At 50.9% G+C, this 104,839-nt stretch carries 65 protein-coding genes and 1 pseudogene (1 of these 66 only partly in view); 53 read left to right on the top strand and 13 right to left on the bottom strand.

Going from position 1 to position 104,839, the window contains the following annotated elements; translation table 11 throughout:
* The 12 genes and pseudogenes from PKO01S_RS28675 to PKO01S_RS04895 all read left to right on the top strand — a co-directional run.
* Positions 1–493 (top strand): annotated as a pseudogene (locus tag PKO01S_RS28675) (hypothetical protein); the annotation flags it as partial.
* Between the two features lie 103 nt (positions 494–596).
* Positions 597–1,457, top strand: coding sequence for a COG4705 family protein (locus PKO01S_RS04945; RefSeq protein WP_127530193.1), 861 nt, complete (start codon positions 597–599; stop codon positions 1,455–1,457).
* A gap of 1,106 nt (positions 1,458–2,563) precedes the next feature.
* The gene (gene tmk / locus PKO01S_RS04940) at positions 2,564–3,211 is read left to right on the top strand and encodes a dTMP kinase (RefSeq protein WP_164779484.1); all 648 of its coding nucleotides are present in this window, start codon (positions 2,564–2,566) and stop codon (positions 3,209–3,211) included.
* A gap of 227 nt (positions 3,212–3,438) precedes the next feature.
* Positions 3,439–4,740, top strand: a complete 1,302-nt coding sequence (locus PKO01S_RS04935; RefSeq protein WP_127530191.1) for a hypothetical protein — start codon at positions 3,439–3,441, stop codon at positions 4,738–4,740.
* A 27-nt stretch (positions 4,741–4,767) separates the two neighbouring features.
* Complete coding sequence (locus tag PKO01S_RS04930; RefSeq protein ID WP_127530190.1) at positions 4,768–5,493, top strand: aspartate/glutamate racemase family protein; 726 nt, start codon at positions 4,768–4,770, stop codon at positions 5,491–5,493.
* 120 nt (positions 5,494–5,613) lie between these two features.
* Positions 5,614–6,618, top strand: a complete 1,005-nt coding sequence (locus PKO01S_RS04925; RefSeq protein ID WP_127530189.1) for a hypothetical protein — start codon at positions 5,614–5,616, stop codon at positions 6,616–6,618.
* Positions 6,619–7,062: 444 nt separating this feature from the next.
* Complete coding sequence (locus tag PKO01S_RS04920; RefSeq protein ID WP_164779483.1) at positions 7,063–8,130, top strand: nucleotidyltransferase family protein; 1,068 nt, start codon at positions 7,063–7,065, stop codon at positions 8,128–8,130.
* A 10-nt stretch (positions 8,131–8,140) separates the two neighbouring features.
* Positions 8,141–9,259, top strand: coding sequence for an aminoacyl--tRNA ligase-related protein (locus PKO01S_RS04915; RefSeq protein WP_127530187.1), 1,119 nt, complete (start codon positions 8,141–8,143; stop codon positions 9,257–9,259).
* 54 nt (positions 9,260–9,313) lie between these two features.
* The gene (locus PKO01S_RS04910) at positions 9,314–9,574 is read left to right on the top strand and encodes an acyl carrier protein (RefSeq protein WP_127530186.1); all 261 of its coding nucleotides are present in this window, start codon (positions 9,314–9,316) and stop codon (positions 9,572–9,574) included.
* A complete protein-coding gene (locus tag PKO01S_RS04905; protein WP_127530185.1) occupies positions 9,571–10,587 on the top strand; it encodes an ABC transporter ATP-binding protein in 1,017 nt (338 codons plus the stop codon). The genes PKO01S_RS04910 and PKO01S_RS04905 overlap by 4 nt, the downstream gene beginning before the upstream one ends.
* Positions 10,584–11,372 carry an ABC transporter permease gene (locus PKO01S_RS04900; protein WP_127530184.1) on the top strand — a complete coding sequence of 263 codons (789 nt, stop codon included), beginning with the start codon at positions 10,584–10,586 and terminating at the stop codon, positions 11,370–11,372. Before PKO01S_RS04905 ends, PKO01S_RS04900 begins: the two co-directional genes overlap by 4 nt.
* 3 nt (positions 11,373–11,375) lie before the next feature.
* A complete protein-coding gene (locus tag PKO01S_RS04895; RefSeq protein ID WP_127530183.1) occupies positions 11,376–12,185 on the top strand; it encodes an ABC transporter permease in 810 nt (269 codons plus the stop codon).
* Between the two features lie 357 nt (positions 12,186–12,542).
* Here PKO01S_RS04895 and PKO01S_RS04890 read toward each other — a convergent pair whose 3' ends face one another.
* A complete protein-coding gene (locus PKO01S_RS04890) occupies positions 12,543–13,556 on the bottom strand; it encodes a glucosaminidase domain-containing protein (RefSeq protein WP_127530182.1) in 1,014 nt (337 codons plus the stop codon).
* A gap of 423 nt (positions 13,557–13,979) precedes the next feature.
* Between PKO01S_RS04890 and PKO01S_RS04885 the strand changes: the two genes are divergently transcribed.
* From PKO01S_RS04885 to PKO01S_RS04875, 3 genes are read left to right on the top strand one after another with little or no spacing between them, the layout of a single operon-like run.
* Entirely contained in the window at positions 13,980–15,761 is a 1,782-nt protein-coding gene (locus PKO01S_RS04885; protein ID WP_127530181.1) for a cache domain-containing sensor histidine kinase, read from the top strand.
* 25 nt (positions 15,762–15,786) lie between these two features.
* Positions 15,787–17,040: an ABC transporter substrate-binding protein gene (locus PKO01S_RS04880; protein ID WP_164779482.1), complete on the top strand. Its 1,254-nt coding sequence runs from the start codon at positions 15,787–15,789 to the stop codon at positions 17,038–17,040.
* 27 nt (positions 17,041–17,067) lie between these two features.
* Complete coding sequence (locus PKO01S_RS04875; RefSeq protein WP_127530179.1) at positions 17,068–18,255, top strand: response regulator; 1,188 nt, start codon at positions 17,068–17,070, stop codon at positions 18,253–18,255.
* Here PKO01S_RS04875 and PKO01S_RS04870 read toward each other — a convergent pair.
* The 3 genes from PKO01S_RS04870 to PKO01S_RS04860 all read right to left on the bottom strand — a co-directional run bounded on the left by PKO01S_RS04870 (position 18,245) and on the right by PKO01S_RS04860 (position 21,422).
* Positions 18,245–19,078 carry a carbohydrate ABC transporter permease gene (locus PKO01S_RS04870; RefSeq protein WP_127530178.1) on the bottom strand — a complete coding sequence of 278 codons (834 nt, stop codon included), beginning with the start codon at positions 19,076–19,078 and terminating at the stop codon, positions 18,245–18,247. The two genes, PKO01S_RS04875 and PKO01S_RS04870, sit on opposite strands and share 11 nt — an antisense overlap.
* A 10-nt stretch (positions 19,079–19,088) precedes the next feature.
* Positions 19,089–20,039 (bottom strand): carbohydrate ABC transporter permease, encoded by a 951-nt coding sequence (locus PKO01S_RS04865; RefSeq protein ID WP_127530177.1) that lies wholly within the window; start codon positions 20,037–20,039, stop codon positions 19,089–19,091.
* A gap of 102 nt (positions 20,040–20,141) precedes the next feature.
* Positions 20,142–21,422 (bottom strand): ABC transporter substrate-binding protein, encoded by a 1,281-nt coding sequence (locus tag PKO01S_RS04860; RefSeq protein ID WP_127530176.1) that lies wholly within the window; start codon positions 21,420–21,422, stop codon positions 20,142–20,144.
* 282 nt (positions 21,423–21,704) lie between these two features.
* Between PKO01S_RS04860 and PKO01S_RS04855 the strand changes: the two genes are divergently transcribed.
* Entirely contained in the window at positions 21,705–23,771 is a 2,067-nt protein-coding gene (locus PKO01S_RS04855; protein WP_164779481.1) for a methyl-accepting chemotaxis protein, read from the top strand.
* 138 nt (positions 23,772–23,909) lie between these two features.
* Here PKO01S_RS04855 and PKO01S_RS04850 read toward each other — a convergent pair whose 3' ends face one another.
* The 3 genes from PKO01S_RS04850 to PKO01S_RS04840 are packed head-to-tail and all read right to left on the bottom strand — an operon-like array spanning position 23,910 to position 28,346.
* Positions 23,910–24,899, bottom strand: coding sequence for a sugar ABC transporter substrate-binding protein (locus PKO01S_RS04850; RefSeq protein WP_127530174.1), 990 nt, complete (start codon positions 24,897–24,899; stop codon positions 23,910–23,912).
* An 18-nt stretch (positions 24,900–24,917) separates the two neighbouring features.
* Positions 24,918–26,540, bottom strand: coding sequence for a response regulator (locus PKO01S_RS04845; RefSeq protein ID WP_127530173.1), 1,623 nt, complete (start codon positions 26,538–26,540; stop codon positions 24,918–24,920).
* A gap of 6 nt (positions 26,541–26,546) precedes the next feature.
* Positions 26,547–28,346 (bottom strand): cache domain-containing sensor histidine kinase, encoded by a 1,800-nt coding sequence (locus PKO01S_RS04840; RefSeq protein ID WP_127530172.1) that lies wholly within the window; start codon positions 28,344–28,346, stop codon positions 26,547–26,549.
* Positions 28,347–28,607: 261 nt separating this feature from the next.
* Here PKO01S_RS04840 and PKO01S_RS04835 point away from each other — a divergent pair, with 261 nt between their 5' ends.
* The 13 genes from PKO01S_RS04835 to PKO01S_RS04775 all read left to right on the top strand — a co-directional run bounded on the left by PKO01S_RS04835 (position 28,608) and on the right by PKO01S_RS04775 (position 49,256).
* On the top strand, positions 28,608–29,648 hold the full coding sequence (locus tag PKO01S_RS04835; RefSeq protein ID WP_218031460.1) for an ABC transporter substrate-binding protein: 1,041 nt from the start codon (positions 28,608–28,610) through the stop codon (positions 29,646–29,648).
* 98 nt (positions 29,649–29,746) lie between these two features.
* A complete protein-coding gene (locus PKO01S_RS04830) occupies positions 29,747–31,264 on the top strand; it encodes a sugar ABC transporter ATP-binding protein (RefSeq protein WP_307719815.1) in 1,518 nt (505 codons plus the stop codon).
* A 7-nt stretch (positions 31,265–31,271) separates the two neighbouring features.
* Positions 31,272–32,300 carry an ABC transporter permease gene (locus PKO01S_RS04825; RefSeq protein ID WP_127530171.1) on the top strand — a complete coding sequence of 343 codons (1,029 nt, stop codon included), beginning with the start codon at positions 31,272–31,274 and terminating at the stop codon, positions 32,298–32,300.
* Positions 32,293–33,255, top strand: coding sequence for a galactofuranose ABC transporter, permease protein YjfF (gene yjfF / locus PKO01S_RS04820; protein ID WP_127530170.1), 963 nt, complete (start codon positions 32,293–32,295; stop codon positions 33,253–33,255). The genes PKO01S_RS04825 and yjfF overlap by 8 nt, the downstream gene beginning before the upstream one ends.
* Positions 33,256–34,023: 768 nt before the next feature.
* Entirely contained in the window at positions 34,024–35,607 is a 1,584-nt protein-coding gene (locus tag PKO01S_RS04815) for an extracellular solute-binding protein (protein ID WP_127530203.1), read from the top strand.
* Between the two features lie 58 nt (positions 35,608–35,665).
* Complete coding sequence (locus PKO01S_RS04810) at positions 35,666–37,354, top strand: sensor histidine kinase (RefSeq protein ID WP_127530169.1); 1,689 nt, start codon at positions 35,666–35,668, stop codon at positions 37,352–37,354.
* Positions 37,347–38,981 (top strand): response regulator, encoded by a 1,635-nt coding sequence (locus tag PKO01S_RS04805; protein WP_127530168.1) that lies wholly within the window; start codon positions 37,347–37,349, stop codon positions 38,979–38,981. The genes PKO01S_RS04810 and PKO01S_RS04805 overlap by 8 nt, the downstream gene beginning before the upstream one ends.
* A gap of 96 nt (positions 38,982–39,077) precedes the next feature.
* Positions 39,078–40,685: a glycoside hydrolase family 43 protein gene (locus PKO01S_RS04800; RefSeq protein WP_307719814.1), complete on the top strand. Its 1,608-nt coding sequence runs from the start codon at positions 39,078–39,080 to the stop codon at positions 40,683–40,685.
* A gap of 197 nt (positions 40,686–40,882) precedes the next feature.
* Entirely contained in the window at positions 40,883–41,611 is a 729-nt protein-coding gene (locus PKO01S_RS04795) for an ABC transporter ATP-binding protein (protein WP_127530202.1), read from the top strand.
* Positions 41,574–42,632 (top strand): efflux RND transporter periplasmic adaptor subunit, encoded by a 1,059-nt coding sequence (locus PKO01S_RS04790; RefSeq protein ID WP_407669626.1) that lies wholly within the window; start codon positions 41,574–41,576, stop codon positions 42,630–42,632. The genes PKO01S_RS04795 and PKO01S_RS04790 overlap by 38 nt, the downstream gene beginning before the upstream one ends.
* Before the next feature lie 51 nt (positions 42,633–42,683).
* The gene (locus tag PKO01S_RS04785) at positions 42,684–45,551 is read left to right on the top strand and encodes an ABC transporter permease (protein WP_127530165.1); all 2,868 of its coding nucleotides are present in this window, start codon (positions 42,684–42,686) and stop codon (positions 45,549–45,551) included.
* Between the two features lie 3 nt (positions 45,552–45,554).
* Positions 45,555–46,448, top strand: a complete 894-nt coding sequence (locus tag PKO01S_RS04780; protein WP_127530164.1) for an ABC transporter ATP-binding protein — start codon at positions 45,555–45,557, stop codon at positions 46,446–46,448.
* 150 nt (positions 46,449–46,598) lie between these two features.
* A complete protein-coding gene (locus PKO01S_RS04775) occupies positions 46,599–49,256 on the top strand; it encodes an endo-1,4-beta-xylanase (protein WP_127530163.1) in 2,658 nt (885 codons plus the stop codon).
* A gap of 152 nt (positions 49,257–49,408) precedes the next feature.
* Here PKO01S_RS04775 and PKO01S_RS04770 read toward each other — a convergent pair whose 3' ends face one another.
* Positions 49,409–50,164 carry a helix-turn-helix domain-containing protein gene (locus PKO01S_RS04770; RefSeq protein WP_127530162.1) on the bottom strand — a complete coding sequence of 252 codons (756 nt, stop codon included), beginning with the start codon at positions 50,162–50,164 and terminating at the stop codon, positions 49,409–49,411.
* Between the two features lie 271 nt (positions 50,165–50,435).
* On the opposite strand from PKO01S_RS04770, the gene PKO01S_RS04765 reads away from it, so the two are divergent.
* The 10 genes from PKO01S_RS04765 to PKO01S_RS04720 all read left to right on the top strand — a co-directional run bounded on the left by PKO01S_RS04765 (position 50,436) and on the right by PKO01S_RS04720 (position 64,414).
* Entirely contained in the window at positions 50,436–51,827 is a 1,392-nt protein-coding gene (locus tag PKO01S_RS04765) for an ABC transporter substrate-binding protein (RefSeq protein ID WP_127530161.1), read from the top strand.
* 203 nt (positions 51,828–52,030) lie between these two features.
* Positions 52,031–54,802 (top strand): extracellular solute-binding protein, encoded by a 2,772-nt coding sequence (locus tag PKO01S_RS04760; RefSeq protein WP_407669629.1) that lies wholly within the window; start codon positions 52,031–52,033, stop codon positions 54,800–54,802.
* A 17-nt stretch (positions 54,803–54,819) separates the two neighbouring features.
* Positions 54,820–55,776 (top strand): carbohydrate ABC transporter permease, encoded by a 957-nt coding sequence (locus PKO01S_RS04755; RefSeq protein ID WP_127530159.1) that lies wholly within the window; start codon positions 54,820–54,822, stop codon positions 55,774–55,776.
* A 1-nt stretch (position 55,777) separates the two neighbouring features.
* Complete coding sequence (locus PKO01S_RS04750; RefSeq protein ID WP_127530158.1) at positions 55,778–56,653, top strand: carbohydrate ABC transporter permease; 876 nt, start codon at positions 55,778–55,780, stop codon at positions 56,651–56,653.
* Positions 56,654–56,670: 17 nt separating this feature from the next.
* On the top strand, positions 56,671–58,131 hold the full coding sequence (locus tag PKO01S_RS04745) for a hypothetical protein (RefSeq protein ID WP_127530157.1): 1,461 nt from the start codon (positions 56,671–56,673) through the stop codon (positions 58,129–58,131).
* A complete protein-coding gene (locus PKO01S_RS04740) occupies positions 58,121–58,747 on the top strand; it encodes a Yip1 family protein (protein WP_127530156.1) in 627 nt (208 codons plus the stop codon). The genes PKO01S_RS04745 and PKO01S_RS04740 overlap by 11 nt, the downstream gene beginning before the upstream one ends.
* 21 nt (positions 58,748–58,768) lie before the next feature.
* Positions 58,769–61,321, top strand: a complete 2,553-nt coding sequence (locus PKO01S_RS04735) for a DUF5696 domain-containing protein (protein ID WP_127530155.1) — start codon at positions 58,769–58,771, stop codon at positions 61,319–61,321.
* Positions 61,318–62,226, top strand: coding sequence for a carbohydrate ABC transporter permease (locus PKO01S_RS04730; protein ID WP_127530154.1), 909 nt, complete (start codon positions 61,318–61,320; stop codon positions 62,224–62,226). The genes PKO01S_RS04735 and PKO01S_RS04730 overlap by 4 nt, the downstream gene beginning before the upstream one ends.
* A gap of 17 nt (positions 62,227–62,243) precedes the next feature.
* Complete coding sequence (locus PKO01S_RS04725) at positions 62,244–63,191, top strand: carbohydrate ABC transporter permease (protein WP_127530153.1); 948 nt, start codon at positions 62,244–62,246, stop codon at positions 63,189–63,191.
* 338 nt (positions 63,192–63,529) lie between these two features.
* Positions 63,530–64,414: a helix-turn-helix transcriptional regulator gene (locus PKO01S_RS04720; protein WP_127530152.1), complete on the top strand. Its 885-nt coding sequence runs from the start codon at positions 63,530–63,532 to the stop codon at positions 64,412–64,414.
* A 39-nt stretch (positions 64,415–64,453) separates the two neighbouring features.
* Here PKO01S_RS04720 and PKO01S_RS04715 read toward each other — a convergent pair whose 3' ends face one another.
* On the bottom strand, positions 64,454–65,221 hold the full coding sequence (locus tag PKO01S_RS04715) for a helix-turn-helix transcriptional regulator (RefSeq protein WP_127530151.1): 768 nt from the start codon (positions 65,219–65,221) through the stop codon (positions 64,454–64,456).
* Positions 65,222–65,402: 181 nt separating this feature from the next.
* Between PKO01S_RS04715 and PKO01S_RS04710 the strand changes: the two genes are divergently transcribed.
* The 4 genes from PKO01S_RS04710 to PKO01S_RS04695 all read left to right on the top strand — a co-directional run bounded on the left by PKO01S_RS04710 (position 65,403) and on the right by PKO01S_RS04695 (position 71,286).
* Positions 65,403–67,220 carry a family 43 glycosylhydrolase gene (locus PKO01S_RS04710; protein WP_127530150.1) on the top strand — a complete coding sequence of 606 codons (1,818 nt, stop codon included), beginning with the start codon at positions 65,403–65,405 and terminating at the stop codon, positions 67,218–67,220.
* A gap of 28 nt (positions 67,221–67,248) precedes the next feature.
* Positions 67,249–68,781, top strand: a complete 1,533-nt coding sequence (locus PKO01S_RS04705; RefSeq protein ID WP_127530149.1) for a glycoside hydrolase family 43 protein — start codon at positions 67,249–67,251, stop codon at positions 68,779–68,781.
* A gap of 147 nt (positions 68,782–68,928) precedes the next feature.
* Entirely contained in the window at positions 68,929–70,212 is a 1,284-nt protein-coding gene (locus PKO01S_RS04700; RefSeq protein WP_127530148.1) for a glycoside hydrolase family 27 protein, read from the top strand.
* Between the two features lie 78 nt (positions 70,213–70,290).
* Positions 70,291–71,286, top strand: coding sequence for an endo-1,4-beta-xylanase (locus PKO01S_RS04695; RefSeq protein WP_127530147.1), 996 nt, complete (start codon positions 70,291–70,293; stop codon positions 71,284–71,286).
* Between the two features lie 72 nt (positions 71,287–71,358).
* On the opposite strand, the gene PKO01S_RS04690 is transcribed toward PKO01S_RS04695, so the two are convergent.
* A complete protein-coding gene (locus PKO01S_RS04690; protein ID WP_127530146.1) occupies positions 71,359–72,231 on the bottom strand; it encodes a helix-turn-helix transcriptional regulator in 873 nt (290 codons plus the stop codon).
* An 89-nt stretch (positions 72,232–72,320) separates the two neighbouring features.
* Between PKO01S_RS04690 and PKO01S_RS04685 the strand changes: the two genes are divergently transcribed.
* Positions 72,321–74,681: a glycoside hydrolase family 127 protein gene (locus PKO01S_RS04685; RefSeq protein ID WP_307719811.1), complete on the top strand. Its 2,361-nt coding sequence runs from the start codon at positions 72,321–72,323 to the stop codon at positions 74,679–74,681.
* A gap of 157 nt (positions 74,682–74,838) precedes the next feature.
* Positions 74,839–76,251 carry a family 43 glycosylhydrolase gene (locus PKO01S_RS04680; RefSeq protein ID WP_127530145.1) on the top strand — a complete coding sequence of 471 codons (1,413 nt, stop codon included), beginning with the start codon at positions 74,839–74,841 and terminating at the stop codon, positions 76,249–76,251.
* A 75-nt stretch (positions 76,252–76,326) separates the two neighbouring features.
* Here PKO01S_RS04680 and PKO01S_RS04675 read toward each other — a convergent pair whose 3' ends face one another.
* From PKO01S_RS04675 to PKO01S_RS04665, 3 genes are read right to left on the bottom strand one after another with little or no spacing between them, the layout of a single operon-like run.
* The gene (locus PKO01S_RS04675; RefSeq protein ID WP_127530144.1) at positions 76,327–77,070 is read right to left on the bottom strand and encodes an amino acid ABC transporter ATP-binding protein; all 744 of its coding nucleotides are present in this window, start codon (positions 77,068–77,070) and stop codon (positions 76,327–76,329) included.
* A 12-nt stretch (positions 77,071–77,082) separates the two neighbouring features.
* Positions 77,083–77,751 (bottom strand): amino acid ABC transporter permease, encoded by a 669-nt coding sequence (locus tag PKO01S_RS04670; RefSeq protein ID WP_127530143.1) that lies wholly within the window; start codon positions 77,749–77,751, stop codon positions 77,083–77,085.
* A 27-nt stretch (positions 77,752–77,778) separates the two neighbouring features.
* Positions 77,779–78,615: an amino acid ABC transporter substrate-binding protein gene (locus tag PKO01S_RS04665; RefSeq protein ID WP_127530142.1), complete on the bottom strand. Its 837-nt coding sequence runs from the start codon at positions 78,613–78,615 to the stop codon at positions 77,779–77,781.
* A gap of 285 nt (positions 78,616–78,900) precedes the next feature.
* Here PKO01S_RS04665 and PKO01S_RS04660 point away from each other — a divergent pair, with 285 nt between their 5' ends.
* The 8 genes from PKO01S_RS04660 to PKO01S_RS04625 form a co-directional block, all read left to right on the top strand.
* Positions 78,901–79,533, top strand: a complete 633-nt coding sequence (locus tag PKO01S_RS04660) for a CPBP family intramembrane glutamic endopeptidase (RefSeq protein ID WP_127530141.1) — start codon at positions 78,901–78,903, stop codon at positions 79,531–79,533.
* Between the two features lie 527 nt (positions 79,534–80,060).
* On the top strand, positions 80,061–80,645 hold the full coding sequence (gene loaP / locus PKO01S_RS04655; RefSeq protein WP_164779480.1) for an antiterminator LoaP: 585 nt from the start codon (positions 80,061–80,063) through the stop codon (positions 80,643–80,645).
* A gap of 154 nt (positions 80,646–80,799) precedes the next feature.
* Entirely contained in the window at positions 80,800–81,573 is a 774-nt protein-coding gene (locus PKO01S_RS04650) for a 4'-phosphopantetheinyl transferase family protein (RefSeq protein WP_127530139.1), read from the top strand.
* Positions 81,543–82,217 carry an MBL fold metallo-hydrolase gene (locus PKO01S_RS04645; protein ID WP_127530138.1) on the top strand — a complete coding sequence of 225 codons (675 nt, stop codon included), beginning with the start codon at positions 81,543–81,545 and terminating at the stop codon, positions 82,215–82,217. The genes PKO01S_RS04650 and PKO01S_RS04645 overlap by 31 nt, the downstream gene beginning before the upstream one ends.
* Positions 82,218–82,315: 98 nt before the next feature.
* Positions 82,316–83,305, top strand: a complete 990-nt coding sequence (locus PKO01S_RS04640; RefSeq protein WP_127530137.1) for an acyltransferase domain-containing protein — start codon at positions 82,316–82,318, stop codon at positions 83,303–83,305.
* Between the two features lie 5 nt (positions 83,306–83,310).
* The gene (gene fabD, locus PKO01S_RS04635) at positions 83,311–85,647 is read left to right on the top strand and encodes an ACP S-malonyltransferase (RefSeq protein ID WP_127530136.1); all 2,337 of its coding nucleotides are present in this window, start codon (positions 83,311–83,313) and stop codon (positions 85,645–85,647) included.
* Between the two features lie 27 nt (positions 85,648–85,674).
* Positions 85,675–96,384: an SDR family NAD(P)-dependent oxidoreductase gene (locus PKO01S_RS04630; RefSeq protein ID WP_127530135.1), complete on the top strand. Its 10,710-nt coding sequence runs from the start codon at positions 85,675–85,677 to the stop codon at positions 96,382–96,384.
* Positions 96,317–104,839, top strand: the 5' portion of a protein-coding gene (locus tag PKO01S_RS04625; RefSeq protein WP_127530134.1) for an SDR family NAD(P)-dependent oxidoreductase. It continues 5,580 nt past the right edge of the window; 8,523 of the gene's 14,103 nt are visible here — the first part of the coding sequence; its start codon is at positions 96,317–96,319; its stop codon lies off the right edge, out of view. The genes PKO01S_RS04630 and PKO01S_RS04625 overlap by 68 nt, the downstream gene beginning before the upstream one ends.

The raw sequence follows: 104,839 nt of genomic DNA, 5'->3' as shown, positions 1-104,839 counted from the left end.
AATATTGGCAACCATTGTCTTCTTAGCGATTACCAAATATGATTTTATTTCGAAGAAAGAAGGTGTCCAATCAAACGATACAATTAATAGTTCAAAGCTTGTATGGATCCAAATGCTTACAACCATTTGTGTTTTCTTAATGGTCGGAATCGGAGGGTATATCTGGTGTGACGAATATATTGTTCCAAAAATTGATTCATCACAAACGACCTTGAGCGGACAACTAAATGATTTTATTAGCATTGAAACAGACATCTTCGATAATATCAACGGTAATAATCTGAGTACAGCAAAAACTAAGGCAGATGACCTGGAATATGAATGGGATCAGTCTGAACCAAAGCTTAGAAAGACTGATCGTAAAACCTGGACTGAGATTGATGGCACTATTGATGAGGTGCTCGCTGCTGTACGAACCAAAAGCCCTAACATAAATAAATGTAACTCTGTAATCCAAGAATCTCTTGATGTCTTGAATGCGTCAAATTATTAATCATCCAAGTAGAATGAGAATAACTGGAACCTCTTGATTTATCACCTTGCTTTTTTAAAGAGGATAGGTATTTTGTAGTTCATTTTGAGGAGGGAATAGATTAATGGATAATACAAAGAAAAAATCTAGTTTAAGTTCTTCAATCAATAAAATACCACAACTAACACTTTTATTTTGGATTATGAAAATTGCCGCAACAACACTAGGGGAAACAGGAAGCGATTTAGTGACTGTTCCAGGATCAGAGGATAATTACTTAATTCCTTTCTTGTTTTTTGTCGGGGTATTTATAGTTTTTCTGACGATTCAGCTGTTCGTGAAGAAATACGTGCCACCTGTATATTGGGTAGTAATTACATCTACAAGTTTAGCAGGTACAGCATTTTCGGATTTCATGGATCGGTCATTAGGATTGGGATACATGAAAGGATCAATATTATTGATTAGTTTGCTAGCTGTTATCTTTTTATTTTGGTTTGTTACCGAACCTTCGTTAAATGTTAAAGACATCGCCACCAAAAGGGTAGAGATTCTGTACTGGATTGCTATCTTGGTCTCCAATACTCTGGGTACCGCAGCTGGAGACTTCTTATCTCATAAAAGTGAAGGTATCGGCAAGTTAGCTGGCGGGGGAAACTTCTTGGAGCAAGGCTTAGGCCTCACTATTGCGCAAGGTGCCATACTGACTGGAGGGCTCATTCTGTTGGTTCTACTGGCGTATTGGTTTACGAGAATCAACCGTGTTCTCTTATTCTGGTTAGCATTCGTTCTAACTCGCCCATTCGGAGCCACGTTCGGTGATTACTTAATCAAACCTCATGATAAAGGCGGATTGGGCCTAGAGAATGGTACTCAAATCGCATCTGCTATTCTGTTAGCCGCTCTTATCGTGTGTATTATCATTCAATATGTGGTTCAGACGAAATCAGCAATTGCCAACCAATCCGGCGCGTCCGTCACCTGAGAAATATAACAGCGAGGAGGCAACTGAATCTTTCAGTTAGCCTCTTTCACTTTATTACTGGTCGGAGAAAGAGAATTTGATCCGCAATCTCCGTTGCACTCGACACCAAGCCTTGCACAAGAGTCAATCCCTGGGCGAGGGCTGAATAATTTCGACCAAATTTTTAATATTTTTATCAATCGACCCCATTTCTTTCAAAAACATTAAGGATCATGGAACTACATTCTGTGCAACTGAAAAATGATGCACTGAATTATCAATTGTTTTATTTATTCGGGGGGCTACTTTCTTTGAACTAGTGACTGTAGGAGAGTTAGGGATATTTATAATGGTTTGCCCAAGTTTAGATTTATCTTTCTTATGAAATCCGTTTGCTTCATGAAGATCGAGAGTTAGATCAGGCCGGAAGGATCGGGCTAAATGCAATAATTGATCCGCCAGCTGATGCCGCGGACGTCGATCGGTCTTTTATGGAAACGTCCGATTCAGATCGGGGCAGCCTGGAAAACCACGACGATTCAACAAGATCTCTTCACTCCTTCCGAAATACAGCTAGGTATTATATTCGGTAGTTACACCATTGTTTTGGACTAACATCAAGATCAAAAAAAAATATCTCGGACAAACAAATTATGAAAATCCAGCAGAAAGTTCAGAAATCAATTCGAAATGGCAAGTTAAACAACAGCTGTTAGGCTGATCATGATTCGCTTAACAATCCTTTTCTTTGAAATAGGTGCATTTGTTTTCATTTCTTAAATTTCTATTCCAGCTACATAAGCCAAGCCTTAGGTGTCACGGGTATCTTAGTGGGTTGGACCCTCAGGTTATTTGCAGTTCGCCCCAATTTACTATGTACTGGTGGCCGGTTTATTCATGAATAGATTCCCACAATTTACAGTTAATATTGTAATTATCGTAAGACCTGATTTATTTTTTTTATCATGGTTATATCCCTGATATTGACAAGTGATTGTTGGTATCATATAGTAATTTAGGTCTGCAAAGGATGTAATTGAATTTGTGCGGATTTTGCAGAATATTTTCCTTGTAAAAAATTTAATAAAGAGTTATTTCATTTAAATCATCAAGAAGGAGAATGGGCTTTGAGAAAAGAATATTTCGCAGCTGATTTGGAACAAGTATTTCTAAAAGAAAGAAGCGACTCCGGTCTATTTATTACGATAACTGGATTTGATGGCAGTGGTAAAACAACGCAAATTGAAGCAATGGCTAACGAATTTAGAAAACGTAATAAAGATGTATTGGTAACAGCACAGCCTAATGATTGGTTTCGAAATCAACCAATTAATCGTCATTATTTAGAACATGGCGGGACAGAAATACAGGCTAGAATTTTAGCTTTAATGGCAGCAGCCGCTAGACTTGTTCATGTGCATGATGTAATTCTTCCTGCTTTAAATGAAGGTAAAGTAGTCATTTGTGATCGCTATGTTCACGCAGCTTTTGCGGTATTTCTTCATAGAGGAATTGATTCTAAATTTCTAGCAGATATTAACGAAGGTTTGCCTAGACCAGACTATTCATTTTATTTAAGTGTACCGCCAGAAACATTAATTCAACGACTTAACCATAGAGACAAGGGTAATCTAAAGTATGAGGAACGTAAAATTGAACGGATTACTTCTATTATTCACACTTATGAGCAGATGGGATCTCAATTGATCAAGATTGACGGGATCCAAGAAGCGGATCAAGTTACAAACAGCATAATGAAGCATATTAAGTTTTAACTTTTTGTAGAGTATGTAATTATACCATGCTGAAACTCGGCGAAAATTGCTTGTTGATGACAACGTTTTCAAAAAAAACTTGTTTGTGCCGTTAGAACTGGAAGCGGCAATAAACAAACTATTGCAAGGTTCTGGCGGAACAAACATCTATAAAGTAGTTTGTAATTCACGATAATTATCGATTTATTTTAAGATAAACTCGTTTATATTTGAAAAGAGGGTATCTCATGGAAAAGTGCTTATTGATGGGGAATGGTGGAAGGGAAGCTATAATTGCAAAAAAATTATCAGAGAAGTTTGAAGTATATGCAATTATGGCTCACAAAAATCCTTCGATCGTAGAAAGCGTGGAAGTTTCAAAAGGAAAGTACTTAATAGATGAAGATTTCGATAAAGATAATATGATAAACTTCATAAAAGAAAATAATTTGAAATTCTGTATTATTAATAGTGATTCACTATTGGAAAAAGGGCTGATTGATGTCGCCCGAGGGTTAGGAATGCATACTTTTGGTCCAACAAAAGAAGGTGCAAGGTTAGAGTGGGACAAAGCCTATGCCTTGAACCTCGTTAATTCGATTGCACCAGAAATGATGATAAGATCAACTATCGCAATTAACAAAGAAGATTTAGAAAAAGTAAAAGAATTATATATAGATGAAAATTTTGTTGTTAAACCCAATGGATTAACGGCAGGAAAAGGAGTTAAGGTAGGAGGAACACATTTCTCAAGTAAAGATGAAGGGTTTCATTATGCAGAACAATGCTTGTCACAAGATGGAATTGTAATTATTCAAGATAAAATAAATGGAAAAGAGTTTTCGATTACTGGATTTACGGATGGAAATAACTTGTGTATCTCTCCTGTTACTCGTGGCTATCAATATAGGTATGATAATGATCAAGGTCCGAGTACAGGAGGAATGGGATGCATAACGCAAAGTAATGGGCTCCTTCATTTTTTGTCAGAAAGCGATATTGAATTTTGTAAAAATGTTATGTTGAAAACTATTAAACAAGTCAATAAAACAACAAGTGTTTATGATGGCATTCTCTATGGAAGTTTTTTTAAATGCGATGACGGTGTTAAATTCATCGAGTATAATTCAAGATTTGGCGATCCAGAAGCACTAAGTGTAATTAGTGTTATGAACTCAGATTTTGCAAACGTTGTTTATGATATTTGTATGAAGAATGAAATTAACGATAGTAGTTGTGATTTTAATAAGCTAAGTTCTTACGTAGTTTGCGTAACATCAAAAGGTTATGCGGTAGATGATCAATTCGTACCGATAGAATTTACATTGCCAGATGAATTGTTAAAGAACACTGTCTGTGATGTATATTTTTACAATTCGCTGCAAATAGGAACAAACATTTATAAATCTACTGGAAATTCGAGATTAGTAGGATTTGTTAAGACAGGAAGTGACTTGATGGAAATAAAAAATGATGTGGATCAACTGTTAAGCAGCTATATATCTAAATCGAATTTAGACTTTAGATCAGACATCGCCCTGAAGTATTGACGCTCATTATTATAGAAGGTGCTTGCTATGAGTAAAAAGCTGGGGATAATTGGCGGAATGGGACCCAAAGCGACGAGCATTTTTTTTAGTAACATTATTAATAAAACAGTAGCAACTAATGATCGTGAGCATTTAGAAATGATTATATTGAACGATACAAAAATACCAGACAGGACAGCGGCAATTGAAGGCGGCGAATATCAACCGCTTTTAAACCAGTTGATCTCAGATGTGAGGATACTGGAATCATTAAAAGTTGATAATATTGCAATGCCATGCAATACATCGTGTTTTTTTATAGAGGAGTTACAAAGTCAGACTAATATACCCATAATCAACATGGTTGAAGAAACAGCGAAGCACATTGCCAATATTTCTGAGAAGCAAAATGTAACAGTTGGAATACTAGCTACAAATGGAACTATTAAAAGTCAACTGTATACTAACGCATTACAAAAGTATGGTATTAAGTGTATAGAGCCAGACGATGTGTTACAAGACCATGTCATGAACTTAATTTATAATCAAATTAAGAAAAATGGGCATGGGAATATAAGTGATTTCAATTATGTATTAGACAGAATGATTAAGTATGGCTGCAATTATGTGATATTGGGATGCACAGAATTGTCATATTTCAATCATAACTATTTTATTTCTGATTATTGTATTGATGCTCTAGAGGTTTTGACTAAGGTCTCTATAGAGTTGTCAAACAAAGAGTATAAGAAAACGCTAGTTTTGCAAAATTGAAAACGAGTATGAAGCATGCAGAAGACGCTTAGTACAAGTCATATCTGGTTATGCATGGCGTTCGCCGTTGACCTTGAAAGCGCTTAATCCGAATCCGTTGTAATTATATGGAGGAAATCGATGATAAAGTATCTTCCTATTCACAAACCTGAAATAAGCGGGTATCTTCATCACGCTTATCCGCTTGCTGTCATGTCAGACCACCCGTCTTTTATTCCGTGGTTTTATAGCAATTATATTCAACTCTACACTGCGAAAGACTTGGGCGGGGTACCATTTTATATTAATTTCTATCGTTACTTGGATTGGAATAATTATCAACTTCTAGATCATCAATATTTTGACAGAGAAGTCATGCCAGTAGATGACATTGTTGAGTATGTCATACACTGTATCGATTTGGATTATTGTTTTTACTCATTCGTCGATGAATTTTACGTTCCTGGCCGAACGCCTTATCAAAAAGTTCATTTTGATCATGAATTAATGATCTCTGGATATGACAAGACGAATCGAACTTTTAGGGCATCGAGTTTTATTAATGGGCAATACTCTGATTTTTCAATCTCGTTTCAAGATTTTAAGGATGCATATCAAAACAACAGCTTAAAATACGATTACATGAAATTGATTCGAGTCCTGAAGCCCAACTATTCTTCTACCTATGAATTTGATCCGTCCTTTGTGAACGAAGTGCTTAATGACTATTTGCACGCTCGGAACAGCATTGATCGATATGCAAACTTTGATTTATTTCATTATAAAAATATGACATTCGGTATAGACGTTTATCGAGAGCTTCAACTGTATATGAATAATTGCATGATAGAAGGTAAGACATGCGACATTTATCCTTTTCATATTCTATGGGAACATAAGAAGGTCATGGCAGGACGTTTTCGGTACATGATCGAGTTACATCATGATTCCACAATTCGCGATACGCTTACCCAGATCGCTGCAGCATATGAAGAAGTGGTAAATCAATCTGATAAAGTCCGATTTATGATCTTGATGTATCGCAAGACAAAACGCCAAAAGTTAATAATTGATGCTGAAAATGAAATACTAGTTATGAAAGAAAAGGAAGTAGATCTGATTAGTAAGTGGCTTGAAACTTATTAATGAGATAGTAGAATTAACTGCCTCAAAAAGAAAATCTAAAGTGATATATAATATGTAGAAATATGCAAACAATTGTCTTTTTATGTTGGAATATATGTGGTAGTATGAAGTTCGGCAGAAGAAAACATTGACATAAATCACATTTTGTTCAATAATTTTAACAAACTGTGAGTGTCTGTTTGGATGGCAATCAATCCACTAAAGGTTATATTTTAACTTTTAGGTCAAATAAGCTTTAATGTAGTTGCGCAAAGGCGCTATTCATTGCTGAAGTTGACAACGTTGATCGAGACAATTTTTTTAACAATGTCGCGGATCAGACCATAGAAATGTTACAAAGCAGCCAAATAGTCGAATTTTTGTTGTAACACTGTAAAGCTTATTTGATAAGGAACTTGGTTATTTTCACTTGTTTATACTTTTGATGATAGGATGATGATCGTAATGAGTCAGTTCGCTTTAGAGAAAGAATTGCTATTATTGTCTGTTCTGAAATACAGGACATCGGATGAGCAACAGAGGCTCGAGGAGATTTGCGAGAACCAGCTGGACTGGGGTTGGATTGGTGGCCAGCTATTCCATCATCGCTTGTCTGGATATTTCTATTTTGGATTAGGACAATTACGTAAGAAGCTGCTGGTTAACGAGTTTGATAAAGCGCTTCAATTGATTGTTAAAGCCCAGGCACAGCAGGCCAAAGAAATTAATGAAATCATTCTACCGATCCTGAATGAATTTGAAGCGGCAGGAATTCGTTATGCGGCATTGAAAGGCCTTGTGTTTAATGCAACTTTGTACGGACCGGGTGAGCGTCGTTCTAATGATAGCGACATATTGGTATCGGAGGAGGATTTGGACAAACTGGATCAAATTCTTCGAAAACACGGCTATATTCAAACGTACATGGAGAACGGGGAATACAAGGAAGCTTCACGTAAAGCGAAGATGATTCAACGAATGAACTATCACGATCTTGTCCCATATATAAAGCTGGTTGATTCGGAATTTATTAGCCATCATGAAATCGATGTGAATTTTCACTTTGATTCGAAGGATAACGATATCACTAAGGCTGTCTTTGATTTTGGCACTTATAACTATTCAAATGATAACTATGAAGTAAAGGGACTTCCGTGGGAAACGCATATGGCACAACTCTGTGTTCATTTCTATCGCGAAGGTTCCAGTAGTCTGTGGAGTAAGGGTAGACGTGATGTAGTTTTGTACAAAATGATAGATGTCGTTAATACGATTCGAGTGATCAGTGATGAACAGCGTATGATCCGCTGGGTAGATATGATGAAGGAGTTAAACCTAAATAAAGCCTGTTATTACACGCTATACTACGCTAACCAGTTCTATCCGGACCTTGTTGCTAAGGAAGTACTTCTCTCCCTCAAACCGGAAGACGTTACTTACCTCGAAGAAATTGCAATCTCAGGAGAAGACAAGGTTGTCAGACGCCGAAATTCCTTCACCTCCGAGGCTCTGAACTTAGTATATAAAAAATGAGGTCAAGCCTATGAACCAAATTTTTATATCTCTCAATCAAATTCATGAAGCGGACACAGACGATATAATCCGACTCATCGGATTTGCCTCCGAGCAAGTTATCTCTATCGATAAGACAGAGACTGGCTTGGTAGTGGTCCTGGAAGATAGGGCGGATGTAGAAGAAGTACAGTCGAAGATACACCGGATGATTAAGCACAAACAAGCACCTAATCAGCAAAGTGTTATCTATACGAACGGAAACGCAAAGAATCATGTGTATGGTACGGAGTTCCCCGATGATCTTGTTCGAAACTATGGAGATGGGTTGATCGGTCTGAAGGGGGAAGCTATTTGGCTGCTGGAATACTTTGATGCGAAATTTAAAACGATTGCACAAAGTCTTGCGGCCATTGAGACACAGTACCCTACATTGCTACCGATTACGGCTTTCGATAAAACGGGCTATCTTCGTACCTCGCCGCAGTATTCAATGTTTGTCTGCCATCCAAGGGAGGATGTCGACAATTTGCTCAAAGTTAGCCGTGAAGTCCAGAGAGGCGAGGTGAAGGAGCTTGTCGCTGAACCGCATCTTGTGCTTTCGCCAGCAGCCTGCTTCCACTGTTATATGGATTTGGAGCATGCCGAGCTCGCTGAACCATCGGTCTATACGTTCCGTCAGAAGGTATTCCGTCATGAAGGAAGGATGAACTGGGGCGGATTTGGTCGGCTGCGCGATTATCATGTTCGAGAGATTGTCCTTCTCGGCGACCATGAGTTTATCGTTAGTCAACGGCAGCATGTGCTTGAGGAGGTGAAGCGTGTTGCCGAGGAGATCGGCCTTATTATGCGGGTAAGCGTAACGAGTGACCCGTTTGTCATTCCATCCATGCAGAAGTTCAAAAAGATTCAGCTTGAGGAAGAAAGTAAGATTGAGCTTCAATTGGCCTACGGGCCGGACAATTATTTAGCGGTTTCTTCATTTAATATCCACGGTACGGCCTTTACGGAACCATTTGAGATTACGGTAAAGAATGTGCGACATACAGTCACTGGTTGCATAGGCTTTGGTCTGGAACGATGGGTTCTTGCTTTCATGGCCCAGCACGGCACCGATCCGGTACAGTGGAAAAAAATATTGAACGTGTAACTCCCTTAATTATACATTCGTTTTCAATAAAACATTTATATCGGAGGAAAAGAAATGACTAACATTGAACAAGCGATCATGGACTGCTACAAAAAGGTATTGGAAGAATCGGGACTAAACATAGAGCCTTCGATGGACGTAACGATTGGCAGAGACTCTGGCCTGGATTCGTTGGGTCTTGTCAACCTGATGATTGAGATCGAAGAGATGTTTGATATTACACTTGCGTCTGTTCTTGTTGAAATCAGGCAAAGTCATAAATTATCAGAACTGGTGCCGCTGATTGAGCGTGCTATTAAGGTCTGCAAGCCATGAGTGTCATCTCTGTTGAGAACATCTCCAAACATTTTTTAATTCCTCAGAAGAAGAAGGGGTTCTTAGGCTCTGTAAGTTCTCTCTTCTCCAACCAGTATGAAACGAAAGTTGCGGTAAAAGATATTTCGTTTCAGATCAATCAGGGAGAGATGGTTGGTTTTATTGGGCCCAATGGGGCTGGGAAATCGACGACAATAAAGATGCTGACCGGAATATTGGTTCCGACAGCAGGAGATGTAAAGGTCAACGGCAAAGTGCCATATAAGAATCGTGAGGAAAATGCAGCAAATATCGGAGTGGTATTTGGGCAGCGAACTCAACTCTGGTGGGATTTGCCTCTTTTAGAGTCTTTCGAGCTGCTGCGGTATATTTACAAAATTCCCGAGACGAAATATCGGACTAATCTGAGGTTTCTTACAGAGCTGCTTGAAGTCAATAGCTTTATCACAACTCCAGTTAGACAACTCAGTCTCGGGCAGCGAATGCGGGCAGACCTGCTGGCCTCACTGCTACACGATCCAGCGATTCTCTTCCTCGACGAACCGACGATCGGGCTGGATGCGATAGCTAAAGAACGAATCAGGGAATTGCTGGTTGCGATTAACAAGGAGAAGAATGTTACCGTCCTTCTGACTACCCATGATATGAGCGATATTGAGAAAACTTGTAACCGAATGATCATTATCGACAAGGGAAGCAAGATATACGATGGTGGGATTAATGAGATTCGCGCCAATTATGGAGAGTCGAGAACACTTGTTATGGACTTCGGACATACGCCGGTCATTCCGCAAATAAATGCGGTGACCTCAATTGAATGTGAGGGGCTGCGTTATCGAATACAGTTCCAGAAAAGCAAAATTTCCGCATCGCAATTGATCAGCTTGCTCTCGAAGGATAATGAATTGGTTGACTTGACGGTTCAAGAGCCGGAGATCGAGTCGATAATTAAGGAAATTTATAATGAGCCGTATAAGGTAAGTCAGGTACGGGAGAAGGAAGCTGTAAGATGAGGGTATACCTTAAAGTTGCGAAGCAATCATTCCAGCAGAAGCTGTCTTATAAGCTGGAATATTATCTCGGCTTATTTGGCTCAATTCTCAGCATCTTTATTACCAGTGCGATCTGGAAGGCTGTATATGGTTCGGAGGCTGTTGTTTCTGATGTAACGCAGACGCAAGCCGTATCGTACGCGCTCCTCGCGATATTGATGAGGACGACGCTAACCATGAATGAATTTCTCATCGACGGCAAAATCAGATCCGGAGAAATCGCAACAGAGTTGATTCGACCGTACAAATTCCTTGTCTATATTTTCTCGAGGGTAACCGGCGAGGTTGGATACAACATGTGGACGCGCATACTGCCATTGATAATCGTATCTGCCCTATGCTTTAATCTTGAAATCACGAACTCCTGGATACATATGATCGAGTTCGCTTGCAGTCTTGTATTAAGCTACTTTTTGCTCTTTTATATTAACTTGATTTTCTGGTTGCTGGCATTCTGGGTGCACCAGACATGGAGCTTAATTACTATAAAGAATGCGATAATTCTGTTGCTCTCCGGCGCGACAATTCCATTCTGGTTTTTGCCCGATTGGCTAACCCGGATATTGCAGCTGCTGCCCTTTAAGGACATCTACTTTACGCCACTAACAATCATACTAGGGAAAAGCATATCTGCCGATGTTTGGCGTCTCTATGGCGAGCAGCTTCTTTGGATTGCATTGTTTGCCATTATTAGCCTTCTGCTGTGGAGAAAAGCGCAGACCAAGCTCGTCATCCAGGGAGGGTAAAGGATGGAACGATTCAGTAAACACTCGGCGGCAGATTATGTCTCCTTGTATTTTAAGTTCGTAAAAATGATTATGATGTCCAGAATGATGTATAAGTGGGATACGTTTCTGCTATCGTTCTCTGTTCTGGTTCGTGAAAGCGTAACGGTCATCACGCTAGTTCTGATGCTAAACAAATTCTCGGTGATTGATGGATGGAATATGTCATCGCTGCTCTTCCTGTACAGCTTCGTCTTCCTATCTTACAGTTTGAGCATCCTTATGTTTACTGGTCTTAGGGATTTCGAAGAAGCTGTGCATCAGGGAGTGTTTGACGGGTACTTAACGAAGCCGCTCTCGCCTTTGTTCCATGTCATCTCGAAGAAGTCAGACGTGATGGCAACTTTCGGGCATGGTGGTCTGGGCATTATCCTGTTTGTATATTCGTTTAACAAAATCGGACTTGACTGGTCATTGAAGAGTATTCTCGTTGTTTTGTGGATGCTTGCAGGGGGAATCCTTGTTCAAGGAGCCATACTGCTCTTCTGTGCAGCGATTACCTTCTGGACGACGAAATCTAATGAAATCCAGAACATTCTGTTCTATCAAACACGCGGGTTTATCGCGTATCCGATTTCGATCTATCCCAAGGTAATAAAAGTAATATTAACAATGGTCATTCCGCTGGCATTCGTGAACTATTATCCGGCCAGCTATATGATTAAGCATGAGACGGTGTGGCTGCTGTCCCCTGTCGTGGGGCTAGTGGCATTCGCTCTCTCCTATGCTGTATGGCGGAGAGGGATGCTTCACTATAAAAGCACAGGCCACTAGTCGACTTCATTATTCGGTCTTGTCACAGCATGCAGGATCAATCGATGCTATCTAAAATAGGTTACTACTTAGGTCTCTCTGAACAAAAACGGAGAGGCTTTTTCCTATTACAATGCATCATGAAGTTTCTGGTTCGTCACCAGATCCATCCGCCATTTTTTTTCAGACACAAGCAAAATGAAACATTCTCGAGCACTAGGCCCGGGAGCAAACGAAGGTTCAAGAGAGAATCCACGGGATTCGTTTGCACTAATTTGAAAACTGTCTGTATCATGGAACAGATTCACTGCTATGAACGTTTTAGTCAACCCTCAGTATCTTGAGTCATTTTTCTCAAGTACTAAGCGCAGGAGCAAATCATAGAAGCTCTAGATCGCTCTTCATGATTTCTTTCACGTGGCGCGGCCATCTTGAGTTAGCCGGACAATACTTTTTGGCTACTTTGTCGACGGTCGTATAGCCTTTCTCTATGTATTTGTTGGCAATCAGTTCTCCAAATTTGAGGACGCAGTCCGCTTTCGTCTTGAAGCTGAGCCCCCGGTTGAATGCATCTCCGTCGATCGCGTTGAGACCGAACAGATTGTTCTTTTTTGTTGCCAGTCTGCTGCTGCCGTTTCCGCTTTCGAGCTTCATAACTGCGATGGTAAAGAACGCGTTGATGCCATACTTCTTTTCGACTCGCAAAATTGCTTTTTCCAACCCTTGGTCTTCCAAATCCGTCCCTTTCAAAATAAGCGCGATATGCTGTGCGGTCAGTCCCGAGATCGATTCGACTTCGGATGTGGGTGTGCTGATCTCGTTGACCTCTGTGTCGGCCGATAACGACTTGACCTCTTTGGCGCTTTTCTGCTGAGGCCCCGTTCTCTTCAATTCCCCCTTGATTGGCTTGGCGTACCCGCCATGCACGTATCCCCCGCCTTGTAATCGAAGCCAACCGTTCTCGGTCACGGACGATACTTCCAAAATGGTCCCTTTCTCAACGGTGCTGATGATTTCGGATTGATTGTACGCATGTACTCTAACGTTAAGATAATAGGCCGTCGTTTCGTATATATGAACAATCGGAGAGGAGAGGACATCTTGTTTCGCCTCGGTGAACTCGGACGGATCTGCCGGCTTGGTTGCAGGTGGCTTCTTCTCTTTCACTGGGGCCGTATAAGAATACAGAGATAACGGAACAGCATAAGGCAAGGGTATCGTGAACAACGTTTCGGTTTGCGCCCATTGCTTCGTTGCCAAAGCATGAGTATCGTCTTTTGGGGCAGCCAGGACGAAAGGATTCGAGAAGACTCCGAAATATAGACCGACGGTGAAAGCAACGATAACGGTTATCAAATAAGCAATAAGGGATTGACGGGTTTCTTTCGGCATGTATATCCACTCCTAATCGTAATGGGTGCGATGCGGACCGCAATAAATTGATTGATCCCACCGATCAATTGGACAGAGAAAAGGATGACATCCCCCGACTTGAAGTTTCGAGTCAGACAAGTTATTCAGATTGTAACGAATGATCGGTGAGAACCTTGTCAAACGCTCTGTAAACGAAGTTTTTAACTTTGTCGGATTCAAACAAAAAATCCGCGCTAGGCGCGGAATCATGCGATTTTCTCGCATTATGAGGAAATTCTTATTTTGTGGGCTCTTGCTGATGATTACGCCGATGAGATACCCCTGAGGTACATACGACGACGCTGAACTCGCGGTTTATTGAAATAAAGTTTTCCTGCTATACCATCCTCTCTCCCGTATAATAGAAGAGAGATTCGACAACGACACTCAGGAGGCTTCATCTTGGCACGCAAACCATCCATTCTTACGCAGCTGATTATCGGATTTTCGGTCATTCTGCTGCTGATCCTGTCCATTACAAGCTTTTTCTCCTATCATTATTCCTCACGTGTCGTCGTTGAGAAAACGTCCCGGTTCATGCTCGAGTCGGTGAAACAGATTCGAGGCAAGACAGACGTAATGCTGCTTGAATACGACCGGCTGTCTCAACGCGTCGCCTTCAGCCCGCAGATACAGCAGCATTTTGCTGCAGTGGCAAAAGGTAAGGCCACTGCGCTTGGGAAAACGGACATCATCCGTTTTGTATCCCAGCAAGCAAGGCTGACCGGTACAGATCTTACGCTTCACTTGATGGATTCGAAAGGAAACTTTTATTCGCGGAATGACGCTTTAACCTTATATTGGTCCTCGGAGGAGGAACTGCATCAGGTGGAATGGTATTCGGATATCCAAGCCCGCGCCGGGCGTATGCTGTGGGTATCCGGACCTGCATGGAGTAGCGGGACCGTGAATGCGGTTATCGGAGCACGGCAACTGAATGAATGGTCGTCGCTGGAGCCTCTGGGCGACATATTCGCGATGTTCTCTATCGACACGTTGCGCCGTACCATTGAAGAGGACGACCAAGGCTTGACCCGAAAAATCCATTTTATCGATTCGCGCGGCATTATCGTCTATTCCGCGGATGCCGAAGAAATCGGCAAACCGGTCGACCCGAAGCTGTTCGAGCGGATGAAGAGCAAAGACGACGATTTGTTCAATTGGGAACAAGGAGGCGAGCCTACCTACGTTGCCTATTCGACTTCCTCATACAGCGGCTGGACGGTAGCTGCCTATATTGATGCAGCTGACGCCGTCAAGGATCTGAAGCAGATGCAGAAGGGCAATTTTTTGATCGGTATATTTGCGATTTGTGCAGCATTGCTTCTCGTCACGTTTTTCGCTTGGACCGTTACGCGGCCGATTCGCTATCTCGCCCACCGTCTGAGCCGAGTTGAGCGGGGCATTCTGAGCCCATCGAAGAGCCGTCTTATCAACCATGAGGTTGCGACACTATTTGAAAGTTTCAATGGAATGGTTAAACATTTGAATGAGACCATTCAGGATTTATCTGGCCGGCAAGCAACCGAGAAGCAGGCGCAGATCATAGCACTCAAGGCGCAATTCCGACCACACTTTCTCTACAACTCTTTGAATACGATTTATTGGCAACTGATCAACGACGAGAATGAGAAAGCAGCGGGGATGGTGCTCACACTAAGCGATCTCATGCGTTATAGCATCCAGCCCGGATCTGAATTCGTTACGGTTCGCGAGGATCTGGATCAGCTTCATCGATATTTGCTTCTACAGAGAGCGCGTTTCGGCGAGAAGCTGCAGGTTGCTGTCGAGGCCGACGAAACGTTATATCCGCACAAAATGATGAAAATGCTTTTGCAGCCGCTCGTCGAAAACTCGATATCGCATGGGCTCGAAACGGTAAAAGGGCGGGATTGGCATGTCCGTATCGAAATTAGAAGTACAGCAGAAGGACTGCTGCTGGCGGTTGAAGATAATGGCATTGGCATGAGTGAGGATGAGATGGCCAAGGCGCTGGACCCGAAAGAGGATATGCGGGATTCGAACAGGCATCATTCCGGATTGGGACTAGCCAATCTGCAGCAGCGAATCCGGCTTGTGTATGGGAAGGACTATGGGATCAAGTTGATGGCAGGCCCGGAAGGCGGATTGCGGGTTGAGATCGTTCTGCCTCTTGACGGAGAAGGGGAAATGCAACATGCGTAATCGTTTCAAAGGAGTAATCCTACTCTTGTTGTCTCTATTGACGGCCTGCTCCTCCGTCCCTGTAGTGGAGGTAGCAGCGGTCCAGGAGCCGCACCCGTCCGAATTGACCGTATGGCTTCTGCCCGGTACAGGGCTTGAACCGCTCATTACGGAGTATGACCGTGAACATCCGGAGTTAAAGATACGAGTCGTTACCGCCCAATATGCCGACGTCCACAGCAATCTGCAGACCGCTCTTGCCGCAGGGTACGGCGCTCCGGATGTTGTTGTTATCGAAGGGACGTTCATCGACCGCTTCAAAAGCTTCTCCTCCCATTTTCATAACTTGTATGACTATGGGGCAGGAGCTTTGTCGAGCGAATATTTGGATTGGAAATGGATCAACGCGGAAAGTTCCGACCGGTCGTTCCTGCTTGCCTTGCCAACGGATATCGGTCCACTGATGCTGGCTTATCGCCGTGATTTATTCGAGAAGGCGGGACTTCCGTCCGATCGGCAGTCGGTGTCTCGATTGCTGCAGAGCTGGGACGATTATATCGAGGTTGGGAAGGCGCTGAAAGAGAAGGCCGGAACGAAGATGTTCAACAATTTAAGAATTATGTTCAGGCTGATGTTCAGCCAGTTGGATGAACAATACTTTGACCGTTCGACGGGACGATTGATCCTTGAAGAGAATACCGAAGCTCGAAAGGCGTGGGAATACACGATGAAAGCGGCCGAGCTCGGACTGTCTGCCAACATCGAAACCTATTTGCCGGAGTGGGGCGTTGCGTTAGAGAAAGGCAGCTTCGCGGTCATGCTGGCACCTTCCTGGATGACCGCCATTATTCGGAATAATGCGCCAAAAGCGGCTGGCAAATGGGATTTGGCGGAGCTTGGGCCTCAGCAATATGGCAACTGGGGCGGCTCATACTTGGCGCTGCCCAAGGAAGGCAGTCACCCGGAGGAATCATTTGAGCTAATTCGTTATTTGACCAGTCCTGAGCAGCAACTGCGGTTGTTCAGCGACAACGGCAATTTTCCGTCTACGCCGGGCGTTTATGAGAATAAAGCAATTCGCGATAAAATAGACCCTTACTTCAATAACTCCCCGGTCGGGAAGATGTATTCGGAAGCGGCTAGAAAAGTAAAGCCAACCTTCAAAGGCCCCCTCGCCGATGTCGTGGAGACCGCGCTGGATGAGGTGCTTCAGCAGGTAGATAACGGCACCGTGCCGCCGGCAAAGGCATGGAATGAAGCGCTGCGCCGGACGGAAGCGGCGTTGGCCTTGTACCCTTGATCGAGCAGAAGAGGAGATGGAGCATCCATGCATATATTAATCGTAGATGATGAACCGATGGTTCGGTCCTCCATTGCGCGTGTCGTGACTGCGCTAGGTGAGCCATATGCTGCCTATGAAGCGGACGACGGCGAGGATGCGATCGCAATGATTCAGAAGGAGCCGATCGACCTGGTCATTACCGACATTCGCATGCCGGCTGTCGATGGCCTGCAGCTCGCCGAAATCGTCCGCAGGCTGTATCCGCACATACGCGTTGTGCTGCTGTCCGGCTATTCCGAATTTGAATATGCATTGTCGGCGCTGCATAGCGGAGTCTATGAATATTTACTGAAGCCGGCGTCGAAGGATAGCTTGTTGAACTTGATCTTTAAAGTGCACGAGGAATTGCAGCAGGAAAAAGCACAGGACCTATTAGGAAGACTCAGAGAGAATAGTGTCATGGAAAAGCGGGTTCAAGAGCTTCTATACGGTTTGCCGGTTCCGCATGCCGATAAAGACTTATTCCCGGATTTTCATTCGCTCGCCGTATTCGTCATTCGAGCTGAAACGACGGAATTGCCTCCGCGATCTCTCCGGTTCGCAATGAAGAATGTCATAGAAGAGCTTCTTGGAAAAGCAGGCAAAGCAGCAGTCATTGTAGAGGACAGCCATTTGGTCGGCGTGCTGTTTGCTTCAGCGGATCTGGGAACGAATGGGTACTGCGATGAAGTATCAGGTGAAATTTCCAAGGTGCTTGCTCAGCTTTACCGGGTCGCAACTACGATCCGATATTCCGCGGGCAGCGGGGGGCTGGATGAGCTTGGTTTGTTATATGTAGAGGGTATGAGAAGGTTAAGCGGTATGGATGCATACAGTACGGAAGCTGACGTGCAGACGGAACGGGAAGAGTGGCATCGGCTGGTCAAAATAACGTTAAAATGGATCGAGGAGGAGTATGCGGGAGAGCTCACGCTGGCTTCCGCTGCGCAGCGGTTGTTCGTCAACCCTAATTACTTGAGTGTGTTGATTAAAAGCCAGACGGATATGACCTTCACGCAGCATCTCGTCCGTGTTCGGATCGGGAATGCCAAGCAGATGCTGGCGGAAACCCAATTGAAGATTTACGAGATCTGCGAGAAGGTCGGATATGCGGATCAAGCTTATTTCAGCCGGCTGTTCAAGGCGTCGACGGGAATGACGCCATATGAATACCGGGAAAAAGTCACCCTTTGACCGCACCTTCCGTCACTCCGGCGATGAATTGCCGATTGAAGAATAGGAAGATAAGGAAAAGTGGAAGCGTTGCCAGTACCGAGCCGGCCATGATCAGAGACTTATCCGCATAGTACGTATTCACATCAAGACGTACTAGAGCCAGCTGAACCGTAAGCATTTCGTTCGATTTGAGCACGATCGATGGCCACAGGAAGTCGTTCCATGAATTCATGAAGGTCAGAATGCCCAGCGTTGCGAATGCGGGTGCGATCGTGGGCACGACAAGGCGGTAATAAAGCTTCGCATTGCTGCAACCGTCGATTTTGCCGGCCTCCAGCATCTCGTTCGGTACGGCAGCGTCGATATATTGCCGCATGAAGAATACGCCGAATGCGCTCACCATGCCTGGGACGATAACCGCCTTCAAGTCGTTCAGCCAGTTCAGCTTGCTGATGATCATGTACTGAGGAATCAGTCCGAGTTGCAGCGGAATCATCATCGACCCCAGCACGAAGAACAGCATGATTCGGCTCCCGCGGAAGCGGAGCCTTGCGAAGGCAAAGCCGGCAAGCGAGCTGAACAACAGCATCGACGCTGTAATAACCGTCGATATCAGGAATGAATTGCCTAAGGTAAGCAAAAAGTTGATGTTATCATTAAAAATGACTTTATGCATATTCTCCACTAACTTATTACCATAAAAAATGGCTGGAGGAACAGCTGATATTTCAGCCGCTGAGCGGGTCGCAATCACGCTCATCCAGTAGAATGGAAATAGCGAGAATGCAGCGCAGATGGTGACCAGCAAATAGGCGACCCATCGCAAGAACGGATTTTTCATGGCAACCTCCTTAATCGCGAAGCTTACGCACGACGAATGTGTTGAATAGGGAGAACAGCATGATTAATAAGAAGAGCAAGTTAGCAATGGCAGACGAGTAACCGAATGACCGGTCGGTGAATGCCGTTTTGTACAAGTACATGACGACTGTAAGCACTTGGTTGCTGCTCCCGCCGTTAACGGCTGCGCCAGTTCCGACCAAGGACGTCATGAAGGAGTATGGTTCGGTGAAAATTTGCAAACCGCCGGTCGTTGCGATGATCAATGAGAACAGCAGAGTTGGCATCAGCATCGGAAGCGTAATGCGAAAGAACTGCTGTGTCTTGCTGGCGCCATCAATCGTCGCAGATTCATAGAGATCATTCGGAATGGATTGAAGGCCGGCAAGCTGAATGATCATGTGAAAGCCTAAGTAGCGCCATAGAATAAGCATCGAGACGGCAAATTGCGTCGCCCAAGGCGTGACGACCCAGTCGATTCGATTCAGCCCTATCGAGTCGAGCAAATAATTGACAAGCCCGTACTTTACGCTGAATACGTTGGCGAAGATAAGGCTGATCGCGACGAGCGATGTGATATTCGGCAGGAAGATGAGAAACCGAAACACACCTTTCCACTTGAGGAAAGCTTGGTTGAGCAGAACGGCCATTAGTGTGGCGAGCAGCAATTGCAGGGGCACCGATTCGAACCAGATGATGAATGTGTTGCGAATCGACCGCCAGAACAGAGGATCCTGCGTCAGCAGCAGCCGGTAATTCCGGAAGCCGACGTATTCTTTATCGCCGAGCAAGCTCCACTTGTGAAACGAAACATAAATCGTGTATAGGGCCGGATAAAGACCGAAAATGGCAAATAAGATAAAAAAGGGCGATGTGTACAGTAAGCCCGACAAGTTGTCGTTCTGCCGTCGTTTGAACCGGGATTTTCTGACGGATTGCTCGGTGCTCGGGACGATCTCCATGCCATGTCCTCCTTTTTGCGTTAAAAGACTTAGAGCAGGCCGTGTCCTTGATTGGACACGGCCTGTTGGTTTGTTACCCTTTTGCCGCAGACTGAAGAACGATTATTTGCTTAGATTCGCTTTGACTTCCTTGACGAAGTCTGCCCATGTTTTTTCCGGATCTTCACCTGCATCGACCTTCGGAAGATAATTGCTTGCTGTCGTGGTCACGGATGCCCAGTTGTGAATGGAATCAATCGGCTGCACTTGCTCCGCTGCCTTAGCGAAGATCTCGCCGACCGGCGCGTCGCTGTAGAAGGCGTCTTTTTTCGTCTTGAACGCATCATCGCTGTACACGCTAGGCGTCGAAGGGAAGTTTCCGTTCGTCTTATAGAGCTCCAATTGTTGAGCGGGAGCCAGTACCCAGCTAATGAAGTCGTAAGCTTCCTTCTGATGTTTGCTTTGCTTCGGAATGAGCAGGAATGAACCGCCCCAGTTCGCCGATCCGCCTGGCATCATCGCGATATCCCATTGGCCGGAAGCGCTTGGTGCATTATCGCGTACGATGCCCAGCATCCACGGAGGAGCGAACAGTGTTGCAAAATCGCCCTTATCGAGACCGACGTTCCAATCGGCCGAGAAGTCCGGTTGCTTGGCGGTTAATCCAGCGCTCGACAGCTTGGCGGCGAAGTCCCAAGCCTTCTTGACTGCAGGGTTCGTCTCGATAGACAGGTTGCCGTCCTTATCGTAGATCGTATACTCTCCTGCTTGTTGGATAAGCGGCAGGAACGCACCGAAGTAGGCATCCGTTGCGATTGGCTTGTTGGCCTTTTCTTTAATAATCAAACCGGTATTGTAGTAGTCATCCCAAGTCGCGACCATTTTGGATACCGACTCACGATCTGAAGCGAGCCCCGCTGCTTCAAAAATATCTTTGCGGTAAGCCATCGCCATCGGACCGGAGTCGGTCGGAATACCGTAGATGAAGCTGCCGTCTGCACTCGTGCCTTGTTTCCAGCGGGTCTCCAGGAAGTCGCCCCCCATCTTGTCCGCGCCAAAGTCTTTCAAGTTCACCCAATAGTCTTCGTTCTTCAGAAGCGGGATATCGTCGACTGCAGTGATGGCGATGTCCGGCACGCCGCTGCCTGCAGACAAAGCCGTAATCAGATTCTCGTTGCGGTTTTTGTCATCCACTTGCACGTCGATTTTAATATTAGGATGGTCATTCTGATATTTCTTGATGAGGTCGTCAAGCCCTGGACCGTTAATGCTCCAGAAGGTCAACGTTACGTTGCCCCCGCCCCCTGAATCAGATGAGCCGCTGTCTTTCGAGCTGCATGCCGTCAAGCCAATCAGCAGCGCCATTCCGGCTGCGGCCATTTTTAATTTTTTTCCTCTTGGCATTTTGCAAAACCCCCATTGTCGTTTGGTATGAAAACGGTTGCAAACTAACTATAGCAGGGGACAGCAAGGGGATGTAATGTGACCGATGTTAGATATTTTGACTTATTATTTGAATCAGGTAATGTATAGCAGCTTATATAAGGAATAGCGAAGTTGGAACCCGCCATAAAAACACACCTTCCGACAAAATTAATACATGTTCTTCCGAATTGCTTCTCTCTATAGTAAAAAATGTACAGAAGTTTTGCATTTCTACTTTACGCATCGGTTAGGAGAGAGAGCTTGGGACAATCGGTCGGTATCATCCGTATGCTATTAAAATCTCCTTCACGTTCCATTGGTACAAGGTTATTCATCGTGATCATATGCGTCGTATCCGTCATTGCTGCAACCGTCGGCATTGTGTCGTACCAAATTGCAAGCCGCTCCTTAGTCGATCAAGTCAAGGCCAGCTCCCTTCAAACGGTCGCATTAGCTGGAGAAAAGCTCGATATGCAGCAGCAGTTCTACTTAAACGTTGCCGGTCAGCTTGTCAATAATAGTTTGTTCATCGAGAACTTGTTCCAGTTGACAAGCAAGGAGCAAAGGGACGAAGACCGCGATCGAATGTCGCGGGACATACGAGGCTTGTTCGATCAGTTGGCACTAAGCGATGCCCGCATACGAGACATTACGCTAATACCGTTAGAGGATCCGAATATTCGGGCGATCAGCACCATTCGAGAGGGGCTTGAAGTGAATGCTGCTGCATCGTGGATCGAACCGATTCGGAGCGCGGGAGGCAAAGAAGTGTGGCTGCCTATCGAGACAGAAGGGTATTTAGGCTCCTCGCCTAAACCGCTTTTCGCATTCGGCAAGCTTCTGGGGAGAAATAATATAGGTTCGCACGAGTTTATACTCCTTGTACAGATCGAAGCGTCGGCATTGGAGGCCATGATTCAAGGCGTTCAGATCAGTCCGAGCTCGACGATCGCAATATTGGATGCTGGAAACCGTATCATTGCGAGGAGCGGCCATTCAGACGAGACCGTAACGAGGATGAAAGCCGGTTCCGTTGAGGGGCCTTCGGGGAGCTACATAAGCGAAGACTCGGGGCAACCGGTTCTCTACTCGTACAGAGCTTCTAAACTGAGCGGATGGATCGTTGCAGGGACGGCGCCGATGAGTGAGCTTACCGGTGCGGTCAAACAAATTTATCTGCTTACCGTCTTCTCGATCGCAGGGGGATTCATAATCGCCGTCTTCATCGGCTTATGGCTCATCCGTTCGATCGGCAGACCGCTCGTCCACTTGGAGACGTTAATGAGCAAGGCGGCTTCCGGAGATTTTCGGGGGCGTTTGAATTTGAGGGGCAGAGATGAAATCGGCAAATTGTCGGGAGCTTACAACCGAATGATGCAGCAAATCGGTTCGCTCGTGAGCGAAGCCTATCATACGGTAGATCATGTTCTCGTTTCGAGCAAGGAGATGGCGGATTCCGCTGTACATACCGCCCGGGCTGCGAATGAAATCGATGAGGCCAGTAAGCAGATCGCTAGCGGCGCATCGGGACTTGCGGTCAATGCGGAGAGCAGCAGCGGTAATGTCATGCAGATGGGCGTTAAATTGTCGGAGGCGCTTCTGCTGCAAGAACGAATGGAATCGTCTGCGCAGGAGGCGGACGCCGCTTGTCGGCGCGGGGAAGCTACCATAACCGGTTTTATTCAGAACACGAATGAAACCGAGCGGCGCATGGCAACCGTCAGTGACCGAATCGAAGAGCTGAGCGGCAGTGTCGGGGCGATCCGCGATGTATTGCGGCTTATGACGCATATGGCTAAGCAGATAAAGATCCTTTCCTTAAACGCTATGATAGAGGCATCCAGGGCGGGAACTGCTGGTGCGGGCTTCAAAGTAATCGCGAGCGAAATCGGGATCCTTGCCGACCATTCGAGCCAATCGATCGGTCAAGTTCAAACGTTAACGGTCAATGTCGAAGAGGAGATGTCCGCAACGGTATTAGCGATGCTCGAGGCGAATCCGCTGTTCCAACAGATGGTGTCGGAAGTATACGGCGTACAATCGGCTTTTGATGATATACAGAATCAGATGCTTCAGCTCATTCAAGCCTCGGAAGAAGTTTCAGCATCGTTAACGCAGCTTACCGGTACGCAGGAGATGTTGGCCTCTTCGATCGAAGAGGTAGCGTATGTAGCCCAGCAAACCTCATCTTCGACGGAGCAAGTGGTTGCCCTGTGCACCGCGCAGGCAGCTGTCGGCGATCAACTGGTTGAGCTATCCAGCCGTCTAATTACGATATCGGACCGGCTTCGTGAGCAGATGGCGAGCTTTCAGGTCAATGAATCATGAATAGAATCGGCTGTCGAGAACCTTTCGACGGCCTTTTCTAATGTCTGAGGACCCTGCTCCGGCATACGCAGCTGGCCCGCACGGTGCTCGTCAAAGGAGGTGTTCGTTCCTTAACCAGTCCAACTTGGCCTCATATCGTTACAGCTGATCTTTAAGCCCCGCCAGCGTGATCTCTTGAAATCCAGTATCCAACCAAGAGGAGACGAAGTTTCCGCCCGCGGCTTTGACGAGCTGCTTGATGACCGAGGCTCCCCAATTCTGTTCATTCTCCGAGATGATGGCGCTGATCTGGCCGTTCTGGAGCGCCTCGGTTGCTTCCGGCGACATTCCGAACGCTACGGACATCCGGTTCAGTCCTTGGGCTTTCCATACAAGACTGGATGCTGCTGTCGAGATAAAGTCCATATTGACCAGAATATCAAAGTGAGGGTGATTGCTGATCATTCCCTCCAGGTCGATCAATGCCTGTTCTTTGCTTCCCTCATTATAGCGCAGCTCCAACATCTTGATCGTCGTATTCTGCTTCAAGTAGTCGAGCATCCCGTCCAGTCTATGTTGTTGTTGCAGCGACGTCTTTAATCCGCTCTCCACCATGATCATACCGGCGTCGTTCAGCCGGTTATCGATCATTTTCCCCATAAGAAGCCCTTCTTTATAGGGGTCGGCGCCGATAAAAGACAGCCTTTTGCTGTTCGGTACATCAGCTTCGAAACAGACGACAGGAATGCCTTGCTCTACCGCTTTATTAATATGAGGAGCGAGCGCGACAGGGTCGATCGGGCTGATCGCGATCCCGTCCACCTTTTGTTTAATCATCGATTCCAGCATCCGGATCTGCTGATCGCTGTTTAACTCATCCGGCGCTTTGACGATGAGCCGAATGGACTGCGGCTCTGCTTCCCGTTCAATCTGTTCGGTGATTGTCTCATAGAACGGATTGGCGAATGGATAAATGATGGCAAGCGTTAATCTCGCATGTGCGGACTCTTTTTCCATTTGTTGCGGGTCAGCCAGACTGGACGATGAATGGTCATGCGGCGGCGAAGAGTCCAAACGGCTGATGGCATAGATGATGACGATAGCGGCTGCGAAAAAACATGCGAATAACAGTTTCGTTCGGTTGCTCACGCTGTTTAGCTCCTTTTGCTACTCGGCCTTTGGCCATTCGGCCAGTCCTGTTTTACGGAATTCGGTCGTCGTTTTGCCCGTTATCCGCTTGAACAAGCTGGAGAAGTAATGCGGGTCGTTGTACCCGACCTGATAGGCGATTTCATACGATTTCGCTGCTGTTGACAGGAGCAGATCCATCGCTTTGCGTATGCGGACTTGCGTCAAATATTCGATGAACGTTTGCCCCGTCTCTTGACTGAATATTTTGCTCAGGTGGCTCGGACTGACGTTTACGTATTCGGCGGCATTTTGCAAGGACAGCGTATCGTTGCCGAAGTTGGCGGTCATATAGTCCTTCACTTTATTCAGCAGCGGGCCATACTTATCGTAAATGGTTGAACGCCAGCTCCAGAATTGCTCCGCCAACGAGGCAAGATAGCTGCACGCTTCCTGCCAGCATTGCACCTTGGCGATTTGCTGCTGGTAGAACTGCAGAGTTTCTTCAGGATTGACGTGGCTGTACATATCTTTGGCCGAACGGAACGCTTCAAGCGTCACATCGTTCAATATGTACGAGCCAATCGGCGATGTCTTCCAATTCACTCCTTGGAGTGGGGCGCATAACGCTTCAATAAACGACTCCAGCTTGGTCTGATCGCCAATCTTGAGAAAATCGATGAATTTGCTTCGGTCCAGAAATACCGAAGGATCGAACACGCCGGCATTTGTTTCCGTGAAGGCGAGCCTGTTCTGGGAAGACAATCTGCGCCAGTGCATATCCTCGGCGGCATCCAGGAAGGAGAGGTGGACATTTTGCAGACGGTCCTGCACAGAGCCTATGCCGACGGATAAGCCGATGCTGCTCGCAGTCATCCTATCGTGAATAAGCTGCTGCAGTTCTTTGAATTCGGCTAAAGCGTCATACAGCTGATCCAATGTATCGCCTTTCATGATCCAGACGTTCTCCGTACGGCTGCGAGGAAATAGGAGTGAGCCGTCGTTCTGCAACTGCAGCCGGTCATAGCGCTGAAGCAATGCCAGCTCATTCGGGTCCAGCTCTTCTGTGATCCGTAAATCTTTGCTGCCATGCGAGCGGTTATCAATCATAACGACGGCATAGAAGCGGGCGATGAGATTGACTTGAAGTTCCGCCGCGCAATGAATCGCTTCCGAGGCCGTGACAAAGCCGCTGCACAGATCGTTGAACAGTTTCTCTTTCGTAATCGCAAGCCGCTGATAATCCTGCTGTTTCAGTTTCTCGATGCTCGCTCTCGATTCCCGTTCTTTATCGATTTTGCGGCTCACCTCATGGAGCAATTGAATAAGGTCTCCAGGGCTTACCGGTTTGAGACAATAGTCCTCGACACCCATCCGAACAGCATTTCTTGCGTACTCAAATTCGCCGTGTCCGCTGAGGATGATAATTTTCGTATCCGGCAGCTGTGTCCGGACAATGCTGCACAGCTCCAGACCGTTCATGAATGGCATCGATATATCCGTTATGAGAATATCCGGCTGCAGCTGTTCGATTAATGGCAGCGCCATCTCGCCATCGGAAGCGTCTCCGCAATAGATAAAGCCCTCGGACTCCCAATCGAAACAGTCGCGAAGCGATTCACGGAATAGAATTTCGTCATCGACCAGCATTACTTTCTTCATGTCGGGTCACTCCATTCTTTGTGGGATTCGGATTGTAACCTTCGTTCCTGCTTGCTCCGTGCTCTCGATATGGACGCCGTAGGGTTGGCCGTAATAGAGCTGGATTCTTCGATAAACATTATGCAAACCGAATCCGCCTGAGACGGCAGAGCTTGCGGCTTGTGGAAGGTGAGGCTCCGTCAAATCATGGCGCAGCTGCTTCAGCCGATCCTCCGGCATGCCGATTCCGTTGTCCTCAATTTCGAAACAGATCGCTTGGTGGTCGGCATAACCGCGAATACGGATTAAGCCTTTCGTTCGTTTCTGCTTCAAGCCGTGATAGAGCGCATTCTCCACGATCGGCTGCAGCGTCATTTTGAGGATGGAATACGGTTTAATGGTATCTTCAATATGAAGCTCGTATTCCAATATGTCCCGGTACCGGATTTGTTGAATCGTCAAATAACTGTTTAAGTGCTCGAGCTCGCGGTCAATCGGGATAAAGTCCATGCCCTTGCTAAGACTGATGCGGAACAACTTGGATAAAGCGACGACAAGCTGGATAACCTGTTCTTTCTTGCCTGCCTCCGCCATCCACATGATGGAATCCAAGGTGTTGTATAAGAAATGCGGATTGATCTGGGCTTGCAGAGCTCGAAACTCCGACTTTTTAATTTCTTGCTGCTCCCTGATACTCTGCTCCAGCAGCAGCTTGATTTTACCTAACATAATGTTGAAGCTGTTGCCGAGATCGGCGATCTCGTCAGTGCCGCGCAGCGTCACTTTCGCTTCGAGGTAGCCGGAGGCGGCGAGCTGCATATGCTTCTTCAATACATGGATGGGCCTCGTTAGACGGTTGGTCGTGAAATAGTGAAGCGTGATAGCGAAAATAATGCTGAGCGCAACGGCCACGATAATCAGCTGCCGGATCGAGTGAGCCTGCTCCATTATTTCTTGCAGCGGCACGTAACCGACGAGGCTCCACCCTGTCGATTGGAAGGGAGCAGCGAATATAAAGACCGGCTTCCCGTGCGACGAGTCGATGTAATAACGGTTCGCTCCGGACAGCATGGCCTTAATCTGTTCAGGCTGCGGCCATTTAGAAGGTGAGACATCGGTAGATTCGGGCGTATAGATAGGCGCTCCGGATTCGTCAGCGACATAGAAGAAACCGCTTTCTTGAATCGGCATATTCAAATTGCTTCTAATTAATGCATCGTCCATATCGATAATAATGAAGCCAATCGTCTCGTGTGTCACTCGCTGTTTCACCGTTGTAATGACCGAGATCAGATTATGGTTTTGATATTGAAAGCCGTCCAGCCGTTCCGCCGCGGACCAGCCGGGGGATGGAACGGTCAAAATTTCGTCGGGATGGCGAACCAAATAAGCAAAGTGAGGATTGCCCATCAGGTTGCCGTTTAGTTGAAATACGCCTTTGCGCTCGCTGATGCCTCTGCCGTACAGATTCGTCATCGTAATATTAAGAACGTTGTCGTATTTATAGGTTAATCGGTAGGATGCCATTGTTTCCAGAATGTTCTTCGCATCCGAATAGTTGTCGGCTTGAGAGAACAAGTAGTGCAGAACGTTCGGATCGTTGCCTAATTCCAGCAGCTTGCTTGAGTCATCGAATAGATTGTCGATGTTGCGGCTTAACTGCTCGGCGGCGAGCAAGCTCGAAGATCGGCTGTTCGCGAATACGGTGTTATAGGATTTATAGTACGAAACTAGTCCGACCGTAATGAGCGGTATGCACGTTAATATAATGAACATTGCAATTAATTTTGCACGCAGGCTCGACGCAAGCTTTCTAATCAGGTTCATAGGAGAACAACCTTTCAATATCCGCAATGAATACAACTAGAATTATGGGGAAGATCGGTACAAATTGCAATCAGCGAACAAGATAATCCATTCACCGGACAAAAAAACAAATGAGACATTCAGAAAAGAACATAGTCTAATAAAAAAGTATAATCCGCTGCTAATTATCTTAATGTGAAAATGTATAAAACACCAATATAATCAAATCACACCGTTATACAAGGGTGAACATAAAAAGGGAGGCACAATGAATTGAAAAAGATGAAAATGTTTGGTCTGCTTTTAGCTTCCGTTATGCTGATGCTTACCGTCGCATGCGGCAACTCTAGCAAGGACAAGGAGTCTACAGACGACAAAGCGCCAGCAACTGCGACAGAGACGAAGACGGAGACGAAGACAGACGATACGGCGGCGGCGTCCGATAAGAAGATCGTGCTGGGCTTCTCCCAAGTCGGAGCAGAGAGCGGCTGGAGAACAGCGAATACGAAGTCGGTTCAAGATTCGGCGAAGGAAGCTGGTTTCGACCTGAAGTTCTCCGACGCGCAGCAAAAACAAGAAAATCAAATCAAAGCGATTCGCTCCTTCATTCAGCAGAAGGTCGACGTAATCGCCTTCTCGCCAGTCGTTGAATCGGGTTGGGATACTGTCCTGAAAGAAGCGAAGGATGCTGGCATTCCGGTTATTCTGACGGACCGCGCAGTTGATTCTACGGATACGACGCTCTACCAAACGTTCATCGGCTCCGACTTCGTTGAAGAGGGCCGCAGCGCAGGCAAATGGTTGGTTGACACGTATAAGGATGCTAAAGAGCCAGTTAACATCGTAGAGCTCGAAGGGACGACGGGTTCGGCTCCAGCCAACGACCGTAAAGCGGGCTTCGACGAAGTGATCGCACAGAATCCGAATCTGAAAGTCATTGCATCGCAGACGGGTGACTTCACCCGTGCTAAAGGCAAAGAGGTTATGCAATCGTTCCTGAAAGCGCATAAAGACATCGACGTTCTGTACGCTCACAACGACGACATGGCGCTCGGCGCTATTCAAGCCATCGAAGCAGCAGGTCTTGTACCGGGCAAGGACATCGTTATTATTTCGGTAGACGGCGTACATGACGGCTTCGTTGCGGCAAGCGAAGGCAAAATCAATTTCATCGTCGAGTGCAATCCGTTGCTTGGACCTCAATTGATGCAAGCAGTGCGTGACGTATATGAAGGCAAAGAAGTACCGAAACGTATCGTGACGAAGGAAGGCGTATTCACTTCCGAAGATGCGAAGCGCGAGTTGCCTAACCGTCAATACTAGGCGCTAATGGCTTGATCACAATAGAACGAAAGCCGTTCCTACCGCGAATTTGTTGGCACGGAACGGCTTTCGTTTCTTATGAAGAGGAGAGAAGAGCGGTGGGTGTAACGGATAAACAGCAGCCTGTATTGCAAATGAGCGGAATTCACAAACATTTTCCAGGCGTAAAGGCACTCACGAATGTTAGCTTTCGTTTGTTTCCTGGCGAAGTCCATGCTCTGATGGGCGAGAATGGTGCAGGCAAGTCGACTTTGATTAAAGTGCTGACCGGCGTGTACTCGATCGATCAAGGAACGGTCGAGCTCGAGCAGAAGGCGATCCGGATCGGAAGTCCGATGGATGCGCAGCAGGCCGGAATCAGTACGGTGTATCAAGAGGTTAACCTATGTCCGAATCTGTCGGTAGCGGAAAATATATATATCGGACGGGAGCCGCGCCGCTTCGGACGAATTGTATGGAACGAAATGAACCGCAATGCCGAGCAGCTCTTGAAGAGAAGGATGAATCTTGAAATCGACGTCACGCTCCCGCTGCATCATTATTCCGTCGCAGTGCAGCAGCTAATTGCGATTGCCCGGGCGATAAGCATTTCGGCCAAAGTGCTTATTCTAGATGAACCGACCTCCAGTCTTGACCGGGGGGAAGTGCTTCAGCTGTTCGCGGTCATGTCCAGATTGAAGAGCGAAGGGCTTGCCATTTTGTTCGTGACGCATTTCTTGGATCAGGTTTATGAAATATCAGATCGAATAACCATTCTCCGCAGCGGAGAGTTGATTGGGGAATATAGGGCCTCCGAGCTGCCCCGCATAGATTTGGTTTCCAAAATGATCGGCAAAGAACTGCATCTGCTTGAAGAGCTGCCTAAAGAAGCTAAGTCGGCTAATGAAGGCAAGGAACCGTTCCTGCAAGCGACGGCTCTTGGCAAGAAAGGCTCAATCGAGCCGGTGGATATGGCTATTATGAAGGGTGAAATCGTCGGTTTGGCAGGACTGTTAGGATCGGGACGTACCGAGCTCGCCCGGTTGATCTTCGCAGCTGACAAAGCGGACTCGGGCGAAGTCTTGATCGAAGGCGCTAAAGGAGGAGTTCACTCGCCCCGGCAAGCGATCGATAATGCCATCGCGTTCTGCTCGGAGAACCGGAAGCTGGAAGGGATTATTGACGATTTGACCGTTCGCGAAAATATTATTCTAGCGCTGCAAGCTTCAAAGGGTTGGTTCCAGACGATATCCAAGAAGCGTCAGATCGAAATCGCCGACGAGTATATCAAGGCGCTGAACATTAATCCGCCTAACCCGGAGCATCTAATCAAAAACTTGAGCGGGGGCAACCAGCAGAAGGTGCTGCTGGCGCGTTGGCTGCTGACCCGGCCGAAGCTGCTCATTCTGGATGAACCGACCAGAGGCATCGATATCGGGGCGAAGGCGGAAATCCAGAAGCTCGTCCTATCGCTCGCAAGAGAAGGGATGTCCGTTCTCTTTATCTCCTCCGAACTAGAGGAGGTTCTCCGGGTGAGCGATCGAATCGTAGTTCTTCGCGACCGCCATAAAGTTCAAGAAATGCAGGGCGAAGAGCTAAGTCAGTCCAATGTCATGAAGGCAATTGCAGGAGGGTGATCACAGGATGGTCAAGCATCATTTGTTCTGGCCGGTTGCCGTATTAGCGGCGCTGCTGCTCTTTAATTTCATTTATTCTCCCGATTTCTTCTCGATTATCGTCCGGAACGGGAACTTATACGGAAGTCTAATCGATATTCTTAATTTCGGATCCCCCTTAATTATTGTCGCTTTAGGGATGACGCTTGTCATTGCGCTTGGCGGCATCGACCTTTCGGTTGGCTCAGTCGTCGCTATTGCCGGTGCGATCAGCTGTCTCCTTATAAGCAAAGGGACGGATCAGAGTGCATGGAGTCTCGTCCTAATGGCCATCGGCGTCTCAATTGCGGTTGCTATAGTGCTCGGGCTGTGGAATGGCGTGCTCGTATCGATATTCGGCATGCAGCCGATTATCGCGACGCTCATTCTGATGGTCGCCGGGCGCGGCGTTGCACAGCTGATTGCGGACGGACAAATCATTACGGTGTCGAGCAAAACTTATAATTACTTAGGCGCGGGTTCGCTTGCCATGCTGCCATTCTCCATTTTTATCGTGGCGGCCATGTTCATTCTCGTATCTCTTCTAACGCGAAGAACAGCTCTGGGGCTCTATATTGAGTCGATCGGTTGTAAGCCGACGGCGAGCCGCCTTGCCGGCATCCGCTCGAGGACGGTAATGCTCGCGGTCTATATGTTCTGCGGCTTGTGCGCAGGAATTGCCGGGTTGATATTGAGTTCGAACGTATCGAGCGCAGACGGCAATAATGCGGGCTTATGGTATGAACTGGATGCGATTCTTGCTGTCGTGATCGGGGGGACGTCGCTTAATGGCGGGCGTTTCTCGGTAACCGGCACTTTAATCGGCGCGCTGATTATTCAGACGCTTACGACGACCATTTATATGACGGGCGTTCCTCCGGAGATAACGCTCGTCGTCAAAGCATTCGTCGTTCTTGTCGTCTGCTTGGTACAGTCCGAGTCATTCCGTAAGGCGATTGTCGCTAGATGGAAGACTCGTCATTATCCGGCAGAGCGGGAGGTCAAACAGCATGTTTAACCGAAAGTTTATTCCAATCGTTGTTACTCTAGGCCTATTTATTCTCATGTTTGCGGTCGGATCGTTCCGGTATACGGGGTTTTTCTCGCTGCAAGTGTTCAATAACTTGTTGATCGACAATGCTTTCCTGCTGATAGTAGCTGTCGGTATGACGTTTGTCATCGTATCCGGCGGGATCGACCTGTCCGTCGGCTCGGTCATCGCGCTTACGACGATGGTATCTGCCAGTTTATTGGAGCAAGGCTGGCCGCCATATGCCGTCATACCGGTCGTGCTTCTGATGGGGGCAGGATTCGGCTGGGGAATGGGCGCTATCATCTATTATTTCAAAATTCAGCCGTTCATCGTAACATTGGCGGGCATGTTCTTGGCGAGGGGCTTGTGCTACGTCATCAGCATCAACACCATAATTATCGACGACGCCTTCTATACGAAGGTCGCTCAGACGAAGATCAGTTTGCCGGGCGGCAACTTTATTTCGATCAGCGTAATCATCGCTATCGTTGTCGTGGCTGCAGGCTTTTATATCGCCCATTACACCAGATTCGGCCGCAATACTTATGCGCTGGGCGGGAGCGAGCAGTCGGCTCTGCTGATGGGCTTGCCGGTCAAGTCGACGAAAATCAAAGTATACATGTTCAGCGGTCTCTGTTCTTCATTGGCCGGCGTCGTATTCACCTTCTATATGTTATCGGGCTACGGCCTGCATGCGATGGGATTGGAGCTCGATGCGATCGCGGCCGTCGTGATCGGCGGCACGCTGCTTACCGGAGGCGTAGGCTATATCGTCGGAACGTTCTTCGGCGTGATGATTCAGGGCGTCATTCAGACGATCATCAGTTTCGAAGGCACGCTTAGCTCCTGGTGGACGAAGATCGTCATCGGCGTACTCCTCTTTGTGTTCATCATTCTTCAGAAGCTGCTCAGCGAACGCAAGTGGACGCTTAGAAGTTAGGTCACTCCGCAAGCGAATGTTCTGGGTCACTCCGCAAGCGAATGTTCTTACGATCGCTGTTGTTCCCGGATTCCTATGAATGAATTAGTAGAGGTGGGAATCCGCTCACAAAGGCGACCTACAAGCTTTCCGGAGGAAAGCTGCTACGTAAGCATAAGCTTCGTTTCTTCAGAATCATTCGCTTGCTCCGTTCTCGGGTGGGAATGGGATAATACATTCTAAAAAGAAACTGCTTCTTGTAAAAGGGTAGAACCACTCACCATTTTACGAGAAGCAGTTTCTTTGTGTTTGTAAAGATTTCACTGGGCAGATCAATGTACTTCGAAGACCACAACGAATCTAGTTTCCCCGGCGCTGAGGTGATTTGCGAGAATGTCAAATCCATGTGGCCTGTAAGCACACAACAGCGAAGCTTACTCAACATCTGCTCAGCTTAAGGAAAGCTGAGTGTTGGGCCCCACTAAATTAGCCGAACAGGCCGAATAGTTTGGAGAGGATCGTATTGAATTAGACCGATAATTTTTCGTAAAAGTAGGGATACGAAGTAAAGATCTGTTTGTTGTGCTAAGGGCAATATTTCTGGATAATTGTCATGATACTCTTTTAATTCTCTGATCGTGAAAAGGGGTTATCTACTTGCTAAAGTCACAATGGACAACAGCTCGGCTTATTCTCGCGGCAACGTTGGTGCTGCCGCTGTTGTCGGCATGCGTAAGAGGCGGCGGCCAGCAAGATAGCTCAAGTGCAGAGGTAATAGAAGAGCAAGATATGTATAAGGAGCCGGGCCTAAGCAGATACGATCCGCCGATCGACCTTTCTTTTGTAAGGGAAAATGGTGACGACATGGACGAGCTGCTTAAAGCCCTTCCCGGCAATACGTTTGAGGACAACCTCTGGACCAAGCTTTATGAAGAAGTGCTGGGGATTCGAATTAAGTATGAATGGACGGCCAAGGGAAGCTTATATCAGCAAAAGCTCGGCGCCGCGCTTGCGGCCGGCAATTTGCCCGACGTCGTAAAGGTTAACGCCGAGCAGTTAAGACAGTTGAGCAATGCGGACCTGATTGAGGATTTAACAAGTGCTTATTGGAAATATGCGGCGCCGTTCACGAAGGAAGTGCTTGCGCAAGAAGGGCTTGGTCCGTTTCAGGCAGCAACGATTGACGGCAAGTTAATGGGCATTCCCGAAACGAGCTCCTCTATTGAAGACGCTGAATATTTATGGATTCGAACGGATTGGCTGGATCGAGTCGGATTGCAGCCACCGAAGACGATGAGTGACGTATTAGCGATTTCGAAAGCGTTTACAGATCAGGATCCTGACCAGAATGGCCAACAAGATACATACGGGCTTGGGCTGTCTCAATATTTGTGGGACCCCGTTATGGGGTTAACTGGATTTATGGCCGGTTACGGCGCATACCCGAATATATGGATCGAGGACGATTCGGGACGGCTTGTATACGGAGCTGTCCAGCCCGAAGTGAAGAAGGCGTTAAGAGTGCTTCAACAAATGTACGCGGACGGTCAATTGGACAAAGAATTTATGTTCAAGGATGGTAATAAGGCGAAACAATATATTGCGGATGGCAAAGCAGGCATGATGTACGGCGAGCAGTGGGGTTCGTTCGTTGCGCAGACGAGCCGCAGCAAGGATCCTGACGTGAAGTGGCAAGCTTTTCCGATCGTGTCAGCAACGGAAGAGCTGCCTAAGGTTCCTCTTCGGTTCCGGACGAATCAGTTTCTGGTCGTCCGCAAAGGGTTCGAGCACCCTGAGGCGATCGTAAAGCTGTTCAATTTGCACTTGGAGAAAAATTGGGGGACGACTGCTGAATACGAATCCTATTACAGTACCCCTCAACCGGTATGGAAGCTTTCCCCTGTAACGCCTTTTCCTGCGCTTAAAAATTTGGAGGCATTCCATCAACTCGAAGAGTCTCGCTTAACGGGAGACAAGTCAGTGTTGAAGGACGAGGCGCGCGCCATTCAAAAAAATATCGACTCTTATCTCGCTACAGGCTCGGAGGTAGGATGGGGCTGGAATTTAACGTATGGACCGTCGGGAGCATTCTCGATATTGGACCAATACCGGAACAACAACCAGCTGCTGTACGAGAGCTTCGTTGGTGCTCCGACGGATACGATTTTAGAGAAAAAGACGATTCTGAATTCACTGAAAAATGACGCGTTCTCCAACATTATCCTCGGCCGTTCGATCGACGAGTTCGATGCGTTCGTACAAGAGTGGTATCGGATTGGCGGAGACAAGATGACGGAGGAAGTCAACCAATGGTACTTGGCCAATAACAAGGGCGCTGAATGGAAAGGTGAAATGCAGCATCGGAGGAGATGAATTGTTCAAGATTCCCGCACATTCCTTGCGCCATTCTATATTTGTAAGGCTTGTAACGATGTATATCATCGTGATTCTGCCTTTGATTATTTTAGGGATCTACTTGTATAACTGGAGTTACAAGAATGCGAGCGAAGAGATTTCGAGAAATACAGTGGCACAATTAGATTCCTATCTGGAGCGTCTTAACCGAGAGATTGAATGGCTTGAAATTCAGCAGTTCGATATGTTGCAGGAGGGCGAGCTGAATAAAATTGCCGTGACCTGGCCGCTCATGGACAGTGTCGAGAAACGGACAAGCGTCTATTACTTGCTGCACAGGCTCACTTCGATCAAGAGCAGCAGCGCCTATATTAAGGACATCTCGATCCACATTCGTGCCATTGGCAAGACGGTCTCGGCGAGCAACGCCGTTCAAGATTTCGATAAACAAAGCTACAACGAAATCGTGAGCATGATGGGCCGAAGCGGCAGCAGACTGATTCAGCAGCGCAATGAGCTTCATCTAAGCGCTTTAAGCTTCGGATGGAAGCAGGCGGAGGGACCGTTCTACCTTGTGCAAATCGAACTGGACACTGAAAAGCTTAGGGAATCGTTGCGGCAGCTCAACGTATACCCAGGGAGCGGCTCGGTACTAATCGCGGACGAAGCGGATTTTATGTTATTCAGCGACGAGAATGTGACCGCGAAGTCCGATGCACGGAATGCGGCCAAGGCGATGGACAACCGTACGACACAGATGGTGATTAAGGGTAAAAAGTATCATGTCGACAAGGTCGATTCCGATAAATTGGGATTGTCTGTCGTCTCGTACTTGCCTGAAGCGACAGTGAAGAGGCCGCTTAACAAATTTACGTTATGGGCCTGGGTATTCGCGGTCACTTCGGTTGTTGCGGTCATCGTCTACTTAACTTCGACGTACCGATACGTCCACCGCCCGTTGCTGCTGCTTGTCCAGCGGTTCAGACGGATGGAGGGCGGGGCGCTCGATACGCACATCGAACATAAGCAGAAGGATGAATTCGGCTATCTGTACGATCGGTACAATCAAATGCTGGTGAAATTGCAGATGCTGATCGATCAAGATTTTAAGCAAAAACTCATGATGCAGAAGGCGGAATTAAAGCAGCTTCAGTCGCAAATTAATCCGCATTTTTTGTACAACAGCTTCTTTATCCTCAACTCGCTTGCCAAGACTGGCGATACGGAGAGAATCGAGCTGTTCACGAACATGCTCGGGGAGTATTTCAGGTTCATTACCCGCAATATGGACGATAATGTAAGGCTGGGAGACGAGATCAAACACGCTCAAATATATACCGAAATTCAAAAGATAAGGTTTTCTAGGCGAATCCGGGTCCAATTCGACGAATTGCCGAAGGAAATGGAATGGATTCTCGTCCCCAGGCTGATCGTTCAACCGATTATCGAGAACGCCTACGAGCACAGCTTGGAGCAAATGCCGGATGAAGGCATGCTGCGCGTTACGTTCGTGCATCATCCGAACGAAGCATTAATTATTGTAGAAGATAACGGGGGAATGGTCAGCGAAGAGCGGCTTAAGGCACTTAACAATCGGTTATCCAGTACGGCCAACACGGATGAAATAACCGGGATGATGAACATTCATCGGCGAATTATTCTGACCTACGGCGAAGGCAGCGGCATCTTTTTGTCCAGAAACGAATGGAATGGTCTTAAGGTCACGATCCGAATCCATGGCAGGGAGGCGAACTGGGATGCTTAGGTTGTTAATCGTGGACGACGAAGAAATTATAACGAACGGACTTTACGAAGTATTCAGACGGCTCATGCCGGAGCGTCTCGATGTATGCAAAGCCTATTCGGCTAGGGAAGCGTTAGATTGGATGTCACGCACCAGAATCGATATCGTCATGACCGACATCGCCATGCCCGGCATGAACGGATTGGAGCTGTCGGAGCAGATCATAAGCAATTGGCCTAGATGCAGAGTCATCCTGCTGACGGGACATAACGACTTCAACTACGCTTACCGGGCGATCCAAATTCCGAAAGTCCGATATTTGCTCAAGACCGAAGGGTATGGCAAAGTGACCGAGACGGTTCAGGACGTGCTGGAAGATATTCATCTAGGCAATCTGGAGAGCCGGATATTGGAGCAATCCCGCGAGCAGCTGCATGCTTATCAGTGGCTTGCCCAAGGGGATTACATGCGGCAGTTGCTGCAGGAAAGCAGAGCCCGATGCTCCGGGATGGACGTGCTCATTCAGGATTTTCATAACTTGAAGATTCCATTGGACCCGAATCGCTCGGTCATTCTTATCCTTGGCCGTTTAAAGTTCCCGGAAGGGCTGTCCAGCACCGATCGAAACGGGCTTTTTGCCTCGATAAGCGGGACATGGGATTCGTTTCTATCCGATAAAGCAACCTGTATTGGCATCGTAGATAAGTATGAAGACATGATCTGGTTTCTTCAGCCTTTGCAAGCGGAAGGGGAAGGCGAAGCGGATTCGTTCACACGTTACCTGGAAGGAACGCTTGAGCTGTTCCAAGAAGAATGCTATGAAACGGTCGGACTATCCATTGGCTTAACGATCAGCAGTACATGCTGCGGCTGGAAGGATGTGACGCAGCAGTACGAGGCGCTTCGGCAGCTGCAGCAATTTAAGATCGGGGAAGGGATTTCGATTATTAAGCATGGCTGTTCGTTTGCACCGGACGGGATTTCTGGCAAGGAAGGATTTGCGAGTGTTCAGCGGATCGATATTATGGCCGCGCATCTCGAATCGGGCAGAGCGGAGCCGTTTCTTCAGCAATTGAACGAGATGACGAACGTTGCGCTGGGCGAACCTGACCATGTGCAGCTGGCCATAGAGATGTACTATTCGATCGCGCTGATGCTATACTCATGTGTGAACCGTATGGGACTGCAGGGCCGGATCGACGAGTACGGCAAGGTGCTCCGATTGGATGACCATCCTTCGATGAAAGACGGGTTCATGTATTTGCGGAGGCTAGCGGAATCTATTTTCCACTTTAAACAGATGAACGACCGGGACCGCACCTCGTTGGTCATCGACCGGATTTGCCAGTTTGTCGAGGATCACCTGAGCGAGGATTTATCGTTAGTAAGGCTAGCGGAATCTCATTATTTCAACCCTTCGTATTTATCCCGGTTCTTCAAGCAGGAGAAGGGCATCAATCTATCGGATTATATCGACAAATGCAAAGTCCGGAAGGCAAAGGAGCTGCTTCGGGACGGAGAATTGAAGGTGAGAGACGTGGCTTGTGCCGTAGGTTACGAAGCGGCGCACTCGTTCACCCGTTTCTTCAAGAAGGTAACGGGAATGACACCGCAGGAATACCGGGATACGCTCCCTCTGAAGGGATGAAAGAATCTAGAATTTGAAAGGTACTGATTGATCGAATGGCGGGTTGTCCCCTCTGGATGCAAGCGTTAAGCTTATACAAACATGAGGGGGATGAGAATGAGTAGGTTTCGTCTGATGACCGCCATATTGGTCGGAACGCTAGTCGCACTATTCATTATGAACCGGGGTTCTCAGCCGGGAACCGCGACCACACCGACAAGAACGACACAGGAGTTGACCATTTCCATGAGTGAAGAGACGAACGATCAAAAGGCAGAAACCGCAAATGATCAATCAGCAAGCGCAATCGGCAAGACGCCTCCAAACGGCAATCCGCTTGTCTCGCATAAATTCGGCGCGGATCCTTATGCCTTAGTGTACAAGGATCGGGTCTATTTATATGCTACGAACGACGTGCTCGAATATGACGGGGACGGTGAAGTGAAGGACAACACGTACAGCAGCATTAATAAACTGACGGTGATATCGTCTGACGATCTGGTTAACTGGACGGATCACGGCGTCGTGAACGCTGCAGGTCCGCAAGGCGCGGCCAAATGGGCGACGCAGTCGTGGGCGCCGGCAGCTGCATATAAAGTAATTGACGGTAAAGACAAGTTTTTCTTGTACTTCGCCAACAATGCCAGCGGCATTGGCGTGCTTACGAGCGACAGTCCGACAGGTCCGTGGGTCGATCCGATTGGCAAGCCGCTCGTAGCGCGATCCGAACCTGGTGTTGAGGGCGTAACGTGGCTGTTCGATCCGGCTGTTCTTGTAGACGATGACGGCAAAGCTTATATCTACTTCGGCGGAGGCGTACCGGAAGGCCAGTACGAGATGCCGAATACGGCACGCGTCATGCAGCTTGGCGACGACATGATCAGCGTCATCGGCGAGGCACAAGTCATTCCTGCGCCGTTCATGTTCGAGGATGCGGGCATTAATAAGGTAGGTGATACCTATTACTTTACTTATTGCTCCAATTTCTTCGACGGCGCCCGTCCGGAAGGCAGTCCTCCGGCTGGGGAAATTGCGTATATGACGAGCAGCAATCCGATGGGGCCATGGGAATATCAAGGTACGATTCTGAAAAACCCGGGTCATTTCTTCGGTGTAGGCGGCAACAATCACCATGCGATTTTCCAATTCCAAGACGCTTGGTATATCGCCTATCACGCGCAGACATTGTCCAAAGCGATGGGAGTGCCGAAAGGGTACCGTTCTACGCACTTAAACCAGGTATCGTTTAATGAGGACGGCTCGATCCAGGAGATTACGGCGGACTTTAAAGGTGTCGATCCTGTTAAAACGCTGGATCCTTACATCCGCCAGAGTGCAGAGACGATCGCATGGAGCGCAGGCATTAACGTGCAGCCTGTTCAAGCCGGTGACGCGGAATACGCTTCGTCGAACATGGTTGTAACCGATATCGATAACGCTGATTGGACGGCAGTCTCTAATGTGAATTTCGGAGCCGGCGCAAAGTTGTTCACGGCTTCGGTATCCAGCGTAAGCGAGGGCAGCTCCATCGATCTCCGTCTAGACAGCCCGGACGGCCAACTGATCGGCACGGTTACGGTGCCTTCCGCAAGCGGCGACGGAGAATGGGCCGATACGTCGACGAGTATTACGGGAGCCGAAGGCATTCAACATCTGTACTTTGTGTTCAAAGGAAAGCCGGGGCAGAAGCTCTTCCAATTCGATTCGTGGCAATTTGTTCAATAAATTCGGCGTGCTAGCTAGCGCCTGACAAGAAGACCGCATACCGTTTCCTACGGTATGCGGTCTTCTTCGTTGTATGGAACAAACCTATAATTTCTCGGGTAAATGCACAAGAACCGACAGGTATTTCTTCTGATATGAAAACGCTAAAATGACATAAACAACAAGATTTGAGAAGGGGGAGGATGCTGGTGACCTTGATGGGAGAGGGATTGAAGCATCCGGACGGCGGAACGATTTTGAAGGCCGCAGGTATTAAGCGGGTATTCGGCCGAGGCAATGGTGCCGTAACCGCATTGGCGGACATCCATCTGGATATACCGTCTGGAACGATCGTGGCGTTGAAAGGCCGGTCCGGATCCGGCAAGACGACTCTGCTCAATATATTAAGCGCGCTGGACGAACCAACAGCGGGTCAAGTGTTCTTCAAAGGCCAGGAGCTGACAGGGCTTGATGCGGCTCAGCGCAACAAGCTCCGGCGCAAGGAAATCGGACTCGTGTTCCAATCGTTCGGCTTGATTCCGCTCATGTCCGCTTATGAGAACGTCGAGTTCGGTCTGCGGATTGCAGGGACGAAGCCGAAGGGACACCGCGAGGCAGCCGAGCGGGCGCTTGAGCAGGTGGGTATGCGGGAGAGGATGAAGCATCGTCCGACAGAGCTGTCCGGCGGCGAGCAGCAGCGCGTCGCAATCGCACGCGCAATTGCACATGAGCCCGACCTGTTGATTGCGGATGAGCCGACCGCGGAGCTGGACAGCAGAATGGGCTTTCAAGTCATTCGCGTATTTCGGGACATTGTGAACCGCTCCGGCATGACGGTCGTTCTGACGACGCATGATCCGAGCATTATGGAGCTTGTCGATCACGTAATTGCATTGGAGGATGGACGAATTGTATCGCAGACAACGAACGAAGCCCCCCTTATCTAAATGGACGGTTACTGCCAAATATGCTTTGGTTCTGCTGACGGCGTCGGCAGCTTTAGCGGGCTGCTCGCTGCTGCCGCGCGAGCCGGAGGTTCTCCAACCGCCTCTTGTGGAGCCGGCGCTGGAGCAATTCGACGTTGTGCCGGTTACCCGCGGTGATATTCAAACTTCTCTTAAAGGAACCGCTTATTTCGTTTCCTCGAACGCAGCGCCTCTGTCCTTCAAGGAATCCGGCGGACGGGTGAAGGCGATAGCCGTCACCGCCGGAGAAGAAGTGAAGGCCGGCGATCTGCTCGCGGAGCTGGAGACGGGCGATTTGGAGTTTCAAGTCCGCTTGCAGCGGCTTAACGTCGAACGCACTAAGCTTTTGTACAAACAGGCTCTTGCCGCTGATGCAAGTTCAACTGACATTCGGCTTCGGGAAATCGATCTTGAGCGGGAGCAAATGTCACTCGATGCGATGCAGGGCCGCCTCGATAAGTCGCGTTTATTCGCGCCGATCTCGGGGACGGTTACATTCGTTGAAAATCTTAATGCAGGCGATACGGTGAATGCCTATCAGTCTATCGTTACGATCGCGGACCCTTCCAATCTGAAGTTGACGTATGTGGCAGCCGACAGCAAAGAATTGTTCGCAGTTAAGACAGGAATGCCTGTCATTCTCAAATATAAAGGCTCGAACTATACGGGAGAAGTCGTTCAGTCTCCTTCCAATATTCCGGCGGCAGCAGACAACAAGAAGGCCGAGAATAATGCCGTTACCGTATATATGAGCATGGATAATCCGCCGGACGGCATCCATGTCGGAGACAGCGCGGACCTTACGATCGAGCTTCAGAAAAGAGAGAACGTAATCGTGCTGCCGCGTTCGGCGCTGCGAAGCTACATGGGACGCTCCTACGTGCAGATCGCAGAGGGCGAACGCCGTAAGGAAGTCGATATCGAGGTCGGGCTGTCGACGCCGACAGCAGTCGAGATTGTCAAAGGATTAGAGGAAGGCCAACAGGTCATCCTGAGCAACTAACCGAACAATGCAGGTCCGGCTTTATACCGGGCATTAAGATGGGGTGTACGTATGGCCTTATGGACGATGATCCTCCGCAAAATGGCAAACAACAAATGGCTGCAGCTGAATTTATGGCTAGGACTTACGGTATGCGTAGCACTATTCAGCTCGATGCCGCTTTACTCGCATGCCATTTTGCAGCGGACGTTGTTGAAAGAAGTGCAGTCTGTACAGACGCAGAACGCAGTATATCCAGGTTTTATTCGAATCGCGACGACGGTCTCAGCGGTGAAGATGGACAAGAAGACGATGGATGCGATCGAGCGAGCGGACCGGTTCGTGAAGACGATTCCTGGGCGAATGGAGCTTGAGGCGCTCTCGTTCTATCAACAGCGGACCACTCAGAAAATGAAAGTGTATGGTTCCGATGCATCGGAGCAGGAGAAGCAGTCTCAGAATACGTTAGGCGGTTTCAAATCGTTGTCTGAAATGGAGAAACGGGTGCGTCTACTGGAGGGCAGAATGCCGGTTGACCGTTCGGATGGCATAATCGAAGCGCTCGTAACGCAGAAATTCCAGCTTGCCACCAAGCGGAAGCTTGGCGAAGAGCTGACAGCGGCATCGCTGGAAGAAGAAGGCGGGCAGTTCCGCGTCATTCCGGTGGGAATCATCGGAACGGAGCCTGCCGCCGATCCGTATTTGCCATTCTTAACGACGGACAATTCCGACGGGTTTCTTATCCCTTTCGAGCAGTTCGAGCGTGAGTTCACGAAGGGCGGCAAAGCGAGGGTATCCGAGTTGGAATGGCGTTATGCCGTCAATTACGAGCAGTTGAAAGTGGATCGGATCGCAACGTTCGTTCAGGCCGACCGGGACATTCGCCGATATTTTCGCGGCAGACTCGGTGCAGACGAAGTTAACATTCCAGCGAGCGCGACTATTGCATCGTACGAAGGGAAGCAAGACAAGCTCGACGTCATGATGCTGTCGCTGTACTCCCCCGTCATGCTGATGCTTGCCTTTTATTTGTACATGGCGGCTAATCTGATCATCGAGCGACAGAAGACGGAAATTTCTGTCCTCCGCAGCCGCGGAGCCAGCCGGCTGCAAATCATGTCGGCCTATACGCTGGAAAGCTTGGTGCTTGGCTTAAGCGCCCTTGCGGCAGGTCCGTTCCTCGGCGTGATGTTCACGAAGCTGCTAGGCGCATCTAACGGCTTCCTCGAGTTTGTTCAGCGGTCGGCACTTGAGGTCAGCTTGTCGAGCAGCGCCTATCGAATCGCAGCCGTAGCGGTTCTTGGGGCGGTTGTGCTCATTCTAATTCCGGCCTTTCTGGCGACGCGGGTCAGCATCGTCAATCATAAACAGCAAATGGCCCGGCTGACCAAAATGTCGTTCTGGCATAAGACCGGACTTGATATCATCCTCGTCAGTCTGGCCGTCTACCTGCTCTATAACTTCAACAATCGGCAGGACGATTTAAAAAAGCTTGCGCTCGACTCCGACGCGCTGCAGGTCGATCCGCTTCTTTTCCTTATGCCGGCACTGTTCGCGCTCGGCGGCGGGCTGCTTGTACTGCGGGTATACCCTTGGTTCATTCGGCTCGTCTATTGGGCCGGCCGAAGATGGTGGCCGGCGGCGCTCTACAATACGCTTATCCAAATTAGCCGTTCTTCCGGACAATATTTGACGATCAAGGTGTTTCTGGTCATGACGGTTGCAACCGGTCTGTTCAGCGCGAATGCGGCTAGAACGATTAACGATAACATGGAAAGCAAGATTCATTATGCCGTCGGCGCCGATATCTCGTTGACGACGCGTTGGGAAAGCGACGCGCCTCCGCCGGCCTCAGCCAATTCGCCGGGGCAGCAGAGCGGCGAAATAAGCGTAACGCAAAAAAAACGGGTGCAGTATACGGAGCCTCCTTTCCAACCGTTCAAGGAGCTAGAAGGCGTAGAGTCGGCCGCAAGAGTATTCCGGAAGGACAATGCCCGGTTCTCCGTGAACAACGGCAAATCAGGCGCGACGACGCTGGTCGGCATCGACACCAAAGATTATGGAAATACCGCATGGATGAAAAACGGACTGTTGCAGTACCCGATCAACAGCTATTTAAATTTAATCGCTCCCAATACGAAGGCGGTGCTTATTTCGCGTTCGATTGCCGATGAGGCAAAGCTGAAGCCGGGCGATCCGATTCGGATTTATTGGGACGGCCTCGACCCAGCGCAATTTACGGTATATGGCATTATCGATTATTGGCCGGGCTGGAACCCTCTGCCGACGACCGGAGAGAAAGGGAAGACGGAGACGTCGAGGCTGATTGTCGGACATCTCGGCGCTATACAGAACAAGCTGGCGGTCGAACCGTATGAGGTTTGGCTAAAGTTGACGGACAATGGCGTAAGCCAGCAGGTTTATGATCAGCTCGCGAAACAAAAGCTTGCGGTGACGAGTCTGAACGATTCGACGCAGCAGCTCGTTCAATCCAAGAACGATCCGTTCCGTCTCGCCATCAACGGCGTCATGACGCTCGGATTCGTCATTTCTATGCTGATCAGCTTCTTCGGCTTCCTGCTCTTCTGGGTGTTGACACTGTCGGGAAGAACGCTCCAATTTGGCGTTTTGCGGGCGATGGGCATTCCGTTTCTGCAAATCATCGGCATGCTCATCAGCGAACAGCTGCTCACGTCCGGCGCGGCCGTCATCATTGGCGTCATCATAGGCAATATCACAAGCGAATGGTTCGTTCCGTTGTTCGAGATGTCGTTCTCTGCCCAAGATCAGGTGCCTCCATTTACGATTACGTATCAGCTTAGCGATTACTTGCAGCTCTACGCTATTGTCGGCATGACGCTGACGGTCGGATTGCTCATTATCGGTTACCGGCTGTCCACAATCCGCATAGCCCAAGCGCTGAAGCTGGGAGAGGAGTAGCCTATGATTCATTGCGAAGGACTCGTCAAAATATACAAGTCGGCAGACCTCGAGGTCGTCGCATTGCAAGGCCTCGATCTTCGGGTCGAGCAAGGCGAGCTGATGGCGATCATCGGCAACTCCGGCAGCGGCAAGTCGACGCTTCTTAATATGTTGGGCGGACTTGATAAGCCGTCCGCCGGCAAGTTGACCGTCGACGGGAAAGATCTGCTCACGTTCCGCGAGAAGAACCTTGTGAAATATAAGCGGGAATCGGTCGGGTTCGTCTGGCAGAACAATGCACGCAACCTGATCCCTTACTTGACCGCGCTGGAAAATGTCGAGCTTCCGATCCTGCTGCGCGGCAAACGGCGCAAGGCTAGAGCGCTCGAGCTGTTGGATGCTGTCGGTCTGAGCCACCGCGTGATGAATCGTCTCAGCGAGTTGTCAGGGGGCGAGCAGCAGCGCGTGGCGATTGCAATCGCATTGGCGAACGAGCCGCGGCTTCTGCTAGCCGACGAGCCGACGGGATCACTGGATACGAGTACGTCCAATCAAGTGCTCGATTTGTTCCGGACGCTTAACCGGACGATCGGCATCACGATCGTCATTGTGACGCACGACCCGATGCTCGCCCGCAAGGTCGACCGAGTCGTCCAGATTCGGGACGGCAAGACGTCCGCGGAGATGATTCGGAAGGCGTATTATTCTGATGAATTGGCCGAGCTTGCTGCCGAGAGCGTACAGAAGGAAGCGGAGAGCCATATTGAATACGCCGTGCTGGACCGCGCCGGACGTCTGCAAATTCCTGCAGGCTATCTGGATAATGACAGCTTCAAGGACAGCAACAAAGTACGGGTCGAAATGGAAGACGGCCGTATCGTCCTGTACCCGTCGGAGAACCGGAAGACGAGTTAGCTGCGCCTTCTATATCAATCTCAAATGGATGACTTCAATGAAGGCGGGGAGGCCTAGACCACACACCTAGAACTGCGAACCTAACGATGCCATGACACGCCTCGCAAGAGGCGTTTTTATGGAATATATCCAATAAGGGATGGTGTACTAATGATGCAACAACGAAGGAAACGAGCATTGCCGCTGTGGTTGGCTGCCATGGTACTGCTGGCGTCAATCAGCGTGCTGCCGACAAAGACGCAAGCAGAGCCGGTATCGCTCTCGTATGATTTCGAGGATGGAACAAAGCAAGGGTGGTACGGCCGGGGCGGCATCGAGGTGCTGGCGCCAATCGGCACGTCGGCCCATTCAGGCACTTATTCGCTGTCGGTTTCAGGTAGAACGGCGGGCTGGAACGGAGCGCAGGTTGATGTAACCCCGATAGCGGTTGAAGGCACGACGTATTCGTTGTCTGCGTGGGTTCGATTGCCCGCCGGCACGGAGAGTGCGCCTGTCTCGGTCGTGATTCAGCGGACGACAGGGGGAACGAACGCGTACGAAATGGTGGCATCGGCACAAGCGAATGATACTGGCTGGACCAAAATTCAAGGCCAGTATACCTTAAAGTACCCGGCAGAAAATCTAGCCGTCTATTTGGAGTCGTTCAATTATCCAACGCTCCCCTTCTATGTGGACGACGTTCGGATCGAGCGGGTTCCCGATCCTGAACCGATCGTCATCCGGCACGATATTCCGAATTTGAAAGACGTCTTCAAGGACGACTTCCTGCTCGGCAGTGCTCTGCTCGTCAATGAGATCGAAGATCCGAACGGCCCGGATGCTCAGTTGCTGAAGAAACATTTTAACAGCTTGACTCCCGGCAATGAGTTGAAGTGGGATGCGACCGAGCCTGCGGAGGGCCAATTCAATTTCACGCGGTCCGATAAAATTATTCAATTCGCGCTGGACAACGGCATTGCGGCACGCGGTCATACGCTCATCTGGCATTCTCAGACGCCGAATTGGGTGTTTTATGATGAGAATGGCAATCTTGCAAGTAAGCAGCTGCTCTTCGCGCGGATGAAGAAACACATCGAGACCGTTATGGGGCGGTATAAGGGACAAATCTATTCCTGGGACGTTGTTAACGAAGTTCTAGAGCCAGGCGACAGGCAGCCCGGCGGCTTGCGCAACAGCTTGTGGTATCGGATCGCAGGAGAGGAATATATCGAGAAGGCGTTCGAATACGCCCATGAAGCGGACCCGAACGCGAAGCTGTTTATCAACGATTACAATACGCATGATCCCGTTAAACGGCAAAATCTGCACGATTTAATTCAGCGTTTAAAAAATAAAGGCATACCGGTAGACGGTGTTGGCCACCAGACGCATATCGGTATTGCTTCCCCGTCCATCCAGTCGTTAGACGATATGATCGAGGCTTTCCGCGATCTGAATATTGAGCAGCAAATTACCGAACTGGATATGAGCGTCTACACAAATGATAGGGATGCGTACGAGACGTTCCCTCTTGAGCTTCAAGTTAAGCAGGCGAACCGTTATCGGGAATTGTTCGATGTATTTAGGAAGCATGCCGATCAGTTGACGGCCGTTATTTTTTGGGGCAAAGATGACTTGAACACCTGGCTGCGCACGTTCCCGGTCGACCGCAACAACTGGCCGCTGCTGTTCGACGAGCGTCTTCAAGCGAAATATGCGTATTGGGCGTTGGTCGACCCGCTGAAAGTTCCGGTTGAAATCAAGCAAGCGAAGTCGGTCGGCGGCACGGTGATCGTGGACAAAACGTTCGATGCCGCTTGGAATTTGGCGCAGCCTGTGCCGATTACGAAGGCGGGCAAAACAGCAGCATCGTTCCGTACGTTATGGGATGAGGGACATCTTTACGTCTCGATCGACGTATCTGATGCGACGGTAAATGGCAACGATGCGGTGGACGTGTATATTGACAGCAACAACGGCAAAACGGAAGCTTACGAGAGAGACGACAATAAGTATACGTTCCGGCGCAGCGGTGCCAATCCGCACAAACCGGCCGATTACAAAACAGTCAATACGGAAGACGGCTACCGGATCGAAGCCTCGATTCCGATTGAAGGAACAGAGATTGGCCGATCGATCGGGTTTGATGTTCGCATTGTAGACCGAAGCGGCAATACGGAGACGTTGACTTCGTGGAATGACTTGCACAACGGACAAGACAGCGATACGTCCAGATATGGTGTGCTGACACTTGTGGAAGGACCGCGTGTTACGACAGCTGTGAACGGTACGCCGGTGATCGATGGCAGCATTGACGCTGTTTGGGACGGGGCGAAGTCCATTGCAACCGACCGCTGGGTATCGGGGGCGTCCGGTTCGACGGCTAAAGTAAAGACGTTATGGGACGGCAGCCGTGTGTATGTGCTGGCCGAGGTGACCGATTCGATGCTCACGAAGAAGAGCCCCAACGTGTGGGAGCAGGACTCGGTAGAAATTTTCATCGACCAAAATAATGCAAGAACGAGCGCATACGATTCAGACGATGGACAATACCGGATTAACTTCGATAACGAGCCGTCTGTAAGCCCCGGATCGCTAGGGGGCAATCTGATCTCCGCGGCGAAGCGAACGGCATCCGGCTATGTAATCGAGGCTTCCATTGCTTGGACAGGCATGCCGCCGCAGGCTGGCAGCGTGATTGGCTTTGACGTGCAAATCAACAATGACGAGGACGGCGACGGAGACCGCGACAGCGTCGCCATCTGGAACGATACATCCGGCATGTCGTGGCAGAATACTTCAGGCTTAGGATTGCTAGTGCTAGAGTAAGATGTGAAAGGAATGAAAGGAACGAAAGTAACGGTCCCAACACTCGAACTCATAGAGCTTCGGGACCGTTTTTTATTTGAGGGTTGATAAGAATCAGAGGGCTGTCCAAGTCATGTCATTCTCATGACGTAATGGACAGCCCTCATTCGTTGTTAAGCCGTAATCGAAGTCATCTTCCGGTATTCGTTGGCGCTGACACCGGTATAAGCCTTGAACTTTTTATAAAACCAATCCATCTCCGTATATCCGACCTCGCTGGCAATCTCATAGACCTTCATATCGGTGCTGACCAGCAGCAGCTTTGCTTTCTCCATCCGCTGCTGGAGCAAGTATTCGTTGAAGGTCATTTTTTCATGGCACTTGAACTTCTGGCCCAGATACGAATAGTTAAAATGCAAAATATTTGAAATTTCTTTCAGCGTAATGTTCTGACTAAGCGCTTCATCGACGTATTCTTTCACTTTGTCGATAATGTTGACCGGCGGGACGGAATCGGTTCTCGATTGTGAAAGCGCTTTAAAATTTGCGGTGGCAGAAGCATTCAATTCCCGTTTGACGTTCTCTAGGCTTACGGCGAAATCGTTTGTTGATACAGGATCCGGCAAGTAATCGCTTACCTGATAGGTTAGTGCTTTGCGCACGAGCTGGAAGTCATGGCTTCCGCCGATTAGCATAATCGGTACGCGGCTAATCTCTCTAATCCGGCCGCACAACTTTAACCCGTCGTCCTGTGATCGGTTCATATTAATGACGACCAGCGAAAAGGAATGCTCATTCAGCAGCGACATAGCCTCTGAAGGGTCGGCAGCAGCAGGTCCTAATAAAAACCCCGCATGCTCCCACACCAGCAAATTGCGTGTCTTTCTCTCCGATTGATGATCCGGATCAACTAGTAGCACGTTATACACGTTGGTTACCCCCTATTACATTCGAGACGATCGATTGCTTCAGGTGAATGTGGATTCCCTCTCATTATGTTCAATCCCTCTAAAAGGGCACAACGTGCTTTTCTTTGTTTCATAAGCAGATGTTTACCTTTTGTCCAAAACGTTGCAAGCGATTGCATGCGACCCATTTTTTGACGGGTACAACACCTAATCGCCGACAGGTTGTTGGCTTTTGGATGTAAGCGCTACACTTCAAATGTAAGTCTCAAATTCCAAACGGGGGGATTATAAAATGCGGATTCGCAAAATGATGGCGCTAATGGCGGCTACAGTTCTCGTGCTGTCTGCCTGCGGCAGCGGCGGCTCCAAAAGCGACACGAAGGAAAGCGGCGACAAGCCGACTGAAACGGTTGCAGCAACCGAAACGGCGGAAAGCACGGATACTGCCGCAGAAGACACAGCTAGCGAAGAGGTAACGAACAAAACGCCGGATATGGATTTCGATCTGGGCGGCCGGACGATCAAGGTCGTATCGTGGTGGGACATGACGATCGGCGAAGACAATCCGGACAACATTCAACGGAAGAAAAACCTTGAAGAGCTGGAGAAGAAGCATAATTTCAAAATGGAATACGTCGCAATCGATTACGGCGAGTACCAGGAAAAAGTAACGGCTTCCCTGCTTGCAGGCGAGCCGATCGGCGATATCGTCCGTCTTGGCAAGACGTATACGGTCCCTACGCTGGTGAAGCAAGACCTGCTGTGGCCGATCGACGAATATACGAAGAACGCCAATGCGTTCAACCAGAAAGTAACGAATGAGTACTATACGTACAATGGCCGGGGCTATGGGTTCACGGAAGATCAAAGCTCTTTTGTAGCCGGCATTTTCTATAACCGGACACTGCTTAACCAGCTCGGAATGAAATCGCTTCAAGATTACGTGAACGAAGATACTTGGAATTGGGATACGTTCATTCAAGTAGCCAAAGAAGCGAACAAAGATACGAACAATGACGGCAAGCTGGATACTTGGGGATTCGCGAATCCGAACGTGGTCGAGCAAGCGTTGTATTCGAATGAAACGGGTCTTACGAAGGAAAACAAGCAAAATCTCGACGATCCGAAGACGGTCGAGGCACTCAATTTCGCTTCCCGCATAGCGACCGAGAAAGTGGCAAGACCGACCGAAGGCGGCGATTGGCAGGAGCCTTCCCAATTTTTCCGTCAAGGCAATACGCTTATGAAAATTGGCGCCCTGTACGAGATGAGCGGGATGAAGACAGATATGCCGGACGTGGATATCGGCTTCGTTCCGTTCCCTAAAGGTCCTAGCGCGACCGCTTATCACTCCGGCGAGGGGCTGTACCAAGCGCTTACGATTCCGAAGGCGGTCAAGGATCCGGATAAGCTCATGTATATCTGGGAGAAGATCAATGACATCGATTCGGTATACGATTATCCGGGTCAAGCCTCGTACGAGACGAACTTCACCACGGAGGATGATATCAACAACGCGAAGACTGTGGCGCAAGGTATGCTGATTCTTGACCATAATACGTTCCCGAATTTGAAATATTGGGATTTCGTCGGCGAAATTACGAGCGGCACCTCCGTATCGACGGTTATCGAGAAATATAAAGCAACGTTCCAATCGGCGATTGATGAGGTTTATGGGAAGTAAGTAACGGATAGCGGTTAACGGACAGTCCCCAATTAGACCATCTAATGGGGACTGTACATTTTATGTCTTTCGCTGCAGGAGGGAGAAGAGTGAGCCTCATAAAGAAGAACTACTTCGTTGTTGTTCTAGTTCTCGCCATATTGTGTGTGTCGATTTGGACGTTCTACCCTTCTAGTTCATCCGATAGCAGAAGCGCTCAGGCCATGGCTGATTTTACGGCCGTGACCGGTTCGGCCGACGAGGGCGGCTATGACAGCTATGTGAAAGAGCATTTGTCGGCGGCACGTCCCGAGCAGGTGATTCGAATCGAAGGCGAGAGTTATGCCGAAGCATCTGGAGGCGGCTTCGAAGTCGCCAATCAACTTGAAAGCAAGTCCGTCATAACGCCGGATTCGGGGGCGATTACATGGAGCGTGCCGATCGAGCAGTCGGGATTGTACAACATGAGAGTGCGTTACTTGCCGATCGAAGGGAAAAGCACCGCCATCGAGCGGAAGCTGGAGATCAATCATCAGGTCCCGTTCAAAGGGGCCGAAATTATATTATTCGACCGGGTGTGGGGCAACCAGCAGGAAGAAATCAAGCGAGACGATAGAGGGAACGACTTGCGCCCGAGACAAATCGAGAAGCCGGCATGGCTGACCGCGTCCATTACGGACAGGAACGGTTATTACGACGAGCCTTATTTGTTCTATTTCGATAAAGGAACGCAAAGCATCTCGCTGACGGCTCTCAGAGAGCCGATGGCTATCGATTATATCGAGCTATACCGCGAACCGGACTTGAAGAGTTATCAAGAGCTAAAAGCCGAATACGAGGCCGACGGGATTATGCCTGTTCAAGACCAAACTATCATCATTCAAGCGGAGGACGCGATCAACAAGTCCTCGCCTACCTTATATCCATTGTCTGACAGGTCCAGCCCAACGGTCATTCCATACGATGTGTCCAAGCTGAGAGTCAATACGATCGGAGGATTGAATTGGAAACTTCCGGGGCAATGGATCGAGTGGGAGTTCGAGGTTCCGGAGGATGGTTTGTATCAACTCGCTTTGAAGCAAAAGCAGGATCAGCTGCGGGGCGTATTCGCGACGCGCAGTCTGATGATTGACGGGCAATATCCGTTCAAGGAAATGAAACGAATTCGATTCGACTTCGACATGGATTGGAAGATGAATGTGCTTGGCGGCGACGAGCCGTATTGGTTTCACTTCACGAAGGGCAAGCACCGCATTCGGATGACAGTGTCTCTTGGCGAGATCGCTCCGCTGCTTCGCACGATCGAATCGAGCGTACTGCAGCTTAACGAGATGTACCGCAAAATTCTGATGATTACTTCGAATACGCCGGATACGTACCGCGATTATCAATTGGAGAAGCGGATACCGGATATGATCGCATCATTCAAGGAGCAAGCTCGTACGATTCAAAGCGTAGCCGATTATTTGAAGCAAACGACGGGACGGACGAGCGACAAAGTGGCGATTCTTCACACGATGGTGAAACAGCTTGAGGAGATGGCGGTCAACCCGGAGACGGTGCCAGGACGCTTGAATGCATTCAAAATTAACGTCGGCGGTCTCGGAACGTGGATTCTGACCGTACGAGAGCAGCCGATCACGCTCGATTATTTGATCGTCACTGCGCCGAACCAGAAGCTGCCTAGAGCCGAGGCTACCTTCTTCCAGAAGGTGAAGCACGAACTGGGCGCGCTAAGCGCTTCTTACACCGAGGATTATGACAGCATCGGCAACACCGGCAAGCAGAACCGGTCGACGACGGTATGGATTACGACAGGACGCGACCAGGCCCAAGTGTTGAAGAGCTTAATCGATGACACCTTTACGCCTGATTCGAACATATCCGTCAATTTGAAGCTTGTTCCGGCCAACATATTGCTGCCGGCTACGCTTGCTGGCGAAGGTCCGGACGTTGCGATGCAGATCGGAGAGGACGTGCCGGTCAACTACGCGATGAGGGAAGCGGCAGTAGACTTAACGCAATTTGGCGATTTCGACCAAGTGGCATCCCGGTTCCGCGAGAGCGGACTGACGCCATTCCAATATGACAGCGGAACTTATGCGCTGCCGGAGCAGCAATCGTTCCCGATGTTGTTCTATCGCAAGGACATTCTGGAAGAACTTCATTTGGAGGTTCCGAAGACTTGGCAAGATATTTACAACATGATCTCGGTGCTCCAAAAGCATAATATGCAATTCTGGTTGCCGATCGATGACGCGACCAAAGTGAGCCTTATTCCGAATGCGACATTCTCGATGCTGCTCTATCAGAACGGCGGCGATTTCTATGAGAACAACGGCAAGAAGAGCGGACTCGAATCGGATATCGCCATGGAAGCGTTCAAGAAGTGGACGCAGTTCTATACCAATTATAAGTTTCCGCTGCTGGCTGATTTCCCTAACCGCTTCCGTACCGGGGAAATGCCGATCGGCATAGCGGATTATACGACGTATAACATGCTTACGGTGTTGGCTCCGGAAATAAAAGGGCTGTGGAATTTCACGACAGTACCTGGCACAGAGCAGGCGGACGGTACGGTAAGCCATGAAGTCGCAAGCCATACGACCGCTGTGATGATGCTTCAGAATGCGAAGGACAAGGAAGCGTCGTGGCAGTTCATGAAATGGTGGACTTCGAAGGATACTCAGATCGCGTATGCACGCGAGATGGAGGCTTTGATGGGAGAAGCGGCCCGCTACCCGACGGCCAACGTCGACGCTTTAGCGGAGCTCCCTTGGCCGCTCGAGGATTACCGCAATCTGGAAGAACAGTGGAAGTGGGTCAAAGGCATACCGCAAGTGCCAGGCGGCTACTTTACCGGCCGGCACCTGGACAACGCGTTCCGGAAAGTCGTGAATGCGAGAGAAAACCCGCGGGAAGCCCTGTCCGACTATATCTTGTACATTGACGACGAGATCGACATCAAACGGAAAGAGTTTCATTTATCGAAATAGGCTGGGGGTGAAATTCGATGCAAACCGAAACGACAAGTCAGGTTCTAACAAGTCTTATCCATCCGAAGAAACAGTCGCGCCTGAGCTATATATGGAAGGAATTGAAGCGCAACAAGCATTATTACGTCCTGATGAGTCCTTACATGCTTATTTTCTTTCTATTCACGGTCATTCCGGTCATCCTTTCGATTGTGCTGAGCTTCACCTACTTTAATATGCTCGAGTTTCCTCGGTTCGTAGGGTGGCAAAATTACTCCAGGCTGTTCCTTGGCGACGACGTCTTCATGATCGCCTTGAGGAATACGTTTATGTTCGCCGTGATTAGCGGACCGGTCAGCTATTTTGCTTGTTTTCTGTTCGCTTGGATCATCAATGAGCTGTCGCCCAAAATACGCGCCTTCATGACGCTCGTCTTCTATGCGCCTTCGATCTCCGGCAACGTATTTTTTATTTGGCTCATCGTCTTCTCGGGCGACAGATACGGTTACTTGAACGGCTTCCTCATTAAATACGGCTTTATTCTGGATCCGATTCAGTGGCTCACGAATGAAAAATATATTCTGACGATCATTATTATCGTTCAGCTATGGCTAAGTCTAGGCACCAGCTTTCTAGCGTTTATCGCCGGTCTTCAGACGATCGACAAGTCGCTGATCGAAGCCGGAGCGATCGACGGCATACGCAACCGCTGGCAGGAGCTGTGGTTTATTACGCTCCCTTCGATGCGGCCGCAGCTCATGTTCGGGGCGGTTATGCAGATTACGGCCTCGTTCGCCGTCGCCGATATATCGATCGCGCTGGCGGGCTTCCCGAGCGTCAACTACGCCGGGCATACGATCGTGACGCACTTGATGGATTACGGCACGATCCGTTATGAGATGGGCTATGCTTCCGCCATTGCGACGGTTCTGTTCTGCATTATGCTTGGAGCCAACAAGCTGACGCAGAATTTGTTAAGAAAGGTAGGGGAGTGACGTGGTTGCCAAAACGTTAGGGTCGTTACGCCGGCCTCGCAAGCTGAACCGCTCTTTTACCGTCAGCTTTATCCTGTTCTTATTTCTGGCCGCGTTTGGCGCATTCATGGCGCTTCCGCTGGTCTATGCGGTGAACAATGCGTTCAAGCCGCTGGATGAATTGTTTATATTCCCGCCGCAGTTTTTCGTGAACAATCCGACAACGGATAACTTTTATGACCTTGTCGCCTTAATGGGCAATTCCTGGGTGCCGTTGTCCCGGTATATAACCAATACGCTGTTTATAACGATTACCGGTACGGTAGGCCACATCTTGCTTGCCTCGGCGGCAGCGTACCCGCTTGCGAAGTACCGGTTCATGGGCTCAAAGATGCTGTTCTCTATCGTCGTTATGTCTCTTATGTTCTCGGGACATGTAACGGCCATTCCGAACTACATGGTCATGTCTTGGCTTGGATGGATTAACACGCATGCTTCGATCATAATCCCGTCGCTCGCTTTCCCATTAGGTTTGTTCCTGATGAAGCAGTTCATGGAGCAGATACCGGATGCGCTGCTTGAAGCAGCCAAGATCGACGGGGCGAACGAGTACCGCATTTACTGGTCGGTCGTCATGCCTAACGTGAAGCCGGCGTGGCTGACTCTGATGATATTGCAGTTCCCGATGCTATGGGGCTCCGACGGCGGCAACTTTATCTACAGCGAGAACCTGAAGACGCTCCACTATGCGCTGGGCCAGATTACGGCGGGAGGCATCGCGCGTGCAGGGGTAGGGGCTGCCGTTGCCCTTTTATTAATGATCGTTCCGATCACGCTCTTCATCATCTCGCAGAGCAACGTCATTCAGACGATGGCGACCTCGGGCATGAAAGAGTAGAGGAGGAGTCTTGCACGATGCGAAAAAGCATTCATACATGGAGAGTATACCTCTTGCTTGTCCTGTGCAGTCTGCTGGGCGTCAGCATGGGGGGAACTCTTGTCTACGCGGAGGACAGTGCTTCTTCCTACAACTATTCGTTCTGGGGAGATACCGTTGCCGCGCCTTCCGCTTATGAAGCTACCGAACTGCTGGATGGCAATAAGCTTGGCGTCGGGCCGTTCAAGGAACCGAACGACTTGCACGTCACGGAGGAACAGATGATCTATGTGGCGGATTCCGGCAACAATCGGATCGTCGTATTGGATTCGAGTTTGAAGCCGGTTACAGTCGTCGATTCGTTCGAACGGGACGGACAGAAGGAGACGTTCAACAATCCGCAGGGCCTGTTCGTGACGGACCAGAAGCAGCTGATCGTAGCTGATACCGGCAATAAGCGGGTCGTGAAGCTTGATCAGAACTATAAGCTGCTTAGCATTATCGAGGCACCGAAATCCGATTTGCTGGCGGGCAATTTCGATTTTCAACCGGTTCGCGTTATTGCTGATAAAGCGCAGCGGATCTATGTCATGTCGACCGGCGTGTTCGACGGTTTCATGGAGTTTAGCCAAGAGGGCGAATTCACCTCCTTCATCGGAGCCAACAAGGTGAAGGTCGATCCGACCGAGCTGTTATGGAAGAAGCTGTCGACGAAGGCGCAGCGCAGCCAGATGATCATGTTTACGCCAACGGAATTTACGAATTTGGATATCGACGGCGAAGGTTTTATTTATGCAACCAACGGCGACAAATGGGGCGATTCGATTAAGAAGCTGAACGCTCAGGGCAACGATATTTTGAGACGGACCGGGTACTTCAACCCCCAAGGTGATGTGCGGTATATAGGCGCTCAAGGCCCTTCGAGACTCGTGGATATCGACGTGGCGGACAGCGAAATGTATTCCGTACTAGATTCCGTACGCGGACGGATTTTTACGTATAACGGTGATGGACACTTGATGTACGTATTCGGCGGCATAGGCAATCAAATGGGCCAATTTAAGACGGCAGCCGCAATCGAGAGGATGGGAGACCGCTTCCTTGTCTTAGACAAAGCGTTCGGCGAAATGACCGTATTCGATACGACGCAATATGGGCGGACGCTGAACGAAGCGGTCCGAAGCTACTATAAGGGCGACGAGGAGAAAGCATTCGAGCTGTATAACGAGGCTGTCAATATGAATGCGAATTTGGAATTTGCTTATTCGGGCATCGGGAAGTCGCTGCTTCGGAAAGGCGACTACAAAGGCGCCATGCAGTACTTCGAGGAGAGCTACGACAGAGCAAATTATTCGAAGTCGTTTCTGCTCTACCGCAAGCAAGTGCTTCGCGAGCATTTCGCCGCCATCATGACGGTCATTATCGTATTGGCAGCCGTCACGCTGGTAGGAAGAAGAGTACGGAAGAGAAGAAAGGGGGGCGTCGCGATTGAATCGTGAGCTGATTAAATACCCGTTGTATCTTATCGTGCATCCCTTTAACGGGTACTGGGATCTGAAGTACGAGCAGAGCAAGCGGAACAATCTTATCCTTTCATTCGCGATCTTGTTCCTTCTGATCATCACTAACATTTTGAGCAATCAATATAGCGGGTTTCTCGTTAATCTGGTATACCCGGGCAGTATTAATAGCGTGATGGAAGTTTTGTATGTGGTCGTTCCCGTCTTGTTCTGGTGCATAGCCAACTGGTCGCTGACGACGCTTATGGACGGTGAGGGCAAGTTTACCGAAATATTCACGTCGACGTGTTTCGCTCTCCTCCCCATGATTCTGATAAATCTTCCGTGGATCTGGCTTAGCAATGTCATCTCGCTGCAAGAGACATCGTTCTATACCTTCTCCAGCAATGTGGCCGTGTTCTGGTCGTTATATTTGCTGTTCGTCGGCAATATGACCGTGCATCAGTATACGCCTTCCAAGACGATCGCCACGATACTGCTGTCGGTCGTAGCCATGGGATTCATTGCCTTTATCTGCCTGCTGTTCTTTAGCTTAGTGCAGCAGATGTTATCGTTCGTCAATGTTATCTATCAAGAAATCGTACTGAGGAAATAGAGAGAGAAGGGAGGAGAAGACATGAGCATGGCCCGAAATGCACTGCTGACCGTTTGCATCATCATCGGAATCGCACTTGCGGGCTGTTCCACTGCGAAGCCAGCCGGGCAAGCAGCCGAGATGGAGCAACTTGAGGCCGCATTCAAGCAGGCAGCCCCTTTGAAAGCCTCCTTTAATGATTCGCGCTTAGCCGGGATGAAAGGGGTTAAAGAGAACGATCAATTGAGTCTATTCGTGAATGACGGTACTGGCGAGATTGCCGTTCTACATAAACAGACCGGCGAGATTTGGTACAGCAATCCGGAGGAGCGCGACACCGATCCGCTAGCAGCAGGTGTGAACAAGGCTTTATTGTCCTCACAATTGAACATCGAGTATTACAATAACTTCGGCCAGTCGACCGTTATCAATACGTTCACGGACAGTGCCGCCTACAAACAGGTGAAGGCAGAGGCGATCGAGAATGGGGTACGGGTCAATTACAAATTCGGAACGGCTGTGAGATCGGCGGCTGATTTGCCGATGATGCTGAGCGCTCAACGTTTCGAAGAGCTGTCCGGTAAGCTTGATAAGACACTAAAGCGCGCGCTTACGATCGCGTACACGGAAGACAAGGAGAAATCGGTATACGTACGGAATGACAGCGCGTTGAAGGGCGTTCAGTTGGACCGCGCTTTCAAAGCTTTCGATACGGCGGGCTATACCGAGGAAGACTTGGAGCAGGATATGCAGGAGCTCGGTTTCACGCAGGAGGCAGCCGCGCCGAGAATTTTCTTCGCATCGATCGAGTATACGCTCGATGCGGACAGTCTTGTCGTGAAGGTGCCGGCATCCGGCCTTCATTATCCGAGCGAGTATCCTATTGGCAATGTGTCGCTGCTGAGCTTCTTTGGAGCAGGAGGAACGAAGGAGAACGGCTCCTTATTCGTGCCGGACGGCTCCGGCGCACTCATTCATTTCAATAACGGCAAAACCAAATATCCGGCGTACCAACAGGAGGTATACGGAGAGGATTTGGCGACGAAGACGACCGAGGACGCCGATCTTGAGCAAGCGGTGAGGCTGCCTGTATTCGGCTTGATTCGGGACAGTGGCGCTTTACTTGGCATCATCGAGCAAGGTGCGTCGGTTGCGTCCATCAATGCAGACGTCAGCGGCAAGCTGAACAGCTATAACTACGCTTATCCTAGCTTCATTGTGAACAATAAAGGTTCGCTGACGCTGCAGGCGAATGCACAAGAGCGTACGCTGCCGCGATTTCAAGAGCAGCCGATGAAGACGGACTTCACGGTACGCTATGCGTTTCTGAGCAAGCCGGACGCTTCTTATCAAGGGCTTGCCCGTTACTACCAGCAGTATTTGGAACGCAGCAATGGCCTGCCGGCGCAGCAGACCGAGAGCGGATCGAACGATTTGCCGTTCTATTTGCAGCTTGTCGGCGGAATTACGAAAGAGAAGCGTATGGTAGGCATTCCTTATAAGTCACTTGAATCGCTTACGACGTTCAAGCAATCCGAGGAGATCATCCGCCAGATGCAAGACCGCGAGATCGCTAATATTAAGCTGAAGTACTCGGGCTGGTTCAATGGCGGTATGGATCATAAGGTGCCAAGCAAGATTTCGGTTGACGGAGAGGTCGGCGGCAGCGAAGGACTGCGCAATTTAATCCGCTTCACGCAAGAGCATGGCGTATCGCTATATCCTGACGTATCAATATTAACGGCCAACACGGGAGCAGGCTTCGATGAGAAGGACGACGCATCTCGTACGCTCCGAGGCGTACCGGCAGCTAACTATCCGCTTGATCTGGCGCTGAACCGACGCGACCGAGATAAATCGCCGTCCTACGTCATCTCGCCGCGTCTTGTCGGCGGATACGTGGAATCGACAATTAAAGGGTTAACCAAATATGGAACGGGCGGCATTTCGCTGCGGGATCTTGCGGATCAATTGAACAGCGATTTCCGGAAGAACAATCAAATCGACCGGAGCGAATCCGAGAGCATCTCGGTTCAAGCGCTGAGCAGCATCCGTGAAGGCAACCTGAGCATCATGGCGGACGGCGGCAACGCCTATGCGCTTCCGTATTTGTCCGACGTGACGAACGCTCCGTTGTCCAATAGCCGGTTCAAGCTTGAAGATGAACAGATTCCATTCTATCCAATGGTTGTTCGCGGTTATGTAGAATACGCAGGCAAGCCGTATAATCTGTCCACGTATACGGATGTTCAGCAATATATACTGAAGTGTTTGGAATATGGGGCTGGCGTTTATTTCGAATGGATTCATCAGCCAAATTACGAGGTGAAGGATACGGAATTTTCTTCGCTGTATGCCGTCAATTACAAGCAGTGGATTGACCAGGCCGCCGAAATTTACCATGAAGTGAACGACGTGCTGAAGAATGTGCAGAACAAGCGAATTACAGCACATGAGAAACTGGGCGAGGGCGTCTTCAAGACCGTGTACGAGAACGGAGTGTTCGTCATCGTGAACTATACCCGGGAGCAGATAACGGTAGATGGTAAAGCAATTGGGGGCGAGAGCTATATGACGGGTGGTGTACAAACTTGAGACTCATAACAAAGCTCGGCCTGAAGCCGCGAACCTATGCAGAGCAGAAAGCTCTGTGGGGCTTTATCTACGTCCTGCCATGGCTGCTCGGCTTTTTCGTTTTCTTCCTCGTGCCGCTGCTCAATTCTTTGCGGTACAGCTTTAGCTCGATCGATGCTAAGGGTGACGGGATGACGATCAGCTTCATCGGAATGAAGAACTATGTGGAAGCGTTGACGGTGAACACGAGCTTCAACCGGACACTGACCAATTCGATCGTGCAGATGGTCGTCAACGTGCCGTTGATAGTTATATTCAGCTTGTTTTTGGCTGTGTTGCTGAATCAGAAGTTCATCGGGCGAGCGCTTGCCAGATCGATCTTCTTCCTTCCGGTTATTCTGGCTTCCGGCGTCATTGCGAATCTGGATTCCAGCAGCTTGGTGCAAGAGATCACCGGGCAGAATGGCAGCGACATCATGAGCGGCTTAGGCACATTCGAGATCGAACAGTTCATGCTGCAGGCAGGCGTGAGCGAGAACATCGTTAATTATTTAACGAGCGCCGTTGACCGTATTTATCAAATCGTCAGCCAATCCGGTGTGCAAATTCTGATCTTCTTGGCGGGAATCCAGACGATATCGCCGCAGCTGTACGAAGCGTCTAAGATAGAAGGGGCTACCGGGTACGAGGCGTTCTGGAAAATTACGCTGCCGATGGTTAGTCCGCTCATTATGGTTAACGTCATCTATACAATTATCGATTCGTTCGCTGGCAGCGAAATGACGGAACTGATTAAGGATACCGGTTTCAGAAGCTTCAACTTCGGTCTCAGCTCGGCGATGGCATGGATTTATTTCCTGGCGATTACGATCGTTCTGCTGATCAGTACGTATTTCATCTCGAAGAGGGTCTTCTACCAAGATTAAAAAGGAGTGTGAGAGCCTTGATACTGACCCGTTTCCTATCGGTCGAAAGCTGGAAGCGATGGCTCTGGTCCATCGTGCGGCTGGTGCTGATCACCGGATTGTCGTTCGTTATTGTATACCCGATCATTCAGAAGATCTCGACGGCAATCAAGGACAAAACCGACATCTATTCGCCGATCGTCGTGTTTATCCCGGAACATTTCTCACTGGATAATTTTAAGAAAGCGATAGAGTTTATGGACTATTGGCCGACCTTGATCAATACGTTTACGTTGTCTGCGGTAACGACGATTCTGACGGCTGCTTCCTGCGCGCTTGCCGGATACGGCTTCGCCCGCCTGAAGTTTAAGGGAAGCAAAATCTTGTTCGGGGGAGTCGTGCTGACGATTCTCGTTCCTCCGACGACGATTCTGATTCCGATCTACATGAATTTGAAAGATTTCACCCTGATGGGCTTGCTCCCATTGTTGTCCGGCAAATCCGTCAATCTGCTCAATTCGTACTGGCCGTTCATATTAACGTCCATTACGGCGAACTCGCTTAAAGCAGGCCTCTATATCTTTATCTTCAGACAGTTTTTCAGAGGCATACCGAAGGAGGTCGAGGAAGCGGCTTATATCGACGGAGCCGGCGTCGGGAAAACGTTCTCGCGTATTATGCTTCCGAACGCGATTCCTTCGATCGTGACCGTATTGCTCTTCTCGTTCGTATGGCAGTGGAACGACAGCTTCTTCACAACGACTTATCTGACGACGAGCAAGGTGATGTCGATTCAGCTGTCCTCCTTGCCGTATAATCTTGCCATCATGCTCGAAGGAGGGGCGGCGACCAATAAAGATCCGTTCTATATGAGTATTGTACAAGATACGGGCGTATTGCTTGCCATTTTGCCTCTAGTCATTATTTATTTGTTCGTTCAGCGTTATTTCGTCGAAAGTATCGAAAGAACCGGGATCGTGGGGTAGTCCCGGTTCCGGCCGGCCGAAGAGCGCCTTGCGGAACCTTACCGGATAACGGAGAGGCTCCGAAGGCGCTTCTCTTTATCTGGACGGTGGTTGGGTCTACCCTGCATATTGTATAGTGAAATGAATCAGCGGAGTCTCAAGTAGACTGACTCATTAATCTATACAATGAAAAAACGGAGCGACCGCCAGATGGTCAGTACGCAGCCCTATTAAAGTACAATGAAACGAAGAGGCTTCATAGAGCCAGAGCAAAGCGGGTTATCCCAATGGACTTTGCCTGTAAACCATTGAGGCCATGGTTAGATTATTAGAATGTACCATGATGGGAGGAGATCGTTATGTCATCCGAGTTCGTGAAGGGCACGTTCGGTTTCCGTTTCGCAATGCCGGAACAGCTGGCGGCATGCAATCTGTTCGCCGTTGGCCGAGACGAGATTCGCGGCCCAGGCTATCAATGGGACGGACTAGTCCGAACAGACGGGCCTTTGCTGTTATTTCAATACACGTTGGACGGCGAAGGGATATTCGAATCAGGCTCCGAGATGTATCGAGTAGGGCCAGGCAAGGCGTTAATGGCCGAGATTCCAAGTGATCACCGCTATTATTTTCCGGAGGGCGGAAGTTCTTGGTCATTCATCTTCATCCTTATGCGTCCTGATCTTATTGCACCAAATTGGGAAGATGCGAAGCGCCGTATGGGTGAAGTTCCATTTTTGCCGACATCCAGCCGGCCGATCCGGTTGCTACAGGACATCATCAACGATGCCGCTCGCGGACGCATAACGGATGCATACACGGCGTCCTCTTACGTCTTCCAATTCGTAACCGAGCTGTGCCGATTCGCGGCGATACCAGGCGGAGACCGGAGGGAGTGGCCGGAGAAGGTGCGTCTAGCTGCAGAGTATATCGAAGCCAGTTATGAAAGCATGATCAGCCTCGATCATTTGTCGGACAGGCTCGGCGTTTCGAAGTATCATCTGTTGAGAATTTTTACGGATGCCGTCGGTTGTTCGCCTAGCGATTATTTGAACCGGGTACGGATCGAACAAGCCATCAGGCTGCTCCGGCAGACGGATTGGAGCGTGGAGCAGATAGCCGAGCAGATCGGCTATTCCGGAGGAAGTTATTTTATTAAGGTGTTTCGCAAATTTACGGGGCATACGCCGGGAAGCTTCCGCAGCGGAGAAGGGCAGCTGACGTACAGCCGAATCTTCTTCGATTAGGATAAAAGCGATCGAAAGAGTATTCGCAGCGGACCATGTTCAAGTCGAAGCCGATTTGCGGAATTCGCGAGGCGTGCAGCCGACGATCTGGCGAAATTGCCGGGAGAAATGTTCGACGTTCTTATATCCGCATAGGGTGCCGATGTCCGCTATTCGCAGGTGTCCGTAGAGGAGCTTCTCTTTGGCAAGTCGAATGCGGCACTGGATCACATCGTCCATGCAGCTGATCCCGAACCTGCTCTTATACAAGGCTTGCAAATAGCCGGGACTAAGAAGCACGTAATCGGCCATTGCGGCAACCGTCCACGGATTGCCCGGATTCGTATAGACCGCTTTGCGAAGATCGAGCAGAATGTGGTCATGCGGCGAGTTGTCCTTGGCTGAAGAGGCCTCTAGCAGCTTATTGAAGAGCAGCCGGAACAAGTAGTCGATGGAATGCTCGCGGTAATCGCAGCTCAGAAAATTCTCTACCGCCAGCAGTTGGAACAATTGATGGCAGTATCCGGGATCGGGCACGGGGATAGGCAAGCCAAGCGGGAACGCCGTTTCCGTTACGTAGGATTCGGTGGAATCGAAGCGAACCCAATCGTCGATGAATTGGTCTGAACAGGCGCGATAGTATATTTTGTGGCGCGGCGGATAGAGCACCGCACAGTTGGCCGGGTAATCCTTCACTTCTCCTTGGACCCAGAACGCCGCTGGTGTCTGCGTAATGATAAGGAGCCAGAAGTCATGGCCTTCAGGAAAATCATAGACGAAATCGCCCGAGTGGGCGGAGTTGCAGCCTACATAGCGTATCGTGTTCATCATTATCTCCAATCATAGAATAGATCAAGTTTCTATTAGTATAGATCATGGTTCGAATGTATTCTATACTTTATAATTTCATTGATAATGCTAAGTGGAATCGTGCATATGAACGGTTCGTATGGTCCATGGTTTAGGATGTCAGTTATTAGAAATTATCAAAAAAGGTGTGTTCGATTCTATGATAACAGAGATAGAGAAAGAACGTCACTTCGTCCTGTGCTATACGAGAGAGCCGCAGGAGGACATCCTTTATGCCGCGAGACTCGCCCATAGCATGCATCTTGCCTATAGCGAGGACGGAACGAACTATCGGGCGCTCAATCATAATTCCGGCGTCCTGTTCGCGAAAGCGACCGATAACGAGAACGGCACGATGAACGCCAAGAGCTTAAAGAAGCCATATCTGTTCCGCCTAGCGGACGGCTTATTCGGCGTTGTGGCTATCCGTACGGAGCCGGATGGCGAGCCGGACATGCAAAGCAAAGGAACGGTAATGTTCTTCGCTTCTCCAGATCTGTTGCATTATGATGAAATAGGACTGATTGATCTGAAGAGCGATACATTCGTGCACGATATCGCTTGCGAGTACGATGAGAACAATCAATACTATGTGCTCCGCTGGAACGATGAGAACGGGAACGGCTACCGGAGCGTCATCGACGATCCGTTCAACCTGACGAGCGCATCTTCGCCAGAAATGTCGGAAGCGCTTACGCATGACACCGTAATGGCAGCAAATATCGAAGGAGCCGTGCCGCGCAATGTACAGCGCGTTTCCTCGGATACGGCTCAGCGCCTAGTCCGCAGGCTGACAGTGCCGATCAACGTCGCGATCGAGGTGCAGGATCGGGTCGCTGCAGCTTCGGCTGACGAGTTGAAGACGGTTCAGGCTACTGCGGTATACAGCGACGGAACGACGGATGTGAAACGCGTGGACTGGGACGCGGCAGAGGTGGATTGGAGCCGACCGGGGACTTATCGCGTTACGGGAACGGTTCGCCAGGAGCGTTATCCATTCCCGGTAGCAATTAACCGTGCCGATCCGTGCGTCGCGAAATGGAACGGCAAGTATTATTTTATCGCAACGAATGATGCCGACCATAATCAGACGCTCTATATCAGGGAAGCTAACAGCATACAGCAGCTTGTAACAGCTGAAGAGTCTTTAATTTTGGATACCAAAACGTATGAACATATCAAAGGGCTCCTATGGGCGCCTGAGCTTCATGTTATTGACGGCGAGTTATACATTTTCCATGCGGCGACGACAGGCGAGTTTTTTTATGAAGAATGCCACGTAATGAAGCTGCGCAATGGAGGCAATCCAATCGTCGCTGCAGACTGGTCGATGCCTCAGCGAGTCGTGAAGAAGGACGGCACGGAACTGTGTGAAGCCGGCAAAGTCATCTCTCTCGATATGACGGTCATCCAATTGAACGGGGAGTGCTACGCGGCTTGGTCGGAACGCCAATTCGTTCCCGTCGATCTAGGTGCTTGGGTGTATATAGCGAAATTGGATCCGAAGGAGCCATGGAGGCTGACTAGCGATCCGGTACTGCTCACGAAGCCGGATTACGGCTGGGCCAATAACCATACGTTCGTTGATGAAGGGCCGTTCGCTCTTATACGGGGCAATAAGTTGTTCGTAACGTTCGCAAGCGCGGCGGTAGATGCGACGTACGTTGTGGGACTTCTGACAGCCGATACGGATGCGGATTTGCTCGATCCAGTCAGTTGGACGAAGAGCAATTATCCACTGCTTACTTCGAGGAGCGTTGCGCGGCAATACGGACCGGGCCACAATTCATACGTGACGGATGAAGATGGGGCCATCTGGAATGTTTACCATGCAAGGCCTGGCGTGCAGGAGCCAAGATGTACAGGCATTCGCCGCGTTCATTTCGATATCGACGGTTACCCAGTGCTTGATCTGACAGAAGAGAACGATTTGAACCGGGATTTGGCACAAGTATCAATTGACGTCATTGTGAAGTGAAATAGGACAAGAAGGAGTGTGTTCAACTATGCAAAATAATCCGATTATTTGGGCCGACTATCCGGATCCTGATGTCATTCGCGTGAAGGACACGTATTACATGGTCAGTACAACAATGCATGTGATGCCGGGCTGCGTCATTCTGCGTTCCTATGACCTGATCCATTGGGAGACGGCAACTCATATATACGATGTGCTGGACGATACGCCTGCTCAACGGCTGGAGAACGGCAAGCATATATACGGACAAGGGATGTGGGCTGCCAGCCTCAGGTTTCATAAGGGCAAATTTTATGTCGTGTTCGTAGCGAACGACACTCGCAAAACTTATTTGTACACGGCTGCCGATATCCAAGGGCCTTGGACCAAGCAGTATATCGAAGGGTTTTATCACGATTGTTCCCTCTTGTTTGACGATGACGACAGGGTGTATCTGGTATACGGCAACACCGAAATTCATCTTACGGAGCTTCGGGACGATCTGTCCGGCCCCAAGCCGGGAGGGCTGAACCGGATCATCGTCAAAGAGAAGCAGGAATGTTACTTAGGATACGAAGGCGCCCATCTATATAAAATCGACGGGCGGTACTACGTATTCTTTATACATATGACGAAAGCGGCGGGCCGCCGCACTCAAGCCTGCTATGCGGCCGACTCCTTGGAAGGTGAGTTCATTGGCGGCGAAGTGTTTAACGATGATATGGGATACTTCAACTCCGGAATCGCCCAAGGCGGGATTGTCGATACGCCCGACGGAGACTGGTATGCGATGCTGTTCCAAGACCACGGTGCCGTTGGGCGTATACCCGTTATCGTGCCGCTTGCCTTCGAGAACGGATTTCCGGTATTCGCGAAGGAAGCGCCGAGAACGATCAACATTCCGAGCACGAGGCCGGAATATGAATATAAACCGCTTGTAGGAAGCGATGATTTTCGCTACAAGGCCGACGAGTGCGGGAAAGTGCGTCTGAAGGACATCTGGCAGTGGAATCACATTCCGAACGATGCGCTATGGTCGGTTACGGACAAGCCAGGCGCATTCCGGGTCCAAACCGCATCGATAAGCCCGAATTTGACATTTTCTGTCAATACGCTGACGCAGCGTGCGATGGGACCGGCGTGCGAAGCGGTCGTATCGCTGGACGGCAGCGAATTGAAAGACGGCGATTATGCGGGATTGTGCTTTTTGATCGGTACATACGGTCTGATCGCCCTGACCAGGGAAGCGAATCAATATTATTTGGTCATGAAGGCAAGAGCGACCGAGGATCTATCGATATTCGGCAAACTGATCGACGAGGAGCCGGCAACCGAGTATGCGCGGATTCCGGTCAGCAGCAAGGTTACGCTTAAGGCGGTCGGTCGCTTCATCGATAATCGGGATGAGTGCACGTTCTATTATCAGGATGGCGCGGAGTGGAAGCAACTCGGCATTGCGCATCGGATGGTCTATAAGCTGGATCATTTTATGGGCTGCCGCATCGGACTGTTCCTCTATTCGACCGAATCTGAAGGCGGAACAGCCGAGTTCACCGGCTTCGGCTATAAAGTGCTGGCGTAATCAAGTGCCAGTATCATGCGGTTCAACCCGATTCGCAATATCGTGCTATTCATACCCCATAATTACTATAGAATCACGGTTACTTCTAAACGTAAGATAGATTCATAACCGCAATATATTTTGATAGTAATGCACAGGAGGTATACGATGAAACATCATGCATATGCACCTACGCCGCCGCTTGGGTGGAATAGCTGGGACTGTTACGGCGCGACCGTAACGGAGGACGAAGTCCGCGGCAATGCGGAATATATGGCGGATCACTTGAAAGCGTACGGCTGGGAGTATGTCGTCGTCGACATTCAATGGTACGAGCCAGGCGCCGTCTCGGATCTGTACCGTCCTTTCGTTCGACTGGAAACCGACGGTTACTCCCGGCTTATCCCGGCGGTGAACCGATTTCCGTCCGCCGAGGGGGGACAAGGCTTCAAGCCGCTGGCGGATTATGTTCATGGCCTTGGCTTGAAGTTCGGGATCCACATCATGCGAGGCATTCCACGTCAAGCCGTTCACGACAACACGCCGATTAAGGGGACGAGCGCAACGGCGAGGGACATTGCCCATACGTGTTCGTTCTGCGGGTGGAATACCGACATGTACGGTGTCGATGCATCCAAAGAGGGCGCGCAGCAGTATTACAATTCGTTGTTCGAGCTGTACGCCGAGTGGGGCGTCGATTATATCAAAGTAGACGACATTGCGGATTCGTGGCTGCATGGCGGGACGCATTTGGCGGAGATCGAACTGATCCGCAAAGCGATCGACCATGCCGGGCGGCCGATGGCGCTCAGTCTGTCGCCGGGTCCGGCGCCTGTGCAGCATGCTGATTTCTTCGAAGCGAACGCGAACCTGTGGCGGATGACCGACGATTTCTGGGACCGCTGGCCGCTGCTGCTCGATATGTTCGACCGTTGCGAGAAGTGGGAAGGACGTCCGAAGGCCGGCTGCTGGCCGGATTGCGATATGCTGCCGCTCGGCCGGATCGGCGTGCGCTGCAGCCATCCCGACCGGATGACGAACTTCACGAAGGATGAGCAGCTTACTATGATGACGCTGTGGTCGATCTTCCGTTCGCCGCTGATGATGGGCGGAGAAATGCGCGATAACGATGCGTGGACGCTGTCGCTGCTGACGAACCGCGACGTGCTGCATATGCATCGGACGAGCTTCGGCGCTCGCCGGGTAAGCCGGCATGACAACAAAGTCGTGTGGACAGCGGAAGGGGCGGACGGCGAGCGATATGCAGCGCTGTTCAATACCGGCGATGACACGGCAGACGTGTCCGTATCCTTGTCGGATTTGGGATTGCAGGACCGTGTTCACGCTGTGGAGCTTTGGAGCGGCCAAGAAGCAGGACCGATTGCGAACCGATTGAGCCGTTCCATTCCGCCGCATGGAGCCGCTTTGTTCAAGCTGACGGCGTCGGAATAACGGACTCGTCATGCAGAACCTTCGTGAATCGGCCGTGCCGATAGGCATGGCAATAATAAAAATAAGGAGGCTTGCCTCATGCATGCCAGTCTGCACGAAGCATACCAACAGCACTTTAAGATCGGGGCGGCCGTCAATCCATTGACGATCGCGACGCAGCGGGAGCTGCTGACCCGCCACTTCAACAGCATTACGGCAGAGAACGAAATGAAGTTCGTAAGCGTGCACCCGGCGGAAGATCAATACACTTTTGCAGCTGCCGACCGTCTGGTCAAATTCGCTCAAGATCATGGAATGGCGGTTAGAGGCCATACGCTTGTATGGCATAATCAGACATCGAGATGGATGTTCGAGAACCGCGACGGGAGTGCGGTCAGCCGTGAGACGCTGCTCTCCCGCATGAAAGATCATATCGAGACGGTAGTCTCTCGGTATAAAGGGCAAATTCACGCATGGGACGTCGTCAACGAAGCGGTGTCCGATAGCGGCACGGAAATGCTTCGTCCGTCCAAGTGGCTGGACATTGCCGGCGAAGACTTTATTGCGAAGGCATTCGAATATGCGCATGCGGCAGATCCGGACGCGCTGCTCTTCTACAACGATTACAACGAGTCGGATCCCGTGAAGAGAGAGAAAATTTACGCCTTGGTCAAGTCGCTGCTGGATAAGGGCGTTCCGATTCACGGCGTCGGACTTCAGGCTCATTGGAGCTTGTACCATCCCGGTCTGGACGACATTCGCGCAGCAATCGAAAGGTATTCAAGTCTAGGCTTGAAGCTGCATATTACGGAGCTCGACGTGTCCGTCTTTCAATTCGAAGACCAGCGAACCGATCTGAATGCTCCGACCGAAGAGATGCTCTTGCAGCAGGCGGAGCGGTACCGCCAGTTTTTCCAATTGTTCAAGGAATACAGCGAGCATATCACTTCCGTTACGTTCTGGGGGGCGGCCGACGACTACACGTGGTTGGACGACTTTCCAGTGAGGGGGCGGAAGAACTGGCCGTTCCTGTTCGATTCGGCACATCAGCCGAAACGGTCCTATGAAAGCGTACTAGAAGCCGCACGCTCTTAAAAGTAATAGAGAACGAAATGCCGCGGCAATCGGACGGGGGCGGTTTGAAGCCTCAAGAAACAACCGCCCCTTCTAATGAAGGAGGCGGTTGTTTTCGTTCGTATGCAGTCTACGGAACGCCAGCGGCGATATTCCGATATACCGTTTGAAGCGGCCGGAGAAGTAGGGGGTATAGTTGAATCCGACATGCTCGCCGATATCAGCGACGGACCAGTCGGTCTTGACGAGCAGCAGCTTCGCTTGTTCCAGCCGGTACCGGAGCAAATATTCCATCGGGGTACATTGATACACGTCCTTCATGCACCGGACGATGTAGTTGGAGTGAAAATGAAGCGCTTCGGCCAGCAACTCGTTCGTTATGTCTTGTTGATAGTGCTGGCGCAAGTAAGATTCCGTTCGCTCCGCCAGCTTAGTGACCGATGTCGGCGACCCGTCAGCGGCTTGTTCCTTATCCAGTATAAGCAGCAGATCCATTAATTGCTGCTGTCCTTGCCAGAAAGGGGCTGCACCGCTAGCCTCCGCTTGCTCCAGCATCCGTTCCAGCAGCCGTTCGATCGCTGCGAACTGCCGAAGCACTGCATATTGGGGCACTCTCAGCTTGTAAGGGTTGGCCCAGGCATTACGGATCGGAAGCGAAAAATCGGCTTCGCTTACATCGGAACATTCGCCCTCGAATACGAAATGGATCCAGTAGAAAACGGTTTCGGCTTGGCACGGGGCTGTTGCGTAATGATACCGGTCAGGGAGAAGGAGGAGCGATTGTCCCGGTCCGACCTCCCATTGCCGGTCGTCCTCGCCCATATAGAGCGTTCCCGATACGACGAACAACAGATCGAAGATGCCAAGATTGCGCCGGTTCGGATGCTGATCTCCTGGCTTATATTCTGTCCGTCCGATCGTAATGTAATAGGGCAGCGGCGGAAGCTTCAGCAACAGCTTATTCATCGGTCAGTATCCCTTCTAACATTGTGTGAGATCGTATAAAAAAGTGTATATATTATTCGTATCCGCTCTTTACTATCAAGGATAAACTGATGTTACGAAATAATCAAATCGTATATATTGGAGCGATGAAGACGATGGAGACGTCGAGACAAACGACATTGCAAGAAGGCATCTTTCAAGCTTCGCAACAAACAGGGCGAGAATACTTGCTGAAGCTTGACGTCGACCGGCTGGTCGCGCCTTGCTACGAAGCGGCTTCGCTGCTGCCGAAGAACGAGCGGTACGGCGGATGGGAAGCGACGCAGATTGCCGGTCATTCGATCGGACATTGGCTGTCCGCTGCTGCCGCGATGTATGCTGCAACTGGCGACATGGTGCTGCTGGAGAAGCTGAATTATGCGGTGGACGAGCTTGCTTTTGTTCAATCCAGCGATCCGTATGGCTATGTTAGCGGGTTTCCTCGCGATTGCTTCGACCGGGTTTTCGAAGGTGCCGGCGATTTCGAGGTCCATAACTTCGGATTGGGCGGATCATGGGTGCCTTGGTACAGCATTCATAAAATTTATGCGGGTCTTATAGATGTATACAAGCTGGCAGGAAGCGAGAAGGCGCTGCAGGTCGTGGTGAAACTTGCCGATTGGGCCAAACAGGGCTCTGATAAGCTGACCAAAGAGCAGTTCCAGCGCATGTTGATCTGCGAGCATGGCGGGATGAACGAGGCGCTGGCCGACCTGTATGTGATAACGGGCAACCGAGACTACTTGGAGTTGGCGGTTCGTTTCTATCATGAAGCGATATTGGAGCCGCTTGCGAATGGCGTAGACGAACTGGAAGGGAAACATGCCAATACGCAAATTCCGAAAGTGATTGGCTGTGCCAAGCTCTATGACATTACGGGCGAGGAGAAATACCGCCGCATTGCGGAGTATTTCTGGCTGGAAGTGACGCGCAGCCGTTCCTATATTATCGGAGGCAACAGCATTTTCGAACATTTCCGGGCCAAAGATACCGAGAAGCTTGGCGTCGAGACGGCGGAAACGTGCAATACCTACAATATGCTTAAGCTGACCGAGCTGCTGTTCCGCTGGTCGCCGAACGCCGAATATATGGATTTCTACGAGCGTGCGCTCTATAACCACATTCTCGCTTCTCAAGATCCGGATACCGGCGCCAAAATGTATTTCATCTCGACCGAACCGGGCCACTTCAAAGTATATGGCACGCATGACCATTCGTATTGGTGCTGTACCGGAACCGGCATGGAAAACCCGGCCCGATACTCTCGCGGTATTTATCATACGGAGCATGACACGGCATTCGTTAACTTGTTTATCGCTTCGAAGCTGGATTGGACGGAGCGGAACGTGACGATTCGGCAGAGGACCGATTTCCCGAAGACGGACCGGTCGACACTCGTCGTAGAACAAGCCGCGCAAGAGCGCTTTAAGCTGCAAATTCGGGTACCTTATTGGGCGGCAGGCCCGGTGAAAGCGGTCGTAGCAGATTCTGAAATCTTCACGGGCGCGGAGAGCGGATATATTGAGATCGATCGGGTATGGAATGCCGGCGACACGGTCGAATTGACGCTGCCGATGGATCTGCATGTATACCGCAGCAAGGACGATTCGAACAAAGTCGGCTTCATGTACGGTCCAATTGTACTCGCAGGCGCACTAGGCAGAGAGCAATTCCCGGAGTCCGATATCGTTGACAACCATCTGAAGCTGCACCATCATCCGCTTATCGACGTTCCGATGCTCGTAACGGATGAACAAGACGTGAAGCAATGGATCAAGCCGGTAGAGGGTTCGCCGCTGACGTTCGTGACGGAAGCCATTGGTGAACCGGGAGGCCGCGCGGTGTCGCTTATTCCGTTCTATGAGCTGCATCACCAGCGTTATACGATTTATTGGACACTCATGAGCAAGGAGCAATACGAGAACTACGTTGATCATGAGCAGATGGAGCGGGAGCGGCTGCATGCGATTACGGTCGATGCCGTCAGTCCGCATGAACAGCAATCTGAAGTCGAGCATGGCATTCAATCGCTGCTGTCACGTTCCGGCTATTCCGTTCATGCTCATAGAGGCTACCGGGTTGCGGATTCAGGCGGGTTCTTCTGCTACAACATGGCTGTACTGCAGAATGGGCCGACTTCTCTACAAGTGACGTATTTTGGCAGCGACGGGCCCATCCACGATCAGCGCGGACGAGTGGAGCGGGATTTCACCATAGCTATCGACGGAACAGTAATTGGACGACAGAAGCTGACGGCCGATCGGCCGGAGCAGCTCTTCGATGTGTGCTATGACCTCCCGTCCGAACTGACAAGCGGAAAGACAACCGTCGAGATCCGGTTCGTTCCGGTTGAAGGCTGCGAGGCCGGAGGAGTGTTCGGCGTTCGAATGGTGGACCGAATTCGGCTGGAGCAGTGGGATCAAGTCAAATAAGCAGGCAAACGGGCTATCCTGGTCATGAGAGTGACCGGGACAGCCCTCTTGCAGGTTGCAAAGGAAGAAGAGTTGTCGGCTTGAAATGGAAGCGTTAAAATACTAATGTACGCACGTACATCGTTATTATCGTAAATGAAGGGGAATGAATGCAGATATGAACAAGCAAGGCGTTAACCCTTATCTTCCTTCCTGGGAATACATTCCGGACGGGGAACCGCATGTATTCGGCGACCGAGTATATGTATACGGTTCGCACGACCGATTTAACGGACATGCTTATTGTTTGAACGATTACGTCTGCTGGTCGGCGCCGATCGACGACTTAACCGATTGGAGATACGAAGGTGTCATCTATAAGAAGACGGATGACCCCTACAACCGAGACGGCGATATGTGCCTATATGCACCTGACGTTACGTTAGGTCCGGATGGCCGATATTATTTATATTACGTTTTGGATAAACAGCACTTCGTGTCTGTGGCGGTCTGCGATACCCCGGCCGGTCGGTATGAATATTACGGGGACGTACATTATCCCGATGGTACGGTTCTAGGGAATAAGGCGGGGGACGAGCCGCAATTCGATCCGGGCGTACTAGTGGAAGGAAACGACGTCTACCTTTATACTGGCTTCTGCTTCCAACATGACAAGTCCCGCTCCGGTCCGATGGCGACGGTGCTGGAACCAGACATGATTACGATTAAGGAAGGACCGGTCTTCATCGCGCCAAGCGCACCGTACAGCCAAGGATCGGGCTTTGAAGGGCATGAGTTTTTCGAGGCGTCTTCGATGCGCAAGGCGGGAGATACGTATTACTTCATCTATTCTTCGATTCTGTTTCATGAGCTGTGCTACGCGACCAGCCGATATCCGACCCATGGGTTCGAATTCCGGGGGACGATCGTCAGCAATAACGATACGGGCATCGCGTCTTACAAGCCGGCTGAACAGCCCATGTTCTATGGCGGGAATAACCATGGCAGCATTGTTGAAATTAAAGGACAATGGTACGTCTTCTATCATCGGCACACGAACGGGACGAACTTTAGCAGACAAGCTTGCTTGGAACCGATCAAGCTGCTTGCTGACGGAACGATTCCTCAGGTAGAGATGACTTCTTGCGGTCCGAATGGCGCTCCGTTAGCCGGCAAGGGAGAATACCCCGCTTATGTCGCTTGCCAACTGTACTGCAAGGATGCTGCGGCCTATACGGCAGGACCGGGCGATTGGATGGATAGCCGCTTTCCCAAAATTACGCAGGACGGCAAGGACGGGGATGAGGAGATCGGCTATATCGCGAATATGAGAGACGGAGCCGTAGCGGGCTTCAAATACTTCGATTGTAAAGGGGTAAGCAGCCTGACGGTTAAAGTGCGCGGAGGGCAAGGCTCGTTTGAAGTGATGACGGCATGGGACGGCGAGCCGCTGGGCAGCATTGCGATCAAGTCGAGCAACGAATGGAAAAGCTATTCCGCACTTATTTCAATCCCAGATGGCGTACAGGCTTTGTACTTTAAATACGTCGGAACGGGCAGGGCCAGTCTGGCGTCTTTCACGCTTGAATAATCGTATCAGCTGAAGGGGCTGTCCCCAAAGTCATTTGGCTTTGGAGACAGCCCCTTTACTACTACTGGAGCCTATTCACTCCGCCAGCATGTTCAGAAATTGCTGCGCCCGGCTGCTCTTCGGGTTATGGAATACATCGTGCGGCGGCCCTTCTTCGACGATAAGCCCCTCATCCATTAAGATGACATGGTCCGCGACTTCTGCGGCGAATCGCATTAAGTGTGTCACGATAACCATCGTCATGCCTTCGGCTGCTAACTGCTTTATTACTTTAAGTACTTCTCCTACCAGTTCTGGATCAAGAGCGGATGTCGGCTCATCGAACAGCATCACTTCCGGTTCCATCGCCATCGCACGGGCAATGGCGACGCGCTGCTGCTGACCTCCCGACAGGTTGCTAGGGTAGAAATCAGCTTTGTCCGCCAGTCCCACATTCTCCAGCAGTTGGCGGGCGCGCTGCTCAGCGTCGTTCCTTCTTCTTCTTTGAACGGTGATTTGCGCTTCTGTAATATTGCGGAGTGCGGTCAAGTGAGGGAACAGATTAAACGACTGGAACACCATCCCCGTCTGCTTCCGCAAGTTCAGAACCTCTTTCGTGGGGAGCTTGCTCCCTTCTTGAAAGATAAGGGATACGCTTCCTAATTGGAGGGAGCCTTTGTCTGGCATCTCCAAAAGATTTAAACAACGAAGCAACGTCGTCTTCCCTGATCCTGACGGACCGATAATGACGAGCACCTTGCCTTTTTGCAGCGTAAGATCGACTCCCTTCAGCACTTGCTGCATGCCGTAAGATTTATGCAGACCTTGAACTCGAATCATGTATAACGCCTCCTAGCTAATCGAGGATCTTCCTAGACGGTTTTCTGTCGTATTTTGCAATGCGGACAGAATGGTGCTGAACATAAGGTAGATCAACGCTGCTTCGCCATATAAAAGCAGAGGCTCGTACGTCCTGGCGACGATCTGCTGCGCTTGCCGGAACATCTCTACGTAGGTTATTGCCGCGGCGAGTGAAGTGTCCTTGACCAGACTAATGAACGTGTTTCCGAGCGGAGGAATGGTTACGCGCGCAGCTTGCGGAAGCACAATTCTTCTTAACGCCTGAATGTGCGTCATACCAAGCGAGTAAGCAGCTTCCCATTGACCTCTTGGGATGGAGATCACTGCCGCGCGCACGATTTCAGAGCCATATGCGCCGACGCTAAGCGTAAACCCGATAACGGCGGCCGGGAACGGATCGATCGTCAGCCCGACGCTTGGCAATCCATAGAAAATAATAAACAACTGCACGAGCAGAGGTGTTCCTCGAATGATCCATACGTAAAATCCGGCGATCCATTTAAGCGGCTCCCATGCATACAATCGAACCATTGCCGTAACGACAGCCAATGCGATTCCGAGTGCGAACGAGACCAAGGAAAGCGGAATCGTATAAATGACCCCTGCCTTGAGCAGGGGCCAGAAGGAATCGGTAATAATTTGGATTTGACGTTCACTCATTCGTACAACATCCTTCGTCACAATTTCTTATTTGGACACGTCGGCTCCAAAATATTTCTCGGAAATTTTCAAGTAAGCGCCGTCGCTTTTCATATCAGACAACGCTTGGTTCACTGCTCTAATTAACTCATCGTTGCCTTTAGCGAAGAGCGCCGCACTTTGCGAGGCATCGGATGTTTCATCGACCGATTTGATTTTGATGTCGGGCTTCTGCTTCTTCAAGTCCAAGAACGATAAATTATCGTTAATGGTCGCGTCCACCCGTTTGGACATCAGCAGATCGATAGCTTGGTTAAAGCCGTCAACGCTGACAATTTCAGCGCCATTGGCTGTCGCGATGTCCGCCAAATTGCTGGTTAGCGACTGCGCAGACTTCTTGCCCTTCAGATCGACAAGCTTCTTGATCTCATTGTTGTCTTCACGAACTAGCAAAAGCGATTTGGAGACGATGTAAGGGTCTGAGAAATCATACTTCTCTTGACGGTCCTCGCGAATGGATACTTCATTAAAGATGGCGTCGAACCGTCCAGCCTCCAAGCCAGCGAAAATTCCGTCCCATTGCGTTTCGATAAACTCCGGTTTAACGCCCAGATGCTTGCTGACTTCTTCCGCGATCTCGACATCGAATCCGGTAAGCTTGCCGCTGTCATCGTGGAAGGTGAAAGGGGCGTAGGTTCCTTCCGTCCCGATTCGCAATTTGCCGCTTTCTTTGATCTTGTCCAAGGAGCTTTTCTCCGCAGTCGCTGATCCTGCCGGCTCAGGAGTTGTCGTCTCATTCTTAGCTTTGTTATTGCCGCATGCGGACAATAGCAGGAGGACGAGCACAAGTGCACCAATCGATAACCCCAATCTGTTTTTCTTCATATTGTCGAGTCCCCTCAATCTTCAATGTGTGTGCCAATCGAATCGTGCGTACGGCTAATTAGGTTTATTATGGAAGGTAACGCCCAATATAATACGGATCATTTTTCTATTGGGCCGAAACCGATTTCGATACAGGATGCAACTTGCAAATCCTTATTATAGAGAGCGAGACTATTTAATTATCAAAGCGGCTAGTTTAATTTATGTATTCCATCCCGCACCTGAATCCTGTAAATTGTATGTACCATTGATTTTCAACTTTCTTAAATAGAGGTGTTAGCCCAGATGGCAGGTCTGGTCTCGCTTGGACTGGCGTTATTGTTATCATTCTCGTTTCGAATCGTCGAGAAGCTTAGCACGCTTATAAGGAATGGAGACAACAAACAATTCTTTCAATTGGCAGCAATCTACATCTGGGGGGCGTGCGCGATAGCTGCCGCTCTGGTTGTGTCGGATCAGTATGTATTTCGGGTTCCAACTGTCGATACAACGGCTTTTGCTCTCGCAGCGGCAGCCATACTAATCAATGCGGTGATTCCTCAGCACTCCGGCTATCACCCGTCTGGAAAGTTCAATATTATCAATTTTGTCGTTACTTATCCGATTGTCGAAGAAATCATATATAGAGGCCTGCTGCTCCCGATTCTGGATCGCTCCTTTCATTACACTGTCGTCGAAATATACGATTTACCGGTCACGCTGTCGATTGTCATCACAGCTTTGTTGTTCGCCGTCGCGCATTTGCAATACTATAAGCTGAACCGGACAAGCATAAAGTATATGGTGTTCGCCTTCACCGGGGGCATTATATTCGGCGTTATCACCAATGCGACTCATTCGATTCTGATTCCCGTGCTGCTGCACGTGGAATATAATTTACTCGCGGTCTATTATTCGAACAAAATGAAAGCCGAATAAAGAAAAGCTCTTGTGCAGCGGCAGGGGCTGTTTGTTCTTTCAATCAGGACAAGCTAAATTGGCACAAGCGCAGCGCTGAAGTAAGAAGAGTCTTATGTTCCAAAAAATAACAGGTCTTTTAGGCTACCGAAAACATTTTCGGCGTAGTTTCTCTATGACATATGACTAACGAACGCGGACTGTTGAACTGGGTGCTATTTCCATAATACGAAGGGCATGACGTTTGTGGAGAGCATCAAATTAGAGGAGATTCAACAAAATTCGACACTAAATTACATATCATTCGACAAAAATAGACAAATTCCCCCTGTTCTCATAGCCAAAAATATCAATTACACTAAGAAGGGGTAATTTTATATGATATTGGCAAAATTATGCGATTGGCCTATCTGTGAGGCTGTCGAATAGGTAGTTAGATTTACATGGCGGTTACAATTCGAACCATAACGACATCAAGGCGGAAGGGAGCTCTACCAACTAGATCATCTAACAGAAACCGAATCCATACATTCGAATGGGGGATCATTGTGAAACCGTGGTATACCGTCTTTGTTCAAGGCGGACACGAAGAATACGTACAAGAAATGATTCATCAATCGTTCGCGTCTGATCTGAGAACGTTGGTTCCGAGGAGGATGGTTCCCGAGCGTAAAGAAGGAATCGTAACGTTGGAATCAAGAAAACTTTTCCCTGGCTATGTATTAATTAATTCGGTCATGACTCCGGAAATCTATTATCGCATTAAACAAATTCCTCGCATTATCCGTTTTTTGCACGTTCATCTTCTTTCGAGGCAGAATATGGCTGGAACTGGATCGTCAATCGATCAAGGAGCCATATCGCCTGATTCATACGTTACGGAAATTCGGTATGACGAAATTCGAAGAATACTCGAGCTGCTGGACGATCAGGACAACATCGGGCTTTCCCGCGTATTCGTCACGAATTCGAAGGTAAGCGTCATTGACGGACCACTGAAAGGGCTTGAAGGCATCATTAAGAAAATTAACAAACGCACCTCCCGCGCCAAAATTCAAATCAGTTTTCTCGGCAACGACCATTTTGTCGATGTCGGCATCGAAGTTCTGCAGCCGACAGGCGGCTTCACTTGAACGGACAACAACTCAGCTGTGTTCCAATCGATGCTGCGGCACGTTGGAGTCACTCTGAGGGACATACGCATTGAACTTCATGTAGTGAATGCGGAGCATTCATGATCGGGCGAAGCTGTGTCCAACGCGGTGTTGAAAGGAGGAACCTAACCCTGTGACGGAGCATGAGCATCTACGGTATCTTGAGACCTTCGAGATATCCAGCGAGGAAGGAAAGTATAACGTTTCGCTCTATATCTTCCAATGTTCGGATGCCGTTAACTGCACTTTGCTGCATGATGCTTTGCATAAAGAGGAACGGACGCATCTTGCCCGGTTGACCTTCGACAAAAGAATTCATGATTTTCTGCTCGGCAGATTCGCGGCGAAGAATGCACTTGCTTCGATTATGCAGGTAAGCGGGTATTCGGAGATTGGGGTCCGCAGCGGAATGTTCCGGCAGCCGGTCGTCACCGGCGTCTGCCTACAAGCACTTCAGACGAGCATTACCCATTGCGACCGGATCGGAGCAGCTCTTGCATTCGATGAAGGCATGCCGGCCGGCATTGATATTGAGAAGGTGAATCCCGAGCGATTCACGCTGATACAAGACCGCTGCACGGAGGCGGAACGGGAATGGGCGCACCAGGCGGGAATTCCCGCAGCATTGGCTGCAACTCTGTTATGGACGAGCAAGGAAGCGATTGCAAAGGCGATTAAGACCGGATTTACCGCTTCGCTCGATATTTTCGAGGTTGAACGCATTGAGCGGCAGGACGACTATTGGATTACCTATTACCGATATTTTACGCAATTTCGTGCCGTATCCTTTCCGGTTGGACGGTACGTTTGTACGATTGCAACGCCGAAGCGCGCCATGATTAAACCGGATATTAAGAGGCTGAAGGAGCTGTTCGAATGGCTGCCACCTATGAGCTTTACACGTTAAGGCTGCATTCCGAGCCCTTCATTAACTATTCGTATTTGATTGTCGATACGAGAACAAGAGAAGCGGCCGTCATCGATCCGGCATGGGAGCTGAATCCGATTCGCAGCCTCATCGCGAGTAAGGGAGCGGTGTTAAAGTCAATTCTGTTGACGCATTCCCATCATGACCATACGAACTTGGTCAAGCCGTTAGTATCTCTTTACGGCTGCGATGTTCACATTTCACGCGACGAAGCGGCGTTCTATTCGTTCCGCTGCGACCGGTTGACGACGTTCGAGGACGGGCAACAAATACGGATTGGCGACACGGCCATCACTTGTATTCTTACGCCGGGGCATTCCTACGGGGGAGCTTGTTTCGCTGCAGAGGGCAGCTTATTTACAGGCGATACGCTCTATATCGAAGGCTGTGGCATATGCACGACAGCCGGCGGCGACCCGGAAGCGATGTTCGACAGCATCCAGCGGATCAAAACAATCGTTCAACCAGAAACGCGCATTTATCCAGGCCATTCCTTCGGCATGCCTCCCGGCTGCACGTTCGATCAACTGGAGGAACGGAACATTTATTATTCGATCGACAAGAAAGAGGCGTTTGTCAGCTTCAGAATGCGCAGAACGAATACACTGTTCCAATTTCAATAGAGCATAATATTTTGAATATAACGATTAAAAAGACCGACGTCTGTTTCCGAATGAGGAAGCCAGCACGAGGTCTTTTTAATTTTCTATAAGGAGGGCATATGGACCGATCTATCGTATTCCTTTTTTCCGGACAAGGGTCCCAGTACTTTCATATGGGCGAAGATTTGTACCGGCAGCAACCGCGGTTTCGCTATTGGGTCGACGAACTGGATATGAAGCTGTTTCATATGCTCGGCTATTCGATCTGCGCCTACCTGTTCGATGACAAGAAGAAGAAATCCGAGCCCTTCGATCAACTGATGTATTCTCATCCTGCCATATTTATTCTCGAAGTAGCGATGGCAAGATTTCTGATGGAGAAGGGCATACGCCCGGATTATATGTTGGGGGCCAGCCTGGGGGAATACGCAGCGGCAGCGGCATCCGGTTGGCTGGATACGGACCGGATGCTGGAATTCGTTGCGATGCAGGCACTGTGGGTCGAACAATCATGTACGGAAGGACGGATGCTTGCCATTCTGCACGACCGCAGTCTTTTTGAGGAGATGGAGCTGATTCGCGAGCGCTCGACGCTGGCGGCAGACAACTATGTCGGCCACTTTGTCGTATCGGGAGAAACCGGCGATCTTAAGCGGATCGAACAGACGCTTAGAACAAAGGGCATCGCAAGTCAAATGCTGCCTGTCTCCTATGCATTTCACTCGCCGCTGATCGATCCGGTCCGGGAGCAGGTACAACAGTTCGCTTCTTCTGTGGATTCGGAGGCGCAGGTTCCGCACTCCGTCTACTGCTCGTCCCTTCCGGGCGGACACGCTCAGGCTGCCGCAGAAGACCATTGGTGGAAAGTTGTCCGGGAACCGATTCAGTTCCGGGAGGCTGTCAGCCGGTTGGAGAACCGGACGGACAATGGCTACCTGTACATCGATCTTGGGCCGTCGGGTACGCTAGCGTCCTTCGTTCGTTACAATCTGCCGCAACAATCGAGATCAGAAGCGTTACCTCTCTTGTCTCCTTTCAGTCAAGACAGCGTGCTGCTCGACCGCTTACTGCATAAGATTCAAGACGATAAGCCAATAGAGAGGGTGTAGATCATATGATCGCATACGTATTTCCCGGCCAAGGCTCTCAGCAGAAAGGAATGGGCAAGGAGCTGTTCGCGCTGTACCCGGAATGGGTGCGCGAGGCAGATGAGTTGCTCGGCTACTCGATCGAAGATCTTTGCTTGAACAATCCGGATGGCCGGTTAGCGAACACCGCATATACGCAGCCAGCGCTCTATATCGTAAACGCGTTCAGTTACCGGAAGAAAGTAGAAGAAACAGGCGTGATACCCTCTTTTACCGCTGGACATAGTCTTGGCGAATACAATGCGCTGCTTGCCGCGGGCGCATTCGATTTCATAACGGGCTTATCGTTGGTGCAGAAGAGGGGCGAGCTGATGGCCCGCGCGCAAGGCGGCGGAATGGCTGCGGTACTTGGGCGGACGGATCAGGAAGTGGAAGCGGCAGTTCGGGAACACGGGCTCGGCGGCATTAGCATTGCGAATTACAATACGCCTACCCAATTGGTCTTGACCGGACTGCGGGAAGATATCGAACGGGCACAACCGGTATTCGAGGCGATTAGCGGGACGCGTTACATTATGTTGAATGTGAGCGGCGCCTTCCACTCCCGTTACATGGAACCGGCAAGAGAGGAGTTTCTCGCTTTTATTGACGGAATCCAATTCTCCCAGCTGCAGCTGCCCGTCATTTCTAATCTTCATGCAAGGCCTTATAAGGATGCCGACTTAAAGAGAACATTGGCCGACCAAATTACAGGCTCCGTACGCTGGACGGAGAGTATGCGCTATTTGATGGGCAAAAGGGTAGAAGATATCGTGCAAGTCGGCCCAGGCAATGTGCTGACCGGAATGATTCGAGTGATCCGGAAGGAGACGGAGCCGCTTATCATCGAGGAGACAGCAGAGGTTGTTCAGCTTGAGGCAGCGGCCGAGTCGGCTGCGGCTTTGGAAGTCCCTTCATTGCCGCCTCAGCCCGCGGCTGTGGAAGAGAAGCCAGCCAATGCGATAATGAACGGCGCGTTAACGGATGCAGCCGCTGCCTTGGGCAGCCGGTCGTTCAAAGAAGAATACAAGCTGAACTATGCGTACGCAGCCGGCGGAATGCAGCACGGCATTGCTTCGGAGCAACTCGTTATCCGAATGGCGCAATCGGGAATGATCGGATACTTCGGAACGGGTGGACTTGATATTGCGGCAATAGGACGTGCGGTTCGAACGATCGCATCGGCACTAAGCGGCGGGCAGCCGTTCGGATTCGGCATTACGCCGTGCTCCGAATTTCCGGCGAGGGAGTTTCAGACGGCACAATCGCTGCTCGATTCCCGTATCCGGTATATCGAAGCGGCCCATTACCTCAGCTTGACGCCGGCCTTGGTGCTGCTTCGCGCTTCGGGACTGAGAGAGGATGCAGATGGCCGGATCGTTCGGGCAAGACGCATTATGGCAAGAGCGGCGCGGCCGGAGACGGTATCGCTGTTCTTGAGCCCGGCGCCGGAGCGTCTTCTTCTGAAGCTGCTCAACGAGGGGAAAATAACGGAGGAAGAAATGTCTCTGGCTGGACGTCTTCCTATGGCGGACGACTTGTGCGTGATCAGCCAAGAAGGCGGCGGATATTGGGATGCCGGCGCGAGCTCTGCGATCCTTCCGGTTGCGTTCAAGCTCCGGGACGAGTTGGCTGGCGCATTCGGATACCGCGACCGGATTCATATCGGAACAGCGGGAGGAATCGGAACGCCGGAAGCGGTAGCCGCCGCTTTCGTTCAAGGCTGCGATTTTATTAGTACCGGCTATTTGAACCAATGTACGGTTGAAGCTTCGACAAGCGAAGCGGTCAAAGATTTGCTCCAGAACATTCGAATTCAGGATACCGATCTGGCTCCAGCCGAAGAACTGTTCGAGATCGGAGCCAAAGTGCGCGTTCTGAAACGGGGCATGTTCTACACGGCGCGGGCGAACAAGCTTTATGAGGTATACCGCCAGTTCGATTCGATCGAAGCGATCGACAACAAGACGAGAAGCAGCCTGGAAGAGAAAGTATTCCGCATGAAGCTGGACGAGGTAGTCCGGCGCTGTCGGAGCGCATTCTCGGCGGAGGAATGGGCGGCGGCAGCTTCAGCACCAAAGCGCATCATGGCGATCGCGTTCAAGTGGTATTTGGGACAGGCTTTGCATACGGCGATTGCTGGGGACGACGATTGGAAATTGGATTACCAAATTCATTGCGGGCCTGCGTCAGGCGCATTCAACGAGTGGGTCAAAGGAACGGAGCTGGCCGATTGGCGCAACCGGCACGCGGATCAAATCGGGCTTCTGCTTATGGAACAAGGCGCGGCCGTTCTGGAGGAACGTTCGAGGCGGGCAGAATAATATTGATCGATACATAGGAGGCAAAGTATGGCTGTTGATCGCATAGGAAAGTCCAACCTTCAACCGGACATTGCCATCATCGGCATCGCCTGTCGTCTGCCGGGTGCGGATCATTACGAATCGTTATGGGACAATCTGGCCGGCGGCGTCCATTCGGTAACGGAGCTGTCGAAGGACCGGTGGGACACTGCCCAATATTATTCGCCCGATCCGAACGAGCCGAACAAAAGCGTAAGCAAGTGGTGCGGCCAAATCGGCGGAGTGAAACAGTTCGATAACCAGTTTTTTCAGATCTCGCCTCGTGAAGCCCGTAACATGGATCCTCAGCAGCGGCTGCTTCTGGAAGAAGCGTGGCATTGCATGGAGGATTCCGGCGTTGCGCTGACGGATCTGCAGGAGAAGATTACGTCCGTCTATATCGGGGTTATGACCGGCGATTACAAGCAGGAGGCACTCTCGGCGAATGCAGATGTCGAGAGCTATGCCTGCTTGGGCAATTACGAAGGGATGCTTGCGAACCGCATTTCTCATGTGTTTCAACTGCGGGGTGCGAGCTCGTCGCTGAATGCAGCCTGTGCCTCATCGTTAATTGCTATACATGAAGCCAAGCGTTCCCTGCGTTCCGGCGAGTCCGATTATGCGATTGCCGGCGGCGTCAATCTGAACCTGCACCCTTGGAAATATATCGCCTTCTCCAAATCAAGAATGCTCAGCCCGAGCGGCGTATGCCGGACGTTCGATAAGGACGCGGACGGATATGTGCCGGGAGATGGCGTCGGACTGGTGCTCATGCAGCGTCTTGAAGACGCTGTCCGGGACGGCAACCATGTCTATGGCATTGTCAAAGGCTCAGCCGTCAACCATGTCGGCAGATCGCTTACCATCACGGCGCCAAGCGTCGAATCTCAGCGGGATATGATCTTAAGCGCTTATAAGGATGCGGGCCTCAGCCCGAAATCGACGACTTACGTCGAAGCGCACGGAACGGGCACCTCGCTCGGCGATCCGATCGAAATCGAAGGGCTGACGCAAGCGTTTCGCCAATTTACGGACAGGACGCAATATTGCAAGATCGGTTCGATCAAGACGAATATCGGCCACTTGGAAGCGGCCGCCGGGGTGGCCGGCATCATCAAGGTGCTGCTCATGATGAAACACCGGCAAATTCCGCCGTCTCTTCATGTGAAGCATTTGAATCCGATTATCGACTTTAAGCGTTCACCATTCGAGGTAGCGTTGGAGTTGTCTCCTTGGGAGGCTGCTGGCGGGACGATGCCGCTTCTGGCAGGCGTCAGCTCACTCGGCTTCGGAGGCGTCAACGCGCATGTTGTGCTGGAGGAAGCGCCGAAGGCGGTCGCGCGCAGAGGATCAAGACGGCCGCCGGTATCGACGGCGGAGCCTCATGTATTTGTGTTGTCCGCGAAGACGGACGAGGCTTTAGGGCAGCAAATGGAAGAGTGGCGAACATGGCTGGAAAGCGGCAAGCTGCGCGATACCGATTGGCGGGATATCTCTTACACGCTGCTGACGGGCCGTACCGCGATGAGCCGGCGGATTGCCGCATGCGTACGGAACACAGAAGAGCTTCAACATTTTCTTAAGACCGCGCAAGCCAGCTTGGCGGAACGCGGTTCCGACCGCCTCACTTGCTTAAGGATCGGAGAGCTTCAATGGACCGGGTATCGGTACGCGGGACAGCTGTCCCGGCACAGTGCTTCTTTCCGGCAGGAATTGGCGAGTGTAACGGGGCTGGTGAAGAACCGTCTCGGAAGAGAAAGTATGAATGGATTCAAGGACGATGTATGGGACGAAAACGCCCGCCCGTTGTTCTCATTCGTTGTCGCATACGCGCTTCTTGAAGCTTGGAAGAGCTCCGGGTTGACCGTCGACCGGATAACCGGCGAGCAATCCGGCGTGTGGGCGGCATTAGCTCATAGCGGTATGGTAAAAGCAGAGCAGGCAGCCGCATTCTTGTCGGGCAGCATGGAAATTTCCGATATTAAGCTGTTGAGACCGGAATCCGACTTCTATGATTGGGTGAACGATCGGGTGATGGAACGGTTCTCGTTCCAAGAAGGCTACTTGCAGAAGCTTGTTCATGGGATCGGAACGGATGAAAGCTTCGGCATTTTGCTGCAGGAATGGATGGATAAATCGCGGCTTCTGATCGGCAATCAATTCACTTTCCGCAAGTTCGTAGGGGAGTGGGAGGAATCATTCGCGGCTGCATTCGGTTGTTCATTGTTCGAGCTTGTGTCGGGGCCAAATCCGTGGCTTGCCTCGGACTCTGCCCATCGCAATCGCGACCGGGTACTAGGGCTGATTCTGTTAAGCTCTTTCCGCAAGTTGAACCGCAAGTGGGATTTGACCATCCGCTCGGAAGGTTCGGATCCGCTGCTGGAGGAGCTAGCGGATTTAGTAGAGGACGGGATCGTGTCCAAGGAAACGGCGGTCGGTTGGCTGACGGAAAACGAAACGGCCCTATCAGATACGGTCTCCGATATGAACAGCCGGGTTCATATGATCAATCGCGAACGCGAATATACGCTCCTCAAGCAGCATAACCGATCCGTACCGGAGATCGTCAGCCTTGCTGATTGGATCGGGCAATTGACGAAGGAATGGAATGGCAACCAGACGGGCGAGACGCATGGCGAGATGCAAATTCGGATGGTAACAATCGGAACCTGCGGCGGGTCCAGCGGGGAGTTATTCTATCATGCGGATGAGACCGTCCCCGTGTTGGAAACGCTCAAGAAGTTCGCAACGCAGTTATGGCTGGGCGGCTGGAGGCTTCGTTGGGACAGGCTGCTGCCATTCTACGGAGCGAAGAAAGTGCCGCTCCCGGTCTATTCCTTCAAGCGCCAATCGCATTGGTGGGAGCAGAAGGACAAGCAGCAGCGGGCAGAAGGAATGAATACGGCCGCAGAAACAGTGCGGTACCAAACGTTGTATCACCAATTGGTATGGAAGCAAGCCGCTAGCTTACACCCTGTTTCAGCTTCCGTTAAGCCGGTGGCGGGAAGTGTCATCTTATTGGACGATACTGAAGCACTTGCGGAATCGCTGCGCGCCAAGATAGGATCAGGTGCTGTTGTGACGGTTAAGGCAGGCGGACCATTTAGACAGACGGGGGAATGGAGTTACGAAATTAATCCATCGGACGAGCACGACTTCGCGCTGTTGTTGGAACAACTGACACAGAAAGGGATCGGCTGCGATACGATCATCCATAACTGGGCGAGACGAACCGCCAATGCAGAAGTTATGAGCCATCCGTTCGATGAGGAACAATTGAATCGCGGCATACACTCGTTGTTTGCGTTGACAAAAGCATATTATTCACTGAAGCAAGCCGGACCTGTCCGGCTTCTTTATTTGTATGCGAAGGAAGGACAGGAATGGCCAGCGCATGCTGCCGCCGCAGGAATGTTCCGTACGCTCAGGCAGGAGAACGCTAAGCTGCGGTACACGCTGCTTGAGCATCCGCCCGTCTTATCGGACGGCGGCAAAGCCGAAATGATTGCCGAAGCGCTTTCGTATGAGAACGCAGCTGGATGCGAAATGTCCTTCCGGGATGGACATTGGTTCGAACGGTCAGCGGAAGAAATGGAGTCATCCGGCATCGATGCAGGCACGTCGATCCGGCTCAAGAATAACGGGGTCTATCTCATATCGGGCGGGGCAGGCGGACTTGGTTATATGACAGCCAGACATATCGCTTCTCAGGTGAGAGCTAAGCTTGTGCTGGCTGGACGTTCGGCATGGAAAGAGGAGCTTGCAGAACGGTTGGATGAGCTTAAGCGGCTTGGATCGGAAGCGGTATACGTGCAGGCTGACGTCTCATCGCTGCAAGAGACACAGCGGCTAGTCCAGTATGCGAAAGAACAGTTCGGCGAGTTGAACGGCATCATTCATTGTGCCGGTATATACGGAAGCGGGTTCGCCTATAAGCGAACGCGGGAGCAAATCGAAGCAGTCATAGCGCCGAAAGCTGCCGGTGCCGTGCATCTGGATGATGCGGCAAGCGGTGAAGCGCTCGATTTCTTTCTTCTGTTCTCTTCCATATCGGGTGTTATCGGAGATATTGGACTTAGCGATTATGCCTACTGCAATAGCTTCCTCGATTATTTTGCCGAATTGAGAGAAGAAATGAGGAAGGCCGGCGATCGCTCGGGAAGGACGCTCTCCATCGATTGGCCGCTTTGGCAGGACGGCGGCATTCAAATCGGCGAGCGGGAGGCGGACCGTTACCGGGATGCGACGGCTCAAGAGATACTCCCTTCCCGCGAAGGGATGCTGGCGCTCGATACGTTGATGGCAACTGCATCTGGACATCAGGCACTCGTCAGTTATGGAGATGCGGATCGGATTCGTGCCATAATATCGCGGAATTACGAGGCAAGCAAGCTTGCGGGCGAATCGGCAACAGCGGAATTGAGTTCGAATCATCATTCTAGTAAGCCTGAGTCGCGCCAAGGCAGCGTTCGGACAGGAAATACAGAGTTGCTGGGCAGGACTAAGGATCTGCTGACCGGCATGCTCGCTGCCGAATTGGGATTGCCGGAGTCCGATATCGATCCGAGTGCCCCATTCGAACAGTTCGGGATTGATTCGATATTGATCCATCATGTGAATGCACGTCTGGAGTCGGCGCTCGGTCCCATATCGAAGACGCTGTTGTTTGAATACTCTACCGTATTAGAGCTAAGCGGCTATCTTGTCATGCATCATAGTGAAGAGCTTGCCAAGCTGCTAGGCTTGCTGCTCTCCAATCAGGCCGAAGCGGCCAGCGCGATGGAAAGTACGGATGAAGTGCTTCATACGGAGGAAACTGACGGCACACCGGTACGGCATGCTGAGGGATTGCCTCATCGAGCGGAAGCACCAATGAATGCGTATGAAAGCGAGAACGATGCAGCATTCAGAAGGCAGGATATTGCCATAGTCGGAGCGGCTGGCCGATATCCGAACGCCGACAATTTAGCTAAGCTGTGGGACAACCTCGTCCGGGGCGCGGATTGTGTATCCAGCGTGCCAACCGACCGTTGGGATGCGGGGGCTTACTACGATGCCGATCCAGCACGGTCCGCGGAAGGAACGATGTATTGCAAGTCCGGCGGATTTATCGATGACGTCGATAAATTCGACCCGTTGTTCTTCAAGCTGTCTCCGAAGGAAGCTGAGCTGATGGACCCGCAGGAGAGACTGTTTCTAGAAACGGCGTGGTCTGCGTTCGAGGATGCAGGTTATTCGGCTCAAACGCTGCTGGAATCGACCGGCGGCGGCAAGTGCGCGAATGTCGGCGTATTCGTCGGCGTGACGACCAACAGCTATTCGCTGTTCGGTCCGGACTTGTGGCGCCAGCATAGCGGATCTATTCCGTTATCGATGCCGTGGTCGATTGCGAACCGGGTATCGTATGTCATGAACTTCGACGGGCCAAGCATGCCGGTGGATACGGCTTGTGCATCGTCCTTGTCGGCAGTCGCCATGGCGTGCGACAGCATATGGAACGGGGATTGCCGCATGGCGCTTGCAGGCGGCGTTAATTTGTATTTGCATCCATCGAAGTTCGTATGGCTGTCGCAAATGCGGATGATTTCACCGTCCGGCAAATGCTTCACGTTCTCCGATCAAGCGGACGGCTTCGGTCCGGGCGAGGGCGTAGGCGCGGTCGTGTTGAAGCCGTTGTCCGACGCGATCCGGGATCAGGACCAGATCTATGCGGTCATTAAATCCGCAGCGGTTAACCACGGGGGCAAGACGAACGGCTACACCGTTCCGAATCCGAACGCCCAGGCGAGTCTCGTGGCGAAGGCGCTGCGTAAGGCGAACATTCACCCAAGAACGGTTAGTTATATCGAAGCGCACGGGACAGGTACTTTGCTCGGCGATCCGATCGAAATTACCGGTCTGACGAAAGCTTTCCGCGAAGGAACGGATGAGACGCAGTTTTGTGCGATTGGGTCGGTCAAGACGAATATCGGGCATTTGGAATCGGCGGCAGGCATAGCGGGACTGACGAAGCTGCTGCTCCAAATGAAGCACCGGACGCTCGTGCCTTCGCTCCATGCGGAGCGGCTTAATCCGAACATCGATTTTGCGAACAGTCCGTTCTACGTGCAGCGAACGGCGTCGGAATGGAAGCGTCCGGTAATCGAGGAGGACGGCATTCGAACCGAATATCCGCGAAGAGCCGGCATCAGCTCTTTCGGGGCGGGCGGGGCGAACGTGCATGTCATCCTGGAGGAGTATATTCCGCCAGAAGCTCAATCAACGGCATCCGTCACGAACGAAGGGCCGCAGCTTGTCGTACTTTCCGCGAAGAGCAAGGAGCAACTGCGGCAATATGCCAAGCGGCTGGCTGTGCATTTGGCTGCGGATTCGGGTGGCGTCAAGCGCAACGGAACGATTGCGCGTCCGCAAGCAGGACAGCCGCTCGATTCGGCAACCGCTGGCGTCGAGTTGACGGAAGACATGCTGCTGCAGCGGATCGCGAGCCGAATCGGCATTGCGCCGGTTGGTTTGGATACGAGCGTTCCGCTCGCGGAATACGGACTTGATCCGCATGACTGTGCTGCTCTGTCGGAAGAGATTGGCCGCGAGCTGGCAGTTACGGTATCCCCTACGGACATGCTGGCGGCCGCATCCATACGCACGATCGTGGAACGGCTTCTGGCACCGAGTACACCGCATTCGGACATGCTGTTACACGCTCCAGAAGAAGCGGCAGCAACCGAATGGATGCCGAAACGCCGCGTATCCTTAGCGGACATAGCATACACAACTCAGATCGGGCGGGCGGAACTGGAAGAACGCGCGGCTTTCGCCGCACATGATCTTGACGATCTGCTGATTAAATTGCAAGCCTATGCAGGCGGCAATAGCGGCAGAGGCGTATACGAAGACAATATCCGAAGCGGCAAGGCGAGAATCGATCTGCTGCAAGGCGAAGCCGGCAGTGCCTTCAAGGAGCATGTCCTGTCGCAAGGCGACCTGGATGTGATCGCGAAGCTGTGGACTTCGGGGCTTAGCATCGATTGGGCGCGGCTGCATGGCGGTGTACGCCGGCAACGGGTGTCGCTGCCGACGTACCCTTTTGCCAGAGAACGGTACTGGATTCCTGCGGTATCAGTATCTTCAACCGCTGCGAATGCTGTCAGTCTGCTGACGCCTGCACCTGCACGAATTCCAACTTTCGAACAGAAGCGGACAGCTTATGTGCTGCAAAAAAGGTGGCTTCCGTCGGAGTGGACGGGAGAAGCTTCCGAACCGATTCGCGGTATCACGGTTGTGATCGTCAATAAGGAGTCCGAACGGCTGCTTGCCGGCATTCGGTTCGAACGATCGCCGATTGTCGTTAGAGCAGAAGGGAAAGGCACTTTAGCGGATTCCTCAAGCGAGTTCATATTTAATCCTGCTTCCGTGGAAGAAGGAGCAGCATTGGCTGAACGAATCGTTCAAGCTAATCCCGTGACAGGCTTGCTGGATATGTCCGATCTGTATGACGGGCGTCAAGACAGCGATACCGGGAAAAGCGGGATTAGAGCGCTGTTGCAAACGATGCTTATTCACCGGCGGCATGAGCCTTTCCGGCTGCTGCATTTGACGAACGGATTGCAGGCTCTAGAGACGGAGCGGCCGACGATGGCAGGAGCAGCGACAGCCGGCTTTGCGAAAATGCTGGGAGCCGAGTACGTTAAGGTACACTCGACGACGGTCGATATCGACTTCGTTATTCGCGAAGAGTCAGGCGCCGCACTCCATCGCATCATAAGCCGGGAGTGGGAATCGGCACAGTCGGAAGGCGAAGCCGTGTACCGCAAAGGGCAGCGTTACGTACCTGTCGTAACCGAGGCTGCAGAAGCGGGCGTTGCAGGAGAGGCAAGCCTGCTGTTGGCTTCCATTCAAGCGGATCCGCTTCGTCCGATTGTCATTACCGGCGGACTCCGAGGAATCGGAGCGGAAATCGCCAAGCACTTGGCTGCGAATAAGGCGAGGAGACTCGTATTGATGGGCCTTCAGCCGATGCCGCCGCGAAGCGAATGGGATCGGCTGCCGCTTGCGGAGCAGGCAAACCGTCATGTTCGGGAACGAATCGAGCTGGTAATGCGGCTGGAAGAGGCGGGAGCGGAGGTCGAGCTGTATAGCGGACCCCTGACCGACCGATCGGCGCTGGGAGGATTCCTGCATCATATCCGGGATCAATGGGGCAGCATTGGCGGCGTCATTCACTGCGCAGGCTCGAACCGGAACGACCATCCGGCATTTATTAATAAACAAGAACAGGCAGTCGCGACGGTAATGGAGCCGAAGACCGAAGGGCTTCACATTCTGCATGAGCTGCTTCAAGGCGAGCGGCTATCTTATTTCATCTTGTTCTCATCCATTTCGGCTGTCATTCCGGAGCTGGCGTCCGGCTTGAGCGATTATGCGGCAGCGAATTCGTATATGGACCATTTTGCTGCTTATCAGCATGCCCAAGGGAATACGTATTTCCGCTCGATCAACTGGCCTAGCTGGAGTGAAGTCGGCATGGGTGAAGTAAAAAGCGGAAGCTACCGGAGCACCGGTCTGCTGACCCATACGACGGAAGAAGGGCTGTCGATGCTTCATGCCGTCATGTCCAAGCAAGCCGCGGCTACTTATATTCCTTGCATGGCCGCGAGCGGAGAACAGCTGGACTGCGGCCGTTGGCTGCTGGTCAAGAAACCCGCAGAGCCGTCCGGTTCCGGCATCTCTGGTCCGCATCAGGCGGCAGCCGCATCGTCATCCCGCGAACATCGCGGCGAAGCGCTCATTCTGGCGAAGCTGAGGCAGCTGTTCGCCGAAGGACTGCGGCTGGACCCGGCTAAGATGGATTCCGACACTCCTTTCGGCGACTTCGGCATGGAGTCTGTCTTGTTGAACGACATGGTGTGTGCGATCGACCGTTGGGCTGGAACGAAGCTGGATCCGACGGTGCTGCTGGAGTATCCGACGCTTGGATCGCTTAGCCGGTATTTGGCGGGTCAGATCGGTCCTATGGATTCGGATTCGTTTTCCGAGGAGGAATACGTAGCCGGGCAGCAGGATGAGCAAGCCCATCCGCGTGAGCAAGAGCCGTCCCATGCGGATATACAAGATATGCGGCAACAGGTTGAACAAGCTCTGGATAGAATCCCGGCATCGATATCGGCGCAGGAATCAGCGAAGGAACGAGCAGATCAACCTTTAGCGGAGCGGCTTGCAGCCGTAAGCCCGGCAACACCTGCTCGCCCGTTGAACGGGACGGATTCGACGCAGGATACGCGTATTGCCGTCATCGGCATGGCGGGCCATTTTCCAGGAGCGAAGGATGTGGACGAGTTCTGGCGCAACTTGGCTTCTGGTACGTGCAGCATTACGGAAGTGCCAGCCAGCCGCTGGCCAGCGGACCGCTTGTACAGCCCGAAATACGAGAGAGGCAAAAGCATTAGCAAATGGGGCGGCTTCATCGACGGAATCGAGCAGTTCGATCCGGCTTACTTTGGGTTGAACGAGCAGGAGGCGGAGCAGTTCGATCCGCTGATCCGCCAATTCCTTGAGGTTGCCACTGATACGATACGCTATGCCGGCTACGAAGCTAAGGAGCTGTCGGGCCGCAAGGTAGGCGTGTTCGTCGGTTCGCGGGCAGGCGATTTTGCGCCGAAATTAGGTCTTCCTACCAAAGGGACAATACTTGGCATCGGACAAAATTTTATCGCGGCTCATTTAGCCCATTTCTATAACTTGAAAGGTCCGAACCTGGTCGTCGATACAGCGTGTTCTTCGTCGCTCGTCAGCGTTCATCTGGCCTGCCAGAGCTTGATCATTGGCGAGTCCGAGCTCGCTATCGCGGGCGGCGTCGATATTTTGCTGGACGAGAAGCCTTATTTGATCCTAAGCGAAGCGAAGGCGCTGTCGCCGGACGGGCGATGCCATACGTTCGACGAGAAAGCGAACGGCTTCGTGCCGGGAGAAGGCTGCGGAGCGGTCATGCTCAAGCGGCTCGACCGTGCGGTTAGGGACGGAGACCGGATTTATGCCGTAATCGATGCTTCGGCTGTTAACAACGACGGCCGGACGATGGGCGTCACGACGCCGAACCCGGCAGCACAGCAGGAAGTTATTGCTGATGCGATGGCTAAGGGCGGCATCGATCCTTCGACGGTCAGCTATGTGGAAACGCATGGAACAGGAACGATGATCGGCGATCCGATCGAACTAAGAGCGCTGACGTCCGTGTTCCGCTCCGCAGCGGAAGAGAATCAATATTGCGCAGTCGGCAGCGTCAAGACGAACGTGGGACATCTGTTAAGCGCGGCTGGCATAGCCAGTCTTATTAAGGTTGTGCTCTCGCTAGGCAACCGTCAGATTCCGCCCACGCTCCATTGCGAAACGCCGAATCCGCGATTTCAGTTCAGCGCATCGCCTTTCTACCCGGCTGCGGCGCTTCAAGATTGGAAGCCGAGGAACGGTATTCGGCGTGCGGGCATTAGTTCGTTCGGCTTCGGAGGAACGAATGCGCACCTCATCGTCAGTGATTATCAGCGCACGTTTGACGCCGATTATGCGGTTGTAAGACAGCCGCTCCCGGCCGTGACGTTCAACCGTCAGCGTTATTGGGTACAGCCGGAGCAATCTGAGCCAGCTGTAACTGCAAGGCATGAACATCGCATGGAACCGCAGCAGGACGTACCAGCTCCTTTTCTGCAAATGGAACGTATTCAATAGAATTTCTCATATAACGGGTGATCCGATGAAAATGTTGAAACCGATCGTTTGTCGCACGCGCGTTTCGAATGAAGATTTAATTATGAGGGACCACCGGGTCCATCAAGTACGCATACTGCCCGGTGTAACCTATCTGGATATGATTGTACGGGTTCTGGCGGATGAAGCGTTCGATTTGAAGGAATTGGAGCTTGGTCAGATCGTATTTCAGGAGGCGCTCGCCACAAGCGAAGCATTCGACAAGGAGGTCCGGATTACGGTCAGTCCTCTTGATCCTTACGGCACGATTATCGTCGAAAGCCGCAGGGTGAAGGGGCAGGACGTGCTGGACGCCGCTTGGACCACCAACCTGCGCTGCGAGGTGCACCGAGTCCCGCCTGCTTCGGGCAGACGTCTTGATGTGGCGCTGCTTAAACAGCAGGCGACCCGCATCACCGATATGGACGAGGCGTATTCCTTCACCCGCCGGATGCAGATCGATCATTATACGTTCATGAAAGGGCTTGGGACCGTCTATGAAAGCGGCGATAGCCGTCTCGCTGAATTGAAACTGAGTGAATTGGCGGGGCAATATGCCCCTTACTTCCACTTACATCCGGCTTTTCTCGATTCCTCGACGCTCGTTCCGGGATTATTCTACTTCAAAGATGCCGGCCAGCTGCGGGAGGAAGACTTCAACAAGCCGTTCATCCCGCTCGTCATCGAGTCGTTCCGGACATCGGGAAGACTAGGCAACGAAACTTGTTACGTCTATGTTCCTAGAAGCAGCGTAAGCCTGTCGGCTAACGATCTGCTTTACTCGGATATCGAACTGTACAACGAGGAAGGCGTTCAAGTAGCGGTTTTCAACCGGATGGCGATCAAAAAAATCCGTTCCGCATCCTACATGCAGCAATTGCTGGGCGGAGCAGACTCGGACTCGATTGATGCTACTGCTAAAGTGACGGTTGCCGGAACGAACAGCAACCGTGAGCTTGAGAGAGCAGGCGCTGTTACGGACAGCAATAGTTCGGATGCGAATTTGGCTGAACAGCTGCGCACGCTGATTGGCCAATTGCTTGGCAAGAGTCCGGCGCAGATTCGCCTGGATGAAGGCTTTTATGAGCAGGGAATGGACTCCGGCGATCTGCTGCGGCTGGTCCGTGTTCTCGAGGAAAAGCTGCAGGTGCAGCTTTATCCGACGCTATTGTTCGAATACCCGACTGTCACATCGCTAGCGGACTATCTGGAGTCGGAATATGGCGCTCATCTGGTTGTGGCGGAGCGTGAACAGCAAGGGCAGCAAGAGGTTAAGTCGCTGAGCGAGTCAACTGCCGAGGCCGCTGCGGCGGCAGCGGCTGAACGTCTGCCGTCGGTTCAAGCGCGCACTCTGCTGTGCACACCTGAATGGATAGCCGAGGAACTGCCACAAGTTGGTGGAACAGAAGCTGCTGCTCAGGGGAGCAGCAGCTTGCTGTTGCTTGCGTCTGACCGAAACCGGCTGCAAGAACTGGCGGCTCATGCCGAATCGGTACGCATAGCGGACGTCTCGATCATTCTGGTCAAGCCAGGCCGTACTTTCCGTGTCGACGGCGATGACGAATTCGAGATTGATCCGTCTGATGCGGACCATTACGGCAGACTGTTAGACGAACTCGAGATGAGGAACCTAAAGCCGGATCGTATCGTACATATGTGGTCATGGCGCAGCGGTTCCGCGAGCAACAGCCATTTGACAGAGCAGCTTGAGACCGGTATCTACTCGATCCATCACATCACGAAGACGTTCGCAGCTAGAAGGCTGCCAATGAGAGTTCTTTACCTGACTACAGCACTCGGCGGGCTTGCAGAGCCGCATGCGGCTGCATTCGGCGGTTATGCCAAGTCGCTTGCGCTCGAGGACCGCCGCTATCCGTATGCTTCGCTTGAGCTGGATGAGCGAGCCGCTGCGAAATGGCCGAGCCTTACTTTGGTTGAGTTGAATACTCCTTTTCACGGGGGAACCGAAGTCCGATACGAAGGAGGCATCCGTTACGTCAAACGGCTTGTCCGGCTAGATAAGCGGGACGGGAATCGAGAGCTGGCAAGCTCCTTGCGGCCAGCTGGCGTGTACTTGATTACGGGCGGATTAGGCGGACTTGGGTGGATTATCGCCCGCCATCTCGCCTCGTCCTGTCAAGCCCGAGTCGTGCTGTCCGGCCGTTCGGCGGCACCAGCGGATTGGCCAGTCCGACTGAACGAGCTTCGGCAGTTGGGCGGAGACGCTTGCTACGTGCAAGCGGATCTGGCCGAGGATGCGGGAGCAGAAAGAGCGGTTGCTGCGGCGGAAGCCGCGTTCGGCTCGATCCATGGCGTCATCCATTGCGCTGGCGTTCTCCGGGACTCGTTCGCTTCTTCGAAGAACGTGGAGAGCATGGCGGAAGTATTCGCTCCCAAACTATATGGAACGGAAAGACTGGATGCAGCGCTTCGAGGGAAGCCGCTTGATCTGTTCGTGCTGTTTTCTTCGTTATCGGCCGTTGCCGGCAATATCGGCCAGTCCGATTACGCATACGCGAACGGATACATGGACCAATTCGCACAGCGGAGAAACTGGCTGGCCGCCCGCGGCGAACGTTCGGGCCGAGCCGTGGCGATCAATTGGCCGCTCTGGCGGTCAGGCGGCATGCAAGTCGACCGATCAACCGAAGATGCGATCCGCAACTCGTTCGGGTTCGTCCCGCTAGAGACGAATGACGGACTGGAAGCGTTCGAGCAAATTCTAAGCCTAGGCTTGGGACAGGCTGTCGTTCTATGCGGAGACGAGGCGCAAATGACCGGGCGTCTTGGCATAATCGACGCTCTACCTGTCAAACAGGAGCAGTTGCCGCTGCCTTCTCAGGCTGAACGTTCTTCTGCGCTAGCAGACGAGCCGATCGCGATCATCGGCGTCAGCGGCCGTTATCCGATGGCTGATGACGTGGAGCAGTTTTGGGACAATTTGAAGAACGGAAGAGATTGTATCTCGGAAATTCCGGCAGACCGCTGGGATTACCGGACCTATTACGATTCCGAGCCGGGCAAGGACGGGCGGACGAACAGCAAGTGGGGCGGCTTCATCAACGGCGTGGACAAGTTCGATTCCTTGTTTTTCCATATTACGCCTCATGAGGCGCGGATTATGGATCCTCAGGAACGGCTGTTTCTGGAGACGGTCTGGCATCTGATGGAGGATGCGGGATATACGCGTTCTGCCGTTTCGGGCAAGAAAATCGGGGTTTATGCCGGCGTCATGTGGGGGCAGTATCAGATGCATGGCGACGGAGGGGAAGGGAAAACGCAGTACCCTTCCTCGATCTATGCTTCTATTGCGAACCGTGTATCGTACTTTTTTAATTTTCAAGGTCCGAGCATGGCACTTGATACGATGTGCTCGTCTTCTATAACTGCTATTCATCTTGCGTGCGACAGCATTCGCAAGGGTGAATGCGTCATGGCGGTCGCGGGCGGGGTCAATGTGACGATTCATCCTGACAAGTATTTGTATTTAAGCGAGCATCGGTTTACATCCAGCGACGGCCGCTGCCGCAGCTTCGGCGAAGGGGGCGACGGTTACGTGCCGGGCGAAGGCGTCGGCGCTATTCTTCTGAAGCCGCTCAAGCAAGCCGAAGCGGACGGCGATTACATTTATGGCGTAATCCGAGCCTCCTCGATCAATCACGGCGGCAAGACAAGCGGATACTCGGTGCCAAGTCCGGCCGCACAGCGGAATCTGATTGCCGATACGATTGCGCAGGCGGGCATCGATGCCCGTACGATCAGTTACATCGAAGCGCATGGCACGGGCACGTCGCTCGGCGATCCGATCGAAATTGCAGGATTAACCCAAGCCTTTGCCCCATACCATCCGGGAATTGGCGTCTGTCCGATCGGCTCGGCCAAATCGAACATTGGACACTTGGAATCTGCCGCCGGCATTGCGGGCATTACGAAGGTGCTGCTCCAGCTTAAGCACAAGCAGCTCGCGCCTTCCATCCATTCGGATCAGCTGAACGGGGCAATCCCGTTCGGTCAATCGCCGTTCTATGTCCAACAGACGGTGGGCGAGTGGAAACGTCCGGTAACGGTTACGGGCGGGATAACGGCCGTTCATCCTCGGAGAGCGGGCATTAGTACGTTCGGCGCGGGCGGCTCCAATGCCCACCTTATTATTGAAGAGTACGAACGAACTGCAGCAGGCCGGCCAACGACGGACGAACCAGTGCTGCTGGTGCTCTCAGCGAAGGACCGTGAAAGGCTGCGCGAATATGCAGGCCGCATAGCGGCTTGGCTGCGGAGCCAGCCGGATGCCGAAGATGCGAGTGAACGATACGGTTTGAAGGACATTGCTTATACGCTGCAGTTGGGCCGCGAGCCGATGGAAGACCGCCTGGCGCTGTGGACCTCCAACTTGCGGGAAGCGTCCGTATCGCTGGAACGTTTCAGCAAGACAGGGGAACAAACGAACGGACTGTATGTAAGCGGAGAGCCTTTGCCTCAAGCGGAGTCTATTGGGCGCGATGGTGCTAAGCAGGGCACGATTGTCTTCGATCTGCTGGAGAAATGGATCGGCGGCGGACAAGCGGATTGGCACCGATTGTATGATGCAGGTGCGGACAGGGCGCAGCGGATTCCGGTTCCCGGCTATCCGTTTGCAAGAATCAGTCATTGGATCAAGCGAAAAGAACGGCAAACGAGAACGGATAGTTCCGTTCGTTATGACGTCCTCCATCCGCTGGTCCACCGCAACACCTCTGATCTTACCGAGCAGAAATATACGACTTTATTAACCAAGGACATGTTCTTTGTCGAGGATCATCAGGTTCTCGGCCAATTCGTCGTTCCCGGCGCTGCTATTATGGAAATGGCGAGGGCCGCGGGCGCATTCGGAGCAGGTACGGACATTCGCAGACTTGAAAGCGTCGTCTGGCAGGAACCGCTTCGTGTTGGGGATCAGCCTCTGGAGACGAGCATCGGACTCTATATGAACGGTCCGGATGTCGAGTTCCAAGTGTACACCGCACAAGAACCGGACGGCAAAGTTGTGCATGGCTTCGGAACGATCCGGCTGCTAGAAGGCGAACCAGCGGCGATGACCCTATCATTAGAAGAAGTAATGGAGCGCTGCCCGGAACGAATCGGCAGCGGCCTCATTTATGAACGGCTGTCGGCCCGCGGGATCGAATATGGTCCAAGCATGCGGGCGATTACGGAGCTTCGTGTCGGCGATGGTGAATCGGTTGCCAGATTGGAGCTTCCGCCGTCCATTCAAGAAGGTCAACAGGGCGGCTATTGGTTGCATCCGACGTTGACCGACGGAGCTCTTCAAGCGGTCATCGGGTTGATGGACGGAGCAGGGACAGCAGATAGCGGGCAATATTTGCCCTTCCATGTGGAGAAGGTGACCTTACACGAAAAGCTGACACCTGTCTGCTGGGCCATCGCTGCGCGAAACGATGATAACAGCTTCGGATCAACGATGAGAACATTCGATATTACGGTTGTGAATGAAGAAGGCCGGGTTCTGCTTCGGCTGGAGCGGCTTTCCGTGAAGCGGATTGAGGACGGACTCGAGAGCGGGGATAGCGAGGATCGCATCCTCTCACCAGAGGAGCGGGAGCTCGTGCTTCGAGTGACGGAGCAACAAGAACCGGAAGTTTCCGAAACTAGCGGTACCGATTTGACAACACAGGCGGAGAAAATGTTGAAGGATGTGCTGTCCGAGGAGACAGGCATTCCGCTGCATTCGATCAAAGGATCGGAGCCGCTCGACAAATACGGAATCGATTCGGTTATGGTGTTGTCGCTTACCGCCAAGCTGGAGAAACAGTTCGGTCCGCTGTCCAAAACGCTGCTGTTCGAGTACCGGACGTTATCGGCGCTGTCCGATTATTTGGTGCGCCAACATTCGGATACGCTGCGTTCTCTCTTCGGGGAAGGCAGCAGGAGCAAGCCGATTCAGCCCGCAGTGCAGCAGAAGCCGGTGCCTGCAGTGTCAGAATCCGCAATGCCGGTTCGAACATACAGGCAGTTGCAGAAGCGGTTGCCGGATCACCGGCCGCCGTATAGCCGCGGCGAAGGAATGGATGAGCCGATCGCGATTATCGGCTTAGCCGGACGTTATCCTCAAGCGCGGGATATAGAGCAGTTCTGGAACAATCTTCGCAGCGGCGCCGATTGCATAACTGAAATTCCGCTGGACCGCTGGGACTACGAGAAGTGGACAGGCAGTGCTGGGAACAAAACGGGCGTATATAGCAAATGGGGCGGATTTATCGACGATGTCGATAAGTTCGATCCGTTATTTTTCCAAATATCGCCCCGGGAAGCCGAGAAAATGGATCCGCAGGAGAGGCTGTTTCTCGAGGTTGCGTGGGAGACGCTGGAGGACGGAGCCTGCACGCGCACGAAGCTGGCAGGCGAATCGGTCGGCGTATTCGTTGGGGCCATGTACGGCCATTACCAACTGTTCGGCGCCGAAGCGTTAGCCGAGGGCAAACTGGCCGACGTCAATTCTTCCTTCGCTTCGATCGCGAACCGGGTTTCGTACACCTTTGACTTGCACGGGCCGAGCTTAACCGTCGATACAATGTGTTCGTCTTCGCTTTATTCCGTGCATTTGGCTTGCGAGAGCATTCGAAGAGGCGAATGCACGATGGCGCTGGCGGGCGGGGTGAATGTGACCATTCATCCGAGCAAGTACGTCTTGCTGAGCGAGGGCAAGTTCGCATCCAGCGAAGGCAAATGCCGAAGCTTCGGCGAAGGCGGCGACGGCTATGTGCCAGGCGAAGGCGTCGGAGCTGTATTGCTGAAGCCGCTTAGCCGGGCGGAGGCCGACGGAGACCGGATTTATGGCGTCATCCGCGGCTCTGCGGTCAATCACGGAGGCCGGACGAACGGGTATACCGTTCCGAATCCCGGTGCACAGTCGGACGTTATTGCTGCCGCATTGAAGCGAAGCGGCGTTCATCCGGAGACAATCGGTTACATCGAAGCGCACGGTACCGGAACGGCGCTTGGCGATCCGATCGAGATTGGCGGATTGGTGCAGGCGTTCGGAGTCTATACGGAGCACAAGCAGTTTTGCGCCATCGGTTCCGTCAAATCGAATATCGGCCATCTGGAATCGGCTGCCGGAATTGCAGCTTTAACGAAGGTTTTGCTTCAGATGAAATATGGCGAACTCGTTCCTTCCCTGCATGCGGAGAGCCTTAACCGGAATATTGATTTCGGCTCGACTCCTTTCTATGTCCAGCGCCAGTTGGAGCAATGGCCGCGATATGCAGCAGCGAATGCGGATTCTCATGGAATCGCGCAGGAGCTGCCGCGGCGGGCAGGCATCAGTTCCTTCGGTGCAGGCGGAGCCAATGCGCATCTTATCGTAGAGGAATACGTGCAGAGCGCAAGCCAATCGAACGGGCATGGAGAGAAGTCTGAACCGCATTTGATCCTTTTATCAGCAAAGAATGAAGAGCGGCTAGCCGTTTATGCGGCAAGGTTGGCGGATGATCTGGAATCAAGGCTGAACGGTCCCGGGAAAGAGCGTTACACGCTTCGGGCAATTGCCGCTACGCTGCAGCTTGGCCGAGAAGAGATGAATGCGCGCTGTGCATGGGTCGTTCAGTCAGCTGGACAACTGCTGGAGCAGCTGCGGCAATTCAGTCAAGGGCGCACAGGCCAGTGGTTCGCAGGCAATACGGAAACTTCAGGCGGCATGCTGGACCAGTTGCTGGAGGGGCCGGAATGGGAGCAATTTGCCCGCTTATTAATTGACGGACGCAATTGGTCCAAGCTCGGACAAGCTTGGGCAGCCGGCGCGAAGGTGAATTGGCAACTGCTGCATCAGAACGCCCGTTACGATACAGTAGCGCTGGCAGCGTATCCTTTTGCCCGCGAGCGGTACTGGTTGGATATGGGTGGAGAGCGAGTATTCGGTCTGTCAGGTGCTGCGGATGGAGCACGTTCGCTGCATCCACTGCTGGACCGGAACGATTCCTCGTTCGATGAAATTTGTTTCGAGAAGACGTTCCAGGGCGGCGAGTTTTATTTGGAAGGCCACCGTTACGATGGGGTTCGGACGTTGCCCGGAGCGGTTTATGTCGCCATGGCACAAGCGGCCTTCTCATTCGCAGCAAGGCAGCAGACGGACGGCATCATGCTGGAGGATATCGTATGGCACCGGCCGTTCAAGCTGGAGGACCAGGAGCGGCAGCTCCGGTTCGCGCTTCTGCCGGAAGGCGGCGATATCTTGTTCGAAGCGTATACGGAGCAGCCTGGCACCGGGGCGAGAATTATCTACTGCAGCGGACGGCTTGCGGAATCGCCTGCGAACACGAACGGCAATTGGGAAGATACGTTTGTTTCTTCCGTTCGAAGCCGATTCGCGGAAGGCAGCCGTCTATCCGGGGAGGATTTCTACAAACGGTTCGAATCATCGGGACTGCAGTACAGCGGAGCA

The sequence above is a fragment of the Paenibacillus kobensis NBRC 15729 genome (genome assembly GCF_004000825.1).
Lineage (GTDB): Bacteria > Bacillota > Bacilli > Paenibacillales > Paenibacillaceae > Paenibacillus_T > Paenibacillus_T kobensis.
The sequence above is the reverse complement of the archived record's forward strand: the minus strand, read 5'-3'. Positions and strand labels throughout refer to the sequence as shown.

Coding starts and splice junctions, on each gene's coding strand:
- PKO01S_RS04895 (WP_127530183.1), top strand. CDS start 11,376: ATGGAACGATTCAGTAAACACTCGGCGGCAGATTATGTCTCCTTGTAT.
- PKO01S_RS04890 (WP_127530182.1), bottom strand. CDS start 13,556: ATGCCGAAAGAAACCCGTCAATCCCTTATTGCTTATTTGATAACCGTT.
- PKO01S_RS04685 (WP_307719811.1), top strand. CDS start 72,321: ATGTTACGAAATAATCAAATCGTATATATTGGAGCGATGAAGACGATG.
- PKO01S_RS04810 (WP_127530169.1), top strand. CDS start 35,666: ATGTATATCATCGTGATTCTGCCTTTGATTATTTTAGGGATCTACTTG.
- PKO01S_RS04945 (WP_127530193.1), top strand. CDS start 597: ATGGATAATACAAAGAAAAAATCTAGTTTAAGTTCTTCAATCAATAAA.
- PKO01S_RS04900 (WP_127530184.1), top strand. CDS start 10,584: ATGAGGGTATACCTTAAAGTTGCGAAGCAATCATTCCAGCAGAAGCTG.
- PKO01S_RS04920 (WP_164779483.1), top strand. CDS start 7,063: ATGAGTCAGTTCGCTTTAGAGAAAGAATTGCTATTATTGTCTGTTCTG.
- PKO01S_RS04860 (WP_127530176.1), bottom strand. CDS start 21,422: ATGCCAAGAGGAAAAAAATTAAAAATGGCCGCAGCCGGAATGGCGCTG.
- PKO01S_RS04715 (WP_127530151.1), bottom strand. CDS start 65,221: ATGAACACGATACGCTATGTAGGCTGCAACTCCGCCCACTCGGGCGAT.
- PKO01S_RS04795 (WP_127530202.1), top strand. CDS start 40,883: ATGGGAGAGGGATTGAAGCATCCGGACGGCGGAACGATTTTGAAGGCC.
- fabD (WP_127530136.1), top strand. CDS start 83,311: ATGATCGCATACGTATTTCCCGGCCAAGGCTCTCAGCAGAAAGGAATG.
- PKO01S_RS04775 (WP_127530163.1), top strand. CDS start 46,599: ATGATGCAACAACGAAGGAAACGAGCATTGCCGCTGTGGTTGGCTGCC.
- PKO01S_RS04825 (WP_127530171.1), top strand. CDS start 31,272: ATGGTCAAGCATCATTTGTTCTGGCCGGTTGCCGTATTAGCGGCGCTG.
- PKO01S_RS04780 (WP_127530164.1), top strand. CDS start 45,555: ATGATTCATTGCGAAGGACTCGTCAAAATATACAAGTCGGCAGACCTC.
- PKO01S_RS04755 (WP_127530159.1), top strand. CDS start 54,820: ATGCAAACCGAAACGACAAGTCAGGTTCTAACAAGTCTTATCCATCCG.
- PKO01S_RS04870 (WP_127530178.1), bottom strand. CDS start 19,078: ATGAAAAATCCGTTCTTGCGATGGGTCGCCTATTTGCTGGTCACCATC.
- PKO01S_RS04645 (WP_127530138.1), top strand. CDS start 81,543: ATGGCTGCCACCTATGAGCTTTACACGTTAAGGCTGCATTCCGAGCCC.
- PKO01S_RS04765 (WP_127530161.1), top strand. CDS start 50,436: ATGCGGATTCGCAAAATGATGGCGCTAATGGCGGCTACAGTTCTCGTG.
- PKO01S_RS04760 (WP_407669629.1), top strand. CDS start 52,031: ATGGCTGATTTTACGGCCGTGACCGGTTCGGCCGACGAGGGCGGCTAT.
- yjfF (WP_127530170.1), top strand. CDS start 32,293: ATGTTTAACCGAAAGTTTATTCCAATCGTTGTTACTCTAGGCCTATTT.
- PKO01S_RS04925 (WP_127530189.1), top strand. CDS start 5,614: ATGATAAAGTATCTTCCTATTCACAAACCTGAAATAAGCGGGTATCTT.
- PKO01S_RS04935 (WP_127530191.1), top strand. CDS start 3,439: ATGGAAAAGTGCTTATTGATGGGGAATGGTGGAAGGGAAGCTATAATT.
- PKO01S_RS04905 (WP_127530185.1), top strand. CDS start 9,571: ATGAGTGTCATCTCTGTTGAGAACATCTCCAAACATTTTTTAATTCCT.
- PKO01S_RS04670 (WP_127530143.1), bottom strand. CDS start 77,751: ATGAGTGAACGTCAAATCCAAATTATTACCGATTCCTTCTGGCCCCTG.
- PKO01S_RS04675 (WP_127530144.1), bottom strand. CDS start 77,070: ATGATTCGAGTTCAAGGTCTGCATAAATCTTACGGCATGCAGCAAGTG.
- PKO01S_RS04805 (WP_127530168.1), top strand. CDS start 37,347: ATGCTTAGGTTGTTAATCGTGGACGACGAAGAAATTATAACGAACGGA.
- PKO01S_RS04845 (WP_127530173.1), bottom strand. CDS start 26,540: ATGAAGAAAGTAATGCTGGTCGATGACGAAATTCTATTCCGTGAATCG.
- PKO01S_RS04690 (WP_127530146.1), bottom strand. CDS start 72,231: ATGAATAAGCTGTTGCTGAAGCTTCCGCCGCTGCCCTATTACATTACG.
- PKO01S_RS04665 (WP_127530142.1), bottom strand. CDS start 78,615: ATGAAGAAAAACAGATTGGGGTTATCGATTGGTGCACTTGTGCTCGTC.
- PKO01S_RS04915 (WP_127530187.1), top strand. CDS start 8,141: ATGAACCAAATTTTTATATCTCTCAATCAAATTCATGAAGCGGACACA.
- PKO01S_RS04630 (WP_127530135.1), top strand. CDS start 85,675: ATGGCTGTTGATCGCATAGGAAAGTCCAACCTTCAACCGGACATTGCC.
- PKO01S_RS04720 (WP_127530152.1), top strand. CDS start 63,530: ATGTCATCCGAGTTCGTGAAGGGCACGTTCGGTTTCCGTTTCGCAATG.
- PKO01S_RS04640 (WP_127530137.1), top strand. CDS start 82,316: ATGGACCGATCTATCGTATTCCTTTTTTCCGGACAAGGGTCCCAGTAC.
- PKO01S_RS04680 (WP_127530145.1), top strand. CDS start 74,839: ATGAACAAGCAAGGCGTTAACCCTTATCTTCCTTCCTGGGAATACATT.
- PKO01S_RS04800 (WP_307719814.1), top strand. CDS start 39,078: ATGAGTAGGTTTCGTCTGATGACCGCCATATTGGTCGGAACGCTAGTC.
- PKO01S_RS04840 (WP_127530172.1), bottom strand. CDS start 28,346: ATGAACCTGATTAGAAAGCTTGCGTCGAGCCTGCGTGCAAAATTAATT.
- PKO01S_RS04700 (WP_127530148.1), top strand. CDS start 68,929: ATGAAACATCATGCATATGCACCTACGCCGCCGCTTGGGTGGAATAGC.
- PKO01S_RS04660 (WP_127530141.1), top strand. CDS start 78,901: ATGGCAGGTCTGGTCTCGCTTGGACTGGCGTTATTGTTATCATTCTCG.
- PKO01S_RS04815 (WP_127530203.1), top strand. CDS start 34,024: ATGTATAAGGAGCCGGGCCTAAGCAGATACGATCCGCCGATCGACCTT.
- PKO01S_RS04745 (WP_127530157.1), top strand. CDS start 56,671: ATGCGAAAAAGCATTCATACATGGAGAGTATACCTCTTGCTTGTCCTG.
- PKO01S_RS04710 (WP_127530150.1), top strand. CDS start 65,403: ATGATAACAGAGATAGAGAAAGAACGTCACTTCGTCCTGTGCTATACG.
- PKO01S_RS04695 (WP_127530147.1), top strand. CDS start 70,291: ATGCATGCCAGTCTGCACGAAGCATACCAACAGCACTTTAAGATCGGG.
- PKO01S_RS04910 (WP_127530186.1), top strand. CDS start 9,314: ATGACTAACATTGAACAAGCGATCATGGACTGCTACAAAAAGGTATTG.
- PKO01S_RS04930 (WP_127530190.1), top strand. CDS start 4,768: ATGAGTAAAAAGCTGGGGATAATTGGCGGAATGGGACCCAAAGCGACG.
- PKO01S_RS04875 (WP_127530179.1), top strand. CDS start 17,068: ATGCATATATTAATCGTAGATGATGAACCGATGGTTCGGTCCTCCATT.
- PKO01S_RS04705 (WP_127530149.1), top strand. CDS start 67,249: ATGCAAAATAATCCGATTATTTGGGCCGACTATCCGGATCCTGATGTC.
- PKO01S_RS04785 (WP_127530165.1), top strand. CDS start 42,684: ATGGCCTTATGGACGATGATCCTCCGCAAAATGGCAAACAACAAATGG.
- PKO01S_RS04735 (WP_127530155.1), top strand. CDS start 58,769: ATGAGCATGGCCCGAAATGCACTGCTGACCGTTTGCATCATCATCGGA.
- PKO01S_RS04865 (WP_127530177.1), bottom strand. CDS start 20,039: ATGGAGATCGTCCCGAGCACCGAGCAATCCGTCAGAAAATCCCGGTTC.
- PKO01S_RS04835 (WP_218031460.1), top strand. CDS start 28,608: ATGAAAATGTTTGGTCTGCTTTTAGCTTCCGTTATGCTGATGCTTACC.